Raw genomic sequence first — 111370 nt, 5'->3', positions numbered from 1 at the left:
GCCGATGTCAGCGGGCCGGTAAGGTCATGGTGCTGGCGCTGGCGTTTGGATCAGCGTGGTGGACGGCTGCGCCGGTCCGCGGCGAAGACGCCCGGGACCGCAGCTTGCACCTGGACGTCCTTCTCAACGGCCAGTCGATCGGGCTGATCGGCGCATTCCGGCAGAACCAGCGCGGCGAGATGCTGGCGGTCCGCAAGGAGCTCGAGGAGCTCGGGATCAAGGTTCCCGCGAGCGTCAAGGTCGAGGACGAGGTTGCGCTCGGCGCGATCCCGGGCGTGAGCTTCCATTACGACGAAGCCGCGCAACGCATCGACATCAAGCTGCCGCCCGATGGCCGCCTGCCCAAGACCTACGACATGCAGCCCAGCACCGCACCTGGACCGGCGCCGGAACGCAGCAGCGTCGGCGCGGTGCTCAACTACACGCTGTTCGGAACCTCGGAAGACAAGCAGTTCCGCAGCTTCTGGCGTTATCCCACGCTGTCGGCAACCCTCGATGCCCGGCTCTTCAGCCCGGTCGGCGTCTTCTCGCAGACCGGCATCCTCAGCGACCGGTCACTGGCCGGCGGCGGGACGGACGCGCTTCGCCTCGAGACGAGCTGGACCTATTCGGATCCCGGCAGCCTGGTGAGCTACCGCGCCGGCGATCTGATCTCGAGCGGCCTCGCCTGGACCCGGCCGGTTCGCCTCGGCGGCTTGCAGGTCCAGCGCAATTTCGGGCTGCGCCCGGATCTGATCACGCTTCCGCTTCCCGGCGTCACCGGCTCGGCTGCGGTTCCTTCGACGGTCGACATCTTCGTCAACGGGACGAAGACGATCTCGCAGGATGTCGGCAGCGGGCCGTTCCGCATCACCAACATTCCGATTCTCACGGGCAACGGCAATGCCAGCGTCGTGGTTCGGGACCCCTCGGGCCGGCAGAGCGAGTCGAATCTGCCCTTCGTGGTGTCCAGCAATCTGCTGCGGCCCGGCCTCTTCGATTTCTCCGCGGAAATCGGCCTGCCGCGCCTGCAATACGGGCTGCGCTCCAGCATCTATGACGAGCGCATCGCAGGCTCGGCGAGCGGGCGCTACGGCGTGACCGACACGATGACGGTCGTGGCTCATGCCGAAGGGGCGCAGGGGCTCGGCATGGGGAGCTTCGGTGGGGTCTTCGGGCTCGGTCGATATGGCGTGCTGACGGCGGCCGGCGCGGGGAGCTGGCGGGACGGGCAATTCGGCGGCCAATCCTATGTCTCTTTCGAGACCCAGCTCTGGGGTGTCTCCCTGATGGCCGCATCCCAAAGGACCTTCGGAGCCTACAGGGACCTCGCCTCCATCAGCGGGGCCCCCTATGCCAACGGCTATGGCACCGACGTCGCCTCGGCAGCCTCGACGGCACTGACCGGGACCAGCTGGGAGCGGCTGCTGCTGCCACCGCGCGCCCTCGACAGGGCGTCGGTCAGCTTGCCGATACCGGCACTGGGAGGAGCCATCAGCCTCGGCGTTGCCCATGTGAAGCCGGTGCTCGGTCGCGCCAACCGGATCGTCAATGTGAGCTATACGCGCCCGCTTTGGGGCGGAGGCTCATTCTACGCGACCGCCTATACGGATTTGGCGGATCGCAGCTCTGCCGGCGTTTTTGCCGGGCTGTCATTTCCGTTCGGGACCAACATCACCTCCTCCGCCGGCGCCAATCGCGTCGGATCGGGCTGGTCCCTGGCTGCCGACGTCAACAAGCCCGTCGATCAGGAGATCGGCAGCGTGGGCTGGCGCATACGCGACGTCGAGGGGCAGGACGGACAGAAGCGCCGCTCGGCTTCGGTCGCCTATCGCGGAAGCGCCGGGCTGCTCGAGGCAGGCGTCGCGCAAGGCACGTCGGGGTTCTCGGGCACCGTGCAGCTCGACGGCGCGATCGCGGTGGCCGGAGGCAGCATCTTCGCCGCCAATCGGATCGACGACGCCTTCGCCGTGGTGAAGGTCGGCGCGCCTGACGTGGATGTGCTCTTCGAGAACAGGGTGGTCGCGCGCACCAACGCATCCGGCAACGCGCTCGTCCCCGGCTTGCGCTCCTACCAGCCGAACAAGATCTCGATCGATCCGCGTGGCCTCCCGATCGACGCCCTCTCGGAAACCACGGTCGAGGTGCGAGCGCCCTCCGATCGTGCCGGCGTGGTCGTCGACTTCGGCGTCAGGTCGACCAGAAACTCGGCGATCGTCATCCTTCAGGATGCGGCCGGCCAGCCAATGCGGGTTGGGGCGACCGGCGCCCTTCAGCCGGGACTCAGGGGCAGCAGCGCAGCAGGACCGGAATTCGTCGTCGGCTATGACGGCCGTGCGTTCATCGAGAATCTCGCGGCCGACAACGAGGTCCTCGTCAAGCTGGAGACGGGGAGCTGCAAGGCTCGCTTCTCCTTTGTCCCGCATGCCGACAGGCAAGTCTCGATCGGACCGGTGCGATGCCTATAGGCTCCCGCGTTCTGGTGCTCTGCTTGTGGGCCGTGCTGATCGCAGCCGGCAGCCTGCTGGCAAGCCCGCCGGCCACTGCACAATCCTGTTCGCTGAGCATCACGCCGCTGGTTTTCGGCGACGTCGATGTCACCGCCAATGCCCAGGTGAATGGAACGGCCACTGCGACGGTCTCGTGCACCGGGTCGGCGCTCCTGCCGGTCGGGGTTTGCATCGAACTCGGGCCCGGGAGCGGCGGCGGCACCAGCGCAGCGAACCGGACCCTGGCGAACGGCGCCAACCAGCTGCACTACGGCCTGTTCTCCGATGCGGCAGCCAGCGCGCCCTGGGGATCGGGAGCCTGGCCTGCGGGCGGGGCTTCGGCGGTCGGCTTCAACCTGACCTTGTCCGTGTCCGGTACCGGCAGCCGGAGCGTCACCATCTATGGCCGTGTCTACAGCGGCCAGCCCACTGCGGCACCCGTCACCTACTTGAGCAGCTTCTCCGGCACCGACGCCCGGATCCGCTACGGGCTCCTGTCCTTCCTGCTCGGCTGCGAGCTCCTCACCGTGATCCAGTCGACGAGCTTCACGGTCAGCGCGAACGTGCCGGCGACCTGCCGGGTGACGACAAGCGATCTCAATTTCGGCTCGGTCGGCGTGCTGGCCGCACCGCAGGACGCGTTCACGACCCTGGCGCCGACCTGCACGAACGGCACAGCCTATCAGATCGGCCTGAACGGCGGCTTGTCGGGTGCGACGAATCCAACGACGAGGCGCATGACGAAAGGAGCGGAGACGATCACCTACGGGCTCTATCGGGATGTCGCGCGAAGCCAGCCCTTCGGCAGCACGCTCGGCCTCGATACGTTGACGGGCATCGGCTCCGGTCTGGCGCAGACGAGCCATGTCTACGGACGGGTCCCAGCCCAGGCCACACCGTCGCCGGGGCCATACGCCGACACGATTCAGGCGACGGTCACCTACTGAAAATTGCAGCGGCTTTGCGGTGACCCTTCTCAGGCGCTCATGAGCTCGCCGAGTAACCGTCAAGGGTCTGAATGCGTCACGAGCGGTCACTGAAAGATCATCCGAAACCGGCCATTCTGTATGCCTGTACGCGCAGCCGAGGGTAAGCTCTCGACCCAATTGCCTCATGCGCCCGCAAGCTGCTTCACGATCAAAAGCCGCCACGGTTGCCGACGTTCGAAACATCAGCTCTCGGCCGTCATGCAGTGGCGGCGCCGCCTAGAACATGGACCAGCGTCGGATGGGTTTCTCGGTCGATAACCATGCTTCTTGTCATCGAACAGCTTCGCCAACGGTCGGAATTGCGCGCATCCGCGACGCACCGGTTGCAAGAGTGAAGGCGACCATTAGAAGAATAGCCGCAGCGAGAAACGGGATTTGCGGCGATATCTGATGTAAGGCAGCCCCGGCAAGCGGACCTATCGCCAGGCCCATTCCCTGACCAACGACATTGAAGCCCGCAGCCTTTCCCTGGGCATCCACTCCCGCCCGCAGGCTAAGCGAAGCAAGGTTGCCGGGCAGCATCAACCCGAGCGCAGCGCCGAGCAGAACGAGCGCGCCGAACAGCTCGTTATAGCTTCGCGCGAATGCAGCCAGCAGCAGGGCCACGGCCGCCAGCAGCGCACCTGCACCGAGCAGCGTCTCCGGCTTGAAGGCAAGCATGCGCAACACCACGCCCTGCACGCTGATCATCGCCAGGGCTGTTGCCATCAGCGCCAGCCCGGCCTTGGCGATGGAGGCGTCCGAAGTGAAACCGAACGCATCTTGCAGGCGTAGCGCCACGGTCTGCTGCACAATGCTGTGGGCAGATATGGAAACGAGCGTGATGGCGAAGAACGGCCAGATGCGGGAGAGGTTGAGGCCAGCAGCCGGAGCGGCGGCCCCTGGACCGCCGTGCTGCGGCTCTGGAGCCAGTAATGTCACGCTCATCAGTGCCAAGCCGGCGAGACCCGCGACGAGCAGGAAGGCCAGCGCCGCGTTACCGCCTCCGATACGCCATGCAAACGCCGAACCGATGATTGCCCCGAGCCCGTACGCTGCGCCGAGGACGCCCATGCCACCCGCGCGTGCCTCCGGTGCCGTGATGTCCGCAATATAAGCCTGGGACGCAGGGAGGAGCCCCGCGGATAGCAGCGTCTGCGCCGACCGTGCCGCAACGAAGATCCAAAGCGCCAGAGCAGCGCTTATCGCCCCGCCCGACCGGCGCTCGACGATGAAACCGAATGCAAGGGGACTGAGCACCGCGCCAGCGAGGGCAATCATGATGACGGGGCGCCGCCCGATGCGCTCGCTCAGGTATCCCCAGACCGGCGCCGCGATCATCAGCAAGAGCGCGGAGGCTGAAAGGATTGCTCCTGTCTGGAGGTCCGAGAAACCAAGGCGCCTCCCTAGCGGAGGTAACACCACGAGCAGGAACGACTGGCCAGCCGCGTTGGCCATGAGAGCGAGGAACAGTGCGATCTGCGCCAGGCTATGTCGGGATGGCGGCATGATGTCCTCGAAACGGGATATGCAGAGCGAGCTTGGCGCCTTGCCAGGCGTCGCCGGAGAACCGGTACGCGATCAGTCGGCGCCGTCTCCTTCCGCGAAGCGGCGCAGCGCCCCGGGGTTTATGATGGTGATGGACCGGTAGGTGTTGGTCAGCCATCCGGCCACGGAGAATCGCTTGATAGCGGCATTGACCTGCTTGCGTGAAGCGTTGGCCATCACACCGATCTCGCTTTGGGTCAGCGGGATCGGCGCCTCTCCGATCCACGTCGTGCGCTGAAGCACCGAAGCGATCCGCCGGTCTGCCTCAGGCTTTTGCAGATCGTGGATCACGCGGAACAGGAACTCGACGTTCATCATCAGCATGATCGCGACATGGTGCACCACCGCCGGATCGCGCGCAGCCATCTGATCCATCGCGTCGAGGGGAAGGTGCAGCATCGTGGTCTCGACCACGGCCCTGAGTTCGCCCCTTCGCGGCTTGCGCGTGAGGAAGCAGCCTTCTCCGGTCCAACGGCCTGGAACTCCCAGAAGGATCAGGCGTGGCGTCGCGCCGTCGGGCGCAAGGCTGATGCTCACAGTGCCAGACACGAGCCCGTAAACGCCGCCGGCAGGATCGTCGAGGCGAAACACCGACTCGCCCGGAGCGAAATGCAGCAAGACCGAGCGCCGCAGCACTTCGGTCCGGAATGCCTCCGGCAGCAGCGGCAACCAGCCACGTTCGCTCATGACGTGCTCGGCACGAGCCCTACTGATGCGCTCCATGGAAGGTCTCAGCTTTGTCCGATTTCGGACAAATACGCTTTTTCCGTGCGCTTATACCACTGCCACAACGCCGCGACCTTCTTGTTTCTGGTTTCGCGCAAGACGGACGGCGCTCGACACATGGCACGACAAGATGCGTTCGGAGGCGGTGGAGGATATGGCCTGCGGCTCTGGGGGGAAAGCGGATGCGCGTCGCTATGAAGGGCGCGCGCCGGAAGCATCGTCGCATGGCCTATCCGGAGCAGTCGTCGCAGATTCGGCTGATCGAAGTCGCTCTCGTCTGGCGGTCGGTGCGGTGGCCGCCATAGCGCTTCTAGTGACGACGCCGGCGCCTGCCATGCCGATCGGAATGCCCGCCATCTACGATCCGGGACAAGTGGCGCCCGTCGCCGCCGTGGTGCGTGAGGGCGTGGTTCGGGGGCCGCGTGGCGGTGTCGCAGGCGGGCGTACCGTCGTGACGACGCGCCCAGTGCGTCCGCCTCGGCCGGGTGTGCGCACGCTGCCTCCTCCGGCCCCCTGGGCCAGGCCAGCGTCCTATTGGTGGCATCCGGGCATGGCGGCCGCAGCCGGCGCAGCAGTCGGCTTCGTCTCCGCAGCCGCGGCCGCGAAATGGGCAGGCTCACCGCCGGCACCCGGCTACTGCTGGTACTACACCGGTGCTGATCGGACGAAGGGGTTCTGGGATGTCTGCCCAAAATAGACGCGTCGCCGGGCGCTGCTGCCAGGTCCTTCCAAGCCATATGAAGAGTAGGAATTCATGAAGCGGATTCTCGCCGTCTCAGCGATCTTGGTCTGCAGCCTGCCGGCAGCGGCCGCGGATCTCGCGCCTGCTGCGAAAGCCCCATCCTCGTTCGCCCCCGTTGCTGCTCCGAGCTTTTCCTTCACCGGGTATGGCTGGGCCTCGGCTCTGCATGGACGCGCCTCGACCTTGCCGCCGCTGCCGGCAGCTAAGGTCGATCTCAGCTTCGGCGACATCTTGAAGGACTTCAACGGCGGGCTGATGGGCGTCGCCGAAATGCGGGTCGGCAATTGGGGCTTCATCGCCGACGCCATGCTCAGTCAGGTGACGTCGGGGACGACGCTGCCGGGGCCGTATTTCTCCAGCGTGAAGCTGCGCTCGCAGACGCTCACCGTGCAGGCCTCGGTCCTGTACCGGCTCTACAGTGACGCCAGCTTCGACGTCGACCTCGGCGCGGGCCTGCGCTTCTGGAATCTCGACAACCGCCTGACGATCGGCCCGGGCGCTTTGAATCTCGCCATCCGGCATTCCGAGGCGGAGAACTGGCTCGATCCGGTGGTGGCTGCCCGGCTGATCGCTCGTCTTGGCGGGCCGTGGAGTGTGACCCTGATCGGGGATATCGGGGGCTTTGATGCGGGCTCCCGGCTGACCTGGCAGGCGCTCGGCACCGTGAACTACCAGTGGAATGAGAACTGGGTGTTCCATGCCGGCTATCGCGCCCTGCACGTTGACTACCGCAAGGGTCGCTTCCTCTACGACGCCACCATGCACGGCCCGATCCTGGCCGCGACCTACCGGTTCTGACGGGCCTCCGGAGACGATCATGTCCATGCTCGACATCTTCGCCTGGCTCGTCCTGGTCGTGCTGCTGTTCAGCTCGGCCGTCGTCGTGGTCCTGCTTGCGATGCTTCCCGGCATGATCGCGCGGCGGCGCGGCCACCCCTGGGCCAGCGCCGTCGCCGTCGGCGGCTGGGTCACGCTTTTCCTCGGCTTCGTGCTGTGGCCCGTAGTGCTGATCTGGGCCTATGTCGACGTGCCGTTGCGGCCGGCCGGCAATGCGGAGGCCGTGCGATGATCATCGTCCTCCTCAACGTCTATCTCGTCCTGCTCTTCCTGCTGGCGAAGCTCGGGATCGTCAGACTGAACCTGTTCTGGAAGGTCTCGCCGGCCCTCGTTCTGCTCCTCCTGCTCATCGGCCTCTTCATCCCGATGAACTGGGGCGCTCCCCAAGGCGCCGCGCTCGTCGTGCGAAACTCCGTGGCCATCGTGCCGTCAGTCGCGGGCGAGGTGATCGATGTTCCCGTCGAGGCGAACCGGCCGACCAAGGAGGGAGATATCCTCTTCCGGATTGACCCGGTGCCCTTCGAGTCCAGCGTCAAGACGCTCAAGGCCCAACTGGCATTCGCCGAGCTGCGCTTCGAGCAAATGAGTCAGCTCCAGAGCCGCGGTACCGGCAGGGCCTTCGATGTCGAGCAGCGCGAGGCAGAGGTCGGTCAGTTGCGTGCACAGATCGACGCAGCGCAATGGAACTTGGACAAGACGACTGTCCGCGCACCGGCCGACGGCTATGTGACGAATCTCGCCCTGCGGAAGGGGGCACGGGTGGCCAGCCTGCCGCTCGCGCCGGTGATGGCCTTCATCGACACCTCGAAGACCATGATCGGCGTCTCGATCGATCAAAATGCTATCCGCTATGTGGCGCCAGGGCAGCCCGTGGAGCTGACGTTCAAGGCGCGGCCTGGCGTCATCGTGACCGGGCGGGTTGAAAGCGTCCTGCAGGCGATCGCGACCGGGCAGGCTCAGACGTCTGGAAGCGCGATCGCGCCCCGCGCGGTCGTGGCCGCGCCCTTCGTCGTGCGGGTCAAGCTCGATGACGCAGACTTCGCCGATGCGCTTCCCGCAGGCGCCGTTGGCGACGCGGCGATCTTCACCGATCAGGTCAAGCCCGCTCACCTGATCCGCCGCGTGATCCTCCGGCAGATCGCGATCCTCAACTACGTCAACCCTTTCTGAGCTGTCCGGACCTCGGCTGGGAGATAGCATCATGGCAAGCACCGTTTACATCAACAGACGGACTCTGCTCGCGTCGGCCGCGGGCATCGGTGCGGGGAGCTTGCTCGGCGCGATCGCCAACCCGTCGGCCGCCGCGGCGGCCGAAGCCGAGACGTTGCGGGCGGTCGCGAAGGAGGCGACGATCTGGGGCTTCCCGCTCGTCGATAACTACCGCATCCAGTATTCGTACTTTGCGGATCGCGGCGGGCCCGAGTTCAAGGCGCCCTGGAACGTGATCGCCAACACGGCGCGCGTCTATACGCCCGAAGACAAGGCGATCCAGACGCCGAACTCGGACACGCCCTATTCCTATATCGGCGCCGACCTACGTGCGGAGCCGCTGGTGATCTCCGTTCCCGCGGTGGATGCCGGGCGCTACTACTCGCTGCAATTCATCGACCAGTACACCTTCAATTTCGCCTATGTCGGCAGCCGCGCCACCGGTAACGAGGCCGGCAGCTTCCTGCTCGCCGGGCCGAGCTGGAAGGGGCGCAAGCCTGCGGGCGTGAAGAGCGTGATCCGCTGCGAAACCGATTTCGCCTTCGTGCTCTATCGAACCCAACTCTTCGAGGCGGCCGACATCGAGAAGGTCAAGGCGATCCAGGCGGGCTACAAGGTGCAATCGCTCTCGCAATTCCTCGGCAAGCCGGCGCCAAAAGCAGCTCCCGCCATCGACTTTCCCAAGCCGCTGTCACCCGAGCAGCAGCGCAGCTCGGCCGAGTTCTTCCGGATCCTGAACTTCATCCTGCGCTTCTGCCCGACGCACCCTTCCGAACGCGACCTGCGGCGGCGCTTAGCACGCATCGGCGTCGGACCAGGCAAGGCGCTGGATATCGCCAAGCTCACGTCTGAACGGCGCAAGGCTCTCGAGGACGGCATGGCCGATGCCTGGAAGGCATTCGCGGCCTTCAAGGCCGCTGAACTCGACACCGGCAAGCGCGCCCCGGCAGAGGGCTTCGGCACCCGCGCTTTCCTGAAGAACGACTATATGGCCCGGATGGCGGGAGCCGCGCTGGGAATCTACGGAAACTCCAAGGAAGAGGCGCTCTATCCCGTCTACTACACAGATTCCGCAGCCAGGCCGTTCGACGGCAAGAATGGCCGCTACACGATGCGGATCGATCCGGCGAAGGACCTGCCGGTCAACGCCTTTTGGTCGCTCACTGTTTACGAGCTGCCGCAGAGCTTGCTGTTCGCGAACCGGCTCAACCGGTACCTGATCAATTCGCCGATGCTGCCTTCGCTGAAGAAGGACCCGGATGGGCGGGTCACTCTCTATCTCCAGCACGAATCGCCTGGGCCTGAGCTGGAGGCAAACTGGCTGCCCGTGCCGCCCGGGTCGTTCTGGGCGATTCTTCGGCTCTACTGGCCGAAGCCGGAAGCGCTCGCGCAAAGCTGGAAACAGCCGCCGCTAGTCCGCGCGAAGTGACGACAAAGGAAACAATCATGCGAAAGACGCTCGCCCTTTCCGCTGCGGTCGTCCTCTCGGCCGTCAGCATCGCTCGAGCCCAGGCGCCCGAGTCCAAGGCAAACCCCGTGACGGTCGAGAATTTTGCTCGTGCCGAATCCGATCTCTACTTCGGAGGCATCGTCAGGAACGGAGGCTTCGGCAAGTTTGATCACACCCGTGAGCCCGCGCCGCTCGACAAGCAGACGATTATCCGTCTCAACCGAGACACGCTCTACTCGTCAGCGGTGTTCGACCTCGATGCCGGGCCGGTCACGGTTACGATTCCCGATGCCGGCAAGCGCTTCATCTCGATGCAGGTATTCGACGAGGACCAGTACACGCACCAGGTCGCCTATAAGCCGGGCAGCTATACGCTGACGCGCGACGCCATTGGGACCCGCTATGTCGCGGTGGCATTCCGCACACTCGCCGACCCGGCGAACCGGCAAGACATGGCACAGGCCCACGCCGCGCAGGACGCGATCAAGGTCGAGCAGCCGGGTGGGCCGGGCAAGTTCGAAGTGCCGGCCTGGGATCAAGCCACTCAGAAGAAGGTCCGCGATTTGCTGATCGCTCTCAGCGATACGCTGCCTGACAAGAACCGGATGTTCGGCACCCGAGCGGAAGTCGATCCAGTGCGCTTCCTGCTGGGGGCGGCCTCCGGCTGGGGTGGCAATCCCGAGAAAGAGGCCACCTATCTCAACGTCTTTCCCGAGATGAACGACGGCAAGACCGCCTATGGCCTGAAGGTACCGGCGAGCGTTCCGGTCGACGGCTTCTGGTCCGTCACGGTCTACAACGCGGAAGGCTTCTTCACCCCGAATGAGCTCAACGCCTACTCGCTCAACAATATCACCGCGAGGAAGAGCGCCGACGGCAGCTTCGATATCCAGTTCGGCGGGTGCGACGGCAAGATAGCCAATTGCCTGCCGATCACCAACGGTTGGAACTACATGATCCGTCTGTATCGGCCCCGTGCAGAGATCTTGAGCGGCAGCTGGGCGTTTCCGGTTGCCGCAGCGAAGTAGGTCGCATTTCGATGCCTGATCCCCGTTCTTCCTCCCCGGCCTCGACGCGGTCATTCTTCCGTCTGCTCTGCGCTGTCGGCGCCCTGTGCGGCGGAGCTTCGCATGCTGCAGCCCAGATGCGAGAAGACGTGCCCGGGATCGCTCCCGGGTCCCGGCAGGCTATCTGAAGAAGGAGCAGCAACTCGCGGGCGCCGCGCTCTTGCCCGCACCGCCGTCGCCTTCGATGCGCAGATGCATGCCAGAGCCGCCACACTGCGCGGCACGCCGCGTTGGCATCAGGCGATCCGCGATGCGAGCCTGGATCCGGACAAGCTGACAGGCGTTTTCGCGTGCCCCGTGGGCGCTGCAATCACGCGAAAGGATACCCGGATATTCTTGCAGCGCTGGCCCGTTATGCAGGGGGCGGGAGGTATGCAGCCGGATCGGCCCGACATGCGCTCAGTGTGGGAAGAAAGCGTGGGAAATTTCGTTTTCCAGCGCCGCCCAAGAGAGAAAGCTCTGCGCTTTCAACAATATAGAGTGGCGCTCCCATGGGGAATCGAACCCCAGTTTTCGCCGTGAGAGGGCGACGTCCTGACCGCTAGACGATGGGAGCAGCGCGGCAAGGCCGTCCGTATAATCGGCACTCGCCCGCGCTGCAAGCCCTTCCGTGCAGTCGACGAAGAAAAACCTGCAGACGAGCAAAGACCTCGTCCGCAGGTGATCGCCCTACCCCTACTCCGCCGCTTGCACACCCTGCGCCGAAACCAGAGCCGGATAATCGGTGTAGCCCTTGGCGTCGCCGCCATAAAAGGTCGCGACATCCGGCGTGTTCAGCGGTGCATCCAGCTTCAAGCGCTCGGGCAAATCGGGATTGGCGATGAACAGCCGGCCGAAGGCGATCAGGTCGGCCTCGCCCTTCTCGACCGTCTCGATCGCGAGCTCGCGGGTGAAGCCGTTATTGGCGATGTAGGCGCCGCGGAAGGCCTTGCGCAGGGCCAAGTAGTCGAAGGGCAGGTAGTCGCGGGCATCGCGCGTCGCGCCCTCGACGACGTGGATGAAGGCGATGCCGCGCTTGTCGAGCTCGCCGACGAGATAGCCGAACAGCGCCTGCGGATCGGAATCGCGGGCGTCGTTGGCCGGGCTCACCGGCGAGATGCGGATGCCGACGCGCTCCTTCGGGAACACCTTGCTCACCGCGTCGACCACCTCCAGCGTCAGCCGGACGCGGTTCTCGATCGGGCCGCCATAGGCGTCCTGCCGCTGGTTCGAGCCGTCGCGCAGGAACTGGTCGAGCAGGTAGCCATGGGCGCCGTGCAATTCGATGCCGTCGAAGCCGGCCGCCTTGGCGTTCTCGGCCGCCCGGACGAAATCGGCGACGATGCCGGGGATCTCGTCGAGGCCGAGCGCGCGCGGCTCGGAGACCTCGGCGAAGCCACTTTCGATATAGGTCTTGGTCTTGGCCAGCACGGCCGAGGGCGCGACTGGCGCCTGGTTGCCCGGCTGCAGCGAGACATGGCTGACGCGCCCGACATGCCAGAGCTGCGCGAAGATCAACCCGCCGGCAGCATGCACCGCATCGGTCACCGCCTTCCAGCCGGCGACCTGCGCGTCGCGATAAATGCCCGGCGTCCAGATATAGCCCTGGCCCTGCTGCGAGATCTGCGTCGCCTCGGTGATGATCAGCCCGGCGCCGGCGCGCTGGCGGTAGTACTCGACATTGAGCGCGTTCGGCGCATCATCGTGCTTGTTGGCGCGGTTGCGGGTCAAAGGCGCCATCACGACGCGGTTCTTCAATTCGAGATCGCCGAGGCGGAACGGCGTGAACAGCTTGGCGGGGGAGGCATGACTCATCGTGGCGATCCTTGTCGCGAAGCGGCGCTAAGGCCGCGGGAGGCATCCATGGCGCCGGTCACCGCGAGGCGGGCCGAAGCCGTCGCGAGCAAGATAGGCGACCTGGCAGGAATTGGCAGGTGCCGTCCTGCCCCGCTCGCGAGAAAGCGAAGACACTCTCTTTGCAGCTCCCATCGCGCATGAGCCTTTCCGAAAATCCCGAAGAGGCGGGAAAAACCCTCTCCACGCGCTGGCTGCGGCGTGGGCGCAGCTGGCTGCGAGCAGGCGTCGGCAGCGCCGTCGGCCTGGTTTATCCGCCTGCATGCGTCGGCTGCCGGGCTGCCACGAGCGAGGCGCAGGGCCTCTGCGCCCAATGCTGGAGCGGGCTCGGCCTGATCGAGCGCCCCTATTGCGAACGCCTCGGCACGCCCTTCGAGGTCGATCTCGGACCGGGGCTGATCTCGCCGGCCGCGATCGCCGACCCGCCGGTCTTTGCCCGCGCCCGCGCTGCCTGCCGCTTCGACGGCACGGCGCGCGAATTGGTGCACCGGTTGAAATATGGCGACCGGACCGAGCTTGCCCTGATGCTCGGGCGGATGATGGCCCAGGCCGGCCGCGAGGTGATCGCCGAGGCCGATCTCATCGTGCCCGTGCCGCTGCACCGCTTCCGCCTGTGGACGCGGCGCTTCAACCAGGCGGCGGCGCTGGGGGTGGCACTCTCCCGCCAATCCGGTCGCCCTTGCGCGCCGCAGGCGCTCGCCCGCGTCAAGCGGACGAAGCAGCAGGTCGGGCTGACCAGGGCGCAGCGGGCCGACAACCTGCAGGGCGCCTTCAAGGTGCTGCCGGCGATGCGCCCGCTGGTCGAGGGAAGGCGCATCCTCCTCGTCGACGACGTGCTGACCACCGGCTCGACCGTCAATGCGGCGTCACGCGCCCTGCTGCGCGGCGGAGCGAGCGCGGTCGACGTGCTGACCTTCGCCCGGGTCGTGACGGAAGCGTGACGGCTCCCTATATTGCAAGGCGAAACAGTCTTTCGGGATAGGCAGATGCCGCAGGTCACGATCTACACCACGGGCTGGTGCCCCTATTGCCATGCCGCCAAGGCACTGCTGACGAAGAAGGGCGTCGCCTTCGAGGAGATCGGTGTCGACGGCAAGCCGGAGCTGCGCCAGGAGATGACCGCCAAGGCCGGCGGCCGCACCTCCGTGCCGCAGATCTTCATCGGCGGGCGCCATGTCGGCGGCTCGGATGATCTGCACGCGCTCGATGCCCGCGGCGAGCTCGATCCGTTGCTGAAGGCAGCCTGAAGGAAACGCCCCGATGACCGCGCCACGCTTCACCGCCGCCTGCGTCCAGATGCGCTCGACGCGCGACCCGTTGCGCAATCGCGACGACGCGGTGCGCCTGATCCGCGAGGCGGCGACGGCCGGTGCGCAGTTCGTTCAGACGCCCGAGGTCACCAATCTCTGCGAGCGCGACACCAAGCGCCTGCGCGAGATCAGCCAGAGCGAGGATCAGCACGACGTGCTGGCCGGGCTGCGTCAGGCTGCCCGCGAGGCCAGGATCTGGCTGCAGATCGGCTCGCTCTCGGTCAGGGCCGGCGAGAAGATCGCCAACCGCGCCTATATGATCGATCCCCAGGGCGAGATCGCAGCGCGCTACGACAAGATCCATCTCTTCGACGTCGACCTCCCCAATGGCGAGACCTGGCGCGAATCCAACACCTTCTCCGGCGGCGACCAGGCGACTTTGGTCGAGACGCCTTGGGGGCTGATTGGCATGTCGATCTGCTACGATGTCCGCTTCCCCTATCTCTACCGGGCCGAGGCCGAGGCTGGCGCCTTCATGCTGACCGCACCGGCCTGCTTCACCCGCCAGACCGGCGAGGCGCATTGGCAGGTGCTGCAACGGGCCCGCGCCATCGAGAATGGCGCCTTCATGGTCTCGGCGGCGCAGGGCGGCCTGCATGAGGACGGCCGCGAGAGCTATGGCCATTCGATCATCGTCGATCCCTGGGGCCGCGTTCTGGCCGAGGCCGGCAACGAGCCCGGGCTGATCATGGCCGAGATCGACCTTGCTTTGGTCGCGGACGCCCGCCAGCGCATCCCGACCCTGCGCCACACCCGCTCCTTCGCGGTCGAGACCCGCAAGGGCGAAGAGCCACGGCTCGACGCGGCCGAGTGAGCGTGAAACTTGTCGCGGAACGGCTGCGCCCCTATCTGCAGCCGTTACCGCCGGCTTTGAGTTGACATGATCCGTTACACCCTGATCTGCGACAACGCCCACGAGTTCGAGAGCTGGTTCGCGAGTTCCGCCAGCTTCGACGAGCAGGCGAAGCGCGGCTTCGTCACCTGCCCGGTCTGCGACAGCGCCAAGGTCGAGCGCGCCGTGATGGCCCCGGCCGTGGCCCGGACGGATCGCGGCCCGCGGCCGGCTGCGCCTGCATCGGAGACCACTGCACCGCCTTCTGCCCCCGCTCCCTCCCCTGCCCCCGCAGCCCAGCCGGCCGCGCTGATGGGAGAGAAGGAGATGGCGTTTCGCGCCATGCTGACGGCGCTGCACGAGCATGTCGCCGCCAACGCCGAGCCCGTCGGCAAGAATTTCGCCGAGGAGGCGCTGAAGATCCATCACGGCGAGAGCGAGAACCGCGCCATCTATGGCGAGGCCAGCGCCGAGGACGCCCAGATGCTGCATGAGGAAGGCGTCGAGTTCCTGCCGCTGCCGCGCCTGCCCGAGGGGCGGAACTAGCTCTCCACGATCCGCCCTTGCCGTCATGGTCGGGCTTGTCCCGACCATCCACGCCTTCACCTCAGTGACCAGTTGGGCGTTCAAGACGTGGATGCTCGCCACAAGGGCGAGCATGACGGACGGTGAGCTCAATAGACCCGGCAAGCGACAGTCGCCTCTTGCATTCCCCGCATCGCGGGCATATACCCGCAACCCATGTCGGTTCCCTGCATCTGCACGACCCTGCGCTCGGCCTCGCGCCGGATGATCGCCTTCTATGACGAGACGATCGCTCCGGTCGGGGTCAATATCGCGCAGTTCAGCCTGATGCGCTCGATCGCTCGCGTCGAGCCGGTGACCCTGACTGCGCTCGGCCGCCGGGTCGAGCTCGACCGCTCGACCATCGGCCGCAATGTCCGCGTGCTCGAGAAGATGGGTCTTGTCGAACTCGGCCGCGGCGAGGACCAGCGCGAAGCCACGGTCACTCTGACCGAGGCCGGCCACAAGGTTCTGGAAGACGGCGCCCCCCTCTGGGACGGCGCCCAGAAATCCCTCGACGACCGCCTCGGCGTCGACTTCATGCGGCAATTGCACGCCGCGCTCGATTCGCTGTGATTTTCTGAAACGTAAGCGGGTATATACCCGCAAATAAGGAACGCCCGATGCCAACCGATCTCGCTGAACACCCGCAACCCATCGGCCTCGCCGCCGCCTTCGCCCGCCGCGGCATCCATTATGGCTGGGCCGTCGCGGCGGTGACCTTCCTCACCATGCTGGTCACCGCCGGCGCCGTCGGCGCGCCCGGCGTGCTAATCCTGCCGCTGCAGAAGGAATTCGGCTGGGCGACCTCCGAGATCTCCTCGGCGCTGGCCGTCCGGCTACTGCTGTTCGGGCTGATGGCGCCCTTCGCTGCCGCCTTCATGAATCGCTTCGGCGTCCGCCCTGTTGCCCTGGTCGCACTCAGCCTGATCGCGGCGAGCATCATCGGCTCCTTCTTCATGACGCAGCTCTGGCAGCTGGTGCTGCTCTGGGGCTTCGTCCTCGGCTTCGGGACCGGCCTCACAGCGATGGTGCTCGGCGCCACCGTCGCGACCCGCTGGTTCGTGCAGCGCCGCGGCCTGGTCGTCGGCCTGCTCACCGCCAGCACCGCGACCGGCCAGCTCGTCTTCCTGCCTTTGCTCGCGGCATTGACCGAGCAGGTCGGCTGGCGCGCCGCCATGACCTTCGTGCTCGGCATGATCGCGCTCGCGGCGCTCGGTATTCTCGCTCTGATGCGCGACCGGCCGGTCGATGTCGGCCTAGCCCCCTATGGCGCAACGCAGATCGTGCCGGCCCCTGCGCAGCCCGCCAGCCTCGGAGCGATGCTCGCCTCCCCGATCGTGGCGCTGCGCGATGCGGCGAAGACCAGCACCTTCTGGATCCTGTTCGGCACCTTCTTCGTCTGCGGCGCCAGCACCAACGGGCTGGTCCAGACCCATTTCGTCTCGCTCTGCGGCGATTACGGCATGGCGGCGGTGACGGCTGCGAGCGTGCTCGCGGTGATCGGCATCTTCGACTTCCTCGGCACGGTCGGCTCCGGCTGGCTCTCGGACCGCTATGACAGCCGCTGGCTGCTGTTCTGGTATTACGGCCTGCGCGGGCTCTCGCTGCTCTTCCTGCCCTTCACCGACTTCTCCTTCTACGGCCTCTCGATCTTCGCGATCTTCTACGGGCTCGACTGGGTGGCGACCGTGCCGCCGACGATCAAGCTCGCCGCCGACCGCTTCGGCGAGAAGGCGACGCTGGTCTTCGGCTGGATCTTCACCGGCCACCAGCTCGGCGCCGCCTTCGCCGCCTATGGCGCCGGCTTCAGCCGCACCGTCTATGACAGCTACCTGCCGGCCTTCTTCATCGCCGGCGCGCTCTGCCTCTTCGCCGCCGGCTTTTGCATCATGATGCGCGGCGGCGAGCCCAAGCCCATACCTGCGGCCGCCTGAACGGAGACCCGCGATGACCTCCCTGCCCTATCGCAGCGCCCTGATCGTCGGCGCCGGCTCCGGCATCAGCGCCTCGGTTGCGCGTGCGCTCGCGGCGCAAGGCGTCAAGGTCGGCCTCGCCGCCCGCAACACCGAAAAGCTCGCCGGGCTCGCGGCGGAGATTGGCGCCGCGACCTTCCAGGTCGATGCCGCCGATCCGGCCGCCGTCGCCAGCCTGTTCGAGGCTGCCGACGCCCAAATCGGCGAGCCCGACGTCGTCATCTACAATGCCAGCGGCCGGCTGCGCGGGCCGATCGCCGAACTCGATCCCGCCGCGGTCGCCCAGGCGCTCGCCGTCACCGCCTATGGCGCCTTCCTGGTGACGCAGCAGGCGGCGAAACGCATGCAGCCGCATGGCCGCGGCGCCATCCTGCTGACGGGCGCGACCGCCGGCATCAAGGGCTTCGCGCTGTCGGCCCCCTTCGCCATGGGCAAGTTCGCCCTGCGCGGCCTCGCCCAGAGCGCCGCCCGCGAGCTTGGACCGAAGGGGATCCATGTCGCGCATTTCGTCATCGACGGCGCGGTGCGCAGCACCCGCCACCCGGACACCGATGACGACACGCTCGACCCGGACGCTATCGCCCAGAGCTATCTCGACGTGCTCCTGCAGGGGCGGAGCGCCTGGTCGCTCGAGGTCGAGCTCCGGCCCTGGGTCGAGAGCTTCTGAACCCGCTCAGAGCTTCTCCATCGGCGGCACCTTGAAGGTCTCGACCGTCGAGGCGCCGCCGGCAAGCAGCACTTCCCATTCGGCCTCGGCCTTTACCCGCGCCAGACAGGGCGCGAGCTTGGCCTCGACCAGCCCATGCGGGACGAAGACGAGCCCGTCATCGTCGCCGACGACGAGATCATGCGGCTGCACGGCGACGCCGCCGAAGACGATCGGCCCGTTGACGATGCCGCGCTCCATCGAGGACGGGCCGCGCGGCATGATCCAGCGCGAGAAGAAGACGAAGTCGGGCCATTGCGAGACCGGACCGACATCGCGCACCGCGCCATCGACGACGACGCCGGCGATGCCCTTGCGCCGGGCGGCGCCGCCGAGCAGATCGCCGATCATCGCGGCGTCCTTGCGCCCACCGGCCGCGACGACGATGACGTCGCCGCGCTCGGCGACGCTGATCGCATGATGCACCGGCCCGTAATCGGCCGGCTCGCACCAAGCGGTGATCGCCTGGCCGACCAAGCGCTTGCCTGGGGCGAAGGGCCGTGTCGGCCGGATAGCCGGATCGGCGTGACCGGTGCCGCCGAGCTGGTCGGCGATCACCGAGCTCGGCACCGCCTGCCAGGCGCCGATCAGGGCTTGCGGCAGGCGCGGATGGGCAGGCGTGGCGAGACGGGTCGGCATCGGCGGTTCCTCGGTTTTCTTGTTTATCAGATTCAGGCTGCCCGGCCGGGCCGCTCGGCGAGCAGGCGGCGCACCGCCCGCTCCAGCCGGCGCACGCCCTCGACCAGCACCTCCGGCGAAGAGCGGGTGAAATTGACCCGCATCGCGCTCTTCAGCGTACCTGAGGGATCGAACACGCTCGACGGCACGAAGGCGACGTTCTCGGCCAGAGCGTGGGCATAGAGCGCATCGGTGTCGATCGCCTCATCCTTCGCTCGCATCCAGACGAACATACCGCCCGGCGGCACCTCCCACTCGAACCAGTCGGAGAGATGTGTCGCCGCAGCAGCGCACAGGGCGTCGCGGCGCTCGCGATAGGTCGCGACGATCTTCGGGATGTGCTGCGCCCCGAAATCGCTCTCGATCATCTCCAGCGCGATCGCCTGCGTCAGCAGGCTGGAGGCGATATCGGTCGACTGCTTGGCCAGCGCGAGCGTCGAGATGAGCGACGCCTCGGCCACGACCCAGCCGACGCGCAGGCCCGGCGCCAGGCTCTTCGACAGCGTGCCCAGATAGATCACCGGCCCGGCATAGGCGCCGTTCGGATGGCGCTGTGCGTGGTGGGCGAGAAGGCTCGGCCCGGCCGGCCCATCGAATTGCAGCGGCAGGTAAGGGTCGTCCTCGAGCAGCCAGGTCCCGGCCGCCTCGACCTTGTCGAGCAGAGTGGCACGCTCATCTTGCGGCACCAGCACGCCGGTCGGGTTGGAATAGTTCGGCACGGCATAGACGAATTTTGCCTGGCGTAGCGCCGCATCGTGGCCGGGCGCCTGCAGGCTCCAGTCGAGCCTCTCATAGCGTGGCATGCGCGGGCGCCAGGCGTCGAGCGCGCCGAGATAGGTCGGGAATTGCGAGAGGATCATCTCGCCAGGATCGACCAGCGCCTTGCCGACGAGGTCGAGCCCCTGCATCGCGCCTGTCGTCAGCAGCACATTCTCCGGCCCGAAGCGGCGGCCGGTCGTCGCGCTGAAGCGCTCGGCGATCGCCGCCCGCAGCGCCGGCAGGCCTTCGATCGCGCCATATTCGAGGATCTGCATGCCCCAGCGCGTCAGCGCCCGCTCCTGCGCCGCGGCGATCGCCTCGACCGGATAGATCTCGGAAGCCGGCAATCCGCCGGCGAGGCTGACGACATCCGGCCGCCCGCCGATCGCCATGAACTGCTGGGTGATGCTGTTGCCGGTCGAGAGCCAGCTGGCGAAAGCCGGCCGCCGCGCATCCGATGTCACCATGACGCCTGCACCATCCTCGTTTCGGCCGAAGCGGCCGCTTGTGAAGGTTTAGCACTCTCGAAGCGAGCGAATCCGTGCAATGATCGAGCACATCTTCTAATTGGCGCGACTTATCGCCCAGGAAGAGAAAATATGGAGTGAAACTCGCTCATGATCGAACTGGATCGCATCGACCGGAAGATCCTGGCCGCACTTCAGCAGAATGGCCGCATCTCCAATCTCGATCTCGCCGAAGCGGTCGGCCTTTCGCCGACACCCTGTGCCCGCCGCATCAAGCGGCTTGAGGAGGCCGGCGTCATCGAAGGCTATGCGGCGAAGATCAGCCCGGCGGCGCTCGGCTTCAGCATCTGCGTGATGGTCAGCGTCAAGCTCGCCAAGCAGAGCCCGGACGCCGCCGAGCAATTCATGAGCGCGATCCGCGACCAGCCCGAGATCACCGAATGCCTGCTGGTTACCGGCAATGTCGACTATCTCCTGCGCGTCTGGGTCAAGGATATCGAGGCGCTCCGCACCTTCATCAGCGAGGCCCTGCAGGCGATCCCCTGCGTCGCCGAGACCTCGACTATGGTCATCCTGGATACGCAGAGCTCGAACCGGTTGCTGAACGTCCCCGGTACGGCCCAGGTCCGGAAGGCGCAGCCCGCCCGGTCCGCACGCGAGGCGGACCGGGACTGATGCTGCTCGCGCCTACTTCGCCGCGACCTTGGCCGGCGCCGCCTTATGCACCCGGCCATTGCTCATCACGAACAGCACGCGCTGCAATTCGGTGATGTCCTTGGTTGGATCAGCAGCGACGGCGATCACGTCAGCAGCCTTGCCGGGCTCGAGCGTGCCGATCTGCTTGGAGAGGTCGAGCAGGTCGGCGGCATCGACGGTGCCCATCCGGATGGCGATATCGGCGGGGATGCCGGCCTTGACCATCAGCGCGAACTCCTCGGCATTGTTGCCGTGCTCGCTGACGCCGGTATCGGTGCCGAAGGCGATCTTGACGCCGCCGCGATAGGCGCGCCCGAGCATGTCGAGCATCAACGGGCCGACCTGGCGCGCCTTGTCGCGCACCGCCGGCGGCAGGAAGCCTTCTTCGTCCGCCATTTTCACCACGGTCGCGCCGGCGAGCACGGTCGGGACGAGATAGGCACCGCTCTTCTTGAACAGGGCGATGGACTCGTCGTTGAGATAGGTGCCGTGCTCAACCGAGTCGACGCCGGCTCGCAGCGCCGCGTTGACGCCATCGGCGCCATGAGCGTGCACCGCCACCTTGCGCCCCATGGCATGGGCGGCTTCGACAACGCCTTCGATCTCGTCGTCGAACATCTGCTTGCCGGTGCCGGCCGCCGTGTTGCTGAGCACGCCGCCGGTCGCGGTGATCTTGATCACGTCGGCGCCGCGCTTGATCTGGTTGCGCGCCGCATGGCGGCACTGCTCGCGGCCATTGCAGATATTGTCGCCGAGCTCGGGGAAGACATCCGGTGCAAAGCCGTTGATGTCGGAATGGCCGCCGGTGGCCGAGATCGACTGGCCGGCCGTAACGATCCTTGGCCCGGGCACCTGCCCCTTGCGGATCGCGTCGCGCAAAGCGAGCGCCGGCGCCCCGCGCGAGCCGAGATCGCGCACCGTGGTGAAGCCGGCATCGAGCGTGCGCCGGGCATAGACCACGCCGTCGAGCGCGACGTTCTCGCCGGTCTTCTTGACGCGCTGGAGTTCGGTATCGCGCGCCCGCTCCGAGGTGATGTGGACATGGGAGTCGATCAGGCCCGGCAAGACATAGCGGTCGCCGAGATCGACGACCGTCACCGCTTGCGCCGGCGCGCCGATGCTGTCGGCCGCGACGAAACCGTCCCTCAGCTCCTGGATCAGGCTGTTCTTGATGATCAGGCTGGTCTTGCCGCGGGCCGGCATGCCGGGAACCGCGAGCACCGAGCCCGCATGAATGATCGTCCAACGGTCGCCGGCCGGCGCTTGAGCCAGGGCGGCCGGCGCCAGGACCGCGGTGAACGCGGCAGCGAGCATGATCGCTTTCGACATCGGTTTCCTCCAGTGCAGCGACGTCACCGCCACGCGCCATCCTGCCTGTTGGCAGGGCGTGTTGCGTCGGGTGCGTCGCTTGATCTTGCGCAGGGACCTCCCTGCGGCTGGGCGCAATCTGCGGAGGAGAGCGGAAGACCGTCAATCGACAGGATGGCCGATCACGCATGCCCTGGCCGCAACCCTCGCGTGTCCCGATCCTGGCCACCGCAATCCAGCTCGAGCCTCCGCCCAATGTCGTAGACGACGAGCCGTCCCACTGGCGTTATCTTCGCTGCAGTGCAACAATCGAGATTGCACGAGCACATCAAGACGGCACGGCAGGGAGCGACCATGAACGCGATCGATCCGCTTCGGAACCAGACCCAGCGCGACAAGCCCTGGATCTTCCGGACCTATGCCGGCCATTCCGACGCGTCCGAATCGAACAAGCTCTACCGGACCAATCTCGCCAAGGGCCAGACCGGCCTCTCCGTCGCTTTCGATCTGCCGACCCAGACCGGCTACGACCCCGACCATGTCCTGTCGCGCGGCGAGGTCGGCAAGGTCGGCGTGCCGATCACCCATCTCGGTGACATGCGGGCGCTGTTCGCTGAGATCCCGCTGGCGCAGATGAACACCTCGATGACGATCAACGCGACGGCGGCCTGGCTGCTCTCGCTCTACATCGCCACCGCCGACGAGCAGGGTGCCGACCGAGCCGCCTTGCAGGGCACGACCCAGAACGACCTCGTCAAGGAATACCTGTCGCGCGGAACCTACGTCTTCCCGCCGCGCCCCTCGATGCGGCTGACCACCGACATCGTGGTGTTCACGGCGCGCGAATTGCCGAAATGGAATCCGACGAACGTCTGCTCCTATCATCTGCAGGAGGCCGGCGCCTCGCCGGTGCAGGAGCTCTCCTTCGCCTTGGCGACCGCGATCGCCCTGCTGGAATCGATCAGAGCCCGGCCAGAGGTCGCGCCCGAGGAGTTCGGCAGCGTCGTCGGCCGCATCTCCTTCTTCGTCAATGCCGGCATGCGCTTCGTCACCGAGCTCTGCAAGATGCGGGCGTTCGTCGATCTCTGGGACGAGATCACGCTGAAGCGCTTCAGCGTGCTGGAGGAGCAGCATCGCCGCTTCCGCTATGGCGTCCAGGTCAATTCGCTCGGGCTGACCGAGCCGCAGGCCGAGAACAATGTCTACCGCATCCTGATCGAGATGCTGGCGGTGACGCTGTCGAAGAAAGCCCGCGCCCGCGCCGTGCAATTGCCGGCCTGGAACGAGGCGCTCGGCCTGCCCCGCCCCTTCGACCAGCAATGGTCGCTGCGCATGCAGCAGGTGCTGGCCTATGAGACCGACCTGCTCGAATTCGGCGACATCTTCGACGGCTCGAAGGAGATCGACGCCAAGGTCGAGGCGCTGAAGGAGGCCGCGCTGGAGGAGCTGGCGAAGATCGACGCCATGGGCGGCGCGCTTGCCGCCGTCGAGAGCGGCTATATGAAGATGGCGCTGGTCGAGAACGGCGCCAAGCGCATCGAGGCGATCGAACGCGGCGAGCAAATTGTCGTCGGCGTCAACAAGTTCACCACCAGCGAGCCCTCGCCGCTATCGGCCGGCGACGGCGCCGTCGTCACCGTGCCGGATTCGGTCGAGATCGAGGCGATCGGCCGGCTGAAAGCCTGGCGCGCGGCGCGCGACGGCAAGGCGGTCGAGGCCGCGCTCTCAGAACTCGCCAGCGCGGCGAAAGAAGACCGCAACGTCATGCCGGCCTCGATCGCCTGCGCCAAGGCTGGCGTCACCACCGGCGAATGGGCGCAGACCCTGCGCGAGATCTTCGGCGAATACCGCGCCCCGACCGGCGTCGACACCACCAAGCTCGGCGACGATGCCGGCCTCGCCACCGTCAAGGCCGCCGTCGCCAAGGCGACCGAGCGCCTCGGCCGCCCACCGCGCTTCCTCGTCGGCAAGCCCGGGCTCGACGGCCACTCGAACGGCGCCGAGCAGATCGCGGTGCGTGCCCGCGATGCCGGCATGCAGGTCTCCTATGGCGGCATCCGCCAGACGCCCGAGGAGATCGTGACGCAGGCGAAGGAGACTGAAGCCGATATCATCGGGCTCTCCATCCTCTCCGGCTCGCATCTGCCGCTGGTGCGCGACGTCACCGCCCGCCTGCGCGTCGCCGGCATGGACGTTCCCGTCGTGGTCGGAGGCATCATCCCGCCCGATGATGAGAACGCGCTGCGCAATATGGGCGTCGCCAGGGTCTACACGCCCAAGGATTTCGCCCTCGACGGCATCATCGGCGACGTCGCGGGACTGGCGGCGAAGAAGGGCTGAGTGCTGGGATACTCGCGTTCCCAATAGGTGGGGGCTCGACACAGATCATTGTCATCCCGGACAAGCGGCGATAGCCGCGCCGATCCGGGATCCATTCCTGAGCCTTTCCGAAAGAGGTTCCGGCATGGATCCCGGGTCTACGCTACGCTCCGCCCGGGATGACGCGCGCTAGTAAATCGCGCAAAGCCTGTGATCCGACCGCCGTCCCCAACTCTCCGCCGGCGCGAAAAGCGCTCAGGCTTCCCCAAGCGCGTGCGGATGACTATCGTCCCGAAACTGCTCGATTGCCGCCACAATCCTGGCGCTGATCGAGCTGAAAGGCGGCAGCCGCCAGGGCCGCAAAGGGATTCGCTGAGGAGAGGAATGAGCGCATGCCCGCATGGCTGCAGACCAATTTGACCGGGACCACTATTCGCGCCGCCTTCATCGGCGCCATGGGCCTTGCCCTCGCGGGGCCCGCCGCGGCCCAGACGATGGGCTTCGACCCGAGCGACTTCGGCAAGGTCAGCATGCCGCGCCGGCAGAGCACCGGCGACGCCGCGACCCAGATCGAGAACAACAAGGGCGCCTTCGAGCCGATCGCGGAACTCGATCAGCGCGATCCGCTCGCCAAGATGGCCAAGCCCATCGGGCGCCTCGACATCCTCCTGAAGGACAACAAGACCGGCAAGCAGTCCGGCGCCCACTGCACCGGCGAGCTGCTGCCGGGCGACTATGTCCTCACCAACCACCACTGCCTGCCGCAGAGTGGCGAGATGACGCCGGTGCGCGCCATCATCGTCATGGACTTCCTGACGCAGGACGGCAAAGGCGCCAAGGTCTTCGAGCTCGACCCCAAGCCGGTCGAGTTCAACGCCAATCTCGACTACGCCATCGCCAAGGCGAAGGGTAATCCGACCGCGACCTACGGTTCGGTCAAGCTCGCCGCGACGCCGTCGGGCGGTGCGCCGTCGCTGATGGTGATCCACCACCCGGCCGGCCGGCCGAAGGTGATGAGCCGGTTCCGCTGCATGGCGACGCGCCAGCAGGGCGATGCGGCCGAACTGCGCCATCGCTGCGACACGCTCGGCGGCTCGTCCGGCTCGCTGCTCTATAACGCCAGCAATGCTGGCATCGCCTTGCACAAGCAGGGCGGCCTCGCCCCTAACGACCCGAACAGCTACAACACCGCGACCAGCATGACCGCGCTGCTCCAGGCCAGCCCGCTGCTGCGCAAGATGGCGGGCGCGGGCGGACAGGCCCCGGCCGCGGATGGCGGCGGTTCGGTCGCCTCGGGCGGCGGCCAGGACGACCAGCCGAGCTCGACCGAGCGCAGCAGCCTGCGCGGCTCCGACAATCTCGACACCGACGGGATGAACTCGCTGCTGAAGAACTGAAGCGGGCTTCCGTCATTGCGAGCGAAGCGAAGCAATCCAGGGGACGTAGAGTTCTGCCGCCCTGGATTGCTTCGTCGCTATGCTCCTCGCAATGACGAAATTCAGCCCTGCTCGCCGTGGCTGCGCCCGTAGGGGTTGCGCGGCGGCGAGGTCCAGCCTGCGAGCGTCGCCGGATCGGCCTCGTAGATCTCGACCTTGAGCGGGTGGCAGATTGCGACGTCGCTCGAATGCGTCTGGCCGCAATCGCCGCCTGGGCAGGCCGAGATCGCACCCAGCAGTTCGATCTCGGCGAAGAGCTCGAGGAAGTCGCCCGGCCGGACCGGGCTCGCCTTCATGAAATACTGCTGCGTGTCCCGGGTGAAGCCCGTGCACATGAAGACGTTGAGCACGTCGTGGACGTGATGCTCGACCTCGCGCGCCGGCAGCCCCCTCGCCTGCCCCAATGCACGGGCGAGGTTCGAATGGCAGCAATGATGGTAGTCGCCGCCATCGCCGAGCAGCCGGTGAGTATAGGGGTCGCAGCGCGTGCCGATCACGTCGTGCACGCCGGCGCCGTCCTGGTCGAAGCCATACCAGCCGAGCGTGTCATGGGTGATCGTCGCCATCGGCCGCAGATGCGGCAGGCTGCTCCAGAGCCGGTCGCCCAGCCCGACATGGGTCGCGTTCAGGGCGCGCGTCTTGCCGCTGAAGAAGCGCTCGTCTAGGTCATCCGCGTTCCAGAGATTGAGGTCGCCGACTTGCGGCCCCTCGATGCTGACGACCCGAAAGAAATGCCCCCTCGGTACGCGGAAGCTGCCGGCCTCGCGCGGCGGCACGATGATCTCGTCGCGCTTGGTCAAGGTCTGGCGCGCACGCGCCAGCATCGCCATGTCGGCGCCGGGCAGGCTGCCATTTGGATAGACCACGACAGGTGGCTTGCGCCGGCGCTCATCGGCATCGGTGGGGGCGATCACCTGCGAATCCGTCGTCATGGCCTCTCCGCCGGCTCCTGAGTCTACGATGTCCTGGGATCGCGCTAAACCAGCCCGCTGCTCTTCAGCGTCTGGTAGGCCTTGAGGATTTCCTGCAGCCGGCCTTCGCGCGAGCGGTCGCCGCCATTGGCGTCGGGGTGGAAGCGCTTCACCAGTTCCTTGTAGCGCGCCTTGATCGCGACGCGGTCGGCGCTCTCGTCGAGGTCGAGCGTCTCCAGCGCCTTCTTCGCGAGGACGCCGACCCTGGGCTCGGCCCGCTCCTGCTCGCCGCCGGCGCGGCCTCGGAACAGATTGAAGGCGTCCTGCATGTCCGGCCCGCCGGCTCCGCGCCCGCGCTGCGCCATCCGGGCGGCGCTGGCATTGACGCCGAGCTTCCAGGTCGGCCGGTGGCCGATCTCCTCCTGCTTGGCGTAGGCCGCGAGCGCCTCGTCGTTCATGCCGGCGAAGTAGTTGTAGGTGGCGTTGTAGGCCTTCACATGCTCGAGGCAGAACTGGAAGAACTTGCCTTCCTTGCCGCGTCCCATCGGCGCGCGGAACTCGCCCGCCTTCGCGCAGCCGGGATGGTCGCACCGGCGCGCATCGGCCTCGACCACCTCTTCCGCCTCGGAAGGGCCGATCCTGATCCGGTCGAAAAGGCGCGAGCTGAAGTTCATCGTCTCATGGTTATGCGGGCGGAACGCTGCGCCGACAAGCCGACCGCTGCGCGGATCGCTCCGCGCCTGCAGCAAGCCGATCGCCTTGGCGGCAGCTTGACCCTGATTGCTTAAGGAACCCGGCTCAACCGAAGCGGCCGAGACACCCCCTAAATAGTGCTTCCACGCGCCGAACTCAACGGCCGCAGGCCACATCGCCTCCGGTCGCGAGCGCAAGTCTCGTCCCGCGCGGCACGCGATAGATCGGCGCCTCACCGGACGCCGGCGCAGTCTCCACTACCCCGACGCCGACATGAGAGCCCGGAGAATCCGGCTCCAATGAGGCGGCGATGACATTGGCCCCCGCCTGCGTCATCGGCACGAAGACGGCATTGGCCGGCACGTCCATCCGGCGTGGCCTGAGCTCGATCTTCACCGCCTGGTCCGGATTGATGTTCTCACGGTCGACCTTCTTCACCGGCCCCTTCTGCTCGACCATGAAGGCTTCGACCTCCAGCGTCGCCGGCCCGCCGAGCGCGCAGGTCGCGATGCCCTTGAGCTTGAGCGCATCGAGCGCCGCCTGTCCCGCCGGCAGGACGAGATAGCCCTCGGGCCGCGCCCGGCGGCTCGTCACCGTCACCTTGCGGGAATCGCGGAACTCGACCGGGGTCGGCATGTCCGCTCCGGTTGCCGGATCGACCAGCGGGATCGCGACCGTCTCGGTGGCGATGCGATGAGCGACGATCAACTCGCCCTGGTTACCGGTCAGCTCCGCCCGCGCCGTCTTCACCGCATCCAGCGCGACCTTGTCATTGGCCGCGACCGTGTCGAGCACCGAGCGTGCGATGACGTAATGGGTGGCGATGCGGCGCTCCAGATTCTCCAGCTGCAAACCGACGCCGCGCGTCTCGATCAGGAAGGAGACCGCGCCGGAAAGCCCGAACAGATTGCGCGCGATGCCCGGCGCATTGCCGCCCATCGAGACGAGCTTGTCGTCCTTGCGGTAGCTCGTGGTGAAGTACCAGAAGGAGGTCAGCCCCTTCTCCGCCATCGCCTTGTCCATGGCCGGCTTGACCAGTTCGGCGGCGATCGCGGTCGTCGGGGCCGGCACCGCCGGGTTGGTGGCGTAAAGGATCATCGCATCGGCGGCGTTGAGCCCACCGAACTTCTCCAGCCAGCGATTGGCCACCGAGAATTCGTGCACGTCGACGATCACATCGGCCGGCAATTCGGCGAGCTTGGCATGCAGCGCCTTGGTCTCCGGCAAGGTCAGCAGCAGATGGTCGCGGTTGAGATCGAAGCCGCTGGCGCCCGGCCGCTTGTCGGCCGCAGCGCCATCGGGATTGCTGCGCGGCACGATCACCACGACGAGCCTGTCAAGCACGGCGCCGAGATCGCCGAGCGCTAGATCATGCGCCAGCGCCAGCATCGCCTCGGCCCCGGCCGGCTCGTTGCCATGCTGCTGGCCGACGAACCAGACGACCGGCCGCCCCAGCGCCTTCAGCGCGGCAGGGTCCTTCAGCCCCTCCTTCGAAAACATCAGGTAAGGCAGGTCACGGCCCTGCTGCGACTTTCCGAGCGAGCCGAGCACGACGCGGCCGGGGGCCTTGGCGGCGAGATCGGCGAGGAAGGCTTCGAGTTCGTCCTGCGTCGTCAGACCGGGTGTGCCGCGCGTCAGCGCCGGCGTCGCGAGCGGGATCGGCACCGGCTTGTAGCGCGCCAGCACCGCCTCGCTCTGCTTGTAGTCGGCGACGCGTCCTTCGTCCTGCGCCAGCGCGGGACCTGCAGCGAGAGAAAGCGCCAGGGCCAGCATCCGCCAGATCGTCACCATCACCGCCTCCGACAGAAAGACGCGTTCCCGCCCTGCCCGTCAGCGACTATGAGACTGCCTCGGAACCCGAGCAAGCAACCTGAGAGAAACCCGCATGCCGACCATGGCCGACCGGATCGCCGGCAAGCTCACCACTGAGCTTGCGCCCGAGCATCTCAAGGTGATCGACGAATCCCACCAGCATCACGGCCATGCCGGCTGGCGCGAGGGCGGCGAGACGCATTTCCGCGTCGAGATCGTCTCGCCTGCCTTCGCCGGCAAGAGCCGACTGGAGCGCCATCGCCTGGTCAATGCCGCGCTCTCCGAAGAGCTTGCCGGCGGCGTGCACGCGCTGGCGATCGCGGCGCGGGCGCCGGGCGAGGGGTGAGCCTCAGGCGGCTTTCCGTTCCGGCGCGGCCAGATAGATCGCTGTCGAGACCAGCAGCAGCGCGGCAAAAACCCAGTGCATGTTGGCGAAGGCCAACGCCGCGCCCTGCCCCGCGGCGCGCTGCGCCGCCACGAACCAGCCGGAGCCCCATTGGATCAGCCCGGCTCCGGCGATGAACAGGAAATTGACGAAGGTCATGCCGCGCCCGACCAGATGATCGGGGAAGAAGACGCGCGCATGCGCCATCAGGATCGCATAGGTAAAGCCGGTTCCACCGATGATCGCAAAGAGCAGGATGGCGCCGGCCAGCGACTGGGCACCGATCAGCGCCAGGAGCGCGAAAGCGACGCCCGTGGCCGCGGTCCCCCAGGCGACCAGCGGCTTGCTGCGGCCGGCCCGCTTCTGCAGCGCGCCATAGACGAAGGCGCCGGCGATCATGGTCGTCGCCATGCCCAGCGTCGCATGGCCGGCGGCGATGCCATCGAGCCCATGGACCTGCGTCATATAGGGCGCGATCCACAGGCCGCGCGCCGTCACGATGATCGCGTAGCCGACAAGGGTGATCGGCGCGAGCAGCCAGAGCGGCCCGATCGCGGCGATGCTCCTCAGCCCCTGCAGCAACCCCTCATGCTTGCCCGAAGCGTCGGTGACCTCGGGCGGATCGCGCACCAGCAGGGCCGCAAGCACGGTGGCGAGCAGGAAGGCCACGGCGAAGGCGAGCATGGTCGGGCGCCAGCCATAGGCTTGCGCCGCCAGCGCCAGAGGCGCGGCGCCGACAAGATTGCCGAGCGAGCCGAGGCCGATGAAGATCGAGGTTAAAAGGCCGAAGCGCGCCGGCGGCTCCGTCCGGGCGAACAGATAGAGCGACGACATGAAGATCGGCGAGCAGCCGATCCCGACCAGCGCCATCGCCACTGTCGCGACATCGGCATTGCCGGCCTGCGCGAACAGGAAGGCGCCGACGCTGCCGATCGCCATGGTCACCGCCACCGTCCGGCGCGGCCCGATCCGGTCTAGCGCCCAGCCGACCGGGAATTGCGCCAGCGCGAAGGCGATGAACCAGGCGGCGCCGAGCAGGCCGAACTCGGCCGGCCCGATGCCGAGGTCGCCCATCACCGGCGCGGCGATCACGCTCAGGAAGGAGCGATAGAAGATCGACAGCACATAGGCCGGCAGCAGCGCGAAGAAGATGATCACGCCGCCCTCCGGCCCATATCAGATCGGCCCCCAACGTGAGTCCGTGGGCAGGCCTCGCGTCACTTCACCCGCTCGAGCACCGAGACGTAGTTCGCGACCGCGGCGCCGCCCATGTTGAAGATGCCGCCGAGGCGGGCGTCCTTCACCTGCATGCCTTCCGGCGCTTCGCCGACGAGCTGCATGGCGCTGAGCACATGCATGGAGACGCCGGTCGCGCCGATCGGATGGCCCTTGGCCTTGAGGCCGCCGGAGACGTTGACCGGCAGCTTGCCGTCCTTCTGGACCCAGCCTTCCTTGACCGCACGGGCGCCGTCGCCCTCCTTGGTCAGGCCCATCGCCTCGTATTCGATCAGCTCGGCGATGGTGAAGCAGTCATGCGTCTCGACGAAGGAGAGATCGTCGAGCGCGACGCCTGCATGGGCCAGCGCCTGCTGCCAGGCGCGCGCGCCGCCCTCGAACTTGAGGATGTCGCGACGCGACAGCGGCAGGAAGTCCTGGACATGAGCCATGCCGCGGAAGCCGACGGCGCGGCGCATCGTCTTGGCGGTCTCCTCATCGGCGAGCACCAGCGCGGCGGCGCCGTCCGAGACCAGCGAACAGTCGGTGCGCTTCAGCGGGCCGGCGACGTAAGGGTTCTTCTCGCTCTCGTCGCGGCAGAAGGCGTAGCCGAGATCCTTGCGCATCTGAGCGTAGGGGTTGGCGACGCCGTTCTTGTGGTTCTTCGCCGCGATCATGGCGAGCGCGTCCGACTGGTCGCCATGGCGCTGAAAATAGGACGAGGCGATCTTGCCGAAAACGCCGGCAAAGCCGCCCTGAACGTCGCTCTCCTGCGCGAGATAGGAGGCCTTCAGCAGGTTCTTGCCGATCTCCGGGCCGGGCGTCGTGGTCATCTGCTCGACGCCGACGACCAGCACGACCTTGGCGGCGCCGGCCTTGATGGCGCGCACGCCCTGATGCACCGCGGCCGAGCCGGTGGCGCAGGCGTTCTCGACGCGGGTCGCCGGCTTGAAGCGCAAGGCCGGATCAGCCTGCAGCACGAGCGAGGCGGTGAAGTCCTGGGCCGAGAAGCCGGCGTTGAAATGGCCGAGCACGATCTCGTCGACCTGGTCGGCAGTGATGCCGGCATCGACCAGCGCATCGGTCGCGACGCGCACGATCAGGCTCTCGACCGTCTCGGTGTCCTGCTTGCCAAAGGGCGTGTGGGCCCAGCCGACGATTGCAGCGCTCATGGCCTTCTCCTCGCTAATGTGCAGATACACTATATCTGCGCCGGCGCAGTCGCGGCCACAAGCCAGCAAGCGCGCATTCCTCCTGTGCGAGGAAAGGCCAACGAACCCGGTCTGAGTCAAGCCGAACCATGGTCTTCCGTAAGCGCGCGGAGGCCAGCCCTGCGGTCAGGACATGGCGAACGTACGCCTGGCCCGGCCGCTCAGCGAGCCGCGCGAGGCCAGTATGTCAGTGCAGCTGCTTCTCGATCGCCGAGAGCGCCTTGTCTTTGCGACAGGCCGAGAGCGGCCGCGCCTTGGCGGAGACGATCTCGAGGACGTTCTTCTCCTCGGCGTCGACCTTCACCGTCATGCAGGCGCAGCCATAGCCATAGCTGCCATTCCCGCTCTTGCGCCATTCACCGGCCTTGTAGGGCGGCGGCCAGTCGCCCTTCGCCTGATGCCCGCCCTGCACGGCGATCGTCCACTCGCCATCCTTGTCGTAGAGCGAGGCATTACCCGGGGTTGGATTGTCGAGCCAGCCGCAGCGCTGCTCGCTGCCCGGCTGCTGTGCCATGGCGATGCTGGCGCCGAGGCTCAGGACGACCGCGGCTGTGGCGAGTACTGGGCGGATCACAGGAAGGGCCTCGACTGGCTGGTGAAGCGGGCTCCCGGCAGCGGCATGCCGGCGAGGCTGGAATCGATCGGCGGCGCGAAGGTGATCGGCCGCTGCGGCCCGGCCGCCAGCAGCACGGCCTCGAACACCTCGGCGATCGCGGCGATGTCCTTGGCGTGGTCGGAGCCGTTCACCATCGCGCGCGCGCCGACATAGTTGCGCGCCTTGCCGCTGAAATAGGTCGAGAACTTGCGGCCATTGGCGAAGCCGTCGCCGGTGAGCATGCCATGCGACATCACCGCATAGGCGATGGCCGGCGTCTTCACCAATTCCGGGTCGAGCAGCAGGTTGAGCCCCTGGCCGATGGCGACGCCGGTCGTGGCATAGTTCGACCACCAGGTCAGCTGGACATAGCCGCGCCCGAAATAGGCGAGCTCGGCGCCGGTATCGTCATTATAGGCCTTGACCGCGGCGCCGCCGTCGACCGTGCCCATCTTGGCACCCTTGGTCAGCTTGGAGACCACGCCGCCTGCCGTGATCTTGAACTGGTCGCCATCCTGCTCGGTGACGCGGACGCTGCCATCCGCGAGCTTCGCGACCTTGACCGGCTCGTGATATCTGCGCCCCTTGCCGTGGCCGACCTCGTCGACCGGCGCCATCGTCATCAGCCAGGCGCGTCGCTTCAGCATCACGGCGTTGCCGGCCTTGTCGACCAGCGGCTTGCCCTTCTTGTTCTTGGCCTGGACGAACCGGGTGACCGGGCTCGTCGTCTCCCAGGCGACGGTCGCCAGCATATAGGCGGCCCAGCGCACATCGGTGATGCTGGTGTCCCGGTTGATCAGGCGCAGCAGCACCAGAAGGTCGGGAATCGCATTGGCGTTGTAGCGCGGCTTCTTGCCGAAACGGTCCCGGAACTCCCGTTCGAAGATGCGCTCATCATAGGTCCCGACATAGTGATAGTTGGCCGCCATCATCCATCTCCGTAAGCCCGCCGCTTCGGGCCTACGCAGCGACTGCGACAAATCCGTGTCTCGGTTTTTAAATCGCCAGCAGAAGTAGAGCGCCGACACCGGTGACGATCATCGCCATGCCCAGGAGCTCGCGCCAGCTCGTGCCTTCCGAGAAGATCCGGCGCGAGGCGATCTGCGCCAGCGGCACCTCAACCAGCCCGAGCGTGCGGACATTGGCCGCCGTCGTCAGCGAGAAGCCGATGAACCAGCATTGCGACGCGGCAGCGCCGAGAAAGCCGGCGGCCAACGAGCGGCGCCAGTTGCGCAGGCTGAGCATCAGCGCGGCGCGATTGGCGACGAGCATGTAGAGCGTCAGGATCAGGGTCTGCAGGGCGAGACCGAGCGCCAGGATCGTGGTCGCCCGCATCAGGAAATGCCCCTCCGGCAGGGCCTGGATCGCGCCGCGGAAGCCGATCGCGGAAAGCGCGAAGGCGGCGCCCGCGCCGATCCCGAGCGCCGCCGGGCGCATGCCCGCTGCGCTGAGCTTGTCGCCGGGCTTCCACGACATCAGCACCACGCCGGCGGTGGCGACGACGATCGCCGCGAACTTCGCCCAGCCCAGCGCATCGCCGAGCAGCGCCGCCCCGAACAGCGCGACCTGCACCGGCTCAGTCTTGGTGTAAGCGGTCGTCACGGCGAAGGAGCGCTCGCGCATCGCCGCCAGCATCAGCGCGGTGGCAAGGATCTGCGTCAGCGCGCCGAACACGGCGAAGCCGAAGGCGCGTAGATCGGGCATCGGCGGCAGGGCGCCGCTGGCGATGCAGACCAGGACGAGGAAGAGCAGCGCGAAGGGCAGTCCGAACAGGAAGCGCACCTGCGTCGCGCCGACCACGCCGATCACCTCGGTCAGCGAGCGCTGGGTCAGATTGCGTGCAGTCTGGAGCAGCGAGGCGGCGAGCGTCACCGGTATCCACAGAAGGCTGAAGCTCACGCGCGAAGACCCCGACGAAAAAGCACTTCATTGCTTTGGACCGCGATGCGGCGCTAGGCAAATCACCCGAGGAAGGGTAGGTATGCATCATCAGCGAGGCAGGATTGTCGCCCGCCGTCTCGAAAATGCCTCACGCGTCGCGTTGAAGCCCTCAACCCACGTCAAGACAAGTTCCAGATGACCGCACTCCGCTTCGCCGCCGGCGCCACGCTCGCCTCGCTCCTGTCTGTCGCCGCTCCGGCCCTGGCCGGCACGAGCATCGTCGTCGACGCCTCGAGCGGCGCCGTCTTGTCGAGCGAGAACCCGACCCAGGCCTGGCATCCGGCCTCCACCACCAAGATGATGACGCTCTATCTCGCGCTCAAGGCCGTGCGCGAGGGCAGGCTCGGATTGGAGACCGCGATCCCGGCCTCGAAGCTCGCCGCCAGCCAGCCGCGGGTGAAGGTCTACATCAAGGCCGGCCAGGAGATCACGCTCGACAACGCCATCCGCATCATGATGGTGAAGTCAGCCAACGACATCGCCTATGTCATCGCCGAGGGCGTCGGCGGCAATGTCGAGACCTTCGTCTCGATGATGAATGCCGAGGCCCAGCGGCTCGGCATGAACGACACCCATTTCGTCAACCCGAACGGCTGGCATCATCCCGACCAGCAGAGCAGCGCCCGCGACCTCGCCGTGCTCGCCATGGCGCTGATGAGCGAGTTCGGTCGCTATTCCGATTACTGGAACACCGGCGCCGTCCAGCTCGGCAAGCAGGTGCTCAACAACACCAACGGGCTGGTCGGCCGCTATTACGGCATCAACGGCATGAAGACCGGTTTCGTCTGCGCCTCCGGCTTCAATGTCGTCTCCACCGCCTCGCGCAATGGCCGCACCCTGATCGCCGTCGTCATGGGCGCGAGTTCCGGCGCCGAGCGCACCGTCAAGGCGGCGCAGCTGCTCGATGAGGGCTTCGGCAAATGGGGCGGCTTCGGCGGCGGCAACGTCGCCAGCATGCCGTCCGGCAATGGCGGGCGCGCCTACAGCGTCTGCGACAGCGTCCGCCGCGGCGGACACGCGCTGGGCGACGATGCCGAGACCTCCGGGCCGATCTCCTTCATCTCGACCAATAGCGGCATCGGCGGCAATGCCGAAGGCACCTCCGACCGCTTCGCCGCGGCCGTGCCGCAAGGCGGCTCCTCCGGCTCGGTGCTGACCCGCGCCCCTTCCGGCCGCATCACGCTTGGCCCGCGCGTCAAGTTCGACCCGATCCAGGTCTCTTTCGGCCGCACGCCGGGCTCGGCCTCGGCCCCGCTCGCCGCCAATGTCGTGGCCAAGCCCGACACCCAGGTCGCGCGCGAGACGATCCAGCCGGGTGCGCCCGTCGCCGCCGGCCTCGTCGCCGGCAACCGCACCTTCTCGCGCAACGGCGCGATCCCGCCGTCCTCCTCCGCCTTCGCGCCGGTCGCTCCGACGCCGGAAGAGCGGCCCGCCGCGGCGGCGCTCGGCTCCGGCCCGATGCGCCTGCAAGGCGCGATCCAGCCCGGCGCCGCGACGCCCGCCAGCCTGCGCCCCGGCGCAGCCGCCGGCATCAAGGCCGCGAACAAGCCGGCCGGCAAGCCGCTGCTGACCAAGCCAAAGCAGGAGAAGGCGGAACCGGCCAAGGCCAAGCCGAGCCAGGCGCAGGCCAAGCCGCTCGCCAAGCCGCCGGCCCGGCCGGGCGCCAAGCCGGCCGCCAAGCCCGACAGCAGCAAGCCCGACGCCTGATCCGGCGGCGTGACGTGCAGGAGCGCAGCGCCTCCTCGGCCCAGCATGGCCTGGCGTTGGCGCTCGCCTCCGCCGCCGCCTTCGGCACCAACATCGTCAGCGCCCAGCTCGCCGGCCATGCCGGGCTGAGCGGGCCACTCATCGTCTTCTACCGCGTCTTCCTGATGCTGGCGCTCGTCATCGGCGCGGCCCTGATCTGGCGTGCCAGCCTCGTCGTGCCGCGCCGGCACTGGTCGGCGCTCGGCCTGTTCGGCCTCAGCACGGCGCTCACCGCCTGCGCCTATCTCTCCTCGGTGTCCTTCCTGCCGATCACGGTGGCCGCCGTGGTCTTCTACACCTTTCCGATCCTGATCGTGCTCGCCGAGCCGTTTCTGACCCCGGCCCGCTTCAGCCTCGACCGGGTGGTGATCGCCCTCGTCGCCTTTCTCGGCGTCGCCATGGTGGTCGGGCCCGACTGGCACGGGCTCGACCCGCGCGGGCTGGCACTCGCGCTCGCCGCGAGCGTGCTGGCCGCGGTGCAGTTCTTCTCGGCGGCGCGTTGCGCCGACACCGGGACCGTGCCGAAGCTGTTCTGGTCGCATCTCGTCATCCTGCCGGTGACGCTGGCGATCCTCGCCATCACCGGCCTGTTCCAGGCACCCTCGGCGCTGATGCTCGCGCCGGTCGCGGTCGCGATCACGATCGGCGGCTACCTGATCGGCTTCCTGCTTCAGGTGATGGCGCTCGCCCGCATCGCGCCCGGGCCGGCCGCGCTCGCCTTCTGTGGCGAGCCGGTGTTCGCCGTGGCGATCGCCGCCGTCTTCCTCGGCGAGCGCGTCGGCTCGCTGCAATATGCCGGCGGCGCCCTTGTCGTCGCCGCGATCATCGCCAATGTAATATTGGAACAAAAGCGAGCCCGCCGATTGCCGGCGGTGGCCGCGACCGGAACCTGAGCCCCGATGTCCGAGCAGCCTGTCCGCCCCGAGCCGATCCCGCTGACGCTGCTGACCGGCTTCTTGGGCGCCGGCAAGACCACGCTGCTCAACCGCCTGCTCAAGGATCCGGCGCTCGCTGACACGGTGGTGCTGGTCAACGAGTTCGGCGAGATCGGCCTCGACCACCTCTTCGTCGAAGGCATCGAGGACGGCATGATCCTGCTCGCCTCGGGTTGCTTGTGCTGCACCATCCGCGACGACCTGATCGTCACCCTCGAAGATCTGTTGCGCCGGCTCGACAATGGCCGCGTCGCGCCTTTCAGACGCCTGATGATCGAGACCACCGGACTCGCCGATCCCGCCCCGGTCCTCAACGTTTTGATCAACCACCCCTATCTTGCCATGCGCTTCAAGCTTGACGGCGTCGTCACCCTGGTCGATGCGGTCAACGGCATGGCGACGCTCGACGTTCATCCGGAGGCGCTTCGGCAAGCGGTCGCCGCCGACCGGCTGGTGCTGACCAAAACCGATATCGCGACCGATGCAGAGGCCGTGGCCGCACTGCGCAAGCGCCTCGGCGAGCTCAATCCGGGCATCGAAATCCTCGCGCCCGACGCCCCCGCCGATGCGATCGTCGGCGCCGGCCTCTATGACATCGCCGAGCGCCCGGGCGACTTGCGGCGCTGGCTCGCGGCCGAGGCGCTGGACGGGCACGACCATCACCACCACCACGATCATGGCGACGCCGGGCACCACCATCATCACGGCGGCCACGGCCATCATCACCACCACGACGTCAACCGCCACGACGCCAGCATCCGCGCCTTCACACTGACGGCCGAAGCACCGATCCGCGAGGCGACCTTCGACCTGTTCTGGACCCTGCTGCGCTCGACCCATGGCGCGAAGCTGCTGCGGCTGAAGGGGCTGGTCGCCCTCGCCGAGCATCCGGAAGGGCCGCTGCTCGTCCATGCCGTCCAGCAGATCCTGCATCCGCCGGTGCTGCTGCCGGCCTGGCCCGATGGCGACCATCGCTCCCGCCTCGTCCTGATCGTCAAGGATCTGGAGGAGGAGACGGTCGCGCGGCTCTGGTCGGCTTTCCTCGGCCGCCCCGCACCCGCCCAAGCCGAGGCTCATCACCACCATCACGCCTGAGGAGCTCGCCGGCCCGCTTCTTGGTTCGTCACGCGCAGACCCCTGCCCCGCCCCACGCCCACGTGCCGATCCGGCACGGAAGCGCACCGAAGCGGGGCGAGCCGCGAAAGGGCTGCGCCATGCCGAACCTCGCCGCATACCCGGTTGCGCCGGGCGAGACGACGTTGAAGCAGAGCGTTGCCGCTAGCCCGGCCGGCCTGGTGATCGAGCGCCGCCCGCTCGCCGCCTGCGCCGCTATCGAGACAGAATGGCGCGACCTCGCCAGCCGCGCCATCGAGCCGACCCCGTTCTGCGAGCCCGATTTCGCCCTGTCCGCCGCACAGCATCTCGTCGACTTCCGCGACATCTCCGTGCTGCTGCTCTGGGATGGCCCGGCCGCCTCACGCCGCCTGCTCGGCTTCGTGCCGGTCCGCCTCCGGCGCAGACTGCTGGGCCATGACGAGCTGATCGGCTGGAGCAATCCCCGGCTCGGCCTGGCCACGCCGTTGATCGACATCGATCAGGCGGAGCGCGTCGTCGCCGCCTTGCTCCACGTCCCCGGTCGCTGGGGCCTCGCCAATACGCAGAACCTGCAGCTGAATCGCCTCGACCTCGACGGCCCGCTTCTGAACAGCCTGTTGCGGGTCGCCGAGCACACCGGCCACACCACCGCGCTCGAACCGGCACCGGCGCCGCTGGCCGTCGCGGACAGGCCCGATCTCGCCGCTCTCCGCCATGGCCTGTCACGCCATGGCAAGCTCTCCTTCGCCGAGTCCGGCTCGCGTCAGGAGCTGCGCGACATGGTCGAGCTACATCTGGCGCTCGAAGCCTCGGGCTCGCTGGCGCGCGCCGGCGGCGCCGCGCTCCAGGACATCCGCGAAAGCGCCTTCCTGCGCGCCATGACCCGCAATCTGGCGCGCAGCCATCGCTGCCGCGTCGGCCTGCTGAGCCTTGACGAGAAGCCGATCGCCGGCGCGATCCTGATCGGCAAGAGCCCGCGCCTCTGGCTCTACTCGGGCTCGCAGGACGAGCGCTTCGCCAGCTTCGCGCCGCTGGCGCAGCTCATCGCCTGGCTCGGTCGGCGCGGCCGCCAGCGCGAGATTCTCGCCGACCTGCCCGGCCTCCACGCCGTCACGCTGTCGCAGCGCCTCGGCGACATCCGCCTCTCCGTGACGGCGAAAGCCACGCGCCGTGCGACGCCGCTCACCCGGCGTCGCGCAGCAGCCGCCTGATGATCTTGCCGGTGGTGGTCATCGGCAACTCCTCGCGGAATTCGATCTCGCGCGGATATTCATGCGCCGCGAGGCGCTCGCGCACAAAGCCCTGGATCTCCGCGACGAGCTCCTTCGACGGCGAGTAGCCCGGCTTCGGCACGATGAAGGCCTTGACGATCTCGGTCCTCAGCGCATCGGGCTTGCCGACCACCGCCGCGAGCGCCACCGCCGGATGGCGCAGCAGGCAATCCTCGATCTCGCTCGGTCCGATCCGATAGCCGGACGAGGTGATGACGTCGTCGTCGCGGCCGACGAAGCGGATATAGCCCTGCGCATCCTGCGAGCCCTGGTCGCCCGTCGTCATCCAGTCGCCGATGAACTTGGCTTCCGTGGCCTCGGGCTTGCGCCAGTAGTGCAGGAACATCACCGGATCGGGCCGGCGCACCGCGATCTGCCCCTCCTCCTCCGGCTCGCAGATGCTGCCATCGGGCCGGATCACCGCGACCTCGTGGCCCGGCACCGCCTTGCCGATGAAGCCCGGCTTGACCACGCCGATCGCGGCGCAGGAGGCGAGCACGAGATTGCACTCGGTCTGGCCGTAGAATTCGTTGATGGTGAGGCCCAGCTTCTCGCGGCCCCAGGCCAACGTCTCGGCGCCGAGCGATTCCCCGCCCGAGGCCACCGTGCGCAGCTTGAGGTCGTAGCGGCCGCGCGGGTTCTCCACCGCCCGCAGCATGCGTAGCGCCGTCGGTGGAATGAAGCAGTTGCGCACACCGAGATCGGCCAGCAGCCGGAAGGCCTCGTCGGGATCGAACTTGGCCGCCGGCCGCGCCACGATCGGGACGCCGTGATGCAGCGCCGGCAGCAGGTTGTTGAGCAGGCCGCCGGCCCAGGCCCAATCCGCCGGCGTCCAGAGCAGATCGCCCGGCTGCGGCAGGAATTCATGCGGCATCTCCACGCCCGGCAGATGCCCGAGCATGACGCGATGGCCGTGCAGCGCGCCCTTGGCATTGCCGGTGGTGCCGGAGGTGTAGATCATCAGCGCCGGATCGTCCGGCCCGCTATCGACCGGCGTGAAATCGTCGCTTTCAGTCTCCAGCAGGCGCGCGAGCCCTTCGGCCTTTCCGTCCGGACCGTCAGCCGAGATCGCCAGTTCGAGATCGGGGAGCGGCTCTTCGATCTGGGCGAGCTTGGCGAGCCCGGCAGCGTTGGTGATCAGCGCCTTCGCCCCGCAATCGCGCAGGCGATAGGACAGTGCATCCGCGCCGAACAGCGCCGCCAGCGGCACGGCGATGGCGCCGAGCTTGTAGGCCGCCATATGCGCGATCGGCACCAGCCGCCCCTGCGGCAGCAGGATCGCGACCCGGTCGCCTTCGCCGACGCCGCGCCTGCGCAGTGCATTCGCAAGGCGGTTCGATTGCGCCCGCAATTCGCCATAGCTGACCGGCAGCACGGACCAGTCGGGCTGGACCTCCAGGATCGCGACCTTGCCGGGATCGACCGCCGCCCAGCGGTCGCAGCAATCGACACCGATATTGTAGCGCTCCGGAATCCGCCAGCGGAAGGCAGCGCGCAGGCGCTCATAATCACGAATGTCAGGCAGCATGCGCAGGTCTCTGGCGAAAAGCGGCGCACGATAGGCGAAGCCTGAAGCCGCTGTCACCATGGCCTAAAGTAAGCGGGCCGCGCGGTTCAGAACGCCCGCTCGGCCTCCGCCGGCAGGAATCCTTCGGCGAAGGCGTTGCCGGCCTTCGCCTTGTCCTTGAACGAGACGGTCAGCCCGATCTGGTCGAGCCCCTTCTGCCAGCGCGCCTTGTCGATGCTGCCGAAGCCGTGCGCCTTGACGCCCGGCGTCATCACATAGTGGTCGAGCGCCATCCTCAGGCGCTCCAGCTCGATCTCGGGACGGGCGCCCTCATTGCGCTGGAGCACGCCGGCGATCGCCGCCTCGGGTTCGGCGACGACGTCCCGGGCGCTGCGCGTGATCGCCCGCAGCAGGCCGCGCACCGCCTGCGGCTTCTCGGCGAGCAGCTTCGGCGAGACGATGACAGCGTTGCCGTAGAGATCGACCCCGTGATCGGCCATCAGCAGCATGACGATATCGTCGGCCGGCACGCCGCGCGCCTTGAGGTTGATCAGGGAGGTGTGGGCGAAACCGAAGATCGCATCGAGCTCACCCGATGCCAGCATCGGCTCGCGCACCGGGAAGCCGATGTTCTCCAGCTTGATCTTGGCATCGTCGATGCCGTTGACCTTCTTGAACACCGGCCATTGCGCGAAGGCGCCGTCGGCGGCGGGGGCACCGAGCTTCTTGCCCTCGAGGCTTTTCGGGTCGGTGCTGATGCCGCGGCTCTTGCGCCCGACGATCGCGAAGGGCGGCCGGTCGTAAACCATCATCACCGCCTTGAGATCGACGGTCGGGTTCTCGTCGCGGAAGCGGATCAGGGTATTCACGTCGCCGAAGCCGGCATCGAAACCGCCGGTCGCCACCCGCGGGATCGCCTCACGCGAGCCCGTGCCGGCCTCGATGGTAACGTCGAGCCCCTCCTCGCGGAAATAGCCCTTATCGAGGGCAGTGAGGAACAGCGCGGCCGGTCCTTCGAAGCGCCAATCGAGTGTGAAGCGCAGCGGGATCGAAGCGGCGGCGACGGGCGCGTTATGCAGCCCAGCCCAGGCGGCAAGGCTGGTTCCTGCGAGAAAACGCCCGAACCCGCGCCGGGAGATCGGCGCGCCAAGCAGGGGCATGGCAACGGACATGGCAAACTCCGGAGCGACCACAGCCGACACGGACGCTAGCGCCTCTCCGACGGAACTCGTGGAGCACCATACCGGAGGCGCAACGCAACCAAGACCTCCCTAGCCGGCAGGTCAAGCGCCAACAGGGCGAGAACGCGGCGAAATCGCGGAAATGGTTACGTTTTTCTGCGGCAGTGCCGCTTCGGTCACAGCGGTAGCGCGCCGTCGGTCTTGACCTCCTCCATCACCGCATAGGTCCGGGTCTCGCGGACGGCCGGCAACGCCAGCAGGACTTCGCCGAGGAAGCGGCGATAGGCGTTCATGTCGGCGACGCGGGTCTTGACCAGATAGTCGAAGCCGCCGGCGACCATATGGCATTCCAGCACCTCGGGAGCCCGCTTCACCGCCGCGGCGAAACGCTCGAACGCGTCCGGCGTCGTCTTGTCGAGATAGACCTCGACGAAGACCAGCAAATGCAGCCCGAGCTTCACTGGATCGAGCGTCGCGCGGTAGCCGGTGATGAAGCCCTCGCGCGCCAGCCGCTTCAGCCGCTCGCCGGTCGCGGTCGGCGACAGCCCGACCTTTTCCGCCAGCTCGACGCCGGCCGCACGGCCATCATTTTGGAGCAGCGCGAGCAGGCGCCGGTCGGTCCGATCCAGAACCGGATTATTCTCTGCCATAATGATTTCCTACAGGAAAAATCGCTATATCTTTGCCGAAATCTCCATTGATATCCAGCCCGCTTGCGATGATTCTGCAGATCATCCCGCCGCCGAGATCCGGAGCTCGTTTCATGGCCGCCCCAGCGCCCGTCTTCCATGCCCCCTATGCCGAGGACGATGCCGCGATCGCCGGTCGCCTGCTCTCGGGCGGCCGCCGCGATCCCCTGGCCAAGGCCAGGATCGACGCCCGCGCCACCGCGCTGGTCGACGCGATCCGCACCCGCAAGGTCGGCTTGGGCGGCATCGAGGAATTGCTGCGCGAGTATTCGCTTTCGACCAAGGAGGGCCTCGCGCTGATGGTGCTGGCCGAGGCGCTGCTGCGCGTGCCCGACGCCGCCACCGCCGACCGGCTGATCGAGGACAAGCTCGGCCAGGGCGACTTCGCCCATCACGAATCCAAGTCGGATGCCTTCCTGATCTCGGCCTCGTCCTGGGCGCTCGGCATCACCGCCCGCATCATCCAGCCGGGCGAGACCCCGACCAGCATCATGGGCAACCTCTCCAAGCGCCTCGGCCTGCCCGCCGTGCGCACCGCGACGCGCCAGGCGATGCGTGTGATGGGCAACCATTTCGTCCTCGGCCAGACCATCGAGGAGGCGCTGAAGCGCGCGCGCTCCGGCTCGGGCAAGCTCTACCGCTATTCCTTCGACATGCTCGGCGAAGGCGCCCGCACGCAAGCCGATGCCGACCGCTATTACGCCTCCTACGCCGACGCGATCGACGCCATCGGCCGCTCCGCCGGCAATGACAAACTGCCGAACCGCCCGGGCATCTCGGTCAAGCTCTCGGCGCTGCACCCGCGCTATGAGGCGACCAATCGCGAGCGCGTGCTGGCCGAACTGACGCCCAAGGTGATCGAGCTCGCCCGCCAGGCCAAGACATACGATCTCAACTTCACCGTCGACGCCGAGGAGGCCGATCGGCTCGAGCTCTCGCTCGACGTCATCGCCGCAGTGATGGCCGATGCCTCGCTCGCCGGCTGGGACGGTTTCGGCCTCGCCATCCAGGCCTATCAGAAGCGCGCCGCCGCGGTGATCGACCACATCGCCGCCCTTGCCGAAGCTTACGACCGCCGGCTGATGGTCCGCCTGGTCAAGGGCGCTTATTGGGACACCGAACTGAAGCGCGCCCAGGAGCGCGGCCTGCCCGACTATCCGGTCTTCACCCGCAAGGCGATGACCGACCTGAATTACGAGGCCTGCGCCAAGCAGCTTCTCGCCCTGCGCCCGCGCATCATCCCGCAATTCGCCACCCACAACGCGCTGACCGTCGCAACCGTCGCCGAGCTCGCCGGCGACGCCGAGAATTTCGAGTTCCAGCGCCTGCACGGCATGGGCGAGGCGCTCTATGAGCGCCTGCTGCAGTCGGATTCCGGCTTCGCCTGCCGCACCTATGCCCCCGTCGGCGGCCATCAGGACCTGCTCGCCTATCTCGTCCGCCGCCTGCTCGAGAACGGCGCCAACTCCTCCTTCGTCTCGGTCTCCGGCGATCCCGACGTCCCGGTCGCGACGCTGCTGGTGCCGCCGGCCGACATCATCGGTTCGCCCAGCGCCGCCCGCCATCGCCGCATCCCGCTGCCGGCCGAGCTCTTCGGTCCGAGCCGCCGCAACTCCGCCGGCGTCGAGCTTGGCGATGCCGCAAGCCTTGCCACCCTCCTCGCCGAGATCCACGCCGCCGCAGCCAAGCCCGTGCCCGAGGCCGTGCCGCTAATCGACGGCAAGCCCGGCTCCGGCACGGCCCGCGACGTGCTCTCGCCGATCGACGGCAGGCCGGTCGGCCGCGTCACCGAGGGCGATGCCGCCAGCGCCGAGAAGGCGATGGCCGCCGCCAGGGCCGGCTTCCATGCCTGGAACGCGACGCCTGCCCGCAACCGCGCCGCCTCGCTGCGCCAGGCCGCCGACCTGATGGAAGCGCGCCGCGGCCCGATCCTGGCGCTACTCCAGTCCGAGGCCGGCAAGACGCTCGACGACGCCATTGCCGAGCTGCGCGAAGCCGTCGACTTCCTGCGCTATTACGCCGCCGAGGCTGAGGCGAAGTTCGCCGTGCCGGCCGCCCTGCCCGGTCCGACCGGCGAGGACAACCGCCTGATCCTGCGCGGCCGCGGCCCCTTCGTCTGCATCGCGCCCTGGAACTTCCCGCTCGCGATCTTCGTGGGCCAGGTCGCCGCCGCTTTGGTCGCCGGCAACAGCGTCGTCGCCAAGCCGGCGCCGCAGACCCCGCTGATCGCCGCGCTCGCGGTGCGCCTCCTCCACGAGGCCGGCATCCCCAAATCCGCGCTGCACTTCGCCCCCGGCGACGGCAAGCTCGGCGCCGCGCTGGTCGCGCACAGGGACGTCGCCGGCGTCGCCTTCACCGGCTCGACCGCGACCGCCCGCGCCATCAACCGCGCGCTCGCCAACAAGGACGGGCCGATCGTCCCGCTGATCGCCGAGACCGGCGGCCTCAACGCCATGATCGTCGACGCCACCGCCTTGGCCGAGCAGGTCGCCGACGATGTCGTCCTCTCCGCCTTCCGCTCGGCCGGCCAGCGCTGCTCGGCTTTGCGCCTGCTCGTCGTGCAGGAGGACGTCGCCGACAAGATGGTCGAGATGATCGAGGGCGCCGCCAGCGAGCTCACCCTCGGCGACCCCCGCCAGATCGAGACCCATGTCGGCCCGGTGATCGATGCCGCCGCCAAGGAACGCCTCGACACCCATATCGCCGCGATGCGCTCCGCCGGCCGCGTGACCTATGCCGGCAAGACGCCGACTCTGCCCGGCACCTTCGTCGCCCCGCACATCATCAAGCTGGACAAGGTCGCGGACCTTACCGCCGAGCATTTCGGCCCGGTGCTGCATGTCGTGCGCTGGAAGGCCGGCCAGCTCGACAAGGTGCTCACCGAGATCGAGGCGACCGGCTACGGCCTGACCTTCGGCCTGCATTCGCGCATCGAGACCACGGTCGAGCTGGTCGTCGACCGGCTCTCGACCGGCAACATCTATGTCAACCGCAACATGATCGGCGCGGTCGTCGGCGTGCAGCCATTCGGCGGCCACGGCCTCTCGGGCACCGGCCCCAAGGCCGGCGGCCCGAACTACCTGCCGCGCTTCGCCACCGAGCAGACGGTGACGATCAACACCGCGGCGGCCGGCGGCAATGCGAGCCTGATCGCGATGGGGGAGTAGGTCTCACGCGTCATGCTCGGGCTTGACCCGAGCATCTCTTGCCGAACGGGCGCTGGTCAGCCCTCTCGTCCTGAGATTCTCGGGTCTGCGCTTCGCTCCGCCCGAGAATGACGACAGCCGGCCGCGGCTCCCCGCGCCCTACTCCGCCGCCCGCGCCGCCGCCTGCTTCAGTCGCGCCAGCGCTTCCTCGGCCCCGGCCTTGACCGCCGGATCAGCCACCTGCCCTTCTGCCGCGACGCGCTCGGCCAGCGCCGCGACGCTGAGTTCGCCGCCGGCGGCGACGAGCTTCAGTACCGCATTCGACAGCACGTTCGGCCAATAGGCCGCGCCGCCCTTAGCCAGCCCCTTGGCCTTGCGGCCCTCGAATTCCTTGGTGAGCTGTTCGGGGGTTTTTCTGGCCATGGCGCTGGGCTTTCTGTGAATCGCTGTTGGCGGGGAGTTTAGCGCAACCCGCCCGGAAAAAGCGCGGGGAACCCTCTCCTGGGAGGAGAGGGCAGGGTGAGGTGTGGGAGATCAGACCAGATCCGCGAGCGCCCACCGCGCGGTCGGTTCAGGCCAACGTTTCCACTCCGAACACCTCACCCCTGCCCCTCTCCTTCCAGGAGAGGGGTTCCCCGCGCCACGCCTTCTACCCCTCCCCCGGCAACGGAATCGCCGCGATCTGCGCCTTGTGCCTGGCGATGCGCCGCTCGGCCTCGTACCAGGCCTCCTTGCCCTCGACGCCCTGGCCGCGCAGGCGGATCGCCTCGTGGAAGGTCGCGCGCATCTCGTCGGAAAGGGCCTGCATGAACGCGCCCGAGCATTGCAGGCTATCCGGCCCGGTGCAGGCCTTGGCCCGCCGGCAATCCTTGCGGCCGCAGAAGCGCCAGCACTGCAGCAATGTCGCGAACTGGCGCAGCATGATCGGCCGCTCGCGCTGGAAGCGCTCGAACTCCTCTTTCGTCGCGCCGCGATGGTCGGGATTGCGAGGCATGGGGTGCTCCTTTCCTGAGGGCTGCGTCCGAAGGCGAAGGGCGCGGGGAACCCTCTCCTGGAAGGAGAGGGCAGGGTGAGGTGTGGGAGATCGCACCAGTTCCGCGAACGCTCACCGCGCGGTTGGGTTCAGGCCAACGTTTCCAGTCCGAACACCTCACCCCTGCCCCTCTCCTTCCAGGAGAGGGGTTCCCCGCGCCAAGCTTTTCCCCGCCCGCAGGCTCATCCTGCGGGCGTTCGCGCATGTGAGGGGCAGCGGAGCGCCGCGAGGCGCTGGGTGGTGATCCGCTTCCGTGAGCTACGGCAGCGGCGCGGATGGATTGAGCCACCATCCGCACGCCCCGTGGCGCTCCGCCAGGCGGCGATTTGAAAACTCCGGGCCGCGCTTCTGTCACACCGGCGTCAGCCGGCGCGGTCTAGCGAGCTCCTCGCGCAAGGATCGTAGTGTCCCCAGGTCGGTTCCCGAAGCCTCCCGGGAGCGAGGCGCAACCCTCGCCCGCAGGCGCCGCACCCACCCCGCCAAACGACATGCCTCCGGATGGCCGCCCCTCGGGGATGGGATGCGGCGGAGTATACGGGAGGTTCGGAGGGCGGGGATAAGTTGGCGGTCTATCCCCACCACGCGCGGGAACCACAACAGAACCCCTCTCCTGTAAGGAGAGGGGCAGGGGTGAGGTGTACGCCGTTGGACCAGCGCCGCGAGCGCCGGCCGCGCAGTTGGGTCCAGGCCAATGTTTCCAGTCCGAACACCTCACCCTGCCCTCTCCTTCCAGGAGAGGGTTCCCCGCGCCCTTCCGTCATGGCAGTTGCTTGCGACGCGCCTTATCCAAGGGAATACAGAAGAGGCCACTACCGTTAAGAGACATCGAAGCAGCCTCTTCCTGCTCAAATATTTGGTTCATAAGCCCTTCCCTTGCTGGACAGAGGCGAACAAACCATGCACCCATAACTAGCGGTTGTGGGGAATGCTCGATGCCTGAAACAGCGGATTCGAAGAGTGCCAAAAAGACCGTCAGCGCCGAGGTAAATAACAAAGCAGATGCATCGGCCTCTCCAAAAACCAGAAGGCCTCCTACTCCGCGCCCTTTTCCAACTGTTTCACTGGAAAAGTCGCTTAGCATAGCAAATGCCATCAAAGACAAAAATGCTGGGAACCCTTGGGCACCAACTCAAGTCGCCAAGGCCCTCGGTATAGGTGAAAAATCTAGCGCGATTGATACACTTTATCGAGCATCAGCTTTGTACGGCTTAACAAGCGGAACTAGAGCTGCGACAGCGATATCGATCGAGAAAATTGGGAGAGACGTTGTCTACGCGCCAAGTCCAGAGGCCGTTTTAAGCGCTCGCCGCCGAGCATTCTTAAACGTTGAACTATTCTCAAAAGTCCTAGAGTATTATAAAGGAAACAAACTCCCGAAATTGAATTTCTATCAAACACCCTTGTAACAGAATTTAATCTACTAAAGGAATTTCATGAATAATTTAGAGAGATATTCCTAGAAAATTGCGATTTTGTACAAATTGGAGCCACATGGAACTCTAGTGCTCTAGAGGGCACCATCGAGCGGCGCTTCTCTGCGCCGAGTGTACCAGCGGTAAAGACGATTGCGGCAGAACACAATACAGATGGCAAAAAATGCTTTGTTATCATGCCCTTCACAGAGAGGAACCCTGCTCGGCCTCGTGTTTTTTTGACGAAGTTTTCGAAAGTCTCATCAAGCCAGCAGCTGTAGCAGCAGGTTTTGACGTAGCGACTGCCAACAAAGATGGCAGCGATGTTATTCAATCCACGATAATCAACGAGTTGATAGATTCAGATATCGTGATTGCAGATTTAACAGATCATAACCCGAATGTACTATTTGAATTAGGAATTAGAATGTCGCAGGAAAAAACCTGTTGCGATAATCAAATCAGCAGACACCGGTCGAATTTTCGATGTCGATAATATGCTTCGCGTTTTTGAGTATAATCCAAATTTGTGGCAAAGCAGTTTGAAGACCGATGTTCCACGATTAGAGGTAAAAATAAGGGCAACTTGGGAGGAGCGCATTCATCGGCGCTCTTACATATCGATACTGCGGACAAAGAACTAAGTCCCACCCACCGCTTGACTCCCCCACCCTCCCCATCCTACGCCCGTCGACGGGACACGCCGCCCCAACGCGGCGCGCCCATCTGCAAGGATGGAGAACATCGATGGCGAATACGATTCCGGCCGCGCGTCCGCGCGTGCCGCATTTCTCGTCCGGCCCCTGCGCCAAGCGCCCCGGCTGGAACCTCAAAGCCCTCAGTGACGCAGCGCTCGGCCGCTCGCACCGCGCCAAGATCGGCAAGGACAAGCTGAAACTCGCGATCGATCTGACGCGCGAGGTGCTGCAGGTCCCGGCCGATTACCGCATCGGCATCGTGCCGGCCTCCGACACCGGCGCCGTCGAAATGGCGATGTGGTCGATGTTGGGCGCCCGCGGCGTCGACATGGTCGCCTGGGAGAGCTTTGGCGAGGGCTGGGTCACCGATGTGACGAAGCAGCTCAAGCTGGCGGATGTGCGCACCTTCACCGCCCCCTATGGCGAGCTGCCGAACCTGAAGAAGGTCGACACGAAGACCCGCGACGTCGTCTTCACCTGGAATGGCACGACCTCGGGCGTGCGCGTCGTCGACGCCAGCTGGATCGCCGATGACCGCGAGGGGCTGACGATCTGCGACGCGACCTCGGCCGCCTTCGCCCAGCGCCTCGACTGGCCAAAGCTCGATGTCGTCACCTTCTCCTGGCAGAAGGTGCTCGGCGGCGAGGCCGCGCATGGCATGATCGTGCTCTCGCCCCGCGCGGTCGAGCGGCTCCTGACCTACAAGCCGGCCTGGCCGCTGCCGAAAATCTTCCGCATGACCTCGGGCGGCAAGCTCTCCGAAGGCATCTTCGCCGGCGAGACGATCAACACCCCGTCCATGCTCGCGGTCGAGGATTATCTCGATGCGCTGGCCTGGGCCAAGAAGGTCGGCGGCCTCGACGGGCTGGTGAAGCGCGCCGACGGCAATGCCCGCGTGCTCGCCAAGTTCGTGCGCGAGAACGACTGGATCGACTTCCTCGCGGTCAAGCCGAAGACGCGCTCGAACACTTCGGTATGCCTCAAGTTCACCGACCCGGCGGTGACGGCGCTGCCGGCCGACGCGCAGGCGGCGTTTGCCAAGCAGGTGGTCTCGATCATCGAGAAGGCCGGCGCCGGCTACGATCTCGGCCATTACCGCGACGCCCCTCCCGGCCTGCGCATCTGGTGCGGCGCGACCGTGCAGTCGCGCGACCTCAAGGCGCTGCTGCCGTGGATCGCGTATGCGTTCGCGGAAGCGAAGGCGGGCCTGAAGAAGGCGGCCTGATCAGGCCGTCATGGTCGGCCTTGAGCCGACCATCTCATTACGAAAGAGGCGCCCTTCTGCGCCTTCGCGTCCCGAGATGGCCGGGTCAAGCCCGGCCATGACGCCAGACCCCATTCATGCGCGCGACCGCTTGCGGCGCGCAGCCGGAGCCATCCCATGCCCGCACCAAAAGTCCTCATCTCCGACGCCCTCTCCCCCGCAGCCGTGCAGATTTTTCGGGATCGCGGCATCGACGTGACCTTCGATCCCAATCTCGGCAAGGACAAGGACAAGCTCGCCGCTGTGATCGGCGACTATGACGGCCTCGCCATCCGCTCGGCGACCAAGGCGACCGCCAAGCTGCTGGAAGCCGCGACGAAGCTGAAGGTGATCGGCCGCGCCGGCATCGGCGTCGACAATGTCGAGATCCCGGCCGCGACCAGCCGCGGCGTGATCGTGATGAACACGCCCTTCGGCAACTCGATCACCACCGCCGAGCACGCCATCGCCATGATGTTCGCGCTCGCCCGCCAGATCCCCTCGGCCGACGCCTCGACCCAGGCCGGCAAGTGGGAGAAGAACCGCTTCATGGGCGTCGAGATCACGGCCAAGACGCTCGGCCTGATCGGCTGCGGCAATATCGGCTCGATCGTCGCCGAGCGCGCCATCGGCCTTCGGATGCGCGTCATCGCCTTCGACCCCTATCTCTCGCCAGAGCGGGCGGTGCAGCTCGGCGTCGAGAAGGTCGAGCTCGACGAGCTGCTGAAGCGCGCCGACTTCATCACCCTGCACGTGCCGATGACCGAGAAGACCAAGAACATCCTCTCGGCCGAGAACCTCGCCAAGACCAGGAAGGGCGTGCGCATCATCAACTGCGCCCGCGGCGGCCTGGTCGACGAAGCCGCGCTGGCAGAGCTGATCAAGTCCGGCCATGTCGCCGGCGCCGCCTTCGACGTGTTCTCGGTCGAGCCGGCCGAGCAGAATCCGCTGTTCGGCCTCGACAACGTCGTCTGCACGCCGCATCTCGGCGCGAGCACCAATGAGGCGCAGGAGAATGTCGCTTTGCAGGTCGCCGAGCAGATGAGCGACTACCTCTTGAAGGGCGCGATCACCAATGCGGTGAACTTCCCCTCGATCTCCGCCGAGGAAGCGCCCCGGATCAAGCCCTTCGTCGACCTCGCCGAGAAGCTCGGCTCCTTCCTGGGACAGCTCACCGAGGCGCCGGTCAAGGGCATCCGGATCGAGTATGAGGGTGCGGTCGCGAGCCTGAACCTCAAGGCGATCTCAGCGGCGGCGATCACCGGCGTGCTGCGCCCCTTCCTGCCCGAGATCAACATGGTCAACTCGGCCATGGTGGCGAAGGAGAAGGGCATCGTCGTCGAGGAACTGACCCGCGAGGTCGCCGGCAATCTCGAAAGCGTCATCCGCATCGTCGTCGAGGCCGAGGACATGCCGCGCCATGCCTCGGGCACGGTCTTCCATGACGGCAAGCCGCGCATCATCGAGATCCGCGACATCCAGGTCGACGCCGAGTTCGCGCCGCACATGCTCTATGTCCGCAACGCCGACAAGCCGGGCTTCATCGGCGCCTTCGGCTCGCTGCTCGGCGCGGCCGGCGTCAATGTCGCGACCTTCAATCTCGGCCGCGACAAGCCGGGCGGCGACGCGATCTGCTATGTCGCCGTCGACGAGCCGGTCTCGGACGAATTGCTGGCGAAGATCCACGAGATCCCGATGGTGAAGCGGGCGCGCCGGCTGAAGTTCTGAAGGCTGCTTCTTGGACCCTGACGGGGATCCGCAGAAGGGCGCCATCCAGGCTCGGCGTGGATTGGCGCTCTTCGGCTACGCGGTGCTGGCGCTCGGCCTGCCCCTGGCACTGATCGCCGCATCGCTTCCGGCCAACGAATACCGGGATGCGCTCGGCATCGACGCGCTGGACTGCGATGGTCCCGCCGCTGTCTTCATCTTCGCCGTCCCGGCCCTGCTGGTCTTCGGCAGCGGCCTCGTCATCAACGCCATGGCCTGGCGCAAGCGCTGGCGCCTTGTGCTGGCGCTGGCCTGCGCGCTTATCTGCGTCGCGCTGATCGCGAACCTGACCCGCGCCATCATCCAGGACCGCGAACAGGCGGCGGCTTGCGGGTCCAGATAGCGAGACCGCCTTTCTTAGGCAGTCCGAGCGTCAAACGCCCGCCGCAATCACATTCCCTTGTGGCCGCCCGCCACAAGGGAATGCCCATGCCGACCCGCCGCGCCTTCGCTTACGCCTGCACCGCTGCCCTCGCCTTCCTCGCCGCCTCGCCCGCCTTCGCCGACTGGGACAAGGCCAAGCTCGATGCCGGCATCAAGACGATCGAGCACAGCACGAAAGGCCGCATCGGCGTCGGCCTGATCGATCTGAAGGACCGCAAGAGCTGGTCCTATCGCGGCACCGAGCCCTTCCCGCTGCAGAGCGTGTTCAAGCTGCCGCTGGCGATCGGCGTGCTGCAGGCGGTCGAGGCGGGCAAGCTGAAGCTCGACCAGCCCATCACCGTCACCCGCAACGATCTCTCGCTCTATCACAGCCCGCTCGCCAAGGCGTTCAAGGGCGAGCGCAACGAGTATCCGCTGCGCGAGCTCCTGACGCGCTCGACTGCCGAGAGCGACAACACCGCCGCCGACCTCCTGCTGCGCCTGATCGGCGGGCCGCAGGCGCTGACCGCAATCCTCAAGGACGGCGGCGTCACCGGCATCTCGGTCGACCGCTATGAGCGCGTCTTCCAGCCGGAGATCCTCGGCCTGCCTGGCTATGGCTGGGACCAGCAGATCGACACCGCCAAGTTCTACGCCGCGATCAGCGCAATCCCAGCCGCCGAGCGCAGGAAGCGGCTGCAGGCGACGCTGGCCGACAAGCGCGACGCCGCCTCGCCCGAAGCTTCGATCGCCTTCCTCGAAGGCCTCGCCAAGGGGAACTGGCTGCGCGATCCTGCAAACGCCGCGATGCTCGACAAGATCCTGCTCGAATCCAAGACCGGCCCGAACCGGATCAAGGCCGGGCTACCGAAAGGCGCGCGCTTCGCCCACAAGACGGGGCTTGGGCCGAGCGCCGACGGCCTTAACCACGCCACCAACGACATCGGCATCGTCACCCTGCCGGATGGCCGCCGCTTCGCTATTTCGGTCTATCTCGCCGGCGCCCAGGTCGGTGAGAAGGAGCGTGAGGCGGCCCATGCCGCTGTGGCGAAGCTGGCAGTCGAGAGTTTGCGATAAGACTCATCGCGGGCGTGCAACCGCTTCCGGGAGCGCGCCCGCAGAACTCTTCAAGCCGAGCTCGTCTAATTGGACAACCGGCCGGTGTCGGGCCGGTCGAGCTCGAGCTTGCGCGTCTCGGGAATGAGCAGGCCGGTGACCAGCGTGATGCCCGAGACGGCCATGAGGTAGACCAGGAACAGCCGGTGCTCGCCGATCTGCGCGAGATAGGTGTTCACATAGGGCGCGGTGCCGCCGAAGATCGCGGTCGCCAGCGAGAGCGGGCCACTCACCCCGGTCGCCCGGACCGTCGTCGGAAACACCTCGGCCCAGACCGCGGTATTGACCCCGAACAGGCAGGCCAGGATCAGCAGGGCTGAGATCATCGCAGTCAGCAGGCCTGAGAAGCTGTTGGTGATGAGCGCGTCGAGCTGGAAGGTCGCGGCGATGAAGCCGAGGCCGAACAGGATGATGAAGACGCGCCGCCCGAAGCGGTCGGCGAGCCAGCCCACGATCGGGATCGCGACGAGGAAGACCGCCTGCGCGATCAGGCTGGCGGTCAGGGCCGATCTGGCGTCGAGGCCGCGGCTGATCTGGGCGAAGGTCGGGCTGTAGATCAGCCACGTGTAGAACATGATCGAGCCGCCGGCCGAGAGGCCGAAGACGACGGCGACGCCGCGCCAGTTCCGGACGAGCGCGGCCATGCCGGCGCCGTGATCGTCCTGCTGCCCCTTGCCCTTCTCGAAGCTGTCGGTCTCGGTGAGCTGGCGCCGCAGATAGAGCCCGTAGAGGCCGAGCAGCCCGCCGAGCAGGAACGGAACGCGCCAGCCCCAGCTTTCGAGCGCCGGCCGGTCGAGATTGGCGTTGAGCAGGAGCCCGGTGATGGTCGCGATCATCGTGCCGAGCACGACGCTCACCCAGGAGGTGCTGCCATAGAGCGCGCGCCGATGCCGTGGCGCACGCTCGACCAGATAGGTGACGGAGGTCCCCATCTCGCCGCCATGCGCAATGCCCTGCGCGAGCCGCGCCACCAGTAGGATGATCGAGGCCGCGAGCCCGACCATGGTGAAGGTCGGCGCGCAGGCGATGACGAGACTGCCACCGGCGGTGATGAACATCGCCAGCGTCAGGCTCTGCTTGCGGCCGACGCGATCGGCGTAGAGGCCGAACAGGAAGCCGCCGAGCGGACGTGTCAGGAAGCCCGCCGCGAAGACCGCGAGGGCCGCCAGCAGCGCCGCCGACTTGTCGCTCGATGGGAAGAACTGAAGGGCGAAATAGGGCGCGAAGATCGTGTAGATCGTCCAGTCGAACCACTCCAGCGTATTGCCGAAGTTGACGGCGATGAGATCCTTCACCCGCCGGGATCCGGCAGGGTGAAGCGCGCCCGATGCGGCGATGTCAGACATGAGATGACCCCTCTTATTCTATGTGATGCTTGGTGCCGGCCAGAGCTTCACTGGACGGCGATCCGCGCTCGGCGTCAGCGGCTGGCGGCGCGCCCTTCGAGGCCGAAGCGAGCATCGGCATCGGCCCCCGGCACGCGCATTTCGAAGGTGTCCTTCACCACGGCGTAGTCGAAATAGCCCAGCCGGGCGATCGGCTTGATCGCGGCGATGTCGAGCTTGCCGTCGGCGGTGATGATCCGATCGTCGATATGGATCGTCTCGACCTGGGCGAAGACGATGTCGATCGACCCGACCGGCGAGTTGCCCTTCAGGCGATGGGTGCCAAGATAGCGGCACTCGAACTTCACCGGGCTTTCCTTGACCATCGGGATGCGGGCGTTGTCGGCATATTCCCGCGTCACGCTGAGGCGGTCGAATTCGCTCTCATGCGGCGGCAGCGCCATCGCGCTCAGATTGACCGCCTCGCGCAGGTCGTAGGTCGCCATGTTCCAGACGAACCAGCCGGTTTCCTCGGCATTGAGCACCGTGTCCTTGCGCCGCCCGTCCGGGTACTGGTTCGCCGAGAACATCACCATCGGCGGATCGAAGTTCAGGTTCTGCCACTGGCTGTAGGGCGCGATGTTCTCGATGCCGGCGGCGCTGACGCTCGACAGCCAGCCGATAGGCCGCGGCACGGTGCAGCTCTTGAACGGCGAATAGGGCAGCGGGCTCGGCTCTGACGATGGACGGTACTTCATGCGGAGGGTCCGGGCTGGAGTGACATTCAAATGATATCCAACCGATATATTGGATGAATGGCAGTTTGGAAAGCCCCTTGGGATCGGCTATCGAGACGGTCGGGAATCGCCGCGTTCGATCGATCGCGGCAGCGCATGCGGGCAGGCCGGATGAATCAGTCGGAGCAGGCGGTCGGCGTCATCGAGCGCCTGATCGAACAGGGCGATCTCAAGCCGGGCTCGATGGTGTCCGAACGCGGCCTGATGGACTTGACCGGGCTCGGACGCACGCCGGTGCGCGAGGCGATCCAGCGTCTCGCCCTCAATCACATGCTGCGCATCCATCCCAACAAGGGCATCGAGATTCCGGCGATCTCGGTCGAGGATCAGCTCAGCGGGCTCGAGGTCCGCCGCGCCGTCGAGGTCCTGGCCGTCGAGCTCGCCTGCAGCCGGGCGACGGAGAAGGATATCGCGGCGATCGCGGCGCTGAAGACCACGCTCGCCGGCGATTTCGGCCTCCACGATTATTCGGACACGATCCGCCAGACCCACGCCCTGATCATCCAGGCCGCCCACAACCCCTATCTGGAAGCCCTGATGGTGCCGCTGCAGACGCTGTCCCGGCGCTTCTGGATCATGCATGTCCGCGACGAACGGGCCGAGATCACCCACGGCAAGCGGCTGCACCAGGACATCCTGCAAGCGATCCTGGCCCGGGATACGACGCGAGCCGGCGCCGCCTCATTGGCGCTCAACGCTTATCTCGTCGAGTTCGCCCTCTCCGTGGTCGCGCGGATGACGTCGCCGCGCAGCTGAGCCGGCGAGGCCGGCGACAGCCCGCCTCCACCGCTGCATCCGTCTCGCCGCCGATGTCGCACGTTATAGTTGCATTGACAAATGGAGCATAAACCCCCATTTGTAGCACTCGATCTAGGCCGAACGAATTGGCCCGCGCCGCCTGTGCGCATTGCTGAGACATTCCTCCTCATCGAAACACGCGCGGCAACCGCCGTGTGTGAACCTATCCTCATGAGAAGGAGTACGACTATGGCCAACGGCACAGTGAAATGGTTCAACGGCACCAAGGGCTTCGGCTTCATCCAGCCGGATGATGGCGGCCAGGACGTGTTCGTCCACATCAGCGCCGTCGAGCGCGCTGGCATGCGCGATCTCCGCGACGGCCAGAAGATCTCGTACGAACTCGTCCAGGACAAGCGTTCTGGCAAGATGTCGGCCGACAACCTGCGCGCCGAGTGAGCCGACACGCTGTCCAGCGTGAGAGATCAGCGGCAGGCGACCACGGATGTACTGGCGCCACGCCCGCTCCACGCGGGATAGCTCAGGAAGGGTCGGGATCAACCCGGCCCTTTTTTGTTTCCAGGAGGCGTCTTGACCAGGCGTCTGATCAAGACGTTTCGACCAGAAGGAAAACCGAATGCAGGTTCTCGTCCGCGACAACAATGTCGACCAGGCGTTGCGCGTCCTGAAGAAGAAGATGCAGCGCGAAGGCGTGTTTCGCGAGATGAAGCGGCGTTCGGCCTATGAGAAGCCGTCCGAGAAGCGCGTTCGCGAGAAGGCCGATGCCATCCGCCGCGCCCGCAAGCTCGCCCGCAAGCAGGCGCAGCGCGAAGGCCTGCTTCCCGCTCCCAAGCCGAAGCCGCGTCCGGTCCGGCCACCGCGTCCGGCAGCCGTCGCATCCTGATCCCGATCAGAGGAGCCGCAGCCATGGCGACCAAAGGGCTCACGGCCGAGCAGGCCAAGCTCCGCGCCGAGCGGAACTTCGCCAAGACCGAGCAGCGCCGGCAGGAAGCCGAAAGCGCCATGGACGCGGTAAAGGCCGAGCAGCGGGCCGTCGCCGAGAAAACCGCGAGGCTGCGCGCCCTGCGCCTCGCCAAGGAGGCGGCCGATGCGGAAGCCGCCGCCACGGCCGCCAAGGCGGCACCTGTGAAGATGCCCAAGGCGCGGCGCGCCCGGTAGCGCGAACGATCGGGGCGCCCGCCGGGCCCTGCCGGCCATGCATGGCAGCACAAGCGGGCGCGACGGTTGCGGCCAGACCATCCCGGCCATTCGCTTTTTGCGCGAATTCTTTGCGTTCGATCGCTGCCGATCGATCGCAAAGCGCGCTAAGACGAGGTGCAACGCAGCCCCGTCGCCGCGAGCAACCCGCCGAGGATCACCATGAACATCGTCGCCCCGAAGCCGCTGCGCGTCCTCGTCGTCGACGGCTACAAGCGCGAAGGGCGCGAGGAATACATCCGCGACGCCGGCGCGACGCCGTCGGAAGCTTATGCAGCGGAGCTGCGCCGGATCGAGCCGTCCCTGATCACCGATATCTGCCTGCCTGCCGACGAGGGTGCCAACCTGCCCGACGGCGCCGGCCTCGCCTCCTATGACGGCATCGCCCTGACCGGCTCCTCGCTGCACATCCACGGCCCGGAGCCGGCGGTGACCCGCCAGATCGAATTGATGCGGGCGATCTACAGGAGCGGCACGCCCTGCTTCGGCTCCTGCTGGGGCATCCAGATCGGCGCCGTCGCCGCCGGCGGCACGGTGGCGCTCAATCCGAACGGCCTCGAGATCGGTTTCGCCCGCCGCATCGCCGTCAATGAGACCGGGGCCCGGCACCCGCTACTCGCCGGCCGGCCCGCCGCCTTCGACGCTCCGGCGATCCATTTCGACAGCATCGTCGCCCCGCCCAGTGACGCGACCATCCTCGCCTCGAACGCGCTCAGCCCGATCCAGGCTGCCGAGTTCCGCCAGGATGGCGGCGTCTTCTGGGGCGTGCAGTACCACCCAGAATTCTCGCTGCGCCTGATCGCGACGATCCTGCGGCGCCACAGCGGAACCCTGATCGAGCGCGGCCTGCGCAAGGACGAGGCGGCCGCGGCCGCCTGGATCGCCGATCTCGACGCGCTCGACGCCGATCCTAGCCGCAGCGACCTCGCCTGGGGCCTTGGCCTCGACGAGGAGGTGCTCGACCCCATCAAGCGCGTGACCGAGCTGCGCAATTTCCTGGAGATGCGGGTCAAGCCACAGGCGAGTGCGCGCGGACGGGCGTGAACACTCAGCTCCGGCTCAGGGCGGCGAGCGCGGTTGAAAGCGCCGCGCGCGTATAGGGCTTGCGCAGGGCCGGTACGCCAGCTTCCAGGGACGGAACCGCGTCGTAGCCTGTCGCGAAGATATAGGGCACTTCGAGCTCGCGCAGGCGCTGCGCCACCGCGTCGGAATTTTCGGCGCCGAGGCTGACGTCGAGCACGGCGCATTCCGGCCGGCGCCGCTCGATCGCGGCGAGTGCCTCGCGCACGCTCGCGCAGGAGATGACCTCCCCCGCCCCGAGCCCTCGCAGCATCTCCTCGACTTCCATCGCGATCAGAAACTGATCTTCGACGAGGAGCACGGTCTTGCCGGCCAGCGGCTCGCCTTCATCCAGGAGCTCTTCATCGGATACGCGCTCGGTCTGCGCCTCGTCAGCGGCCGGCGCCGAAAGCCAGGTCACGAACACCGCAGGAATCGCGAGGCGCGCCTCGACGCCCTCAGGCAGGTACGAGACCTCGCTGCTGCCACCGAGATCGAACGGAATGCTGCGCGAGACCAGCACGCTGCCGAAACCCTCGCGCGTCGGCGCATTCACCGGCGGGCCGCCACGCTCGCACCAGAGCAAGCGGCAGCTGCCGTCCTCGTCCCGCTCCCAGCTCAAGGAGAGCTGTCCGCTCTCGCGCGATAGCGCGCCGTACTTCGCGGCGTTGGTCGCCAGCTCGTGGATCACAAGCGCCATCACCGAGAAGGCGCGCGAGTCGAGCGCGACTTCGGGCCCGGCGATCGAGAGACGTCCAGGCGCCGTCTTGTACGGGCCGAGCTCGGCCTCGATCAGTGCCCGCAGCGCTCCACCGCCGGCGCTGCGCATGACCTGGTCATGCGCCAGCGACAGCGCCTCGATCCGGCCCTTGATCGTCTCGATATAGGCGGCGATCTCGACTTCTTCGCCAAGCGGGTAGGAGATGATCGACTTGATCACCGAGAGGATGTTCTTGACCCGGTGATTGAGCTCCTGGTTGAGAATCTTCTGGCGCAGATCGGCCTTCTTGCGCTCCTCGGCCAGGAGCTCGCCCTGGCGCAGCACCACCTCGACCAAGGCGCTGCGGGCCGACTCCGCCAGATCGCGCTCGATCTGGGTCCACGGGCGCGAGCGATTCTCCACCATCTGCTTCCAGACGGCAAAGCTCTGGCGCGGCGTCAGCCGGTCGCCGAGCGGGCCGGAGGTATAGGTCTTGTTGGGATCGCCGCCCCATTCGATCGTCTGCACGAACTCGCGGCGGAAGAAGAAGAGATAGTCGCGCGGCAATTGCGAGAGCGGCACGGCGATGACGCCGGCGACCTCGGCGCTGAAGGCACCCGCATTCGGCAATGATGCGCTCAGGCAATCGCTGCTCCAGACCGCGCCGGGCGAGATCATGCCGACATGGCCGGCGAGCTCCGGCACGAATTCGGCCGGCGGCACCGAGCCGGTCGAAGACCATTGCCCTTCCATCAGCAGGCCGAGCCCGTCGCAGGACAATAATTGCCGAAACTCGTCGAGATTGGCACGCAGGAAACCGGCGACGTCGGTGCTGTGCGAGGCCGAGGCCAGCAGATTGCCGAGGAAGGCGCGAGCCCGGTCGATCGCTTCCAGCGCCTGCTTCTGCGTGAGGGCGCTGAGCTGCAGCGCGAAGAATTCGCCGAAGATTTCCGCCGCGATGCGCTGGTTCATCGACATCGAGCGCGGCGTGTAGTGGTGGCAGGCGATCAACCCCCAGAGCTCGCCATCGACGATGATCGACACCGACATCGAGGCGGCGACGCCCATATTGCGCAGATATTCGCAATGGATCGGCGAGACGCTGCGCAGATGCGCGTAGGAGAGATCGAGCGGCTCGCCGCTCTCGTCGAGCACCGGCTCGATCGCAAAGCGCTCGCCGCTCGAATTGGAGACCAGCCGGATCGGGTTGAGCAGATAGAGCTGGCGCGCCTGCTTGGGGATGTCGGAAGCCGGGAAGTGCTGCCCCATGAAGCTTTCGAGATCGGCGCGCTTGGCCTCGCTCACCACCTGGCCGGAGCCGTCGGCGGCGAAGCGATAGATCATCACCCGGTCGTATTGCAGCACGGCCCGCAGCAGCCGCACCGCGCTCGAGATCAGGTCGCGCGGATTTGATGCGGTCGACAGGCGCCCGACCAGCGTACGCGCGAATTCGAGTGGCGAACTTGTCCCGTCCGGCGCCGAGCGCTCGAACTCGATGATCGCATTGCCCTTGTAGCGATGGACGCTGACGTCAAAGGGCTGCTCCGAGGCCGAAAAGACCATTTTCGGCATCAGCCCTGCCCGTGCCGGCGTGCCCGAGCGGGCGAGCGCATTGCGCAGCTCGTGCACCGGCTGGCCGCCCATCACCTCCTCGAGACGCCGCCCGACCAGATTGCCCTCGGGCAGGCCGAGGAAATCAGCGGCATTGACCGAATGGCGGCGGATGACCACCGCCTCCTCGTCGCAGACGAGCATGCAACCATGGGGCTGGACGCTGCCGGGAATGTGGATCGGTTCCCGGTCGCAATTGGTCAGGTCGACTGTGCTCATCGGCCGAATCCGTTCTCCCGCATGGCGGTGGCCGCCTGCTCGAAGGTGGTTTCGGCGGCGCGTACAGCCACCGCCAGGTCGATGCTCTCCAGACGCTCCATGATAGCAAGCAGATCCCGCCAGGATCCCAGTCGCTCCTGCCGCGCCAGATGGCGCGCGCCATGGTTTTCGTCGTAGCCGAGGGCGCCTGCCATGCGCCTGATCAGCTTTGCCCCGAGGGCCGAGCCTTCGAGGACGTAGATGACCCCGACCAGCGAGGCTATGTCTTTTGACAGGTGGAAGGGGCGTATTTCCGGTGGCCCGGAGCCGATATCGGCAAGATCGGCCGTGATCAGAGACGCGAGCGCGGTCGGGCGCCAGTTACCGAACGAAGCCGGCCAGTCGCCGCCGGCGAGATAGTGCTCGACCGGTTGCCGATGCGCATAGGATGCCCTGAGGAAGCTCCGATAGGCACCCGCGCTGTCGAGTCGGCCGATGGTCCGGTCGAGCTCCTCATGGGCCTGGCGCGTGTGGTCACGGAGGTGAAGGCGAAGCGAGGTCGATGTCATCGCCGCCACAGAAGGGGCGGCGAGCCAATTTCGTCAAGGCTGCTTGCTTCAGGCCGCCCGCTCCGACAGCAAGGCGGTCGCCCCGAACACCTTGCCGCCGAGTACCCGCGCGGTGTCGAGATGGTCGGACATGTCCGGCAGCGGCACCAGGAACTCGGAGGTTACGACCGGCGCGCCGCAATAGCCGAAGATGCCGTGATCGATCTGCGTCTTCATCGCGCCGTAATAGCCATGGCGGGCATAGGTGCGCATGTCGGCGCCGGCGAGCCCGACGAGATGAACCGGCAGGTGCTGCAGCTTCCTGACCGTCTTCATGTCTTCGAGCTCCTCATAGGCCCAGCCATTGGCGAAGACGCGATCGATCCAGCCCTTCATCAGCGCCGGCATCGACCACCAATAGATCGGATAGACCAGCACCAGCGCATCGGCCCGGTCGACCCGCGCCTGCTCGAAGGCGATGTCGGCCGGCTGGGCGATCTCGCGGCGGTGGACGGCAAGATCGCTCAGCGAGAAGCGCGGATCGAAGCCCTCCCTGGCGAGATCGGCGATCTCGACGCTGTGGCCGGCGCCGGAGACGCCATCGGCCAGCGCCTGCGCCACGGCATGGCTGAGCGAATTAGGATCGGGATGGGCGACGACGACGAGGGCGTGCATGGGATGTCTCCTGCGGTGATTGCGATTGGTGGGCGACCGTTATATACTTTTAGTAATTTACTTTTGGTACATAAGACATGTCAAGCCTCGATACCGAACAGCCACGCCGCCAGCGCCTGACGCGGGAGGATCGCCAGCGCCAGCTGATCGAAACCGCCTGGCGGATCGTCGGCGAAGAAGGCACCGACGCCCTGACGCTCGGCCGCCTCGCCGAGCGGGCCGGCGTCACCAAGCCGGTGGTCTACAGCCATTTCGTCACCCGCAACGGCCTGCTGATCGCGCTCTATCGCGATTTCGACGCGCGCGAATATGCGATCATGAACGCAGCGATAGACGGCAGCGAAGCGACCCTCGCCGGTAAGGCCGGGGCGATCGCCTCCTCCTATGTCGACTGCGTGCTGGCCCAGGGGCGCGAGATCCCCGGTGTCGTCGCGGCCCTGGCCGGCTCGCCCGAGCTCGCCGCGGTCAAGCGCGACTGCGACCTGATCTTCCTGGAGCGTTGCCGGGCTCTGCTCGTGCCCTTCGCCGAGGGCAGGCCGATCCCGACCGCCGGCTTGCGCGCCATGCTCGGCGCCGCCGAAGGGCTGTCGCACGCCGCCGCGACCGACGAGATCGGCGCCGACGAGGCCAAGCGGGAATTGTTCGACACGATCACCGCCATGATCGCACGCAGCGCGAAGGGCTAGGCCGGCTGTCGGAACAGGCTATTTCAGCGGCAGAAACAGCTCCGCCACCGCCACATGCTCCGGCACCTCCGGGAAGAGGCTGAGCCGCTGGCAATAGAGCGGGAAGTCGCGCGCTTCCTCGCCGCTGGCCGGAAGCCAGTCGCGGTAGAGATAGAGGGCGGCGGGCTCGAGATTGTGGGTATGCCCGACGATGCGCAGCACGGCGCAGCGCCCGCCGGGGATCTCGCCGGCCTTGACCTCTTCGCCATGCGCCTCGATCGGCTGGTCGGTCCCGACGCAGAGGTCGACGCTGTAATCGGCAGGCGAAGCCGGGCGCCGTTCGGACCGCCAGACATTGAAGGTCGGGTTCGTCCTGGGATGCAGGCCGGCGGCTTTGCGCCAGGCGATGAAGCGTTGGATGGTGGCGCCGAGCGTCGCGGGGTCGCCGCGATGCTCGAAGATCGCCACCGGCGTCGGCGGCACATCGCGGATCGTCAAGTCGTCAGGGCTGAAACTGGTCTGCATGAACTTGCTCCTTGCATCGTCGAGGGGCTCGAAGGCCGCAAGCCACGGTTCCCAGTCGGGGGATGTCCTGAACGATGAAGGCGATTGCCCGAGCCGTTGCCGAAAAGCGCGGGCGAAGGCATCCGGCGCATCGTAGCCGGCGTCCATCGCGATATCCGTGACGCTTTGGGCATCCCTGTAGGCCAGCCTGTACGAAGCGCGCTTCATGCGGGCGAGCTGGACATAGCGATGCACGGAGAGCCCGAAGGTCGCCGTGAACTGCCGGTGGAAATGATATTTCGAGTAGGCCGCGACGCTGCTCAACGCGTCGAGGTCGAGATCCTCATCGAGATGCCGGTCGATGTGATCCAGCACCCGCTGCATCCGGGCATGATAGTGTCGAAGCGTTGCCGTCATCGTTTCCTGATCCGTGGCAGCACCAGCTAGCCCCACGCAGACACGACGCGCTCGACCGATCTTGCGGTTTTCTCAGGGGTCACAGAACGGTGCCGGGCAGAGTTTACGGCCACCGGGCTTCCGCCCACGCCGCTAGCCCTGTAAGTGCGCGGCAACTCCAGTTTCTCAGCGTCCCGGACATCATGATTCGCCTCGAAAGCATCGGCAAGCAGAACGGCCAGCAGATCATCTTCATCGAGGCTTCGGCGGCGCTGCAGAAGGGCGAGAAGGTCGGCCTCGTCGGGCCCAACGGCGCCGGCAAGACCACCTTGTTCCGGCTGATCACCGGCGAGGACCTGCCGGACGAGGGCCAGGTCAGCGTCGATCGCGGCACCACCATCGGCTATTTCAGCCAGGATGTCGGCGACATGAAGGGCCGCAGCGCCGTCTCCGAGGTGATGGACGGCGCCGGCCCGGTCAGCGCTATCGCCGCCGAATTGAAGGAGCTCGAGGCGGCGCTGGGCGATCCTGACCGCGCCGACGAGATGGAAGAGTTGATCACCCGCTATGGCGAGGTTCAGGGCCGTTTCGAGGAGCTCGACGGCTACGCGCTCGACGGACGCGCCCGCGAAGTGCTCGACGGCCTCGGCTTCAGCCAGGAGATGATGGAGGGCGATGTCGGCGCGCTCTCCGGCGGCTGGAAGATGCGCGTCGCGCTCGCCCGCATCCTGCTGATGCGGCCCGATGCGATGCTGCTCGACGAGCCGAGCAACCATCTCGACATCGAGAGCCTGATCTGGCTGGAAAGCTTCCTCAAGGGCTATGACGGCGCCCTGCTGATGACCTCGCATGACCGCGAGTTCATGAACCGCATCGTCGGCAAGATCGTCGAGATCGATGGCGGTACGCTGACCAGCTATTCCGGCGACTACGAATTCTACCAACAGCAGCGTGCGCTCGCCGAAAAGCAGCAGCAGGCGCAGTTCGAGCGCCAGCAGGCCATGCTCGCCAAGGAGGTCGCCTTCATCGAGCGTTTCAAGGCGCGCGCCTCGCATGCGGCGCAGGTGCAGAGCCGGGTCAAGAAGCTCGACAAGATCGAGCGCGTCGAGCCGCCCAAGCGCCGCCAGACCGTACAGTTCGAATTCCAGCCGGCGCCGCGCTCGGGTGAGGATGTCGCCACCCTCAAGAATGTGCATGTCCGCTATGGCAGCAAGACGATCTATGACGGGCTCGATTTCCAGGTCCGCCGCAAGGAACGCTGGTGCGTGATGGGCGTCAACGGCGCCGGCAAGTCGACGCTGCTGAAGCTGATCGCCGGCACCTCGAAGCCCGATAGCGGCTCGGTCGCGGTCGGAACCAGCGTCAAGATGGGCTATTTCGCCCAGCACGCCATGGAGCTGCTCGACGGCGACGCCACCATCTTCGAGTCGCTGGAAGGCTCGTTCCCACAAGCCGGGCAAGGTTCGCTGCGCGCGCTCGCCGGCTGCTTCGGCTTCTCCGGCGACGATGTCGAGAAGCGCTGCCGCTTCCTCTCCGGCGGCGAGAAGGCCCGGTTGGTCATGGCGAAGATGCTCTACGACCCGCCGAATTTCCTGGTGCTCGACGAGCCGACCAACCACTTGGACATCGCCACCAAGGAGATGCTGATCACGGCACTGGCGCAATACGAGGGCACGATGCTGTTCGTCAGCCACGACCGCCATTTCCTGGCAGCGCTCTCCAATCGCGTGCTGGAGCTGACGCCCGAGGGCGTTCACCTTTATGGCGGCGGCTACACCGAATACGTCGCCAGCACCGGCCAGGAGGCGCCTGGCCTGCGCAGCTGAGGGCGGTGCGCCCCTGCGCAACCTGTCCTGGAGAGAGCCACGCCGACGTCGACAGATTGACTGCGGAAAGATGCGCCACACGCTGAATCGTGTTGGCGTCATCTCGTTGTCCGGGTCTATGCTCCAGTCTTCCAACGATGCGTTCTTTGCCTCGCGCAAGGACAGGCCGCCCACCCGGGCGGCCTCGACTTGCCTGCCGATGGAGATGGCAGATGGCCGGCGATCTCGATTTGCTGATCGGAACCTGGACGGTCCGGGTCAAGAGTTGGACCTGGCAATATGATTTTCGCGCCGGCGGCGTCGTGAGCTGGCGGGACCTCGGCAGCGCCGAACACGGCACCGGCAACTGGGCCGCCAGCTCCACGCTGGTCAACATGTGGTGGAAAGGCTCGTCGACCCGCGAGAGCTGGCAGAGGCCGTTGACGAACAGCAGCGACCACACCTGGTACGAGTCGTCCTATTATCGCGGCAAATACCGGATCGAGAAGAACGGCGCCGTTGCGCCGGCTCCCAGCCCAACGCCATCCGCACCGACCGAGGCGGATATTATCGAGACCGCCTGGAACGCGAGCCGCAGCTCGCTACGCTTTGCGCTGAGCCGGCTGAGACTGCTGGAGCGGCAGATCGACTTCCTCATCGACTCGCTGGGCGACCAGGCCGCCTTCGACATGCTGTGGGTGACCTATCGGCGCGACATAGCGGTCATCGCACGCCTGCTCATCGTACCCGCCAATCCGATGGATGACGCCTTCCGCGATGCGCTGGCGAAGTCCATCTCGATGCTCGACCAGAACCTTGCCTTGCCGAAAGCGCTCAACGCGGCGCATGCCGGCGGCAAATGCGCCGATCCCAGATCGGCCTTCGCCTGGACCACGCCGGGCCGCAAGCCGCCGGACACCGATCTGTGCAATCCCTGGTTCAGCGCCAATGCCGAGCTCAAGCGCGACGTCATCACCCATGAATACTTTCACACGATCGGCTGCGCCGACATCGAGGTGAACACGACAGCCGAAGCGTTCCGTAACGCCAACACCATGGCGCAGCTCGTCGCCTTCCTGCACGACCGGGCCCGGCAACAATATTCCGACGGCCACGGGCAGATGGTTCCGCCGCTGCCGACTCCCTGACAGGTCCATCGACTCCTGACGTAGCGAAAACGATGCTGATCACGGCTCCCGCGCAATACGAAGGCACCATGCTGTTCGTCAGCCACGGCCGCCATTTCCTGGCGGCGAAGCGAAGCGCCGGAGTGACGGCCTTGTTTGATCGAGAACGACACTATACTGTCGATCTCCAAAGCTCGCGCCGTGATCTTGTTGGCGCCAGCCTGTCGTGCAAGTCTATCCCCCATTTCTCCGATTATGCGTTCTTTACCTTTCGCAAGGACAGGCGGCCCCGTCCGGGCGGCCTCGACTTGCCCGCGGATGGGGATGGCAGATGGCAGGCGATCTCGATTTGCTGATCGGAACCTGGACCGTGCGGGTCAAGGGTTGGGTCTGGGAATATGATTTCCGGCGCGACGGCGGCGTAACCTGGCGCGATCTCGGCAGCATGGAAAGCGGCGTCGGCAACTGGGCCGCCACCTCCAAGCTGGTCAACATGTGGTGGAAGGGCTCGACCACCCGCGAGAGCTGGCAAAGACCGCTCACCACCGGCAACGACCATACCTGGTACGAGGCGCCCTATTATCGCGGCAAGTACCGGATCGAGAAGACCGGCTTCACCCCGCCCTCGCCAACCCCGCCATCGGGACCGACCGACGCGACGCTCATCGACGTCGCTTGGGATGCCAGCCGCGCCTCGCTGCGTTTCGCGCTGAACCGGATGCGGCTGCTGCAGCGTCAGATCAAATACTTCGAGGATTCAGGCGGCAGCGAGGACGCTTTCAACGAACTACGCCGGAATTATCGGCGCGACATCGCGGTGATCTCGCGCAAGCTGCTGGTGCCGCTGAACGCGATGGACCCGGCCTTCCGCAGCGCGCTGGCGAGCGCCATCAACCTGGTCGAACAGAACCTCGCCCTGCCGAAATCGCTCAATGCCGCACGCGCCGGCGGCAAATGCGTCGATCCCAGGCCGGCCTTCGCTTGGACGACACCCCGCCGTAAGCCACCGGACACCGACCTTTGCACGTCCTGGTTCACCTCGAACGCCGATCTGCAGCGCGACGTCGTGACCCACGAATATTTCCACACCGTCGGCCTTGGCGACATCAGCGTGAACAACACCACGGATGCGCTCGGCAACGCCAACACCATGGCACAGGTCGTCGCTTTCCTGCATGACCGCGCTCGGCAGAAGAACTCCGACGGCAACGAGCAGATGATTCCGGCGCTGCCGACGCCCTGACGTAGCGAAAACCGCGCTGATACCGGCAAGGCCCCGCCATCGTCGCCGGGCGGTGATGGCGCCTTCGCGGCGCTGTCCCGCGTTCCGGCCCAATTCTGCCCTCGCCGCGCCGAAATCCACCGGACAAATCGCGGCCGCTTGATTTGTCGGGGGATACCATGATGAAGACCGGACTGGCCGCAGCCTTGATTTTCGCGCCGAGCCTCGCCGGCGCCGCCGAGATCGAACTTGCCTCAAGGATCGACCGCGTCACCGTCTACCCCGACGGCGCGGTGGTGACCCGGCTCGGCAAGGCCTCGCTGCTCGAAGGCGTCTCGCAGATCGTGCTGCGTGGCCTGCCCGCCAGCGTCGACCCGGCTTCGATCCGGGTCGAGGCACAGGGCGATGGCGCCTTCTCGATCGGCGCGGTCGATGTCCGCCAGGTCCCGGGCGAGGCCCGCCCTGCCCTCGATCAGGTGCTCGAAGGCAAGATCCGCACGCTGCAAGGCGAGAAGGCCAAGCTCGCCGGCGAGGTCAGCGCGATCGAGGCCAAGCGCGCCACCATCGAGAATTTTGGCAAGATCGGCCCCGACAAGCTCGGCCCCGACGGCAAGGTCCTGCCGGTCGCCGACTGGCCGGCCGTGTTCGACGCGATCGGCACCGCTTTGGTCAAGGTCCAGGGCGAACTGCTCGCGCTGCGCAATCGCATCTCCGATCTCGATGCCGAGATCGCCGCGCTTGAGAAGGCGCGCCCGCTGGCGCCGCGCGCCAGCCAGCCCAAGCGCGATGTCGCCATCGCTGTCGAGGCCAAGGCGCCGGTCGCTGCCGACATCTCGGTCAGCTATCGCGTCGCCGGTGCGAGCTGGCTGCCGGTCTATGAGGCGCGGCTGACCACTGGCAGCAGCAATGCCGCCGAGATCGCCTTCACCCGCCGTGCCGAATTGCGCCAGCGCACCGGTGAGGACTGGAACGAGGTCGCAGTCGAGCTCTCGACCACGCGCTCGGCCCAGGGCACGCGCGCACCGGAGCTCAATCCGCTGCGCATCGCCTTCTACGAGCCGCCGGTGGTCTATGAGGAGCGGGCGCGTGCAATGAGGCTGGAAGCCGAGCGTTCCGCCAAGTCGCAGGCACTGTCGGCCGCTCCCGCGCCGATCGCCCCCGCGCCGGATATGGCCGCAGCCGCGCCGAAGCCGGCGGAGGGCCAGACTGCCAGCGTCAGCGCCGGCGCTTATCAGGCGAGCTTCAAGGTGCCGGGCCGGGTCACCGTCCCGCAGGACGGCTCCAGCAAGGCGGTGGTGCTGACACAAGGCAAGGTCAAGCCGGAGCTCTCGGCCCGCGCCACGCCCGAGCTCGAGGAGAAGGCCTATCTCGAGGCGACCTTCAACCATGAGGACGAGGCGCCGCTGCTCGCTGGCGAGGTCTATCTCCACCGCGACGGCGCCTATATCGGCAAGGGCCGGCTCGGGCAGGTCGCGCCGGGCGACAAGGTCGAGCTCGGCTTCGGCGCCGACGACCGCCTCAAGGTGACGCGCGTCCCAGTACGCCGGCGCGAGAATGATTCCGGCTGGCTCGGCTCGACGCGGACTGACCAGCGCGAGTTCAAGACGGTGATCAAGAGCCTGCACGCCCAGCCGGTGAAGCTGACCGTGACCGAGCGCATCCCCTTCTCGGAGAACAGCGCGATCACGATCGAATTGCTGTCGCAGAGCACGCCGCCGACCGAGAAGCAGGTCGGCGACAAGCGCGGCGTCTCGGCCTGGAGCTTCGAGCTCGCTCCGGGCGCCCAGAAGGAGATCCGCCTCGCCTACCGGATCAAATATCCCGGCGACCGCGAGGTCGTCTTCGACCAGACGCGGCGGTAGGACGTTGGCCCTTCAGGACTCCTCGCACCAGGCTGCTCGCCTTGGCTCCTCCCTTCCCCCTTGTGGGGAAGGGTATGGGGATGGGGGTGGTGCCGCCTGGTGACCGGCAGGGGAAAAAGGGCTGGCAGCAGCGGCAGCGCAATCGCGTTGAGCTGATCGTTCCAGCTTTGCCCCCCACCCCTGCCCCTCCCTACAAGGGGGACGGGTGCGCCCTACTCCGCCGCGATCGCCTGCCAGCCCTGGCCGAGCTCCTGCTCGACCAGGCCGACCCAGTAGCGCACGCCGGCCGGGATGATCTCGTCGTTGAAGTCGTAGAGCGGGGTGTGCAGCCCGGCGAAGGAGCCGTCCGCCGCCACGCCGTTGCCGATGCGCATGAAGGCGCCGGGGCAGACCAGCATCATCTCGGCGAAGTCCTCGCCGCCGGTGCCGCGCAGCATCTGGCCGTTGACATGCTCGGGCCCGACAGCGCCCGAGGCCGCGGCGACCGCGACACCAACCTGCTCGGCGGCATTGACCAGCGGGCTGGTGCCACGGTGGTAGTGCGGCTGCGCCTCGCAACCCCAGGCCTGTGCCGTCGCCAGCGCCAGCTCGCCGATGCGCCGCTCCACCAGATTGCGCACCTCCTGCGAATAAGTCCGCGCCGTGCCGCCGATGACAAGCTCCGACGGGATGACGTTCGAGGCGTTCTCGTCGCCGCCATGGATGTAGCCGACGCTGATCACGGCCGTGTCCAGCGGCGCGACATTGCGGCCGATGATGCCCTGTAGCCCAAGCACAAAATGCGCCTGCGCATAGGTGATGTCGGTCGAGCGATGCGGCTGCGAGCCGCCATGGCCGCCGACGCCGCGGAAGGTCACCCGCCAGGAATCCGCCGCCGCCAGGAAGGGGCCGACCGCCGTCCCGAAATGCGAGGCGGGCAGGCCGGGCGTATTGTGCAGCCCGTAGATCGCATCGCAGGGGAAGCGCTCGAACAGCCCGTCGGCCAGCATGGCGTTGGCGCCGCCGCGGCCTTCCTCGGCCGGCTGGAAGATCAGGTTGACGGTGCCGCCGAAATCCCGGTTCTCGGCGAGATAGCGCCCGGCAGCGAGCAGCATGGTGGTGTGGCCGTCATGGCCGCAGGCATGCATCCGGCCGGGGAATTTCGAGGCGTGCGGCAGCCCGGTCAGCTCCTCCAGCGCGAGGCAATCCATGTCGGCGCGCAAGCCGATGGCGCGCTGCCCCGGCTGGTTGCCGCGGATGACGCCGACGACGCCGGTCTGGCCGACGCCCTCGGTGACCTCGACGCCCCATTCGCGCAGCCTGTCGGCGACGAGTCTGGCCGTGCGGTGCTCCTCCAGCCCGAGCTCGGGATGGGCGTGGATGTCGCGGCGAAACGCCGTGAACTCGGCGTGATGTACGCCGAGCCAGTCGTCGAGCTTCGTCATGAATGTCATTCCCCAGCCTGCGGCGTTCTTGTGCAAGCATGGCTCATGCCATTGCCCGTCGCCGCCTCCTCCTTCTCATACGTCCGATCGCCGCCAACTCATTCTGCGAACACGGCGAAACCGCCATGCTTCCAGGGAGTGACGGCAAGTCGGAGGGGTCGTCAGCGGGAGGGTGGGGACAGCGCTCAGCCCGCCATCGCGACTTCGGCGCCGCGGCCGAGATCGGCCATCCACTGGCGATAGCGTGGCTGTGCCTCGAGCTGATGGGCATAGTGCCGACGCAGCGCATCGGTGAGCTTGCCGCCGCGCTTCAGCTGCGCGTCTGCAAAGCCGACCATCACCGAATTCGGCCAGGCCTGCGGCCGGATCGCGCGCAGGCGGGCGAACAGGGCATCCTCGCCCTCCTCGGGCTCCACCTGCGCCATCAGCGACAGCATTGCCGCGGTCGAGCGCGAGATGCCCATATGGCAGTGCACCAGCAGGTGTCCTTCCTGCCGCTTCAGCGCCGACTCGCGCAGCTTCGCGCCGAAATCGAGGATCTCAGCGACATGGGCGTCGGTCGGATGCACGCGGCCGTCCTGCGGCGTGATGATGTCGTGGAAGCGCAAAGTCGTGCGCTCATGCGCCTCATAGGCCACGAAGGATTGCAGCTCCGGCAGGTCGGGATCGAGCAGCGACAGCACATGGCTGACCTTGCGCGTGCTCTGCGCCGGCAGCTCCTCGATCCCGCAGACGGTGAGCGTCGAAATGGCGATGGGCAGCATCGGCGTCGATCCCTGATCCAGAAGGCGCCGGGTTAATCCTCCCCGGCCGCTGCCGCAACCGCGATCGCCGCAGAGCTGCCCTGCCCTTCAGGGCCTGACCTCGTAGCGCAGCCACTGGATGCCCTCGCCGAGGGTCGTCGCCGCGGCGAGCGTGAGGTTGCTGCGCACGCCGTCGCTGAAGAGCCGCCCACCGGCTCCGAGCACGACCGGATAGACCATGAGGTTGTAGGCATCGACCAGCCCGGCGCGCTGCAGTCCGTGGACGAGCTTCAGGCTGCCATAGACCAGGATGTCGCCGCCGGGCTGCTGCTTCAGCGCCGCGATGGCGGCGAGCGCATCCCCGGCCAGGATCGAGGTGCCCTGCCAGTCGGCTCTTGTCAGCGTCGTCGAGGCGACATGTTTCGGCAGCGCGTTGATCTGGTCGGCGAAGGGGCTGTCGCTCACATGCGGCCAGACTGCGGCGAAGGCGTCATAGGTCCGCCGGCCGAGCAGCAGTGAGTCGGCAGCGTCGAGCTCGACCTGCTTCAGCCGCTCGCCTTCGGGCCCGCGCGTGAACGGCCCGGTCCAGTCGCCGAGGCCGGAATTCTCCATGCCCACGGGGTCTTCGATGACGCCGTCGAGCGAGATGTACTGGGTGACGACGAGCTTGCGCATGCTGCTTCTCCTCCGATCCGCCGAGCAGCCCTGCGCTGCCCCTTCTGCCCTGTCGTCGAAGCAGGAGCAGCGGAATCGACAGTGCCTTCCGAAAATTCTTTCCCCGGCTTTGCGCCCGTCAGCCTTGACCTTGCCATTCTCTTGGACGAAGAGGGCTTGCAAGGACCTCACCCGAAACCCCGGCCTTGCGCCGGGGTTTTTATTCGTGCGGGCGCTTGCGTCGGCGTGCTTCCGATCAAGCGATGGGAATCCGCGCCGACCCTGTAAGTCAGCGAGAGGGAATCATCCCCATGGCGAACGTGGTCGTGGTCGGCGCCCAGTGGGGCGACGAGGGCAAGGGCAAGATCGTCGACTGGCTCTCGAGCCAGGCCGATGTGGTGGTGCGCTTCCAGGGCGGCCATAATGCCGGACACACGCTCGTCATCGACGGCACCGTCTACAAGCTCTCGCTGCTACCCTCCGGCATCGTGCGCCCGGGCAAGCTCTCGGTGATCGGCAACGGCGTCGTCGTCGATCCCTGGCACCTCGTCGAGGAGATCGCCAGGCTGCGTACCCAGGGCGTCGCGATCAGCCCCGAGAACCTGCGCATCGCCGACAATGCGACGTTGATCCTGCCGCTGCACCGCGAGCTCGACCATTTCCGCGAGACCTCGAACTCGGCGCTGAAGATCGGCACCACCAAGCGCGGCATCGGCCCGGCCTATGAGGACAAGGCCGGCCGCCGCGCCATCCGCGTCATCGACCTCAAGGACGAGACCGTCCTGAAGGCCAAGATCGAGCGCCTGCTCGCCCATCACAACGCGCTGCGCCGCGGCCTCGGCATCGCCGAGATCGACGGCGTCGAGCTGCTGAAGCAGCTGACCGAGATCGCCCCGCAGGTGCTGCCCTATGCCGATACGGTCTGGGCCCTGCTCGACGCCGAGCGCCGCGCCGGCAAGCGCATCCTGTTCGAGGGCGCGCAGGGCGCCCTGCTCGACGTCGATCACGGCACCTATCCCTTCGTGACCTCCTCCAACATCGTCGCCGGCCAGGCCGCGACCGGCTCCGGCCTCGGCCCTTCCGCCGTCGGCTATGTGCTGGGCATCGCCAAGGCCTACACCACCCGCGTCGGCGAGGGCCCGTTCCCGACCGAGCTCTTCGACGAGATCGGCGAGCTGATCGGCCAGAAGGGCAAGGAATTCGGCGTCGTCACCGGCCGCAAGCGCCGTTGCGGCTGGTTCGACGCCTGCCTGGTGCGCCAGACCGTCAAGACCTCCGGCATCGACGGCATCGCGCTGACCAAGCTCGACATCCTCGACGGCTTCAAGGAGATCAAGGTCTGCACCGGCTACAAGCTCGACGGGCAGGTGATCGAGCACCTGCCGGCCGGCCAGCGCGACCAGGCAAGGGTCGAGCCGATCTACGAGGTGATCGAGGGCTGGGAAGGCTCGACGGCGGGCGCCCGCTCCTGGGCCGAGCTGCCGGCGCAGGCGATCAAATATGTGCGTCGCATCGAGGAATTGATCGGCGCTTCCGTCTCGGTGCTGTCGACCAGCCCGGAGCGCGACGATACGATCCTGGTCCAGAACCCGTTCGAGGGTTGACGGGCCGGGCCAACGCGGACATGTGAGGCCAATGGCCGATTTCCACCCCATTCTGGCGCGTGCGATCGCCGGACTGACCGACAAGTCGCCGGAAGCGCGCCGCGCCGTCTACGACCGGGCGCGCACGGCGCTGCTCGCGCAGTTGCGCAGCCTCGACCCGCCGCTTTCCGAAGCCGACATCACCCGCGAGCGGCTCTCGCTCGACGAGGCGGTATCGCGCATCGAGGCGGAGATCGCGCTCGCCGAGGCGATCGAGCCGAGCCTCCCGCCTTTGCCTCTGGACGAGCCGCCGCCGGCGCCCGCGGCGGCGCCTGCGCGGCCGGAGCCGAAGCCGCGCCCGGCCATCGCGCAGGAGCCCCCGCGCTTCGATGAGCCGGCGAGCGCCCGTGACGAGGCCCAGCCCATCCGCCCGCGCGTCGCCCCGCCGCGCAAGCGCAGCGTCGATCCCGGCCATGTCCGCACCGCCATCGTCGGCGGCGGCGTCGCACTCGCTGTGGCGGTGATCGCCGGCGCGGCCTATTACGTCAACAAGATCGCCCCGCAGGATCAGCAGGTCCGCCCGCGCGTCGAGACGCAGGCTCCCCCCGCCCAGCAGGACCAGGCCGGCAAGATCAGCGAGCGCGCCGGCGGCGAGCCGACGCCGACGCCGAGCCAGCCCTCCGGCCAGCGTCCGAGCCAGCAGGCCGGTACGCAGCAGGGCAGCGATCTCACCGTCGCCCAGCGCGCCATCCTCTATATCGAGGTGCCGGAGAACCCGCAGCAGCCCCGCACCGTGCAGGGCCGCGTGCTCTGGCGGCTCGACAGCGACACCGCCGGTCCCGGCCGGCCGGTCGAGACGATCGTGCGCGCCACCATCGAGATCGCCGATGCCGGGCTTTCGCTCGACTTCACCATCCGGCGCAACACCGATCCCGCTTTCCCGGCCTCGCATATCATCGGCATGCGCTTCACCACCTCGGGCGAAGCCGCGAACGATGCGATCCGCGAGGTCGGCGTGCCGCAGTTCAAGCTCGAAGAGGGCGAGCGCGGCGCGCCGCTCTCGGCCATCGCCTCGGCGCTGGGCGAGAACCTGTTCGTGTCGGCCCTCTCGAACGTGCCAGTCGAGTCCGAGCGCAATCTCGACCTGCTGCGCAACCGCAACTGGATCGACCTGCCGGTGCGCTTCAATTCAGGCCGGCGCGGCATCATCACCTTCGAGAAGGGCGGCGCCGGCAGCCAGACGATCGGCGATGCGCTGAACCGCTGGCAGGGCTGAGGCGAGACGCCTCAGCCCTGCTTCGATGCCAGCTGCCGCATGACCTCGACCATGGCGGGGTCCTCGCCGGCGAGGTAGTCGGCGAAGCTCGGCGCGATGGTCACCTTCGGCCGGAGATCGCCTGCCGGCACGCCGTAGATGTAGTTCAGCAGGAAGCAGGTCGTGATCTGCGACAGGCTGCAGCCGTGTTCCCAATCATGGAAGGCGGTGGTGTAGCGCAGCGCGAGCTTCGCGTTCGGCAGCACGGTGCCCCCGCCCTCGCCCCAGAACCGCGAGCGGTCGCCCATCGCCTCTCCCACGATGATGGCGCGCTCTCCGGCGAAATGTTTCAGCCGCGCCGCCGTGCTGATCGCCGCGGAGAAGGTGTGTGCGCCGGTCAGGATGAAGAGCCTGCCGGACGCAGGCAACAGCTCCGGCAGCCGGCGCGTGAAATCGGCCGTCAACGTGTAATTGCCGCCGGGATTGAAACGCAGATCGACGATGGCATTGCGAATGGGTTTCTTCGCCGCGTCGTCGAGCATCCCGGACAGATAGGCGGATAAGCCGACCGGTCCCTGATCGCTCACACGGTTGATCTGGACATAGAGCAGGTCATCAGCCAGAAAATCGTGCCAGTAATTCGCGTCGAGATGCGTGAGATAGGCCGGCAAAACGACGCCGTCGAGCACATGTCGCCATCCGCTCGACCGGCCCGGCGGCCCCAGATTGTCGCTCGGCCACACAAAGCGATCGTGAGGTGGGCGAGTGGCCGCCTTGGCGACGAGCTCGACCGAACCAACCGCCCCATCCGCGAAACGCATCTCAAAGCTGCTGCCATCGGCCGTCGCGGCAAGGCCAGCCGCATGGAGCAACTCCGGCGAGATCAGGAGGTTCGGCACGAACTCCCGGGCGAGATTTGCCGGCCCTCCGACATAGGGACGCAGCGCCTCGACCAATGCAGCGATCGGGCGTCCGTTGACGCCGAGCACTTGCCCGCCGAGAAGACGCTGCCTGTCCTCGTCGGTCGCGATCACGAACAATCCGTCGGCAAACCAGCCGAGGCGGATCGGCACGGCGTTGAAGCCGCGATCGCCCGCAAGCCCGAGCACATTGGTATGGCCGTTATCGGCCAGGGCCACGGCCTTCGCCGCAGCCAGCGCCAGGCCTGCGCGATCGAGTTCGCCGGCGCGCAGCTCGGTCGCAGCGATGGCCTGATCGAACGCCGCACGGCTTTGCGCCGTGAAGCTGCGCTCGATCTCTGGCAGGCGCCGCAGATGGGCGAGGTCCTGCAGGTTCCTGTCGCGTTGTGAAGCAGCCGCGGGGACATCCGCCTTCGGATAAGGCTTCAGCGTCGGATAGAGGATGCTGCCGAGCGGAATTGCGACGAGCGCAAGCAGGACCGAGACGCCAACCAGGAACCTCAGAGCATGTCGGCGCCATGATCGCCGGGGAAGCTCACCATCTCGTCGCATGGCCTGACCGGTCTCCACCGAATGGCGCCACGCTTACCACCGATCCGGACAGATGGCGGCAGCACGGAAAGGCGCCACCGGCCAAAGCCTCAGCCCCCAGACACCTTCTGGTAGTCCTTCACATCGGAGAAGCTGATCTCCGGCGCGCGCTCGGCGTCGTATTTCAAGGTGAACTGCGACGAAGCCATGAAGACCGGGTCGCCGTCGAGATCGTCAGCCATCGAGGACGGCTTGGCGGCGGTGAATTTCTGCAGCGCGACCTTGTCTTCGCTCGAGATCCAGCGCGCGATCGCGAACTGGCAAGGCTCGAAATCGACGGGAAGCGAATACTCCGCCTCCATGCGCTCCTTGAGCACGTCGAGCTGCAGCGCGCCGACGACGCCGACGATGGCGGGGGCGCCGTCATGCGGCAGGAAGAGCTGGACCACGCCCTCCTCCGCCATCTGCTGCAGCGCCTCGCGCAGCTTCTTGGCCTTCATCGCGTCCTTGAGCTTGACACGGCGCAGGATTTCCGGGGCGAAGCTCGGCACGCCGCGGAAGACGATGTCCTCGCCCTCGGTCAGCGTGTCGCCGATGCGCAGGGAGCCGTGGTTCGGCAGACCGACGATGTCGCCGGCAAACGCCTCCTCGGCGATCGAGCGATCGCGGGCGAAGAAGAACTGCGGCGCATTGATCGGCATCGGCTTGCCGGTCCGGACGAGCTTGGCCTTCATCCCGCGCGAGAGCTTGCCCGAGCAGATCCGCATGAAGGCGATGCGGTCGCGATGGTTCGGATCCATGTTCGCCTGGATCTTGAAGACGAAGCCGGTCATCTTCGGCTCATCCGCCTCGATCGGCCGCTTGTCGGCCGCCTGCGCCCGCGGGCTCGGTGCCAGACGCCCGAGCGCGTCGATCAGGTCGCGCACGCCGTAATCGCGCAGCGCCGCGCCGAAATAGACCGGCGTCAGATGGCCCTCGCGGAAGGCTTCGAGATCGAAGGGCTTGCAGCCCTCGCGCGCCAGGAAGACCTCCTCGCGGAAGGTGTCGGCGGCGCCATGGGGCAGCAGCTCGTCGAACAGCTTGTCGTCTTCGCCGTCGACCTTCTGGCCGGCATCGCTCTCGTCGCCCTTCTGGTTGCGGCGCAGCGTATTGCTGGCGAGGTCGAGCGTGCCGACGAACTCGCGCCCGCGCCCGACCGGCCAGGTCATCGGCGCGACGTCGAGCGCCAGCGTCGTCTCGATCTCGTTGAGCAGATCGAAGGGATCGCGCGTCTCGCGGTCGACCTTGTTGATGAAGGTGACGATCGGGATGTCCCTGAGACGGCAGACCTCGAACAGCTTCTTGGTGCGCGCCTCGATGCCCTTGGCGGCGTCGATCACCATCACCGCGCTGTCGACTGCGGTCAGCGTGCGATAGGTATCTTCCGAGAAGTCCTCGTGCCCTGGCGTGTCGAGCAGGTTGAAGACGTGCCCGTCATATTCGAAGGTCATCACCGAGGTGACGACCGAGATGCCGCGCTGGCGCTCGATCTTCATCCAGTCGGAGGAGGTCTGGCGCCGGCCGGCCTTGGCACGGACTTCGCCGGCGAGCTGGATGGCGCCGCCGAAATAGAGCAGCTTCTCGGTCAGCGTGGTCTTGCCCGCGTCCGGGTGCGAGATGATGGCGAAGGTGCGCCGGCGCGCATGGGGCGCCGCGGCAGCCGCCGCGCTGTCGATGGTCGAAAGATCGGTCATGGCGTGGTCAAGACAGGATGCCGCCCCTCCTGTCAATCGGGATAGGGGCCATCGCGACATCGCGATCAGCGCAGGCCCGGGTGGCATTCCAACGCAAATTTAACCAAACCATGCTTCTGTGGGCGGTGGGTTCCCAGCTGCGCCCCCTGACAAAGCCGCGGCCTGCCGTTTCGCGACACAGATGGCCACGCTGCGCACCATCTCGAGCCAGATCCTCGCCGCGATATCGCTTCTCGTCATCGCCGCCGCGCTCGCCGTCGGCCTCGGCGTCCATAGCCTCGGCGAATATGCCAAGGTGACGAACGAGATGCAGTCCGCCGCACGCCGTTCGAGCCTCGCCGAACGGGTCAACGGCCTGGTGAACAGCGTGGTGATGGAGTCGCGCGGCATCTATATGAGCGCCGATGCCGCCCAGGCCGAGCGCTTTGCCCCGCTCCTGCTGCAGGGGCTCGCCGAGATCGAGATCCTGATGGATGAATGGCGGCCGCTGATCGACGATCAGGACCGCGCCGCCTTCACCGCCGTCGACAGCGGCGTCCGCGAATTCACCCGTTTCCGTCGCGAGATCGTCCGCCTCGGGCGCGCCGACGCGATCGCGGCCGCGCGCGAGCTCGGCAACAACGAAGCCAATCGCGACAATCGCAGGGGGCTGAACGAGGCGCTCAAGCGCATCGCGGGCAGTTATGACAGCCACAGCGCCGCACTCGACACCCGCCTCGAAACGATGCAGCGCGACAGCGCCGGCCTGCAGATCGGCGTCGGCGCCCTCGCCATCCTGACCGGCCTGGGCCTTGCCCTGTTCGTGGTGAACCGGCGCGTCGCGCGCCCCCTGCAGACGTTGGCGGCAACCATGCGTGGCCTCGCCGCGGCGGAAAAGGTCACGGCAGTGCCGCTGGTGCAGCGCCAGGACGAGGTCGGCGACATGGCCCGGGCTGTCGAGGTCTTCCGCGATCATGCCCAGGCCCGCGAGACGCTCGAAGCGGCGGCTGCACACACCGAAGCCGGGCGCACGGCGCGTCAGCAGCGGATCGCCGAGGTCGTCGCCGCCTTCGATGCCCGCCTCGCCGACGCCCTGGAGACGGTCGAGACCGGCGCCCACACGCTGGAGGGGGCGGCGCGGGCCGTGAGCGAGATCGCCAGCGCCCGCACCGTCCAGATCGACGGTGCGCAGAACGCCTCGCAGGACGCCTCCGACAAGGTCCAGCACGTCGCCGTCGCGGCCGAGGAACTGTCGAACTCGATCGCCGAGATCGCCGATCGTGTGACGCGTGCGAGCGCCATGGTCGGCAGCGCCGCACGCGACGCCCAAGGCGTCAGCCGGCGGGTCGACGGTCTCGCTCAGGCCTCCGAGCGCATCGTCAACGTCATCGACCTGATCCGCGACATCGCCGAGCAGACCAATCTGCTCGCCCTCAACGCGACGATCGAAGCCGCCCGCGCCGGCGAGAGCGGACGCGGCTTCGCCGTCGTCGCCGCCGAGGTCAAGACCCTGGCGAGCCGGACCGCCGAGGCGACGAACGGCATCGCCAGCCAGATTGAAGCCTTCCGCGGCGAGGCCAGGGACGCCGTCGCCGCGATCAGCGCGATCGCCGCGACGATCACCGACGTCTCGCAGCATACCGGCGCCATCGCCGCCGCCACCGAGCAGCAGAAGAGCACGACCTCGGAGATCGCCCGCAACGCCCAGGCGACGGCCGATGGTGCCGCCACCGCTGCCTTTGCGCTTGTGAGCCTTGCCGCAGCCTCCGGCGAGGCGACCGGCGCCGCCTCGGACACGCTGCGCACCGCCGAGAACCTCGCCCGCGAAGCGGAGGCGCTGCGCGGCGCCGTCGCGACCTTCTTCAGCCAGATCAAGGCGGCCTGAAGCGGCCGCAGGGCCTTGGTCCGTTCCTCTGGAACCACCCCGTCATTCCGGGGCGCTGCGCAGCAGCGAGCCCGGAACCCAGAACCGATGCCCGTATGCTGTGAAGGCTCGGAAACCGACGGGCTTTTCCGGATGAGGCATCGGTTCTGGGTTCCGGGCTCAGGCCTTTCGGCCTGCCCCGGAAAGACGCGCGGATTTCACCGCAAACGCGTCTCAGTTCTTCAGCCGGTAGCCCGTCTTGAAGATCCAGGCGATCACCGCGATGCAGGCGGCGAGGAAGACCAGCGTCATCGTCAGGCTGACCACGATGCCGACATCGGCCGTGCCGTTGAAGCTCCAGCGGAAGCCGCTGATCAGGTAGACGACTGGATTGACCAGCGTCACCGCCCGCCAGAACGGCGGCAGCATGTCGATCGAGTAGAACGAGCCGCCGAGGAAGGTCAGCGGCGTGATCACCAGGAGCGGGATCGCCTGCAGCTTCTCGAAGCCATCGGCCCAGACGCCGATGATGAAGCCGAACAGGCTGAAGGTCGCCGCCGTGAGGATCAGGAAGAGCAGCATCCAGACGGGGTGGGCGATCTTCAGCGGCACGAACAGGAAGGCGGTGGCGAGGATGAGCAGGCCGAGCAGGACCGATTTCGTCGCCGCCGCCGCGACATAGGCGAAGACGGCTTCCCACCACGCGACCGGCGCCGAGAGCAGCTCGAAGATCGTGCCGACGAATTTCGGGAAATAGATCGCGAAGGAGGCGTTGGCGATGCTCTGCGTCAGCAGCGAGAGCATGATCAGGCCGGGCACGATGAAGGCGCCATAGGGAACGCCGTCGATCGCCTGCATGTGCGAGCCGATCGCCGCGCCGAAGACGACGAAATAGAGCGAAGTCGAGATCACCGGCGAGAGCACGCTCTGCAAGGGCGTGCGCCAGGTGCGGGCCATCTCGAAGCGGTAGATCGCCTTGATTGCGTGCAGGTTCATGCGTTCGCCCTCAGAAGGCCGACGAAGATGTCCTCGAGCGAGGACTGGCTGGTGCGCAGGTCGCTGAAGCGGATGCCGGCCTCGGCCAGGTCCTTCATCAGTGCGGTGATGCCGGTGCGCTCGGCCTTGGTGTCGTAGGTGTAGACGAGCTCCTCGCCCTGCGCCTGCAGCGTCAGCCCGTAGCCGGACAGAGCCTCCGGGACCGCCACGAGCGGGGCCTGGAGATGCAGAGTGAGCTGCTTCTGGCCGAGCTTGCGCATCAGCTCGGCCTTGTCCTCGACCAGGATGATCTCGCCCTTGCTGATCACGCCGACCCGGTCGGCCATCTCCTCGGCCTCCTCAATGTAGTGCGTGGTCAGAATGATAGTGACGCCGTCGTCGCGCAGGCGCCGCACCAGCTTCCACATGTCCTGGCGCAGCTCGACGTCGACGCCAGCGGTCGGCTCGTCCAGGAAGAGGATCTGCGGCTCATGCGCCAGCGCCTTGGCGATCAGCACGCGCCGCTTCATGCCGCCGGACAGCGTCATGATCTTGCTGTCGCGCTTGTCCCAGAGCGAGAGGTCGCGCAGCACCTGCTCGACGATCGCCGGATTCTTCGGCTTGCCGAATAGGCCGCGGCTGAACGAGACCGTCGCCCAGACCGTCTCGAAGGCGTCGGTGGTCAATTCCTGCGGCACGAGGCCGATCTGGCTGCGCGCAGCGCGATAGTCGCGGATGATGTCGTGGCCGTCGGCGAGAACCGTGCCGGTGCTCGGCCGGACGATGCCGCAGACGATGCTGATCAGCGTGGTCTTGCCGGCGCCGTTCGGCCCGAGCAGGGCGAAGATCTCGCCACGCCTGATGTCGAGGTCGACGGTCTTCAGCGCCTGGAAGCCCGAAGCATAGGTCTTCGACAGGCCGGATATCTGGATGATTGGTTGCATGGGCGAACGCTATACTCGCAGCACGGCAAAGGGATGAAGCGGGATGGTGCCGTTTCGCCCTGCCGGCACGACATCCCGCGGAATAAGAATGGCCGGGCGAGCCCGGCCATAGCAAGTCCTTCTACCAGATCCTGTCAGCGCATGAAGAACCAGAGCAGGATGATGATCGGAATCGGAACGCCCACCAGCCACAGAATGATTGAACGCATCGACGCTAACCCCTTGATTGTCATCGGATGAAGATGACGGGACAACGTCGTGGGGCGGGCGGCGGTTCCGCCGACCCTGAGCGATCTTATTTGTAGGCGATGCTGTCGATGATCGCCGACATCGCCGCATCATGCGTCTTGTGGCCCTCGGGCGAGGCCCAATAGGTCATCATGATGATCTTGCCGCTCGCGACGTTCGGGTTGATCGCGATGTAGCGGATGATCGACTCACCGTCCTTGCTCTTGGCCTTGAGCTCGGTGAACGACCAGGCCTTGCCCTTGACCTCCTGTTTCACCGTGTCGGAGGCGCCGGTGATCGTCACGCCTTCCTTCTCGAAATAGACGTTGTGCTCCTTCTGCAGCGTGTCGAGCTCGGCGGGCGCAATCAGCTCGAACCAGAGATAGATCTCCTCGTCCGGCGTCCTGATCTCGACGCCGCGCTTGATCTTCGCGGTCGTCCAGGCGTCCGGCACGGTGACGACCGCGACCGGGTCGGCATCGGTGATCTGCAGCGCCCCGGCAAAAGCCGGCAGGCCGCTGAAACCAGCGAGCGCAAAGGCCAGCGCGCAGATGGTCTTCCGCAACATGAGTATTCTCCCCCGGGATCGGCCGGGTCCCGCGCCCCTGCGCGCACCGTGATCCGCCAAGCGCGAGGGTGTGCCACAGCCCGCGGCGATGACAAGGCGGGCAAGCCGCGATTCAGGCCGGTTCGGCGGCGCTCGGGTGCCAGAGAAGTTGATAGCCGTTCACAAGCGCGGCCAGAGACGTCGGCGGCGTGACGACGGCGACCTGACCGGACGGTCGCGGCCGGCTCACGACGTAACCGGAAGGCGACCAGAGCAGGGCCTCGTCGCCGCGCAGTGCCAGGAACTCGCCCTCGGACGTCACGATCATCGCGCCATCCGGAAGGCCCTCCGCCGCCAGCCGATGCAGGCGCTTGCGGCGGCCGTCCCGGCGCTCGCAATCGAGCCGTTCGTCGATCGCAGGAAAGAGCGGCAGGTCGGCAAGCCCGAGCCCTACGACCAGCGCGGCCCGATAGGCATGCGCGTCGGCTCGTCGGCATTCGACGCAAGGCCGGTGCCCGGCGGCGAGCGCCGTCACCTCGTCGCAAAAGAACAGCTCGGTGTAGTAGCGGCCCCAGACATCGCGTTGGCGCCCCTTGAAGGAGAGCACGCAGCAGATCCACTGCTTCGTCGCGTAGAGCCGCGTCGGCAGCGCCCTCGTCGCAGGATCATGGAACTTGCCGCCGCGATTGCCGAACAGCAGGCCCCGCGCCGGATCGGCGAAGAGCGAGCCATCGGGGCGGATGCGGTTGGGCAGCGGCATGAGACAAAGCCTGGACCAGGACGACGCCCGATCATGTCATCAGCCCGCGGCCCTTGCGACACCGTGCCCGACTCGCGAGCTGTCGCGCTTTCCGGCAAGGTCCTTGCGTGCGGGCAACGCCGAGAACAGGCGCACCGAGGGGCAGGACGGCATGGACGGGACTACCGAAAACGGCGCGCCGCCGCTGGCCGCGCACCCGTCGCGCGGCACCATCCTCGGCGAGATCCATGCCCGCCCCTTCGCGCCGCTCGCAACGCCGCAGCGCCTGCTGCACTTCGCTTTCATGACCGACCAGGCACAGGCGGCCGCCGATCGCGAGGGGCTTGCCCGCTTCTGCGCCGAGCGCGGCGTCACCGGCCCGGCCGAGGGTGCCAAGCATCATCGCACCAGGCTCGGCGAAACCAGCCTGCGCTGGGAGCAGCACAGCGAGTTCACCACCTATACCTGGGAGCTGCCTTCGCCCGGCTCGACGCCCTTCCTGCCGGCGACCACCGTCCTGCCGCACGGCATGCATGCGCTGCCGCAGCCGGGGCCGCATCTGGCGTCGATCGACCTGCATCTGCTGCCGGAACGGGCGGCACCCGAACTGGATACCATGTTCGATGCAGCCAGCCTCGCCGCCTCTCTGGTCGATGGCGAGGCCGCGATTGCCGCGACCGATTTCCGCGCCGGCGCCGATGGCTTCGTGCGCATCCTCGTGCTCGACCGAGCCCTGACGCCTGCCAAGACCGGAGCGCTGGTGCAGCGGCTGCTCGAGGTCGAGACCTATCGCGTGCTCGCCTTGCTCGGCCTGCCCGAGGCGCATCGCCTCGCCCCCTCCGTGCGCAGGACCGAGGAGGTGCTGGTCCGCATCGCCGGCACGATGATGCAGACCGACGGGCTCGCCGCCGACAACGCCCTGCTCGACGAGATGACCGCGATCGCCGCGACGATGGAGTCGGAAGCTGCCTCGTCGAACTACCGCTTCGGCGCCAGCAGGGCCTATGACAGCATCGTCCGCCAGCGCCTGGAAGCGATCGACGAGACCCCCTATGGCGGCTGGCCGACCATCGCCGCCTTCCTGTCGCGGCGGATGGCGCCGGCGATGCGCACCTGCCAGATGCTGCAGCAGCGCCAGCTCGACCTGTCGCGCCGGCTCGCCCGCGCCGCCAACCTGCTGCGCACCCGCGTCGACGTCGCGCTCGAACAACAGAACCGCGACCTGCTCTCGGCGATGAACGACCGCACCCGCCTGCAATTGCGCCTGCAGCAGACGGTCGAGGGGCTCTCGGTCGCGGCGATCGGCTACTATGTCGTCAGCCTGTTCGGCTATCTCGCCAAGGGCGCCAAGGATGCCGGCTTCCTGCCGGTCGATGTCGGCATCGCGACCGCACTGTTCGTGCCGGTCGCGATCCTCGGCGTCTGGCTGATGGTCCGGCGCATCCGGCACGGCCACCGCGACAGCTAGCGCTGCACGACCACCTTGGTGCCAGGCCGGACGCGATCATAGAGATCCGTCACGTCGCGATTGGTCATCCGGATGCAGCCGGAGGAGACCGCGGCGCCGATCGTGTCGGGCTCGTTCGAGCCGTGGATGCGGTAGAGGCTTGAGCCCAGATAGATCGCCCGCGCGCCGAGCGGATTCTCCATGCCGCCTTCCATGTAGCGCGGCAAATCGGGCCGGCGCTTCAGCATCGCCGCGGGCGGGCGCCAGTCCGGCCATTCGCGCTTGCGCGAGACGATCTTGGTGCCGGACCAGCTGAAGCCCTGCCGGCCGACGCCGACGCCATAACGGATCGCCTGCCCCTGCCCGAGCACGTAATACAGCCGCCTCTGGCTGGTCGAGACCACGACCGTGCCGGGCGCCTGCTTGCCGCTCCAGGGCACGACCTGGCGCGGCACCGGCTGTTCGCTGAAGATGTTGAGGAAATCCGCAACCCCGCGGCTGAGCGCGTTGGAATAGGCGTAGGCGGGTGCGCAGAAAGCGAGACTGGTGACGACAAGTACAATGGCGCGCAGCATGATCATCCCTGCAACGCCCCCCGCCGGGATTTAACCGGAAGAGGCAAAGCAGGGTCAACCCCGGATCACCCCCGCAGGCCGGCGGTGATCGAGCGGCGATAGGACAGCGCCGCCGGGATCAGCGCCGCGAGCGAGCCGAGCAGCAGGATCAGCCCGACCTGGGCGAACTCCGCCGACCCCAGCGCGAAGGAGAGCCGCAGGCCCGTCTGCGCCTCGAACAGGCCGGAGACCGCAAGCGTCGCGGCGGCGCCGAGGCCAAGGCCGGCGAGGCAGCCGGCCGCGACCAGCCCGGCCATGCCGAGCCAGACCACCAGCAGCACGTAAGCCGGCGGTGCGCCGAGGGCACGCAGCACAGCATAGCGCCGCCGGCGGAGGCCGGTCACCGCGACGAGCAGCAGGAAGATTGCCGCCAGGATAAGCACGGCGTTGAGCACGGATGCGACGCTCAGCACCTGCCCGACATCGCCGAGCGTGCGATAGAGCCCGACCAGCACCTCGGCCGGGAAGAACGCCATGGTACCGCCCTGGCGATAGCGCGCCCTGAGCGCATAGGCGTCGGCGACCGCCTTCGGCTTCACCACCAGTGCTGGCACGCCCGGAATGCGCTGGCCGTCGAAGGGCGGGCCGAGCGCCGCATCCTCGCCGGCATGGCCGTTGCCGAGCCCGTGCACCTCCCAGACGCTCTCGACCGGCACCAGGATCGCCCGGTCGAAGGGCGAGCCCAGCCGCGGCAGGCGGCCGACCGCGACATAGGCGTGGCCTTCATGGCGATGGCTCGCTTCCTCGGCATCCGCGACGCCGCGCCTCGGCCAATGCCCGGCGATGGCATGCGAGGGCTCGATCTTGTCACCCAGCCTGTAGGTGACATCGGCGCCGAGGACGGCCTCGCCCTCGCGCGCGAACAGGCGGCCCTCGCTTGGCTGCACGCGGCCCCAGCGGCCAGCGAAAACGAGCGTGGTGCCGATCACCGGGTGGCCACGGGCGATGTCGCCGAAGGCGAGCGGAGCAACCGCGGCGACGCGCGGATCGCGGGCGAGTTCGTTGAGCAGGCGCCCATCGACCAGCGGCAACGCCTCGGGCTGAAGGTAGATCGCCGACATCACGAGCTGCGTCTGGCTGCCGGGCGCGCCGATCAGCAGGTCGAAATCATCGGCGGCGCGGGCCGAGGCCTGGCGCAGTGCCCGCTCCTGCGCGCCGATGGACACGCCGATCGCCACCGCCAGCGCAACCAGCGTCACGATCGCCGCCGCCGTCCAGCGCAGCGCCCTAAGGTCGGCGATGACCATGGGCAAAGGATTCACGCCGCGGCCTTCAGAATCAGCGGCCCGTCGCCAATCACCGCGACCTGCTGCATCCGCGCCAGCAGCACAGGATCATGCGAGGCGCAGAGCAGCGTCGCGCCGATCTCGTGTGCGACCTCGACCAGCAGTGACCCGACCTCGGCCGCATGTGCGGGATCGAGGCTCGCGGTCGGCTCGTCGGCGAGAATCAGCGCCGGAGCGTTGAACAGCGCCCGCGCGATCGCGACGCGCTGCTGCTCGCCGCGCGAGAGCACGGCGGCGCGCCGACGCAGATCGGTCAGCCCCATGCGCTCGGCGAGTGTGGTGGCGCGCGCGACCTGGTCGCTCGTCTGCCGCCAATCCGAGAAACTCGCCGGCAAGGTGATGTTGGCGAGCACGTCGAGCTCGGGCACGAGATGGAAGTCCTGGAAGACGAAGCCGACCGTCTCGCGCCGCCAGCGGTCGCGCGCCGCCCCCGGCAGCGCTGAGACCACGACGTCACCCCAGCTGATGCTTCCAGCATCGGGCAGGAAGAACCCGGCGGCGAGATGCAGCAACGAAGTCTTGCCCGAGCCGGAGGGGCCGCGCAGGCCGATCAGCACGCCCGGCGGCACCATGAAATCGGGAATGTCGAGCACCCGGAAGGGCCGCCCGTCGCCATCGCGATGATCGACCTGGATGCCGGAAAAATGCAGCGGCTGCGCCACGCCCGCCGACCGCTTAGACACTGTGGAAGCCGGCATCGACGAGCCTGATCTGGCTGACGAAGCCGGTCTCGGCATCGGTCGAGGAGCCGATCTCGAGCCGGCCGCTGACCGCGACCTTCTGGCCGGCGCTGACCATCGGCGTCGCGGCGCGCATGAACACGACGACGATGTCGACCGGCCAGTCGGCATCCGACTGGCAGAACGGGCAGATGGCGAGCGGCTCTCGCGTCAGCACGAAGAAATGGCTTTCCGGCTTCAACGGCGGCGCCATGTAGCCGACCATCCTGACCGGCTTGCCGCGCAGCGAGGTCGCCCGGTCGGAGAACTGGAAGCCGAGCACGCCAAAGGACTTGTAGAGCCCGTCGAAGGTCAGCGTATCCGCTTCGGCGGCAAGCGTGGGCAGCGAGACGGGCAGCGCCGCGAGCCCCATGAGGAGCCCGCGGCGGGACAGCGTCGGGAGCAGGTGCGGCCGATGCGAGATCATGCGTCCTGCCCCAACTCTAGTTCACTTGCCGCCGAGGGCCAGCGCCTCCGCCATGACGCGGAAGACGAAGACGTTCGGCTTGTGGCCGCGGAAGCGCTCGGCGCCCGGGCCCATGGCGGTGAGCAGCACGTCGTCGGCCGCATGGACACCGGAATTGGCGTCGAAAGGCAGGTTGCCCTGCTTGCGGGTGGCGAGCGGCCCGGTGCAGTCCTTCTCGTTGGCGACGTTGGTCTTGCCGTCCGGGCCCTTCACGGCCGGGACGCGCTCGCCGTCGAGATAGGGGCGGCCGGTGTCGCAGGTGTCCGGATAGCTGCCGAAGGCGACGGCGAGGCGGCGCGAGGTATCGAGCTTGGTCGGGTAGCCGTCGGCGTCGCGCGGACCGTAATTCGGCGGCAGCGACTCGTTGTAGGTGCCGAGCTTGTCGCGGAGCAGCTGGCCCGGGCGATCGTCGTCATAGGTGCCGATGATCGAGATCGGATGGGCGTGGTCCGGCACGACGATGATCAGCGTGTCGTTGCGGTCGCCGGCGAAGTCCTTGGCGACCTTGACGGCGTTGTCGAGCATGATCGTGTCGAACACCGCGCGCTCCCAGTCGAGCGAGTGGCTGTACTTGTCGATGCGGGCCGATTCCACCATCAGGAAGAAGCCGTCCTGGGCGCCCTTCAGCATCTCGATCGCCGCCTTGGTCTGCTCGACCACGTCGGGCTGATCCGGGAATTTCGAGATCGAGCCCTTCTTGGCGAGGCGCAGATCGAAGGCGCCGTCGATATTCGAGGTGTTGTAGAGGCCGAGCAGCTTCTTGGAACCGCCGGCGACCGCGGCGTTCATCTCGGTCTTGGTGGTGGCGAGCGCATAGCCCGCCTCCTTGAACTTGGCGATGAAGTCCTGGTCGTCGGTGCGCTTGGTGCCCGGGGTCGACTTCGGCAGGAAATTCGGCGAGCCGCCGCCCATGATCACGTCGGGCTGCACATCGAAGAACATCTTGACGATGTCGTTATAGTCGGAGCGGCGGCGGGTATGGGCGACCATCGAGGCTGGGGTCGCATCCTCGATCTCGGCATTGGTGACGACGCCGATCGCCATGCCCGTGCGCTTGCGCTTGATCACCTCGGAGATGGTCTCGACCTTGGGGTGGTCAAGCGTCAGCGCGTTCTTGGCGCAATAGATGCCGAGCGCGTTGACGCAGGACTTGTGGCCGGTGGTGTAGGCGCTGGCGGAGTTCGCGCTGTCGGTGACGATCGAGTCGGTGCCCGAGGTCGAGATCAGCGCCATGTTCGGCATGTCGTCGATGGCGAGCTCGCCGCCATAGAGGCCTTCCTGCCAGCCCTTCGACAGGATGCGCGCCGCGGTGCGGTGCGCGACCGACATGCCGTCGCCGACGAAGAGGATGACGTTCTTGGCCTTGCGCTCGGGCGTGGCGTAGACGGTCCAGTTGACGGTGGCCTTGTCGCTGCCCTGCGTCGCCTCGATGACGTACTGGCCGGCCGGCAGCTGCGCGCCGCGCAGCCAGAGCGCCGAATGCTTCTGGCCTTCTTCATTCTGGACGAACTGGGCCTCGCGGCCGAAAGCCTCGTTCACCGGCTTGCCGTTGATCGTGACCTTGACGTCGGCCGAGGCCGGAGCGTTGGGGAACTCGACCTTGAAGTCGAAGCGCGAGCCCTCGAGGATCTCGGCGCGGTTGAGCGGATAAATGGTCTGCGCCGTCGCCGGCGCCACGCTGGCGAGCATCGCCGCCGCCATCAGCCAAGTTCGCTTCTGCATGATACCTCTCCGCCCCAGTGAATCCGGTGGCCGGTCCGTTAGGCGCGCGAGATGACACTATGATTACTACGATCTCGACAAAATTGTAATGTTATAACAAATTACTATTGTTGAGATCGATGGACTTGGGATTTCGAGTCTACTTCCCGCGTAGCGGACACCGAACAGTCGCGGTGCCTATGCTAAAGCGCCCTTCCGCAAAGGGAGACGGCAGATGAGCACCGCAAGCGATGCCCGCTTCTGGGACCGGTCCTCGAAGAGCTATGCCAGGTCGCGGATTTCCGATCAGGCCGGGTATGAGCGCACGCTGAAGCGGACGAGCGCCCTGCTGAAGCCCGACGACAGCGCGCTCGAACTTGGCTGCGGCACCGGGACCACGGCGCTACGGCTTGCCGCTGCGGTCGAGAGCTATCTGGCGGCGGATCTCTCCGCCGGCATGATCGCCATCGCGCAGGAGAAGCTTGCCGCAAGCTCGATCGCGGGTCTCGCCTTCCGCGCCGCGACTGCCGAGGCGCTCGCGTCCGAAGCCGCTCGGTTCGATACGGTTCTCGGCTTCAACTATCTGCATCTGGTCCGCGACCTCCCCGGCACGCTGCGCAGCATCCATGCCTTGCTCGTGCCGGGCGGCCTGTTCATCTCAAAGACGCCTTGCCTTGGCGACATGAACCCGCTGATCAAGCTCGCTTTGCCCCTCATGCAGAGGGTCGGAAAGGCGCCCTATGCCGGCGTCTTCAGCGCGCGGGAGCTGAGCGGTCTCATCGCCGCGGCGGGCTTCGAGGTCGTCGGCACGGAACGCCATGCGAGCAAGGGCAAGGACAGTCGCCCCTTCATCGTCGCTCGCAAGACATAGCGTGAGAAGGCGGGACCGGACGGAGCTATTCGCGCCTGCTCGCGTTTGAATCAGCGAGCGTCGGGCGAGCCAGGCTTATCCTGACAACTCCTGACAAAACTCTTGCTTATCAGCCTCGTCATTGCACGAGGAAACGCCGAAAGGGACACCGCCATGCTGACCTTTTATCACTCGCCGCAGTCGCGCTCCTTCTCGATCCTCTGGCTGCTCGAGGAGCTCGGCCAGCCCTATGAGATGGAAATTGTCGACATCCGCGCCGAGGGCGGCCCGCCGGAGAGCTACCGCGCCATCCAGCCGCACAAGAAGGTCCCGGCGATCGTCCATGACGGCACCACCGTCACCGAACGCGCCGCGATCTGCCTCTATCTCACCGAGCAGTTCCCGGAAGCCAGGCTGGCGCCGGCAATCGGCGACAAGGACCGCCCGGCCTTCCTGACCTCGCTGGTCTATACCGACGCCGTGCTCGATCCGATCATCGCGACCTCGATCCACAAGTTCAAATACGAGGCGCGCGGCTTCTCCTTCGGCTCGCATGCCGACACGGTCGCCAATCTCGCCAGGAAGCTCGGCGAGCATCCCTATGCCGCCGGCGAGCGCTTCACCGCCGCCGACACCCAGCTCGGCGCCGGCATCCATTTCGGCATGAACATCGTCGGCGTGCTGCCGCGCCTGCCGGTGTTCGAGGCCTATATGGCCCGGATGATCGAACGCCCTGCTTTGCAACGGACCATGCAGAAGGACGGAACGCTGGAGCCGGGTCAGGTTCCCTGAGAGGACTCACTCCTCCTTGAAGCCATAGTCGGGAATGCCCTGCTCGTTGCCATAGTATTTGTACGGCAGGAACTTGCCCGACATGGTGATCCTCACCCGGTCGCCTTTGGGGTTCGGCTCGCGCTCGAAGGCGATGTTGAAGTCGATCGCCGACATGATGCCGTCGCCGAACTCCTCCTCGATCAGCGCCTTCCAGGCGGGGCCGTTGACCATCACCATCTCGTAGAAGCGGTAGATCAGCGGATCGGTCGGCGGCATCGGCGTGCCGGTGCCGCGATAGGGCACCTCGTTGAGCATGCGCTTCTCGGCTTCGGAGAGGCCGAACAGCGCCGCCGCCTTCTCGGCGAGCGGCTTCACCAACTTCATCTGGCCGAGCAGGGCACCGATCACCAAGACCTCGGACATGCCACCGATCTCGTCGGTGATCTGTTTCCAGCTCCAGCCCTTCTCGCGCTTGATGTCGAGAATCTTCTCGGTGAGCTCTTCGCGCTTCATCTCGTCCTCGCAGGTCGCGACCGCCGATGGCTGCGGTCGGAGGACAGCTAGCAAGGCACGGGCCAAAGCGGCCGCGAGAAGGGAAGCTGCGGACGTCCGCTCAGCGCCGGCCGAAGCGGAACTGCTCCAGCGCCGCGATCTGCTGCGCTACGGGCGAGACCTGCGCCGCCAGCGAAATCCCCTCGAAATGGCGGCGGCCGCGGAAGCGGGCGCGCTCAAAATTCGAGCGACCGTCGAAGGCGGCGTTGCTGAACCAGGCGCCGCGGTCGAAGCGGGCGGCGGCGAAGTTCGCCATCTGGCCGAAGCGCGTCTCCTCGAAGCCGGCATTGCCGGCGAATTCGGCCTCGCCGAAATCGGCTGCGCCTGCAAAGCGGCAATCGCCGAAGCCCGCCTCGCCGGCATGGCGCACGCCGCGGAACTGCGTCACGCCGTCGAAGCGCGAGCCGCGGAACCAGGCATCGCCGACGAATTCCGCCTCGACGAAGCAGGCGACGCCCTCGCAGCGCATATCACGGAATTCGGCGGTGCCGTGCAGGGTCGCCGCGCCGAAATCGGCATCCCCGGCGAAATGCGCCCGATCGAAGAAGGCGTCGGCCCGGAAGCTGGCGTCGCGGAAGCTGGCGGCCCCGTGGACATGCGCTTCGGAGAACCAGGCGTCGCCGCAGAAGGCGCTGCCGGAAAAGCGCGCCGCCGCCGGGAAGATGATGCCGGCGACGTTGAAATCGCCCTCGAAGATCTCGTCGACCAACTCGACATCGGCGAAGAGGCGCCAGAGCGCCAGCAGCGCGCCGTCGGCCTCGATCCGGCCGCGCAGGCGCATCATCTCGCCGGCCCAGCCATTCCAGGCCGCGGAGCCCTCGCCGAGCCGCGCTAAGGTCGCCTCGCGCCGCGCCGCCATGAAGGCAGAGGCCTCCGGCCCGGCCGCGCCGAAGCGCGCCGCGCGCTGAGCAGCGGCGAAGGCGGCCTGATGCGGCCGCGCCCAGGAATTCAGCTGCAGGAGTTCGGCGCGCGCATCGGGCACGAGCCGGAACAGGCTGGCCATGTCTGGATGACGCCCCGGTTAACGATTCATTAGCCATAAGCGAGCCGCCGATCGGGTTCAATCGCTGCTTTGTTCCACAGCGTTGCTCTCTTCATGCTGCGGCGCGTCAGCCACCCGCGTGTTTCATCGCCCGGCGCAGCACATCGTTAAGGCTACGGGTCGATAACCCTCTGTGGCGTAAGGCATTTGAAGTATTTTCGGGGCGATCCTGACCTGTATCTGCCACGCGGAATGTCAGCGCCGATGAACGCACCTTCGCAGCCGATCCTGTTCACGGTGCCAACCGAGGCAGTGGCGGCGCCGCCATCGAAGCACCATATTGGTGAAGACGATGCAGTGAAGGTCGGTGGCGGCGAACTGATTCCCACGATCTTCATCGCCCGGAACTGAGGGACGTTATGGACCTGATCGCCCGCTTCATTCTCCGCCTCGGCGCCCTCCTCGCTCCGGCCCAGCCGCAGCTGAAGCCGATCCCGGTTCCGGTTCGCTGCCCCCAGGCGCGCCGCTGAGCCGACGGCGAACGCCTCTCGATCCCTATCGGGCGAGCTGTCGAAAGCCCGCTCGCCTGTGCTCTCTCTCAGCATCGTCATCGGTCGGCGGCAAGCCTCTCCGGCCTTGACAGCAACGCGTCCGCCCCCAACTCTATGGGTATGACGACGAAGCATCGCCTCGTATTCCGGGTCGCCCCGATCGCGGAATCCTAGCCCCGGACTCGGCCCGAGCGCGCCCCGAGTCCAGGGGTGCCGTCGATGCTGTCCGCCGTCATGGCAGCACGATCTTCCAAGGCGTCTCCCCCAAAAGAACCTCTTAGACTTTACCGGTCGCGCCCTGGCGCCGCCGTCGTGCGCGTCATCGCAGGACACCAGACCCATGACCCAACTGAACCAGAAGACCCATCGCAAGCCGAAGATCATCGTCGGCGAGATCGACCATGAGCGCCTGACCGGCCTCGCCACCACCGCGCTCGAGCGCATCCCGGAGGTGGCCGAAGAGCTGCTCGCCGAGATGGACCGCGCTAAGGTCGTCGCACCGGCCAAGCTGCCGGCGGACGTCGTGCGCATGGGCTCTTTCGTCACCTTCGATTCCGACAGTGCCCAGCACCGTCGTGTCCAGCTCGTCTATCCCGGCGAGGCCGATATTGAGCAGGGCCGCATCTCGGTGCTGACGCCGATCGGCGCGGCGCTGATCGGCCTCGCCGCCGGCCAGTCGATCGCCTGGACCGCCCGCGACGGCAAGAAGCATGTGCTGACGGTGACCGCGGTCGAGCAGCCGGCCATGGCCGCGGCCTGAGCGGAAAAGATCTCCTCCCCTCGCCTGCGAGGGGAGGACGATGCCGCGCTCAGCCGGCCGCCATCACCTTCATGATCTCGCCCTGAGGCTCGGCCCAGCGCAATTCGCTGAGTCGGAGCATCGCGTTCACATGCGCGAAGACCTCGCTGAAGGCGAAGGAGAGCTGGTGCGGATCGAGCGGCCGCGTGAACATCACCGGCACCAGCTCGGCGACCGAATGCGGCCCCTTGGCGACGGCTCCGGCGATCAGCCGGCAGCGTTCGGCGTGATGGGCAGCAAGCGCAGCGCAGCGCTCCTGCAATCCGTAGAACGGCAGTTGATGGCCGGGCAGGACCAGCGTCCCGGGCGGAATCGCTTGTGGCAGCGCCCTCAGCGAACGCAGATACAGCCCGAGCGGATCGCCCTCCGCATCGACCGCCCAGACGCTGATGTTCGGCGTGATCTTGGCGAGGATCTGGTCGGCGGCGAGGAAGACGTTCGCCTCCGGGCAGTGGAACATCAACTGCTCCGGCGCATGGCCGTCACCCGCCAGCACGAAGAAGTCGCGCCCGCCGATCCTGAGCACATCGCCGGCGACGACGCGGGTGAAGGTCGGCGGCAGCGGCGTCACCTGCCTGAGATAGCCATGGCCAAGCGTCGAGACGACCTGCGTCACCTCGGCCGAGAGGCCATGACGCTGGTAGAACTGCTTGTAGACCGGCGCCTCGGACGCGCCCGGGCTGAGCGAGATGTTGAGGCAGCCGAGATATCCGGTCTGGCTGGTCAAAAGCGGCGTGCCGAAGCGCTCGCAGAGCCAGCCGGCCAGCCCGATATGGTCGGGATGGAAATGCGTGACGAAGAGCCGGGTCAGCCGCTTGCCGGCGAGCGCGCCGGCCATCAGCGCGAGCCAGGCCTGCTTGGTCGCCTCGTCGCCGATGCCGGTGTCGATCACCGCGAAGCCGTCGCCATCCTCGATCAGGTAGATATTGACGTGGTCGAGCCGGAACGGCAGCGCGATCCTCGCCCAGAAGATGCCGGGCGCGACCTCGATCAGCTGGCCGGGGGCCGGCGGCTCGGGGAACGGGAAGATCAGGCCGTGCGGATCGGGAGCGTGCAATTTGGTCAGCCCTGAACAATGTCTGCAGGGTTCATAGCAGGCCATGATCGCGCCGGACAACGGTTGTTAAGCCTCGCGCGGCAAGATCGACGGCATGAGCGATTTCGACACCCTGCGGCGCGACTGGCTCGCCCATCTCGGCCATGAGCGCCGGCTCTCGCCGAAGACGCTCGAGGCCTATGGCCGCGACATCGAGCAATTCGCCAGCTTCCTGACTCATCATCTCGACGCGCCGCCGACATTGAAGGCGGTCGCCGCGCTGAAGCCCGCCGACCTGCGCGCATTTCTCGGCTATCGCCGCCGCGACGGCGTCGGCAACCGTACCTTGATGCGCCAGCTCGCGGCGCTGCGCTCGCTTGCCCGCTTCGGTGAGCGCAGCGGCCGGCTGACCGCCGCCGCCTTCGCCGCGACGCGTGGACCGCGCCTGGGCAAGGGCCTGCCGCGCCCGCTCGACGCCAAGGCCGCCGCCGCAGTGACCAAGGCCGACAGCCGCGCCGGCGAGGAGCGGCCCGACTGGGTGCTGGCGCGTGATGCCGCCGTGTTGTCACTACTCTATGGCAGCGGCCTGCGCATTTCCGAGGCGCTCGGTCTCAAGCGCTCGCAGGCACCCGTCAGCACTGCCGATGCCCTCACCGTGCTCGGCAAGGGCGGCAAGACCCGGATGGTGCCGGTGCTACCGGTCGTGGTCGAGTCGATTGCTGGCTATCTCGCGCAGTGCCCCTGGCGGCTTGCGCCGGAGGGGCCGCTCTTCGTCGGCGTCAAGGGTGGGCCGCTCTCGCCGCGGATCATCCAGCTTGCGGTCGAGGGTCTGCGCGGTTCGCTCGGACTGCCGGGCAGCGCGACGCCGCATGCGCTGCGCCATTCCTTCGCCACCCATCTGCTCGGCCGCGGCGGGGACCTGCGCGCCATCCAAGAGCTGCTCGGCCACGCCTCGCTCTCGACGACGCAGATCTATACCCGCATCGATTCCACTCGCCTGCTGGCGGCTTATGATTCCGCCCACCCGCGCGCCCGGGGATAAACTCCTTACCTTCGGTAAAATCGTCTTGATTCCGTCACGTGGACCGGCCATCACGCCCGGCCTTTCCGGGGGGAATCACTGATGGCCTCAGCCGCACCAGACGTCACCGAAGAAAATCAGCCGACCAGCAAGATCAACAAGCGCATCGCGCTCCTGATCGGCATTCTCGCGCTCCTGCTCGCCTTCTCCGAGATCGGCGGCAAGAACGCCGAGCAGGACGCGCTGGCGAAGAACATCGAAGCCTCCAATCTCTGGGCCTTCTTCCAGGCCAAGACGATCCGCGGCACGACGCTGCGCACCGCCGCCGACGCGATGGAGGTCGACCTCGCCGGCGCAACCGATCCGGCCGTGCGCGAGCGCCTGCAGAAGCGCATCGACGGCTGGAAGGCGACGATCGCTCGTTATGAATCCGAGCCCGAGACCAATGAGGGCCGCAAGGAGCTGATCGTCCGCGCCAAGGCGGCCGAAGCCAAGCGCGATATCTCCAGCGCCCGCGACGACAAATACGACATCGTCTCGGGCCTGCTGCAGATCGCGATCGTGGTTTCCTCGGCGGCGATCATCACCGGCGTCGCACTCCTCGCCTGGACCGGCGTCGGCCTCGGCCTGCTCGGGCTCGCTTTGATGATCATCGCTGAAGTCGCGCCAACCGCGCTGTTCTGATCACGTAAGGGCGCGACCGCTCAGTAGTGGATCGCGCCCTTCGCGCCGCCGCCGCAGGCGATCGCGTCGCCATTGATCGCAACGCTGCGCGGCGAGGCCAGGAAGGCGACGATGTCGGCGACCTCGGCCATGTCGACCAGCCGGCCGATCGTGACATTGGCCGCCATGCGGCGCTCGACCTCCTCGGCAGCCAGCCCTGATGCCGACACCCGCGCCGCGATCACGCCCGGCGTCTTCTCGGTTCGCGTCGTGCCGGGATGCACCACGGTGACGTTGATGCCCTTTGGCCCGAGCTCGTCGGCGAGGTTCTTGGTCAGCGCCGCTACCGCGACATTGCGGATCGAGCCGATGGTCGAGCCGGTCAGCCGCGCCGCCAGTCCGCTGATGTTGATGATCCGGCCCCAGCCACCCGCTGCCATCATCGGCGCCGCCTCGCGGGCCATCCTGAGATAGCCCATCACCTTGACGTTGACGTCGTCGAAGAACAGCGCGTCGGTGATCTCGGCGAGCTTCGGAGGCGCCGCCTGCCCGCCCGGCTTGGCCGCGGCGTTGACGAGGATGTCGAGCCCGCCCAAGGCCGCGACGGTGCCAGCAATCACCGCCTTCACCGAGGCATCATCCTGTGTGTCGACGGTGAGGCCGACGACCTTGCGGCCGGTCTCCTGTGCCAGCTCGGCCGCAGCCGCATCGAGTTCGGCCTGGTTGCGCGCAGCGATGACGACGTCGACGCCCTCCAGAGCCAGCTGCCGCGCAATGGCGCGGCCGATCCCCTTGCTGCCGCCCGTGACGAGAGCGCGCTTGCCGTTCAGCATCAGATCCATGGTGAAGTCCTCGAAGGCAGGATCGCAGGGGCGCCGACAGCGACATTCCCCGCGCTTTCGTAAGGCATCCTGCGCGAGCCGCGCGACCCGGTCCAGCGCAGCTGCCACACCCCTGCCCTGCCTCGATTGCGAGAGTGCTTGACCAACTCATATCTCTGTGGTTATGAATTAACTCATAGCCAACGGGTTATCGATTGTGATGTCAGACGCCCACGACATGCTGTTCAGGACGCTCGCCGACCCGACGCGGCGCGCCATCTTCGAGCGCCTGTGCCGCGACGGCGAGCTGACGGTCGGGGCCCTGACCGCGCAGGCCGGCGTCTCCCAGCCCGCCGTCTCCAAGCATCTCGGCGTCCTGAAGCAGGCCGGCCTGGTGCGTGACCGGCAGGCAGGCCGTCAGACCCATTACAGCGCCCAGCTCGGCGCCCTAAGCCCGCTGATCGACTGGACCAGCCAGATGGCCGGCTTCTGGGAGGCGCGGTTCGACGACCTCGAAAATTTGCTCGCAAGGATGGATCAATGACCACCGCCACGCAGACCCGCTCCGTCACTGTCGAACGCGAGATCGCCCACCCGCCGGAGAAGCTCTGGCGTGCCCTGACGCAGCCGCATTTGATCGCGGAATGGCTGATGAAGAACGATTTCGCGCCAGTCGTCGGCCATCGCTTCAACCTGCGCGGCGAATGGGGCGGCGTGCTCGATTGCGAGGTCCTCGACATCGAGCCGAACCGGATGCTGGCGTATAGCTGGGACTTCGCCCATGACGACCCGGCCTTCAATCTGAAGAGCACCGTGACCTTCACGCTCACCCCGACGCCCAAGGGCACGCTGCTGCGCATGGAGCAGGCCGGCTTCCGGCCGGAGCAGAAGCAGGCCTTCGGCGGCGCCAGGGCCGGCTGGCAGGAATTCTTCGGCAAACTCGAGCAAGTGCTGGAGCGAGCGGAATGAATGCCCGCCTCGGTCCTCATCACACGAAGGAGGTCCCGTTGACCTGGAATGACATCATCCGGCAGGGCCATCGCTGGCTCGCCATCATCTTCACGGCGACCGTCATCGCCAATTTCGTCGCCATGGCGCTGGGGCCGCCGCCGGCCTGGATCGTCTACTCCCCGCTGCCGCCGCTGTTCCTGCTGATGTTCTCCGGCCTCTATATGTTCGCACTGCCCTACCTCGCTGGCGGGCGCGGCGCACGGCGAGCTGGCGGCTAGGAGAAGTATGATGGCCGGAAAGACCTCGAAGGCGGCAGCGAAGCCGAAAGCCGAAGATGAGCAACCCATCCTGCTCTCGGGCGGCAATCCGCAGATCGCCAAGGGCTATGGCGAAGCACCGGTACAGGCCTATATCGCTGCCATGCCGGGCTGGAAGAGTCCGCTTGGCGCTCGCCTCGACGGGTTGATCACCAAGGCCGTCCCCAGCGTCAGGAAAGCGGTGAAGTGGAACTCGCCGCTTTACGGCATGGAGGACGATTACTGGTTCCTCGGCATCCATGTGTTCGCAAAGTATGTGAAGGTCGCCTTCTTCCGCGGCGCCTCACTCAATCCGCTTCCACCCGGCACCTCCAAACAAAAGGAGGTGCGCTATCTCGACATCCGCGAGAATGACGAGCTCGACGAGGCGCAATTCACCGCCTGGGTGAAGCGGGCTGCCGCCTTGCCGGGCGAGAAGATGTGACGACGAGGATATCGGCCCCATGAAGCAGACGAACGACAAGGCCGGGGATGCAATCTCGGCCTCCGAACAGATCGACGCCCGGATCGCGGAGTTGACCGACTGGCGCGGCGCAACGCTCGCGAAGGTCCGCGCCATCATCCGGCAGGCCGATCCCGAGGTCGAGGAGACCTGGAAATGGCGCGGCGTCCCGGTCTGGGAGCATGCCGGCATCATCTGCACCGGCGAGACCTATAAGGGCGCGGTCAAGCTGACCTTCGCCAAGGGCGCTTCGCTCCCTGATCCCGCCGGCCTGTTCAATTCCAGCCTCGACGGCAACACGAGGCGCGCCATCGATATCCACGAGGGCGCTGCGATCGACGAGGCGGCGTTGACGGCGCTGATCCGCGCGGCCGTGGCGCTGAACACGGCCGGGAAGAAGAAGTAGCGCAAGCCGTCATTGCGAGGAGCGCAGCGACGAAGCAATCCAGAAGGACTTGGCGCTCGGCCGCTCCTGGATTGCTTCGCTACGCTCGCAATGACGCTTCAGCCCGCGGCACACGCGGCCATTCCGGCCCCTGCCCACGCAGCCGCTCCCAGGCCCGCGCCATCTGCAGCACGCCGAGATCGTCGAAGCGCTTGCCGGTGATCTGCAGGCCGATCGGCAGGCCCGACACGGTCATGCCGGCATGGACCGAGATCGCTGGCTGGTCCGACATGTTGGCCGCTACCGTGAAGACGATGTGCTCGAACGGCCGCTCGGGATCGTGTATCGGCGAGGCCAGTTCGGCGGCAAAGCTCGGCACCGGTGAGACCGGCGAGAGCACATAGTCGAAGGGCTGTGCCGCCTTCAGCGCCGCATGGCGGATCGCCAGCATCTGGCTCATGCCGCGATGCACCTGCGCCCCGCTGAGCGCGCGGCCACGCTCGGCCCAGGCGTAGATATAAGGCAGCACCTTGTCCTGCCGCTCGCGCGGCAGCGCGCCGATCTCGGCCCAGGCGCGCTGGCGCCAGAAATCGTCGAGACCGTCGAGCATGTCCTGCGTCAGGAAGGCCGGAGCCAATTCAACGATCGCGCCGACTTTGCGGAAGGCATCGGCCGCCCTGGCGATTGCCGCCCTCACCTCAGGCTCGACCGGCAGGCCGATGCCAGCTTCCAGCTGCAATCCGATCCTGAGCCCGCGCGGCTCGCGCTCGAGCTCGTTCCAGGCGATCTCCTGCGGCGGCAGGCTCATCGGGTCGCGCTCGTCCGGCTTGGAGAGCTCGCGCATCATCAGCGCCGCGTCGGCGACGGTGCGCGTCATCGGCCCGGCGACGCGGCCGTAATAGGTCGGGTCGATCGGCACCCGGCCGAAGCTGGGCTTCAGGCCGACCAGCCCGCACCAGCCGGCCGGCAGGCGGATCGAGCCGCCGATATCGGTGCCGACATGCAAGGGGCCGTAGCCGGCCGCGCCCGCCGCTCCCGCTCCGGCCGAGGAGCCGCCCGGGTTCTTGCTGAGGTCAAACGGGTTGCGGGCGAGTTCGTGGAAGCTCGACAGGCCCGATGAGAGCATGCCGTAATCCGGCATGGTCGTCTTGGCGAGGATGACGCAGCCGGCCTCGCGCAGGCGCTGCGCCGGCGGGGCATCGGCCGCAGCGGGGCTGAGCTCCATCGCCGCCGTGCCGAGCGGCACCGCCGTGCCTTTGGTCGCGATGTTCTCCTTGATCGTGCAGGGCACGCCGTCGAGCGGCAGCGCCTCGCCGCGGCGCCAGCGGCCCTCGCTTTCCTTCGCAGCGACGCGGGCACCCTCGGGATCATAGGCGTAGAGCGCCTTGAGCGACGGCTCCCAGAGCGCGATGCGCTGGATCACGGCATCAGTGACCTCGACCGGCGAGAGCTCGCGCGAGCGGAAGGCCCGGAGCATGTCGACGGCGCTGAGATCGGCGAACTCGATCATGAGTGGAACTCCGCATGCATAATCACATCAATCCCGCGAATGGCGCATGCGCGGATCGACCGCGTCGCGCAGGCCATCGCCCAGCAAATTGAAGGCCAGCACCGAGAGCGCGATCGCCGCCCCCGGGAAGATCGCAAGCCAGGGCTGCGCCGCCATGAAGGTCTGCGCCTCGTTGAGCATCCTGCCCCAGGAGGGAGCCGGCGGCTGCGTGCCCAGCCCGAGATAGGACAGGCCGGCTTCAGCCAGGATGGCAAGCGCGAACTGGATCGTCGCCTGCACCACCAGCACGCCGGCGATATTGGGCAGGACGTGCTGGCGGGTGATCGCCATCTCGGTCAGCCCCGCAGCGCGCGCCGCCAGCACATAGTCGAGCGCCCAGCATTGCAGCGCCGCACCCCGGGCAAGTCTGGCGAAATAGGGCAGGCTGAACAGCGCGATCGCGATCACCGCGTTCATCATGCCGGGACCCCAGACCGCGCTGATCATGATCGCCGAGAGCACGGCCGGGAAGGCGTGGCTAAAGTCGGCCATACGCATGATCAGGTTGTCGAGCCACCCGTCGCGCCGGATCGCGGCGATCAGCCCGAGCGCGCTGCCGACGGTCAGGCCGAGGCCGACCGCGCCAAGGCCCACCGCCAGCGAGTTGCGGGCGCCGACCATGATCATCGAGAACACGTCGCGGCCGAACTGGTCGGTGCCGAACCAGTGCTCGGCCGAGGGCGGCCGCAGGCGCTTCAGGATCGCCATCTGCGTCGGCTCATAGGGCGTCCAGAGATAGGAGATCAGCGCCATCGCGACGACGAGCCCGCCGAGCAGCAGGCCGGCCAGGAAGGACGGCGAGGCCCACCAGCGCCGCGGACGGGAGCGTGGTGCGACCACGCTCATGACGCCTGCCGCAGGCGCGGGTCGATCAGCCCGTAGAGCAGCTCGATCGCGAAGTTGATGAAGACGACCAGCGCGGAGAACAGCATGACGAGGTCCTTGACCACGATCAGGTCATGCTGGGCGATCGACTGGAAGACCAGCCGGCCGAGGCCAGGCAGGGCGAAGACGTTCTCGATGATGATCGCGCCGGCCAGCAGCACCGAGAATTGCAGGCCCAGCACGGTGACGACCGGGATCAGCGCATTGCGCAGCACATGCCGCAGCATGGTGCGCCGCCGGCTGACCCCCTTGGCGCGGGCGGTGCGGACATAGTCCTCCTGCATCGTCTCCAGCATGGCCGAGCGGGTGACACGGGCGAGGATCGCCGCCTGCGGCAGCGCGAGCGCGACGGCCGGCAACAGCAGCGAGCGCAGCGCCGGCCAGAACCCGGCCTGCCAGCCCGGAAAGCCTCCGGCCGGCAGCCAGCCGGCGCCGACGGCGAAGACCAGCACAAGCAAGAGGCCGAACCAGAAATTCGGAATGGCGAGCCCGGCCTGGGCGAAGACCATCACCGCGGCATCGCCGGCGCGGTTGTGATTGGCGGCAGCGAGCGCCCCGAGCGGGATGCCGATGGCGGAGGCGAGCAGGATCGCCATCGAGGCGAGTGGCAAGGTCACCACCATGCGCTCACCGATCAACTGCGTCACCGGCACACGATAGGTGTAGCTGAGGCCGAGATCGCCAGTGACGAGTCCGCCGATCCAATTGAAGAAGCGAAGCGGCGCCGGCTGGTCGAGCCCCATCTCGACCCGCAGCGCCGCAAGCGCCTCCGGCGCCGCGTTGAGCCCGAGCGTGACCGCCGCCGGATCGCCCGGCAGGATCTCCAGCACGAGGAAGATGACGATCGCCGCGCCGAGCAGCGTCAACGCGAAGGCGAGGAGACGGCGGAAGATGTAGGTGGTCATCAGATGAACCCAGCGCCGTCGCCGCGAGCAGCCAGCGTCATTGCGAGGAGCACAGCGACGAAGCAATCCAGAGGCGGCAGAACTCCACGTCCCCCTGGATTGCTTCGCTGCGCTCGCAATGACGGCGAAGCTGTCACAACCGTTACCGCCAGCGCACCTCCACCAGCGGCGTCAGCGGCAGCGGCCAGTCGGTCCACATGCCCTCCAGATCGGCCCTGGTCACCGTGATCTTCGGCAGGATGAAGAGGAAGCCGTTGACCGCGTCACGCGCCAGCATGCGCTGGGCGTCGCCATAGAGCTTGTTGCGCTGCGCCTCGTCGACGGTTCGGTCGATGGTTTCGATCAGCGCCTTGAACTCGGGATTTTTGTACTGGAAGTAGTAGTCATCGCGGGCGTAGTTGCCGATGTCGAGTGGCTCGGTATGCGCGATAATGGTGAGGTCGAAATCGCGCGCCTTGAACACCCGCTCCAGCCATTGCGGGAATTCGAGCGGCTCGATCTTGGCGGTGATCCCGATCTGGGCCAGCAGCGCCGCGATGATCTCGCCGCCGCGCCGGGCATAGGCCGGCGGCGGCAAACGCAGCGTGCATTCGAAGCCCTTCGGGAAACCAGCAGCCGCCAGCAGGGCCTTAGCCTTGGCGAGATCAACCGGATAGGTCTGCGTCAGGTCGACATAGGCCGGGTGCAGCGGCGAGAAATGACTGCCGATATAGTCGACGTCGAAGCCGTAGATGCCGAGCGCGATCGTCTTGCGGTCGAGCACATGCGAGATCGCCTGGCGCACCCGGATATCGCTGAACGGCGCCTTGGCGTTGTTGATGGCGAGGATGGTCTCGCCCTCGGTCTTGCCGAGCGTGACCTTGAGCTTCGGATCGGCCTTGAGCTGCGGGATCGCCTCCGGCGCCGAGAGATTGGTGAAGGCGTCGATGTCGCCTGCGCGCAGGGCCGCGACCTGCGCCTGCGGATCGGAGATGAAGCGGAAGGTCGCCTTGGCGAGCGCAGGCTTCGTCCCCCAATACTCGTCGTTGCGCGCCAGCTCGAGCCGGTCGCCGCGGTTCCAGCGTGCGAACTTGAACGGGCCGGTGCCGACCGGGCTGGTCTTGTTGTTGGCCGCCGTCACCGGCGAGACGATGATCGCATCGCCCCATGAGAGTCCGTAGACGAAGTTCGCCGTCGGCTGCTTCAGCTTGATGATGACGGTGATCGGATCGGGCGCCTCGATGCTCTCGATCGGCGTGAAGATCCAGCGCTGGGCATTGGTCGAATCGGGTGCGACGGCGCGCTCGAAGGAGAATTTCACATCGCGCGAGGAGAGCGGCGTACTGTCATGGAAGCGGGCATTCGGCCGAAGCTTGAAGGTGTAGGTGAGATTGTCCGCCGCGAGCGTCCAGCTCTCGGCCAGCGCCGGCACGAGCTTGCCGGTCCGGTCCATCGCCACCAGCCCTTCGAAAATGTTCTGCAGTACGACCTCGCGGATCGCCTGGGCTGCGCCCGAGGTCGGGTCGAGCGTCGGCGGCTCCAGCGTCATGCCGATGGTGACGCTGTCCTTGGCCTGCGCGAGCGCGACGAGCGGAAGCTGGGTTGCGAGCGCGGCAAGGCCTGCTCCCGCCAGAAGATCGCGCCGCGTCGTCATCGTGCCTGCTCCCTGCTGTGGCGGGGCAAGATGGCGCGGGAGATGGGAGCGAGGCAAGAGCACTGCGCGCGCGTCATGCTCGGGCTCGACCCGAGCATCTCAGGCCGGAAGAGGCTCCGATCAGTGCCTTCTCGTCACGAGATTCTCGGGTCTCCGCTTTGCTCCGCCCGAGAATGACCGCCTTTCACACAAAATAGTCCGGATAGCTCGCCTTGAGATGCACGAGATCGGGCAGCAGCGTGCCCAGATGCTGGCGCATCGCGACGACCGCGGCCGAGGCGTCATGCCGCCTGATCTCGTCGACGATGGCGAGGTGCTCGCGGATCACCATCGCCATCCGCCCCGGCACCGGCAGCGTCATCCGGCGGCAGCGGTCGATCTGGCTCTTGGCTGCATGGGCGAGCTTCCAGACGCCGGGATAGCCGGCGATGTCGGCGAGCGCCTCATGGAATTCCTCGTCGGCGAGGTGGAAGCGTTCCTGGTCACCAGCCTCATGCGATTCGTGCAGCACGGCGATCGTCGCATCGAGTCTTGCGATGTCCTCCGCACTCGCCGTCCGCGCCAGCACCTCGACCGTGGCGCATTCCAGCGCCTGGCGGATGAACACCGCCTCGGGGATTGCGCCGGTCGGGATGCGGGCGACGAAGGTGCCGGCCTGCGGGAAGATCTCGACCAGCCCCTCTTCCTTCAGCCGAATCAGTGCCTCGCGCACCGGCGTTCGGCTCATGCCGAAACGGGCGGTGAGATCCTTCTCCGAGAGTGGCACGCCCGGCCGCAGCACCATGTCGAGAATCTCGCGGCGAAGCTCGTCCTGCACGACGGAGGCGGCCGTGGCGCGACCTGCGGACGCTGCGGCGAGGCGCTGCGGCTTGCGCTCGCGGCGCAAAGTCCCGGTCTCGCCTATTCCTAGCGCCTCCGACATTGTCCTATCCCGGCCATGATCGCCTCCTTACTGGACCACGATGCACGCTTCGCGACCACCCAAGGCGTAACACGGCCGAGCAGTGCATACTAGTATATTAGTATATTGACGCATCACCCATGCCGGCCCTATGGTCCGGCCCGATAGAGGAAACGCCAGCGATGCTGCTGCACGACGATCGCCTTTTGCCTGCCGAACCGGTGACGCGCAGCATTGCGCGCCGCCTCTATGCCGGCGTCCGCGACCTGCCGATCATCTCGCCGCACGGCCACACCGATCCGCGCTGGTTTGCCGAGAACAAGCCGTTTCCCGATCCGGCGACCCTGCTCGTCAAGCCGGACCACTACATCTTCCGCATGCTCTATTCGCAGGGCATCAAGCTCGAGCAACTCGGCATTGCCCGCAAGGACGGCGGCGAGGTCGAGGGCGATCCGCGCCAGATCTGGAAGCTCTTCGCCAGCAACTGGCATCTGTTCCGGGGCACGCCGACCCGGCTCTGGTTCGAGCACGCCGCCTTCTCGATCTTCGGCATCACCGAGCGCCTCTCGGCCGAGAGCGCCGACCGCATCTATGACCGCATCGCCGAGCAGCTGGAGCAGGACGCGATGCGTCCGCGCGCGCTGTTCGAGCGCTTCAAGATCGAGGCGATCGCCACGACCGAAGGCGCACTCGACCCGCTGAAGTGGCATGACATGATCAGGGAGTCCGGCTGGGGCGGCAAGGTCGTCACCGCCTATCGTCCCGACAGCGTCGTCGACCCCGAGTTCGAGGGCTTCAGGGATAATCTCGAGCAGTTCGGCGAGCTGACCGGCGAGGATGTCGGGAGCTGGAACGGCTATCTCGAAGCCCATCGCAAGCGTCGCGGCTACTTCATCGAGCGCGGCGCGACCTCCTCCGACCATGGCCATGCCACGGCCCGCACCGCCAACCTGACGCCGGCCGAGTGCGAGAAGCTCTTCGCCAAGATCCTGAAGGGCAAGTTCTCGGCCGAGGATGCCGATCTCTTCCGTGGCCAGATGCTCACCGAGATGGCGAAGATGAGCCTCGATGACGGGCTCGTGCTGCAGATCCACCCCGGTTCCTACCGCAACCACAACCCGCATCTGTTCGAGCAGTTCGGGCGCGACATGGGCTCCGACATCCCGCGCGGCATGGACTATGTCTCGGCGCTGAAGCCCCTGCTCGACGCGGTCGGCAACGAGCCGAACCTCACCGTCATCGCCTTCACCCTCGACGAGACCAGCTATTCGCGCGAGCTCGCCCCCCTCGCCGGCCATTACCCGGCGCTGAAGCTTGGACCGGGCTGGTGGTTCCTCGATGCGCCCGAGGCGATGCTGCGCTTTCGCGAGCTCACCACCGAGACCGCCGGCTTCTACAACACCGTCGGCTTCAACGACGACACCCGCGCCTATCTCTCGATCCCGGCGCGCCACGACGTCGCCCGCCGGATGGACTGCCACTACCTCGCCAGGCTCGTCGCCGAGCACCGTCTCGACGAGGACGAGGCCGCCGAAGTCGCCCATGATCTCGCCTACCGCCTGGCCAAGGAGGCCTACCGGCTGTGACCAGCGCCACCAAGACCATCGACGAACGCCAGGCCGCCCATCCGCGTGATGTACGCGGCTACGACACCGAGGCGCTGCGCCAGGATTTCCTGATCGAGCGCATCTTCGTGCCCGGCGAGATCGCGCTGACCTATAGCCATTACGACCGCATGATCGTCGGCGGTGCGACGCCGGCGGCCAAGCCCCTGACGCTCGATCCGTTCGCGCCGACCGGCACGCCCTTCTTCCTGGCGCGGCGCGAGCTCGGCGTGATCAATCTCGGCGGCGCTGGCTCGGTCACCATCGACGGCGAGCGCTTCGAGCTGCCCAGCCTCGATGCGCTCTATGTCGGGCTCGGCGCGAAGGAGGTCTCCTTCGCCAGCGCCGATCCGGTCAACCCGGCCAAGTTCTATTTGACCAGCGCCCCGGCCCATCGCGAAGCCAAGCACCAGCTCATCCGCAAGGAAGACGCCAACACCATCCATCTCGGCTCGGCCGAGACCTCGAACAAGCGCACCATCCGGCAATACATCATGCCGAACAGCACCGGCACCAATCAGCTGGTGATGGGCATGACGGCGCTGGAGCCGGGCTCGGTCTGGAACTCCATGCCCTGCCACACCCATACGCGGCGGATGGAGGCCTATCTCTACTTCAATCTCGACCCAGCCCATCGCGTCTTCCACTTCATGGGTGAGCCGCAGCAGACCCGGCACCTCCTCGTCGCCAACGAGCAGGCGGTGATCTCGCCGAACTGGTCGATCCATTGCGGCTGCGGCACCTCGAACTACTCCTTCGTCTGGGCCATGGCCGGCGACAATGTCGAGTTCACCGACATGGACGCCGCCCCGGTGGAGACGCTGCGCTGATGACGACGCGCTCGCCCTTCGCGCTGGATGGCCGCACGGCGTTGGTCACCGGCGCCAATACCGGCATCGGCCAGGGCATCGCTTTGGCCCTTGCCGAGGCTGGCGCCAAGGTCGTCGCGGCTGGCCGCTCGAGCATGGCCGAGACGGAGAAGCTGATCGCCGATGCAGGGGGCACCTGTTTCGCACTGCAGGCCGACCTCCAGCAGGACGGCATCGCCGCACGCGTGATCGAGCAGGCGCAGGCCCTCGCCGGCCCGCTCGACATCCTCGTCAACAATGCCGGCATCATCCGCCGCGCCGACGCGCTCGACTTCAGCGAGAGCGACTGGGACGAGGTGATGAACCTCAACCTCAAGGCCAATTTCTTTCTGGCCCAGGCCTTCGCCAAGGCGGCACTCGCCGCCGGCCGGACCGGTCGCGTCGTCAACATCGCCTCGCTGCTCTCCTTCCAGGGCGGCATTCGCGTCGCCTCCTATACGGCGAGCAAGAGCGGCCTTGCCGGGCTGACCCGACTGCTCGCCTGCGAGTGGGCGGCCAAGGGCATCAACGTCAACGCGATCGCGCCCGGCTATGTCGAGAGCAACAACACCGAAGCACTGCGCGCCGATCCCGAGCGCAACGCCGCGATCCTCGCCCGCATCCCGGCCGGACGCTGGGGCAAACCGTCGGATATCGGCGGCGCGGCCGTGTTCCTGGCGAGCGATGCAGCGGCCTATATCCACGGCGCGATCCTTCCCGTCGACGGAGGCTGGCTGGCGCGATGACAGACCGTCTCAACTCATTCTTCCAGCACGACGCTGATATCGCCTGGGAGCCGACCGAGCCCGGCGTGAAGCGCAAGATCATGGCCTATGGGCCGGATCTGATGGTGGTGCGCGTCGCCTTCGAGCGGGGGGCTGTCGGCAAGGCCCACCAGCATCCGCACCGCCAGGCTTCTTACGTCGAGAGCGGCGTCTTCGACGTCACCATCGACGGCAGGATCAGCCGGCTTTCCGCCGGCGACACCTTCTTCGTGCCCGAGAACCTCGTCCATGGCGTCGTCAACATCGAGGCCGGGCAGTTGATCGATTCCTTCACACCGATGCGGACGGAATTTTTGTGAGAGATCGCCGCGCCGGCCGTGCCGGTGCGGCTCCCGTCAGGGGACAAGAACGACCGGAATAAGCCGGCGACTTTATTGGGGAGAGGACAAGACCATGCTCAATCGACGGAGTTTCTCCGCGCTCGCCGGCGTCGCCTTCGCCGCGCTGCTCGCGACCTCGGCTCAGGCGCAGAACGTCACCCTGCGCTCGACCGACATCCACCCGACCGACTATCCGACGGTCGAGGCCGTGCGCCACATGGGCAAGCTGCTCGAGGAGCGCACCCAGGGGCGGATCAAGATCAACGTCTTCCACTCGGCCCAGCTCGGCCAGGAGAAGGACACGATCGACCAGACGCGCTTCGGCGTCATCGACATCAACCGCATCAACATGGCGCCGTTCAACAACCTGATCCCGGCGACCAATGTGCCGTCCTTGCCCTTCATCTTCCGCTCGGTCGAGCACATGCGGAAGGTCATGGACGGCAAGATCGGCGACGACCTGCTCAAGGAGTTCGAGAAGCACGACCTGATCGGCCTCGCCTTCTACGATTCCGGCTCGCGCTCCTTCTACAACTCCAAGAAGGCGATCAACACGCCCGCCGACATGAAGGGCATGAAGATCCGCGTGCAGCAGTCCGACATGTTCGTCGCGTTGGTCTCGGCGCTCGGCGCCAACGCCACGCCGATGCCGTTCGGCGAGGTCTACTCGGCCCTGCAGACCGGCGTCATCGACGGCGCCGAGAACAACTGGCCGTCCTATGAATCGACCCGGCATTTCGAGGTCTCGAAGTTCTATTCGGTGACCGAGCACTCGCTCTCGCCGGAGGTGCTGGTGATGTCGAAGAAGAGCTTCGACAAGTTCAACGCCGCTGACCAGGCGCTGATCAAGGCCGCAGCCAAGGAATCGGTCGCCAAGATGCGCGAGCTCTGGGACGCCCGCGAGAAGGCCTCGGAAGCCAAGGTCAAGGCCGGCGGCGCCCAGATCAACGCGGTCGAGAAGCAGCCCTTCATCGACGCGATGAAGCCGGTCTACGACAAGTTCGTCACCGACGCGAAGCTCAAGGATATGGTCGCCGCCATCCAGGCGGTGAAGTGACGTCCTGGGGGGGGGGGGGGGGGGGGGGGGGGGGGGGGGGGGGGGGGGGGGGGGGGGGGGGGGGGGGGGGGTA

Annotated in this window: 108 protein-coding genes and 1 tRNA gene (1 of these 109 only partly in view); 60 read left to right on the top strand and 49 right to left on the bottom strand. The window is 67.0% G+C overall.

The window, feature by feature from the left end; genetic code table 11:
* The 3 genes from AC3WLC_RS07100 to AC3WLC_RS07090 all read left to right on the top strand — a co-directional run.
* Positions 1 to 22 carry the end of a fimbrial biogenesis chaperone gene (locus AC3WLC_RS07100; RefSeq protein WP_493683235.1) on the top strand. 695 nt of this gene lie to the left of the window's left edge, so only the last 22 of its 717 coding nucleotides appear in the window; the start codon falls outside the window, past its left edge; it ends in the stop codon at positions 20 to 22.
* A gap of 82 nt (positions 23 to 104) precedes the next feature.
* Entirely contained in the window at positions 105 to 2447 is a 2343-nt protein-coding gene (locus tag AC3WLC_RS07095; RefSeq protein ID WP_493683234.1) for a fimbria/pilus outer membrane usher protein, read from the top strand.
* 32 nt (positions 2448 to 2479) lie between these two features.
* Entirely contained in the window at positions 2480 to 3415 is a 936-nt protein-coding gene (locus tag AC3WLC_RS07090) for a Csu type fimbrial protein (RefSeq protein ID WP_493683361.1), read from the top strand.
* Positions 3416 to 3727: 312 nt separating this feature from the next.
* Here AC3WLC_RS07090 and AC3WLC_RS07085 read toward each other — a convergent pair whose 3' ends face one another.
* A complete protein-coding gene (locus tag AC3WLC_RS07085) occupies positions 3728 to 4945 on the bottom strand; it encodes an MFS transporter (protein WP_493683233.1) in 1218 nt (405 codons plus the stop codon).
* Between the two features lie 72 nt (positions 4946 to 5017).
* Positions 5018 to 5671: a Crp/Fnr family transcriptional regulator gene (locus tag AC3WLC_RS07080; protein ID WP_493683232.1), complete on the bottom strand. Its 654-nt coding sequence runs from the start codon at positions 5669 to 5671 to the stop codon at positions 5018 to 5020.
* Between the two features lie 793 nt (positions 5672 to 6464).
* Here AC3WLC_RS07080 and AC3WLC_RS07075 point away from each other — a divergent pair.
* The 5 genes from AC3WLC_RS07075 to AC3WLC_RS07055 are packed head-to-tail and all read left to right on the top strand — an operon-like array spanning position 6465 to position 10976.
* Positions 6465 to 7250 (top strand): hypothetical protein, encoded by a 786-nt coding sequence (locus AC3WLC_RS07075; protein ID WP_493683231.1) that lies wholly within the window; start codon positions 6465 to 6467, stop codon positions 7248 to 7250.
* A gap of 19 nt (positions 7251 to 7269) precedes the next feature.
* Positions 7270 to 7521 carry a DUF3302 domain-containing protein gene (locus AC3WLC_RS07070; protein ID WP_493683230.1) on the top strand — a complete coding sequence of 84 codons (252 nt, stop codon included), beginning with the start codon at positions 7270 to 7272 and terminating at the stop codon, positions 7519 to 7521.
* Complete coding sequence (locus AC3WLC_RS07065; RefSeq protein WP_493683229.1) at positions 7518 to 8459, top strand: HlyD family secretion protein; 942 nt, start codon at positions 7518 to 7520, stop codon at positions 8457 to 8459. The genes AC3WLC_RS07070 and AC3WLC_RS07065 overlap by 4 nt, the downstream gene beginning before the upstream one ends.
* Before the next feature lie 31 nt (positions 8460 to 8490).
* Positions 8491 to 9927, top strand: coding sequence for a DUF1254 domain-containing protein (locus AC3WLC_RS07060; protein ID WP_493683228.1), 1437 nt, complete (start codon positions 8491 to 8493; stop codon positions 9925 to 9927).
* 17 nt (positions 9928 to 9944) lie between these two features.
* Positions 9945 to 10976, top strand: coding sequence for a DUF1214 domain-containing protein (locus tag AC3WLC_RS07055; RefSeq protein ID WP_493683227.1), 1032 nt, complete (start codon positions 9945 to 9947; stop codon positions 10974 to 10976).
* A 520-nt stretch (positions 10977 to 11496) separates the two neighbouring features.
* Here the strand turns inward: AC3WLC_RS07055 and AC3WLC_RS07050 are convergent.
* A tRNA-Glu gene (locus AC3WLC_RS07050) sits at positions 11497 to 11571 on the bottom strand.
* 119 nt (positions 11572 to 11690) lie between these two features.
* On the bottom strand, positions 11691 to 12809 hold the full coding sequence (locus AC3WLC_RS07045) for an alkene reductase (protein WP_493683226.1): 1119 nt from the start codon (positions 12807 to 12809) through the stop codon (positions 11691 to 11693).
* A gap of 179 nt (positions 12810 to 12988) precedes the next feature.
* Between AC3WLC_RS07045 and AC3WLC_RS07040 the strand changes: the two genes are divergently transcribed.
* The 7 genes from AC3WLC_RS07040 (at position 12989) to AC3WLC_RS07010 (ending at position 18197) form a co-directional block, all read left to right on the top strand.
* Positions 12989 to 13789: a ComF family protein gene (locus AC3WLC_RS07040; RefSeq protein ID WP_493683225.1), complete on the top strand. Its 801-nt coding sequence runs from the start codon at positions 12989 to 12991 to the stop codon at positions 13787 to 13789.
* A 45-nt stretch (positions 13790 to 13834) separates the two neighbouring features.
* The gene (gene grxC / locus AC3WLC_RS07035) at positions 13835 to 14095 is read left to right on the top strand and encodes a glutaredoxin 3 (protein ID WP_092161499.1); all 261 of its coding nucleotides are present in this window, start codon (positions 13835 to 13837) and stop codon (positions 14093 to 14095) included.
* Positions 14096 to 14108: 13 nt separating this feature from the next.
* Positions 14109 to 14972, top strand: coding sequence for a carbon-nitrogen hydrolase family protein (locus tag AC3WLC_RS07030; protein ID WP_493683224.1), 864 nt, complete (start codon positions 14109 to 14111; stop codon positions 14970 to 14972).
* A gap of 66 nt (positions 14973 to 15038) precedes the next feature.
* Positions 15039 to 15536, top strand: a complete 498-nt coding sequence (locus AC3WLC_RS07025; RefSeq protein WP_493683223.1) for a DUF1178 family protein — start codon at positions 15039 to 15041, stop codon at positions 15534 to 15536.
* Between the two features lie 195 nt (positions 15537 to 15731).
* The gene (locus tag AC3WLC_RS07020; RefSeq protein ID WP_493683222.1) at positions 15732 to 16130 is read left to right on the top strand and encodes a MarR family winged helix-turn-helix transcriptional regulator; all 399 of its coding nucleotides are present in this window, start codon (positions 15732 to 15734) and stop codon (positions 16128 to 16130) included.
* A 47-nt stretch (positions 16131 to 16177) separates the two neighbouring features.
* Positions 16178 to 17491: an MFS transporter gene (locus tag AC3WLC_RS07015; RefSeq protein WP_493683221.1), complete on the top strand. Its 1314-nt coding sequence runs from the start codon at positions 16178 to 16180 to the stop codon at positions 17489 to 17491.
* 13 nt (positions 17492 to 17504) lie between these two features.
* Entirely contained in the window at positions 17505 to 18197 is a 693-nt protein-coding gene (locus tag AC3WLC_RS07010; RefSeq protein WP_493683220.1) for an SDR family NAD(P)-dependent oxidoreductase, read from the top strand.
* A gap of 6 nt (positions 18198 to 18203) precedes the next feature.
* On the opposite strand, the gene AC3WLC_RS07005 is transcribed toward AC3WLC_RS07010, so the two are convergent.
* Complete coding sequence (locus AC3WLC_RS07005; RefSeq protein WP_493683219.1) at positions 18204 to 18875, bottom strand: RraA family protein; 672 nt, start codon at positions 18873 to 18875, stop codon at positions 18204 to 18206.
* A gap of 32 nt (positions 18876 to 18907) precedes the next feature.
* Positions 18908 to 20140, bottom strand: coding sequence for an aminotransferase-like domain-containing protein (locus tag AC3WLC_RS07000; protein ID WP_493683218.1), 1233 nt, complete (start codon positions 20138 to 20140; stop codon positions 18908 to 18910).
* Between the two features lie 150 nt (positions 20141 to 20290).
* On the opposite strand from AC3WLC_RS07000, the gene AC3WLC_RS06995 reads away from it, so the two are divergent.
* Complete coding sequence (locus AC3WLC_RS06995) at positions 20291 to 20815, top strand: Lrp/AsnC family transcriptional regulator (protein ID WP_493683217.1); 525 nt, start codon at positions 20291 to 20293, stop codon at positions 20813 to 20815.
* Positions 20816 to 20827: 12 nt separating this feature from the next.
* Here the strand turns inward: AC3WLC_RS06995 and AC3WLC_RS06990 are convergent, their stop codons facing one another.
* Positions 20828 to 22165 (bottom strand): metal-dependent hydrolase family protein, encoded by a 1338-nt coding sequence (locus AC3WLC_RS06990; RefSeq protein WP_493683216.1) that lies wholly within the window; start codon positions 22163 to 22165, stop codon positions 20828 to 20830.
* Between the two features lie 333 nt (positions 22166 to 22498).
* Here AC3WLC_RS06990 and AC3WLC_RS06985 point away from each other — a divergent pair, with 333 nt between their 5' ends.
* A complete protein-coding gene (locus AC3WLC_RS06985; protein WP_493683215.1) occupies positions 22499 to 24484 on the top strand; it encodes a protein meaA in 1986 nt (661 codons plus the stop codon).
* Between the two features lie 371 nt (positions 24485 to 24855).
* Positions 24856 to 25860, top strand: a complete 1005-nt coding sequence (locus AC3WLC_RS06980; protein ID WP_493683214.1) for a trypsin-like serine peptidase — start codon at positions 24856 to 24858, stop codon at positions 25858 to 25860.
* 101 nt (positions 25861 to 25961) lie between these two features.
* Here the strand turns inward: AC3WLC_RS06980 and AC3WLC_RS06975 are convergent, their stop codons facing one another.
* From AC3WLC_RS06975 to AC3WLC_RS06965, 3 genes are all read right to left on the bottom strand, one after another.
* Positions 25962 to 26831 (bottom strand): urea carboxylase-associated family protein, encoded by an 870-nt coding sequence (locus AC3WLC_RS06975; RefSeq protein WP_493683213.1) that lies wholly within the window; start codon positions 26829 to 26831, stop codon positions 25962 to 25964.
* Between the two features lie 44 nt (positions 26832 to 26875).
* Positions 26876 to 27484 carry a J domain-containing protein gene (locus tag AC3WLC_RS06970; protein ID WP_493683212.1) on the bottom strand — a complete coding sequence of 203 codons (609 nt, stop codon included), beginning with the start codon at positions 27482 to 27484 and terminating at the stop codon, positions 26876 to 26878.
* 175 nt (positions 27485 to 27659) lie between these two features.
* Positions 27660 to 29294: a M14 family metallopeptidase gene (locus tag AC3WLC_RS06965; RefSeq protein WP_493683211.1), complete on the bottom strand. Its 1635-nt coding sequence runs from the start codon at positions 29292 to 29294 to the stop codon at positions 27660 to 27662.
* A gap of 103 nt (positions 29295 to 29397) precedes the next feature.
* Between AC3WLC_RS06965 and AC3WLC_RS06960 the strand changes: the two genes are divergently transcribed.
* On the top strand, positions 29398 to 29661 hold the full coding sequence (locus AC3WLC_RS06960) for a BolA family protein (protein WP_493683360.1): 264 nt from the start codon (positions 29398 to 29400) through the stop codon (positions 29659 to 29661).
* A 3-nt stretch (positions 29662 to 29664) separates the two neighbouring features.
* Here the strand turns inward: AC3WLC_RS06960 and AC3WLC_RS06955 are convergent, their stop codons facing one another.
* From AC3WLC_RS06955 to AC3WLC_RS06935, 5 genes are all read right to left on the bottom strand, one after another.
* Positions 29665 to 30858, bottom strand: a complete 1194-nt coding sequence (locus AC3WLC_RS06955; RefSeq protein WP_493683210.1) for an MFS transporter — start codon at positions 30856 to 30858, stop codon at positions 29665 to 29667.
* 59 nt (positions 30859 to 30917) lie between these two features.
* Positions 30918 to 32087: an acetyl-CoA acetyltransferase gene (locus AC3WLC_RS06950; protein WP_493683209.1), complete on the bottom strand. Its 1170-nt coding sequence runs from the start codon at positions 32085 to 32087 to the stop codon at positions 30918 to 30920.
* Between the two features lie 226 nt (positions 32088 to 32313).
* Positions 32314 to 32700, bottom strand: a complete 387-nt coding sequence (locus AC3WLC_RS06945; protein WP_493683208.1) for a DUF4087 domain-containing protein — start codon at positions 32698 to 32700, stop codon at positions 32314 to 32316.
* Positions 32697 to 33650 (bottom strand): glycoside hydrolase family 19 protein, encoded by a 954-nt coding sequence (locus AC3WLC_RS06940; RefSeq protein ID WP_493683207.1) that lies wholly within the window; start codon positions 33648 to 33650, stop codon positions 32697 to 32699. The genes AC3WLC_RS06945 and AC3WLC_RS06940 overlap by 4 nt, the downstream gene beginning before the upstream one ends.
* Positions 33651 to 33717: 67 nt before the next feature.
* Positions 33718 to 34620 carry an EamA family transporter gene (locus AC3WLC_RS06935; protein ID WP_493683206.1) on the bottom strand — a complete coding sequence of 301 codons (903 nt, stop codon included), beginning with the start codon at positions 34618 to 34620 and terminating at the stop codon, positions 33718 to 33720.
* A gap of 177 nt (positions 34621 to 34797) precedes the next feature.
* Here AC3WLC_RS06935 and AC3WLC_RS06930 point away from each other — a divergent pair, with 177 nt between their 5' ends.
* From AC3WLC_RS06930 to AC3WLC_RS06915, 4 genes are all read left to right on the top strand, one after another.
* Positions 34798 to 36369 carry a D-alanyl-D-alanine carboxypeptidase family protein gene (locus AC3WLC_RS06930; RefSeq protein ID WP_493683205.1) on the top strand — a complete coding sequence of 524 codons (1572 nt, stop codon included), beginning with the start codon at positions 34798 to 34800 and terminating at the stop codon, positions 36367 to 36369.
* Between the two features lie 14 nt (positions 36370 to 36383).
* Positions 36384 to 37301 (top strand): DMT family transporter, encoded by a 918-nt coding sequence (locus AC3WLC_RS06925; protein WP_493683204.1) that lies wholly within the window; start codon positions 36384 to 36386, stop codon positions 37299 to 37301.
* A 6-nt stretch (positions 37302 to 37307) separates the two neighbouring features.
* Entirely contained in the window at positions 37308 to 38438 is a 1131-nt protein-coding gene (locus AC3WLC_RS06920) for a CobW family GTP-binding protein (protein WP_493683203.1), read from the top strand.
* A gap of 119 nt (positions 38439 to 38557) precedes the next feature.
* Entirely contained in the window at positions 38558 to 39649 is a 1092-nt protein-coding gene (locus tag AC3WLC_RS06915; protein WP_493683202.1) for a GNAT family N-acetyltransferase, read from the top strand.
* On the opposite strand, the gene AC3WLC_RS06910 is transcribed toward AC3WLC_RS06915, so the two are convergent.
* The 3 genes from AC3WLC_RS06910 to AC3WLC_RS06900 all read right to left on the bottom strand — a co-directional run bounded on the left by AC3WLC_RS06910 (position 39621) and on the right by AC3WLC_RS06900 (position 43047).
* Complete coding sequence (locus AC3WLC_RS06910) at positions 39621 to 41237, bottom strand: acyl-CoA synthetase (protein ID WP_493683201.1); 1617 nt, start codon at positions 41235 to 41237, stop codon at positions 39621 to 39623. The genes AC3WLC_RS06915 and AC3WLC_RS06910 overlap by 29 nt on opposite strands.
* An 86-nt stretch (positions 41238 to 41323) precedes the next feature.
* On the bottom strand, positions 41324 to 42388 hold the full coding sequence (locus AC3WLC_RS06905) for an ABC transporter substrate-binding protein (RefSeq protein WP_493683200.1): 1065 nt from the start codon (positions 42386 to 42388) through the stop codon (positions 41324 to 41326).
* A 185-nt stretch (positions 42389 to 42573) separates the two neighbouring features.
* A complete protein-coding gene (locus tag AC3WLC_RS06900) occupies positions 42574 to 43047 on the bottom strand; it encodes an Lrp/AsnC ligand binding domain-containing protein (RefSeq protein WP_152012054.1) in 474 nt (157 codons plus the stop codon).
* Positions 43048 to 43160: 113 nt separating this feature from the next.
* Here AC3WLC_RS06900 and putA point away from each other — a divergent pair, with 113 nt between their 5' ends.
* Positions 43161 to 46253: a bifunctional proline dehydrogenase/L-glutamate gamma-semialdehyde dehydrogenase PutA gene (putA, locus tag AC3WLC_RS06895; RefSeq protein ID WP_493683199.1), complete on the top strand. Its 3093-nt coding sequence runs from the start codon at positions 43161 to 43163 to the stop codon at positions 46251 to 46253.
* 138 nt (positions 46254 to 46391) lie between these two features.
* Here putA and AC3WLC_RS06890 read toward each other — a convergent pair whose 3' ends face one another.
* Together AC3WLC_RS06890 and AC3WLC_RS06885 are read right to left on the bottom strand one after the other, a co-directional pair.
* A complete protein-coding gene (locus AC3WLC_RS06890; protein WP_493683198.1) occupies positions 46392 to 46655 on the bottom strand; it encodes a hypothetical protein in 264 nt (87 codons plus the stop codon).
* A 226-nt stretch (positions 46656 to 46881) separates the two neighbouring features.
* Complete coding sequence (locus tag AC3WLC_RS06885; RefSeq protein WP_493683197.1) at positions 46882 to 47226, bottom strand: hypothetical protein; 345 nt, start codon at positions 47224 to 47226, stop codon at positions 46882 to 46884.
* A gap of 971 nt (positions 47227 to 48197) precedes the next feature.
* On the opposite strand from AC3WLC_RS06885, the gene AC3WLC_RS06880 reads away from it, so the two are divergent.
* The 5 genes from AC3WLC_RS06880 (at position 48198) to bla (ending at position 53825) form a co-directional block, all read left to right on the top strand.
* A complete protein-coding gene (locus AC3WLC_RS06880; protein WP_493683196.1) occupies positions 48198 to 48671 on the top strand; it encodes a hypothetical protein in 474 nt (157 codons plus the stop codon).
* 753 nt (positions 48672 to 49424) lie between these two features.
* Positions 49425 to 50600, top strand: a complete 1176-nt coding sequence (locus AC3WLC_RS06875) for a phosphoserine transaminase (protein WP_493683195.1) — start codon at positions 49425 to 49427, stop codon at positions 50598 to 50600.
* A 156-nt stretch (positions 50601 to 50756) separates the two neighbouring features.
* On the top strand, positions 50757 to 52346 hold the full coding sequence (gene serA, locus AC3WLC_RS06870; RefSeq protein ID WP_493683194.1) for a phosphoglycerate dehydrogenase: 1590 nt from the start codon (positions 50757 to 50759) through the stop codon (positions 52344 to 52346).
* A gap of 61 nt (positions 52347 to 52407) precedes the next feature.
* Positions 52408 to 52728, top strand: coding sequence for a hypothetical protein (locus AC3WLC_RS06865; protein ID WP_493683193.1), 321 nt, complete (start codon positions 52408 to 52410; stop codon positions 52726 to 52728).
* Between the two features lie 86 nt (positions 52729 to 52814).
* The gene (bla, locus tag AC3WLC_RS06860; RefSeq protein ID WP_493683192.1) at positions 52815 to 53825 is read left to right on the top strand and encodes a class A beta-lactamase; all 1011 of its coding nucleotides are present in this window, start codon (positions 52815 to 52817) and stop codon (positions 53823 to 53825) included.
* A 65-nt stretch (positions 53826 to 53890) separates the two neighbouring features.
* On the opposite strand, the gene AC3WLC_RS06855 is transcribed toward bla, so the two are convergent.
* On the bottom strand, positions 53891 to 55159 hold the full coding sequence (locus AC3WLC_RS06855) for an MFS transporter (protein WP_493683191.1): 1269 nt from the start codon (positions 55157 to 55159) through the stop codon (positions 53891 to 53893).
* A 125-nt stretch (positions 55160 to 55284) separates the two neighbouring features.
* Entirely contained in the window at positions 55285 to 55947 is a 663-nt protein-coding gene (locus AC3WLC_RS06850) for a flavin reductase family protein (protein ID WP_493683190.1), read from the bottom strand.
* A 150-nt stretch (positions 55948 to 56097) separates the two neighbouring features.
* Here AC3WLC_RS06850 and AC3WLC_RS06845 point away from each other — a divergent pair, with 150 nt between their 5' ends.
* From AC3WLC_RS06845 to AC3WLC_RS06825, 5 genes are all read left to right on the top strand, one after another.
* Entirely contained in the window at positions 56098 to 56742 is a 645-nt protein-coding gene (locus AC3WLC_RS06845; protein ID WP_493683189.1) for a GntR family transcriptional regulator, read from the top strand.
* A gap of 231 nt (positions 56743 to 56973) precedes the next feature.
* On the top strand, positions 56974 to 57183 hold the full coding sequence (locus AC3WLC_RS06840; RefSeq protein WP_291671884.1) for a cold-shock protein: 210 nt from the start codon (positions 56974 to 56976) through the stop codon (positions 57181 to 57183).
* Positions 57184 to 57361: 178 nt separating this feature from the next.
* Positions 57362 to 57628 (top strand): 30S ribosomal protein S21, encoded by a 267-nt coding sequence (gene rpsU, locus AC3WLC_RS06835; protein ID WP_291671866.1) that lies wholly within the window; start codon positions 57362 to 57364, stop codon positions 57626 to 57628.
* A 23-nt stretch (positions 57629 to 57651) separates the two neighbouring features.
* A complete protein-coding gene (locus AC3WLC_RS06830) occupies positions 57652 to 57903 on the top strand; it encodes a hypothetical protein (RefSeq protein WP_493683188.1) in 252 nt (83 codons plus the stop codon).
* Positions 57904 to 58104: 201 nt separating this feature from the next.
* Positions 58105 to 58986, top strand: a complete 882-nt coding sequence (locus tag AC3WLC_RS06825) for a type 1 glutamine amidotransferase (RefSeq protein ID WP_493683187.1) — start codon at positions 58105 to 58107, stop codon at positions 58984 to 58986.
* Between the two features lie 4 nt (positions 58987 to 58990).
* On the opposite strand, the gene AC3WLC_RS06820 is transcribed toward AC3WLC_RS06825, so the two are convergent.
* From AC3WLC_RS06820 to AC3WLC_RS06810, 3 genes are read right to left on the bottom strand one after another with little or no spacing between them, the layout of a single operon-like run.
* Positions 58991 to 61531 (bottom strand): HWE histidine kinase domain-containing protein, encoded by a 2541-nt coding sequence (locus AC3WLC_RS06820; RefSeq protein ID WP_493683186.1) that lies wholly within the window; start codon positions 61529 to 61531, stop codon positions 58991 to 58993.
* Positions 61528 to 62079, bottom strand: a complete 552-nt coding sequence (locus AC3WLC_RS06815) for a biliverdin-producing heme oxygenase (protein WP_493683185.1) — start codon at positions 62077 to 62079, stop codon at positions 61528 to 61530. Before AC3WLC_RS06815 ends, AC3WLC_RS06820 begins: the two co-directional genes overlap by 4 nt.
* Before the next feature lie 48 nt (positions 62080 to 62127).
* A complete protein-coding gene (locus AC3WLC_RS06810; RefSeq protein WP_493683184.1) occupies positions 62128 to 62733 on the bottom strand; it encodes an NAD(P)H-dependent oxidoreductase in 606 nt (201 codons plus the stop codon).
* A gap of 77 nt (positions 62734 to 62810) precedes the next feature.
* Here AC3WLC_RS06810 and AC3WLC_RS06805 point away from each other — a divergent pair, with 77 nt between their 5' ends.
* Positions 62811 to 63419 (top strand): TetR/AcrR family transcriptional regulator, encoded by a 609-nt coding sequence (locus tag AC3WLC_RS06805; RefSeq protein WP_493683183.1) that lies wholly within the window; start codon positions 62811 to 62813, stop codon positions 63417 to 63419.
* 18 nt (positions 63420 to 63437) lie between these two features.
* Here AC3WLC_RS06805 and AC3WLC_RS06800 read toward each other — a convergent pair whose 3' ends face one another.
* Positions 63438 to 64319, bottom strand: a complete 882-nt coding sequence (locus AC3WLC_RS06800; protein ID WP_493683182.1) for an AraC family transcriptional regulator — start codon at positions 64317 to 64319, stop codon at positions 63438 to 63440.
* A 182-nt stretch (positions 64320 to 64501) separates the two neighbouring features.
* On the opposite strand from AC3WLC_RS06800, the gene AC3WLC_RS06795 reads away from it, so the two are divergent.
* The 5 genes from AC3WLC_RS06795 (at position 64502) to AC3WLC_RS06775 (ending at position 70314) form a co-directional block, all read left to right on the top strand.
* Positions 64502 to 66124: an ABC-F family ATP-binding cassette domain-containing protein gene (locus AC3WLC_RS06795; protein WP_493683181.1), complete on the top strand. Its 1623-nt coding sequence runs from the start codon at positions 64502 to 64504 to the stop codon at positions 66122 to 66124.
* 212 nt (positions 66125 to 66336) lie between these two features.
* Positions 66337 to 67251, top strand: coding sequence for a hypothetical protein (locus AC3WLC_RS06790; RefSeq protein ID WP_493683180.1), 915 nt, complete (start codon positions 66337 to 66339; stop codon positions 67249 to 67251).
* A 32-nt stretch (positions 67252 to 67283) separates the two neighbouring features.
* Positions 67284 to 67586, top strand: coding sequence for a hypothetical protein (locus tag AC3WLC_RS06785; RefSeq protein ID WP_493683179.1), 303 nt, complete (start codon positions 67284 to 67286; stop codon positions 67584 to 67586).
* Positions 67562 to 68473 (top strand): hypothetical protein, encoded by a 912-nt coding sequence (locus AC3WLC_RS06780; protein WP_493683178.1) that lies wholly within the window; start codon positions 67562 to 67564, stop codon positions 68471 to 68473. Before AC3WLC_RS06785 ends, AC3WLC_RS06780 begins: the two co-directional genes overlap by 25 nt.
* Before the next feature lie 161 nt (positions 68474 to 68634).
* Positions 68635 to 70314, top strand: coding sequence for a mucoidy inhibitor MuiA family protein (locus AC3WLC_RS06775; RefSeq protein ID WP_493683177.1), 1680 nt, complete (start codon positions 68635 to 68637; stop codon positions 70312 to 70314).
* Positions 70315 to 70526: 212 nt separating this feature from the next.
* Here AC3WLC_RS06775 and AC3WLC_RS06770 read toward each other — a convergent pair whose 3' ends face one another.
* The 3 genes from AC3WLC_RS06770 to AC3WLC_RS06760 form a co-directional block, all read right to left on the bottom strand.
* On the bottom strand, positions 70527 to 71738 hold the full coding sequence (locus AC3WLC_RS06770) for an amidohydrolase (protein ID WP_493683176.1): 1212 nt from the start codon (positions 71736 to 71738) through the stop codon (positions 70527 to 70529).
* Positions 71739 to 71923: 185 nt separating this feature from the next.
* Positions 71924 to 72502 (bottom strand): tyrosine phosphatase family protein, encoded by a 579-nt coding sequence (locus tag AC3WLC_RS06765; RefSeq protein WP_493683175.1) that lies wholly within the window; start codon positions 72500 to 72502, stop codon positions 71924 to 71926.
* An 87-nt stretch (positions 72503 to 72589) separates the two neighbouring features.
* Positions 72590 to 73156: a dihydrofolate reductase family protein gene (locus AC3WLC_RS06760; RefSeq protein ID WP_493683174.1), complete on the bottom strand. Its 567-nt coding sequence runs from the start codon at positions 73154 to 73156 to the stop codon at positions 72590 to 72592.
* A 290-nt stretch (positions 73157 to 73446) separates the two neighbouring features.
* Here AC3WLC_RS06760 and AC3WLC_RS06755 point away from each other — a divergent pair, with 290 nt between their 5' ends.
* Both AC3WLC_RS06755 and AC3WLC_RS06750 read left to right on the top strand, forming a co-directional pair.
* On the top strand, positions 73447 to 74739 hold the full coding sequence (locus AC3WLC_RS06755) for an adenylosuccinate synthase (RefSeq protein WP_493683173.1): 1293 nt from the start codon (positions 73447 to 73449) through the stop codon (positions 74737 to 74739).
* A gap of 31 nt (positions 74740 to 74770) precedes the next feature.
* Positions 74771 to 75994 (top strand): histidine kinase, encoded by a 1224-nt coding sequence (locus AC3WLC_RS06750; protein WP_493683172.1) that lies wholly within the window; start codon positions 74771 to 74773, stop codon positions 75992 to 75994.
* A gap of 11 nt (positions 75995 to 76005) precedes the next feature.
* Here AC3WLC_RS06750 and AC3WLC_RS06745 read toward each other — a convergent pair whose 3' ends face one another.
* Both AC3WLC_RS06745 and AC3WLC_RS06740 read right to left on the bottom strand, forming a co-directional pair.
* Positions 76006 to 77463 (bottom strand): hypothetical protein, encoded by a 1458-nt coding sequence (locus AC3WLC_RS06745; protein WP_493683171.1) that lies wholly within the window; start codon positions 77461 to 77463, stop codon positions 76006 to 76008.
* A 71-nt stretch (positions 77464 to 77534) separates the two neighbouring features.
* Positions 77535 to 79157 (bottom strand): peptide chain release factor 3, encoded by a 1623-nt coding sequence (locus AC3WLC_RS06740; RefSeq protein ID WP_493683170.1) that lies wholly within the window; start codon positions 79155 to 79157, stop codon positions 77535 to 77537.
* A gap of 181 nt (positions 79158 to 79338) precedes the next feature.
* On the opposite strand from AC3WLC_RS06740, the gene AC3WLC_RS06735 reads away from it, so the two are divergent.
* A complete protein-coding gene (locus AC3WLC_RS06735; RefSeq protein ID WP_493683169.1) occupies positions 79339 to 81021 on the top strand; it encodes a methyl-accepting chemotaxis protein in 1683 nt (560 codons plus the stop codon).
* Positions 81022 to 81234: 213 nt separating this feature from the next.
* Here the strand turns inward: AC3WLC_RS06735 and AC3WLC_RS06730 are convergent, their stop codons facing one another.
* From AC3WLC_RS06730 to AC3WLC_RS06715, 4 genes are all read right to left on the bottom strand, one after another.
* On the bottom strand, positions 81235 to 81996 hold the full coding sequence (locus AC3WLC_RS06730) for an ABC transporter permease (RefSeq protein ID WP_493683168.1): 762 nt from the start codon (positions 81994 to 81996) through the stop codon (positions 81235 to 81237).
* A complete protein-coding gene (locus tag AC3WLC_RS06725) occupies positions 81993 to 82919 on the bottom strand; it encodes an ABC transporter ATP-binding protein (protein ID WP_493683167.1) in 927 nt (308 codons plus the stop codon). The genes AC3WLC_RS06730 and AC3WLC_RS06725 overlap by 4 nt, the downstream gene beginning before the upstream one ends.
* Positions 82920 to 83214: 295 nt before the next feature.
* Positions 83215 to 83715 carry a hypothetical protein gene (locus tag AC3WLC_RS06720; RefSeq protein WP_493683166.1) on the bottom strand — a complete coding sequence of 167 codons (501 nt, stop codon included), beginning with the start codon at positions 83713 to 83715 and terminating at the stop codon, positions 83215 to 83217.
* 112 nt (positions 83716 to 83827) lie between these two features.
* Positions 83828 to 84454, bottom strand: a complete 627-nt coding sequence (locus AC3WLC_RS06715; protein WP_493683165.1) for a hypothetical protein — start codon at positions 84452 to 84454, stop codon at positions 83828 to 83830.
* Between the two features lie 151 nt (positions 84455 to 84605).
* On the opposite strand from AC3WLC_RS06715, the gene AC3WLC_RS06710 reads away from it, so the two are divergent.
* Positions 84606 to 85901: a DUF3422 family protein gene (locus tag AC3WLC_RS06710; RefSeq protein WP_493683164.1), complete on the top strand. Its 1296-nt coding sequence runs from the start codon at positions 84606 to 84608 to the stop codon at positions 85899 to 85901.
* On the opposite strand, the gene AC3WLC_RS06705 is transcribed toward AC3WLC_RS06710, so the two are convergent.
* The 5 genes from AC3WLC_RS06705 to AC3WLC_RS06685 form a co-directional block, all read right to left on the bottom strand.
* Entirely contained in the window at positions 85898 to 86455 is a 558-nt protein-coding gene (locus AC3WLC_RS06705) for a L,D-transpeptidase (protein ID WP_493683163.1), read from the bottom strand. The two genes, AC3WLC_RS06710 and AC3WLC_RS06705, sit on opposite strands and share 4 nt — an antisense overlap.
* Positions 86456 to 86520: 65 nt before the next feature.
* The gene (locus AC3WLC_RS06700) at positions 86521 to 87756 is read right to left on the bottom strand and encodes an FtsX-like permease family protein (protein ID WP_493683162.1); all 1236 of its coding nucleotides are present in this window, start codon (positions 87754 to 87756) and stop codon (positions 86521 to 86523) included.
* The gene (locus tag AC3WLC_RS06695) at positions 87753 to 88463 is read right to left on the bottom strand and encodes an ABC transporter ATP-binding protein (protein WP_493683161.1); all 711 of its coding nucleotides are present in this window, start codon (positions 88461 to 88463) and stop codon (positions 87753 to 87755) included. The genes AC3WLC_RS06700 and AC3WLC_RS06695 overlap by 4 nt, the downstream gene beginning before the upstream one ends.
* The gene (locus AC3WLC_RS06690; RefSeq protein WP_493683160.1) at positions 88456 to 88926 is read right to left on the bottom strand and encodes a hypothetical protein; all 471 of its coding nucleotides are present in this window, start codon (positions 88924 to 88926) and stop codon (positions 88456 to 88458) included. Before AC3WLC_RS06690 ends, AC3WLC_RS06695 begins: the two co-directional genes overlap by 8 nt.
* 21 nt (positions 88927 to 88947) lie before the next feature.
* Positions 88948 to 90687 carry an alkaline phosphatase gene (locus AC3WLC_RS06685; protein ID WP_493683159.1) on the bottom strand — a complete coding sequence of 580 codons (1740 nt, stop codon included), beginning with the start codon at positions 90685 to 90687 and terminating at the stop codon, positions 88948 to 88950.
* A 214-nt stretch (positions 90688 to 90901) separates the two neighbouring features.
* On the opposite strand from AC3WLC_RS06685, the gene AC3WLC_RS06680 reads away from it, so the two are divergent.
* Positions 90902 to 91537, top strand: a complete 636-nt coding sequence (locus AC3WLC_RS06680) for a class I SAM-dependent methyltransferase (RefSeq protein ID WP_493683158.1) — start codon at positions 90902 to 90904, stop codon at positions 91535 to 91537.
* Positions 91538 to 91690: 153 nt separating this feature from the next.
* Positions 91691 to 92308: a glutathione S-transferase family protein gene (locus AC3WLC_RS06675; protein ID WP_493683157.1), complete on the top strand. Its 618-nt coding sequence runs from the start codon at positions 91691 to 91693 to the stop codon at positions 92306 to 92308.
* 6 nt (positions 92309 to 92314) lie between these two features.
* Here AC3WLC_RS06675 and cynS read toward each other — a convergent pair whose 3' ends face one another.
* Positions 92315 to 92803 (bottom strand): cyanase, encoded by a 489-nt coding sequence (gene cynS, locus AC3WLC_RS06670; RefSeq protein WP_346362232.1) that lies wholly within the window; start codon positions 92801 to 92803, stop codon positions 92315 to 92317.
* A gap of 100 nt (positions 92804 to 92903) precedes the next feature.
* On the bottom strand, positions 92904 to 93845 hold the full coding sequence (locus tag AC3WLC_RS06665) for a pentapeptide repeat-containing protein (protein ID WP_493683156.1): 942 nt from the start codon (positions 93843 to 93845) through the stop codon (positions 92904 to 92906).
* A gap of 243 nt (positions 93846 to 94088) precedes the next feature.
* Between AC3WLC_RS06665 and AC3WLC_RS06660 the strand changes: the two genes are divergently transcribed.
* Both AC3WLC_RS06660 and rnk read left to right on the top strand, forming a co-directional pair.
* On the top strand, positions 94089 to 94235 hold the full coding sequence (locus tag AC3WLC_RS06660) for a hypothetical protein (RefSeq protein WP_493683155.1): 147 nt from the start codon (positions 94089 to 94091) through the stop codon (positions 94233 to 94235).
* A 489-nt stretch (positions 94236 to 94724) separates the two neighbouring features.
* On the top strand, positions 94725 to 95135 hold the full coding sequence (rnk, locus tag AC3WLC_RS06655) for a nucleoside diphosphate kinase regulator (protein WP_291671932.1): 411 nt from the start codon (positions 94725 to 94727) through the stop codon (positions 95133 to 95135).
* Between the two features lie 49 nt (positions 95136 to 95184).
* Here the strand turns inward: rnk and AC3WLC_RS06650 are convergent, their stop codons facing one another.
* Positions 95185 to 96231 carry an MBL fold metallo-hydrolase gene (locus AC3WLC_RS06650; protein WP_493683154.1) on the bottom strand — a complete coding sequence of 349 codons (1047 nt, stop codon included), beginning with the start codon at positions 96229 to 96231 and terminating at the stop codon, positions 95185 to 95187.
* Between the two features lie 94 nt (positions 96232 to 96325).
* On the opposite strand from AC3WLC_RS06650, the gene AC3WLC_RS06645 reads away from it, so the two are divergent.
* Both AC3WLC_RS06645 and AC3WLC_RS06640 read left to right on the top strand, forming a co-directional pair.
* Entirely contained in the window at positions 96326 to 97252 is a 927-nt protein-coding gene (locus AC3WLC_RS06645; RefSeq protein ID WP_493683153.1) for a tyrosine recombinase XerC, read from the top strand.
* 81 nt (positions 97253 to 97333) lie between these two features.
* Entirely contained in the window at positions 97334 to 97915 is a 582-nt protein-coding gene (locus AC3WLC_RS06640) for a DUF4337 domain-containing protein (RefSeq protein WP_493683152.1), read from the top strand.
* 20 nt (positions 97916 to 97935) lie between these two features.
* Here AC3WLC_RS06640 and AC3WLC_RS06635 read toward each other — a convergent pair whose 3' ends face one another.
* Entirely contained in the window at positions 97936 to 98736 is an 801-nt protein-coding gene (locus AC3WLC_RS06635; RefSeq protein WP_493683151.1) for an SDR family NAD(P)-dependent oxidoreductase, read from the bottom strand.
* A 199-nt stretch (positions 98737 to 98935) separates the two neighbouring features.
* Between AC3WLC_RS06635 and AC3WLC_RS06630 the strand changes: the two genes are divergently transcribed.
* Genes AC3WLC_RS06630 through AC3WLC_RS06610 form a run of 5 tightly spaced genes read left to right on the top strand, consistent with a single transcriptional unit; the run spans position 98936 to position 100831 of the window.
* A complete protein-coding gene (locus tag AC3WLC_RS06630; RefSeq protein ID WP_110488509.1) occupies positions 98936 to 99259 on the top strand; it encodes an ArsR/SmtB family transcription factor in 324 nt (107 codons plus the stop codon).
* The gene (locus AC3WLC_RS06625) at positions 99256 to 99684 is read left to right on the top strand and encodes an SRPBCC family protein (RefSeq protein ID WP_493683150.1); all 429 of its coding nucleotides are present in this window, start codon (positions 99256 to 99258) and stop codon (positions 99682 to 99684) included. Before AC3WLC_RS06630 ends, AC3WLC_RS06625 begins: the two co-directional genes overlap by 4 nt.
* 38 nt (positions 99685 to 99722) lie before the next feature.
* Positions 99723 to 99944, top strand: a complete 222-nt coding sequence (locus AC3WLC_RS06620) for a hypothetical protein (protein ID WP_493683149.1) — start codon at positions 99723 to 99725, stop codon at positions 99942 to 99944.
* A gap of 10 nt (positions 99945 to 99954) precedes the next feature.
* A complete protein-coding gene (locus tag AC3WLC_RS06615) occupies positions 99955 to 100407 on the top strand; it encodes a DUF1801 domain-containing protein (RefSeq protein ID WP_493683148.1) in 453 nt (150 codons plus the stop codon).
* 19 nt (positions 100408 to 100426) lie between these two features.
* Positions 100427 to 100831, top strand: a complete 405-nt coding sequence (locus AC3WLC_RS06610; RefSeq protein ID WP_493683147.1) for a DUF1801 domain-containing protein — start codon at positions 100427 to 100429, stop codon at positions 100829 to 100831.
* A 79-nt stretch (positions 100832 to 100910) separates the two neighbouring features.
* On the opposite strand, the gene AC3WLC_RS06605 is transcribed toward AC3WLC_RS06610, so the two are convergent.
* The 5 genes from AC3WLC_RS06605 to AC3WLC_RS06585 all read right to left on the bottom strand — a co-directional run bounded on the left by AC3WLC_RS06605 (position 100911) and on the right by AC3WLC_RS06585 (position 106704).
* On the bottom strand, positions 100911 to 102320 hold the full coding sequence (locus AC3WLC_RS06605; RefSeq protein ID WP_493683146.1) for an amidase: 1410 nt from the start codon (positions 102318 to 102320) through the stop codon (positions 100911 to 100913).
* Positions 102321 to 102347: 27 nt separating this feature from the next.
* Positions 102348 to 103205, bottom strand: coding sequence for an ABC transporter permease (locus AC3WLC_RS06600; RefSeq protein WP_493683145.1), 858 nt, complete (start codon positions 103203 to 103205; stop codon positions 102348 to 102350).
* A complete protein-coding gene (locus tag AC3WLC_RS06595) occupies positions 103202 to 104149 on the bottom strand; it encodes an ABC transporter permease (RefSeq protein ID WP_493683144.1) in 948 nt (315 codons plus the stop codon). The genes AC3WLC_RS06600 and AC3WLC_RS06595 overlap by 4 nt, the downstream gene beginning before the upstream one ends.
* Before the next feature lie 142 nt (positions 104150 to 104291).
* A complete protein-coding gene (locus AC3WLC_RS06590) occupies positions 104292 to 105782 on the bottom strand; it encodes an ABC transporter substrate-binding protein (protein WP_493683143.1) in 1491 nt (496 codons plus the stop codon).
* A gap of 184 nt (positions 105783 to 105966) precedes the next feature.
* Positions 105967 to 106704: a GntR family transcriptional regulator gene (locus AC3WLC_RS06585; RefSeq protein ID WP_493683142.1), complete on the bottom strand. Its 738-nt coding sequence runs from the start codon at positions 106702 to 106704 to the stop codon at positions 105967 to 105969.
* Between the two features lie 161 nt (positions 106705 to 106865).
* Here AC3WLC_RS06585 and uxaC point away from each other — a divergent pair, with 161 nt between their 5' ends.
* From uxaC to AC3WLC_RS06560, 5 genes are all read left to right on the top strand, one after another.
* Entirely contained in the window at positions 106866 to 108269 is a 1404-nt protein-coding gene (gene uxaC / locus AC3WLC_RS06580; RefSeq protein WP_493683141.1) for a glucuronate isomerase, read from the top strand.
* Positions 108266 to 109117, top strand: coding sequence for a 5-dehydro-4-deoxy-D-glucuronate isomerase (gene kduI, locus AC3WLC_RS06575; RefSeq protein ID WP_493683140.1), 852 nt, complete (start codon positions 108266 to 108268; stop codon positions 109115 to 109117). The genes uxaC and kduI overlap by 4 nt, the downstream gene beginning before the upstream one ends.
* The gene (gene kduD, locus AC3WLC_RS06570; RefSeq protein ID WP_493683139.1) at positions 109117 to 109881 is read left to right on the top strand and encodes a 2-dehydro-3-deoxy-D-gluconate 5-dehydrogenase KduD; all 765 of its coding nucleotides are present in this window, start codon (positions 109117 to 109119) and stop codon (positions 109879 to 109881) included. The genes kduI and kduD overlap by 1 nt, the downstream gene beginning before the upstream one ends.
* Positions 109878 to 110219: a cupin domain-containing protein gene (locus tag AC3WLC_RS06565; protein ID WP_493683138.1), complete on the top strand. Its 342-nt coding sequence runs from the start codon at positions 109878 to 109880 to the stop codon at positions 110217 to 110219. The genes kduD and AC3WLC_RS06565 overlap by 4 nt, the downstream gene beginning before the upstream one ends.
* 94 nt (positions 110220 to 110313) lie before the next feature.
* Positions 110314 to 111297: a TRAP transporter substrate-binding protein gene (locus tag AC3WLC_RS06560; RefSeq protein WP_493683137.1), complete on the top strand. Its 984-nt coding sequence runs from the start codon at positions 110314 to 110316 to the stop codon at positions 111295 to 111297.
* The last annotated feature ends 73 nt before the right edge of the window (positions 111298 to 111370 follow it).

This window comes from Allobosea sp. GW821-FHT03A12, assembly GCF_058986765.1.
This window is presented reverse-complemented; position numbering and strand designations above follow the sequence as displayed.

Excerpts from the sequence above, each read along its gene's own strand:
- AC3WLC_RS07020 (WP_493683222.1), top strand. The coding sequence starts at position 15,732 with ATGTCGGTTCCCTGCATCTGCACGACCCTGCGCTCGGCCTCGCGCCGG.
- serA (WP_493683194.1), top strand. The coding sequence starts at position 50,757 with ATGCCCGCACCAAAAGTCCTCATCTCCGACGCCCTCTCCCCCGCAGCC.
- AC3WLC_RS06940 (WP_493683207.1), bottom strand. The coding sequence starts at position 33,650 with ATGGCGGCCAACTATCACTATGTCGGGACCTATGATGAGCGCATCTTC.
- AC3WLC_RS07060 (WP_493683228.1), top strand. The coding sequence starts at position 8,491 with ATGGCAAGCACCGTTTACATCAACAGACGGACTCTGCTCGCGTCGGCC.
- AC3WLC_RS06785 (WP_493683179.1), top strand. The coding sequence starts at position 67,284 with ATGCTGATCACGGCTCCCGCGCAATACGAAGGCACCATGCTGTTCGTC.
- AC3WLC_RS06740 (WP_493683170.1), bottom strand. The coding sequence starts at position 79,157 with ATGACCGATCTTTCGACCATCGACAGCGCGGCGGCTGCCGCGGCGCCC.
- AC3WLC_RS06760 (WP_493683174.1), bottom strand. The coding sequence starts at position 73,156 with ATGCGCAAGCTCGTCGTCACCCAGTACATCTCGCTCGACGGCGTCATC.
- AC3WLC_RS06970 (WP_493683212.1), bottom strand. The coding sequence starts at position 27,484 with ATGAACTTCAGCTCGCGCCTTTTCGACCGGATCAGGATCGGCCCTTCC.
- AC3WLC_RS06965 (WP_493683211.1), bottom strand. The coding sequence starts at position 29,294 with ATGGTGACGATCTGGCGGATGCTGGCCCTGGCGCTTTCTCTCGCTGCA.
- AC3WLC_RS06815 (WP_493683185.1), bottom strand. The coding sequence starts at position 62,079 with ATGACATCGACCTCGCTTCGCCTTCACCTCCGTGACCACACGCGCCAG.
- AC3WLC_RS06840 (WP_291671884.1), top strand. The coding sequence starts at position 56,974 with ATGGCCAACGGCACAGTGAAATGGTTCAACGGCACCAAGGGCTTCGGC.
- AC3WLC_RS07070 (WP_493683230.1), top strand. The coding sequence starts at position 7,270 with ATGTCCATGCTCGACATCTTCGCCTGGCTCGTCCTGGTCGTGCTGCTG.
- AC3WLC_RS06780 (WP_493683178.1), top strand. The coding sequence starts at position 67,562 with ATGGCAGGCGATCTCGATTTGCTGATCGGAACCTGGACCGTGCGGGTC.
- AC3WLC_RS06645 (WP_493683153.1), top strand. The coding sequence starts at position 96,326 with ATGAGCGATTTCGACACCCTGCGGCGCGACTGGCTCGCCCATCTCGGC.
- cynS (WP_346362232.1), bottom strand. The coding sequence starts at position 92,803 with ATGAAGCGCGAAGAGCTCACCGAGAAGATTCTCGACATCAAGCGCGAG.
- AC3WLC_RS06635 (WP_493683151.1), bottom strand. The coding sequence starts at position 98,736 with ATGGATCTGATGCTGAACGGCAAGCGCGCTCTCGTCACGGGCGGCAGC.
- AC3WLC_RS07010 (WP_493683220.1), top strand. The coding sequence starts at position 17,505 with ATGACCTCCCTGCCCTATCGCAGCGCCCTGATCGTCGGCGCCGGCTCC.
- AC3WLC_RS06820 (WP_493683186.1), bottom strand. The coding sequence starts at position 61,531 with ATGAGCACAGTCGACCTGACCAATTGCGACCGGGAACCGATCCACATT.
- AC3WLC_RS06800 (WP_493683182.1), bottom strand. The coding sequence starts at position 64,319 with ATGACGGCAACGCTTCGACACTATCATGCCCGGATGCAGCGGGTGCTG.
- AC3WLC_RS06775 (WP_493683177.1), top strand. The coding sequence starts at position 68,635 with ATGAAGACCGGACTGGCCGCAGCCTTGATTTTCGCGCCGAGCCTCGCC.
- AC3WLC_RS06660 (WP_493683155.1), top strand. The coding sequence starts at position 94,089 with ATGAACGCACCTTCGCAGCCGATCCTGTTCACGGTGCCAACCGAGGCA.
- AC3WLC_RS06735 (WP_493683169.1), top strand. The coding sequence starts at position 79,339 with ATGGCCACGCTGCGCACCATCTCGAGCCAGATCCTCGCCGCGATATCG.
- AC3WLC_RS07000 (WP_493683218.1), bottom strand. The coding sequence starts at position 20,140 with ATGGTGACATCGGATGCGCGGCGGCCGGCTTTCGCCAGCTGGCTCTCG.
- AC3WLC_RS06810 (WP_493683184.1), bottom strand. The coding sequence starts at position 62,733 with ATGCACGCCCTCGTCGTCGTCGCCCATCCCGATCCTAATTCGCTCAGC.
- bla (WP_493683192.1), top strand. The coding sequence starts at position 52,815 with ATGCCGACCCGCCGCGCCTTCGCTTACGCCTGCACCGCTGCCCTCGCC.
- AC3WLC_RS06750 (WP_493683172.1), top strand. The coding sequence starts at position 74,771 with ATGGCCGATTTCCACCCCATTCTGGCGCGTGCGATCGCCGGACTGACC.
- AC3WLC_RS06675 (WP_493683157.1), top strand. The coding sequence starts at position 91,691 with ATGCTGACCTTTTATCACTCGCCGCAGTCGCGCTCCTTCTCGATCCTC.
- AC3WLC_RS07065 (WP_493683229.1), top strand. The coding sequence starts at position 7,518 with ATGATCATCGTCCTCCTCAACGTCTATCTCGTCCTGCTCTTCCTGCTG.
- AC3WLC_RS06755 (WP_493683173.1), top strand. The coding sequence starts at position 73,447 with ATGGCGAACGTGGTCGTGGTCGGCGCCCAGTGGGGCGACGAGGGCAAG.
- AC3WLC_RS06585 (WP_493683142.1), bottom strand. The coding sequence starts at position 106,704 with ATGTCGGAGGCGCTAGGAATAGGCGAGACCGGGACTTTGCGCCGCGAG.
- AC3WLC_RS06600 (WP_493683145.1), bottom strand. The coding sequence starts at position 103,205 with ATGAGCGTGGTCGCACCACGCTCCCGTCCGCGGCGCTGGTGGGCCTCG.
- AC3WLC_RS06795 (WP_493683181.1), top strand. The coding sequence starts at position 64,502 with ATGATTCGCCTCGAAAGCATCGGCAAGCAGAACGGCCAGCAGATCATC.
- AC3WLC_RS06565 (WP_493683138.1), top strand. The coding sequence starts at position 109,878 with ATGACAGACCGTCTCAACTCATTCTTCCAGCACGACGCTGATATCGCC.
- AC3WLC_RS06990 (WP_493683216.1), bottom strand. The coding sequence starts at position 22,165 with ATGTCGAAAGCGATCATGCTCGCTGCCGCGTTCACCGCGGTCCTGGCG.
- AC3WLC_RS06850 (WP_493683190.1), bottom strand. The coding sequence starts at position 55,947 with ATGAAGTACCGTCCATCGTCAGAGCCGAGCCCGCTGCCCTATTCGCCG.
- AC3WLC_RS06880 (WP_493683196.1), top strand. The coding sequence starts at position 48,198 with ATGCCTGAAACAGCGGATTCGAAGAGTGCCAAAAAGACCGTCAGCGCC.
- AC3WLC_RS06560 (WP_493683137.1), top strand. The coding sequence starts at position 110,314 with ATGCTCAATCGACGGAGTTTCTCCGCGCTCGCCGGCGTCGCCTTCGCC.
- AC3WLC_RS06930 (WP_493683205.1), top strand. The coding sequence starts at position 34,798 with ATGACCGCACTCCGCTTCGCCGCCGGCGCCACGCTCGCCTCGCTCCTG.
- AC3WLC_RS06995 (WP_493683217.1), top strand. The coding sequence starts at position 20,291 with ATGATCGAACTGGATCGCATCGACCGGAAGATCCTGGCCGCACTTCAG.
- AC3WLC_RS06885 (WP_493683197.1), bottom strand. The coding sequence starts at position 47,226 with ATGCCTCGCAATCCCGACCATCGCGGCGCGACGAAAGAGGAGTTCGAG.
- AC3WLC_RS06630 (WP_110488509.1), top strand. The coding sequence starts at position 98,936 with ATGTCAGACGCCCACGACATGCTGTTCAGGACGCTCGCCGACCCGACG.
- grxC (WP_092161499.1), top strand. The coding sequence starts at position 13,835 with ATGCCGCAGGTCACGATCTACACCACGGGCTGGTGCCCCTATTGCCAT.
- AC3WLC_RS06825 (WP_493683187.1), top strand. The coding sequence starts at position 58,105 with ATGAACATCGTCGCCCCGAAGCCGCTGCGCGTCCTCGTCGTCGACGGC.
- AC3WLC_RS06830 (WP_493683188.1), top strand. The coding sequence starts at position 57,652 with ATGGCGACCAAAGGGCTCACGGCCGAGCAGGCCAAGCTCCGCGCCGAG.
- AC3WLC_RS06605 (WP_493683146.1), bottom strand. The coding sequence starts at position 102,320 with ATGATCGAGTTCGCCGATCTCAGCGCCGTCGACATGCTCCGGGCCTTC.
- AC3WLC_RS06960 (WP_493683360.1), top strand. The coding sequence starts at position 29,398 with ATGGCCGACCGGATCGCCGGCAAGCTCACCACTGAGCTTGCGCCCGAG.
- AC3WLC_RS06985 (WP_493683215.1), top strand. The coding sequence starts at position 22,499 with ATGAACGCGATCGATCCGCTTCGGAACCAGACCCAGCGCGACAAGCCC.
- AC3WLC_RS06725 (WP_493683167.1), bottom strand. The coding sequence starts at position 82,919 with ATGCAACCAATCATCCAGATATCCGGCCTGTCGAAGACCTATGCTTCG.
- AC3WLC_RS06770 (WP_493683176.1), bottom strand. The coding sequence starts at position 71,738 with ATGACGAAGCTCGACGACTGGCTCGGCGTACATCACGCCGAGTTCACG.
- AC3WLC_RS06610 (WP_493683147.1), top strand. The coding sequence starts at position 100,427 with ATGAAGCAGACGAACGACAAGGCCGGGGATGCAATCTCGGCCTCCGAA.
- AC3WLC_RS06875 (WP_493683195.1), top strand. The coding sequence starts at position 49,425 with ATGGCGAATACGATTCCGGCCGCGCGTCCGCGCGTGCCGCATTTCTCG.
- AC3WLC_RS06900 (WP_152012054.1), bottom strand. The coding sequence starts at position 43,047 with ATGGCAGAGAATAATCCGGTTCTGGATCGGACCGACCGGCGCCTGCTC.
- AC3WLC_RS07025 (WP_493683223.1), top strand. The coding sequence starts at position 15,039 with ATGATCCGTTACACCCTGATCTGCGACAACGCCCACGAGTTCGAGAGC.
- AC3WLC_RS06950 (WP_493683209.1), bottom strand. The coding sequence starts at position 32,087 with ATGAGCGCTGCAATCGTCGGCTGGGCCCACACGCCCTTTGGCAAGCAG.
- AC3WLC_RS06980 (WP_493683214.1), top strand. The coding sequence starts at position 24,856 with ATGCCCGCATGGCTGCAGACCAATTTGACCGGGACCACTATTCGCGCC.
- AC3WLC_RS06790 (WP_493683180.1), top strand. The coding sequence starts at position 66,337 with ATGGCCGGCGATCTCGATTTGCTGATCGGAACCTGGACGGTCCGGGTC.
- AC3WLC_RS06595 (WP_493683144.1), bottom strand. The coding sequence starts at position 104,149 with ATGACCACCTACATCTTCCGCCGTCTCCTCGCCTTCGCGTTGACGCTG.
- AC3WLC_RS07045 (WP_493683226.1), bottom strand. The coding sequence starts at position 12,809 with ATGAGTCATGCCTCCCCCGCCAAGCTGTTCACGCCGTTCCGCCTCGGC.
- AC3WLC_RS07055 (WP_493683227.1), top strand. The coding sequence starts at position 9,945 with ATGCGAAAGACGCTCGCCCTTTCCGCTGCGGTCGTCCTCTCGGCCGTC.
- AC3WLC_RS06720 (WP_493683166.1), bottom strand. The coding sequence starts at position 83,715 with ATGTTGCGGAAGACCATCTGCGCGCTGGCCTTTGCGCTCGCTGGTTTC.
- AC3WLC_RS07040 (WP_493683225.1), top strand. The coding sequence starts at position 12,989 with ATGAGCCTTTCCGAAAATCCCGAAGAGGCGGGAAAAACCCTCTCCACG.
- AC3WLC_RS06690 (WP_493683160.1), bottom strand. The coding sequence starts at position 88,926 with ATGATCTCGCATCGGCCGCACCTGCTCCCGACGCTGTCCCGCCGCGGG.
- AC3WLC_RS06665 (WP_493683156.1), bottom strand. The coding sequence starts at position 93,845 with ATGGCCAGCCTGTTCCGGCTCGTGCCCGATGCGCGCGCCGAACTCCTG.
- AC3WLC_RS07075 (WP_493683231.1), top strand. The coding sequence starts at position 6,465 with ATGAAGCGGATTCTCGCCGTCTCAGCGATCTTGGTCTGCAGCCTGCCG.
- AC3WLC_RS06845 (WP_493683189.1), top strand. The coding sequence starts at position 56,098 with ATGAATCAGTCGGAGCAGGCGGTCGGCGTCATCGAGCGCCTGATCGAA.
- kduD (WP_493683139.1), top strand. The coding sequence starts at position 109,117 with ATGACGACGCGCTCGCCCTTCGCGCTGGATGGCCGCACGGCGTTGGTC.
- AC3WLC_RS06685 (WP_493683159.1), bottom strand. The coding sequence starts at position 90,687 with ATGCAGAAGCGAACTTGGCTGATGGCGGCGGCGATGCTCGCCAGCGTG.
- AC3WLC_RS06640 (WP_493683152.1), top strand. The coding sequence starts at position 97,334 with ATGGCCTCAGCCGCACCAGACGTCACCGAAGAAAATCAGCCGACCAGC.
- AC3WLC_RS06625 (WP_493683150.1), top strand. The coding sequence starts at position 99,256 with ATGACCACCGCCACGCAGACCCGCTCCGTCACTGTCGAACGCGAGATC.
- uxaC (WP_493683141.1), top strand. The coding sequence starts at position 106,866 with ATGCTGCTGCACGACGATCGCCTTTTGCCTGCCGAACCGGTGACGCGC.
- rpsU (WP_291671866.1), top strand. The coding sequence starts at position 57,362 with ATGCAGGTTCTCGTCCGCGACAACAATGTCGACCAGGCGTTGCGCGTC.
- AC3WLC_RS06680 (WP_493683158.1), top strand. The coding sequence starts at position 90,902 with ATGAGCACCGCAAGCGATGCCCGCTTCTGGGACCGGTCCTCGAAGAGC.
- AC3WLC_RS06805 (WP_493683183.1), top strand. The coding sequence starts at position 62,811 with ATGTCAAGCCTCGATACCGAACAGCCACGCCGCCAGCGCCTGACGCGG.
- AC3WLC_RS06975 (WP_493683213.1), bottom strand. The coding sequence starts at position 26,831 with ATGACGACGGATTCGCAGGTGATCGCCCCCACCGATGCCGATGAGCGC.
- AC3WLC_RS06910 (WP_493683201.1), bottom strand. The coding sequence starts at position 41,237 with ATGCTGCCTGACATTCGTGATTATGAGCGCCTGCGCGCTGCCTTCCGC.
- AC3WLC_RS07030 (WP_493683224.1), top strand. The coding sequence starts at position 14,109 with ATGACCGCGCCACGCTTCACCGCCGCCTGCGTCCAGATGCGCTCGACG.
- AC3WLC_RS06705 (WP_493683163.1), bottom strand. The coding sequence starts at position 86,455 with ATGCTGCGCGCCATTGTACTTGTCGTCACCAGTCTCGCTTTCTGCGCA.
- AC3WLC_RS07080 (WP_493683232.1), bottom strand. The coding sequence starts at position 5,671 with ATGAGCGAACGTGGCTGGTTGCCGCTGCTGCCGGAGGCATTCCGGACC.
- AC3WLC_RS06915 (WP_493683202.1), top strand. The coding sequence starts at position 38,558 with ATGCCGAACCTCGCCGCATACCCGGTTGCGCCGGGCGAGACGACGTTG.
- AC3WLC_RS06710 (WP_493683164.1), top strand. The coding sequence starts at position 84,606 with ATGGACGGGACTACCGAAAACGGCGCGCCGCCGCTGGCCGCGCACCCG.
- AC3WLC_RS07005 (WP_493683219.1), bottom strand. The coding sequence starts at position 18,875 with ATGCCGACCCGTCTCGCCACGCCTGCCCATCCGCGCCTGCCGCAAGCC.
- AC3WLC_RS06615 (WP_493683148.1), top strand. The coding sequence starts at position 99,955 with ATGGCCGGAAAGACCTCGAAGGCGGCAGCGAAGCCGAAAGCCGAAGAT.
- AC3WLC_RS06890 (WP_493683198.1), bottom strand. The coding sequence starts at position 46,655 with ATGGCCAGAAAAACCCCCGAACAGCTCACCAAGGAATTCGAGGGCCGC.
- AC3WLC_RS06730 (WP_493683168.1), bottom strand. The coding sequence starts at position 81,996 with ATGAACCTGCACGCAATCAAGGCGATCTACCGCTTCGAGATGGCCCGC.
- AC3WLC_RS07085 (WP_493683233.1), bottom strand. The coding sequence starts at position 4,945 with ATGCCGCCATCCCGACATAGCCTGGCGCAGATCGCACTGTTCCTCGCT.
- putA (WP_493683199.1), top strand. The coding sequence starts at position 43,161 with ATGGCCGCCCCAGCGCCCGTCTTCCATGCCCCCTATGCCGAGGACGAT.
- AC3WLC_RS06765 (WP_493683175.1), bottom strand. The coding sequence starts at position 72,502 with ATGCTGCCCATCGCCATTTCGACGCTCACCGTCTGCGGGATCGAGGAG.
- AC3WLC_RS06715 (WP_493683165.1), bottom strand. The coding sequence starts at position 84,454 with ATGCCGCTGCCCAACCGCATCCGCCCCGATGGCTCGCTCTTCGCCGAT.
- AC3WLC_RS06905 (WP_493683200.1), bottom strand. The coding sequence starts at position 42,388 with ATGTCCGTTGCCATGCCCCTGCTTGGCGCGCCGATCTCCCGGCGCGGG.
- AC3WLC_RS06590 (WP_493683143.1), bottom strand. The coding sequence starts at position 105,782 with ATGACGACGCGGCGCGATCTTCTGGCGGGAGCAGGCCTTGCCGCGCTC.
- AC3WLC_RS07015 (WP_493683221.1), top strand. The coding sequence starts at position 16,178 with ATGCCAACCGATCTCGCTGAACACCCGCAACCCATCGGCCTCGCCGCC.
- AC3WLC_RS06920 (WP_493683203.1), top strand. The coding sequence starts at position 37,308 with ATGTCCGAGCAGCCTGTCCGCCCCGAGCCGATCCCGCTGACGCTGCTG.